Annotated in this window: 106 protein-coding genes, 5 tRNA genes and 1 riboswitch (2 of these 112 only partly in view); of the genes, 29 read left to right on the forward strand and 82 right to left on the reverse strand. The window is 71.0% G+C overall.

Features of this window, described 5'->3' with window-relative positions; genetic code table 11:
• Positions 1-442: the 3' portion of an LOG family protein gene (locus tag ACI2L3_RS25460; RefSeq protein WP_404754713.1), read on the forward strand. The gene continues 716 nt to the left of window position 1, outside the view; only the last 442 of its 1,158 coding nucleotides appear in the window; its start codon lies beyond the left edge, outside the window; its stop codon occupies positions 440-442.
• A 6-nt stretch (positions 443-448) separates the two neighbouring features.
• On the opposite strand, the gene ACI2L3_RS25465 is transcribed toward ACI2L3_RS25460, so the two are convergent.
• The 10 genes from ACI2L3_RS25465 to rpsB form a co-directional block, all read right to left on the reverse strand.
• Positions 449-1,255, reverse strand: a complete 807-nt coding sequence (locus ACI2L3_RS25465; RefSeq protein WP_404754714.1) for a maleylpyruvate isomerase family mycothiol-dependent enzyme — start codon at positions 1,253-1,255, stop codon at positions 449-451.
• A 55-nt stretch (positions 1,256-1,310) separates the two neighbouring features.
• On the reverse strand, positions 1,311-2,339 hold the full coding sequence (locus ACI2L3_RS25470) for an ABC transporter ATP-binding protein (RefSeq protein WP_404754715.1): 1,029 nt from the start codon (positions 2,337-2,339) through the stop codon (positions 1,311-1,313).
• Positions 2,339-4,048 (reverse strand): ABC transporter permease, encoded by a 1,710-nt coding sequence (locus ACI2L3_RS25475; RefSeq protein ID WP_404754716.1) that lies wholly within the window; start codon positions 4,046-4,048, stop codon positions 2,339-2,341. The genes ACI2L3_RS25470 and ACI2L3_RS25475 overlap by 1 nt, the downstream gene beginning before the upstream one ends.
• A complete protein-coding gene (locus ACI2L3_RS25480; protein ID WP_404754893.1) occupies positions 4,024-5,109 on the reverse strand; it encodes a thiamine ABC transporter substrate binding subunit in 1,086 nt (361 codons plus the stop codon). Before ACI2L3_RS25480 ends, ACI2L3_RS25475 begins: the two co-directional genes overlap by 25 nt.
• A gap of 100 nt (positions 5,110-5,209) precedes the next feature.
• A riboswitch (TPP riboswitch) is annotated at positions 5,210-5,326 on the reverse strand.
• 54 nt (positions 5,327-5,380) lie between these two features.
• On the reverse strand, positions 5,381-6,487 hold the full coding sequence (rlmN, locus tag ACI2L3_RS25485; protein ID WP_362994196.1) for a 23S rRNA (adenine(2503)-C(2))-methyltransferase RlmN: 1,107 nt from the start codon (positions 6,485-6,487) through the stop codon (positions 5,381-5,383).
• 92 nt (positions 6,488-6,579) lie between these two features.
• Positions 6,580-7,689, reverse strand: coding sequence for a phosphatidate cytidylyltransferase (locus ACI2L3_RS25490; protein WP_404754717.1), 1,110 nt, complete (start codon positions 7,687-7,689; stop codon positions 6,580-6,582).
• A 37-nt stretch (positions 7,690-7,726) separates the two neighbouring features.
• A complete protein-coding gene (gene frr, locus ACI2L3_RS25495; protein WP_404754718.1) occupies positions 7,727-8,284 on the reverse strand; it encodes a ribosome recycling factor in 558 nt (185 codons plus the stop codon).
• Between the two features lie 157 nt (positions 8,285-8,441).
• A complete protein-coding gene (gene pyrH, locus ACI2L3_RS25500; RefSeq protein WP_362994202.1) occupies positions 8,442-9,203 on the reverse strand; it encodes a UMP kinase in 762 nt (253 codons plus the stop codon).
• Positions 9,204-9,388: 185 nt separating this feature from the next.
• Complete coding sequence (tsf, locus tag ACI2L3_RS25505) at positions 9,389-10,225, reverse strand: translation elongation factor Ts (protein ID WP_399539197.1); 837 nt, start codon at positions 10,223-10,225, stop codon at positions 9,389-9,391.
• Positions 10,226-10,326: 101 nt separating this feature from the next.
• On the reverse strand, positions 10,327-11,235 hold the full coding sequence (gene rpsB / locus ACI2L3_RS25510; RefSeq protein ID WP_404754719.1) for a 30S ribosomal protein S2: 909 nt from the start codon (positions 11,233-11,235) through the stop codon (positions 10,327-10,329).
• 368 nt (positions 11,236-11,603) lie between these two features.
• Between rpsB and ACI2L3_RS25515 the strand changes: the two genes are divergently transcribed.
• Positions 11,604-12,245, forward strand: coding sequence for a M23 family metallopeptidase (locus tag ACI2L3_RS25515; RefSeq protein ID WP_404754894.1), 642 nt, complete (start codon positions 11,604-11,606; stop codon positions 12,243-12,245).
• Here the strand turns inward: ACI2L3_RS25515 and ACI2L3_RS25520 are convergent.
• The 18 genes from ACI2L3_RS25520 to proS all read right to left on the reverse strand — a co-directional run bounded on the left by ACI2L3_RS25520 (position 12,196) and on the right by proS (position 26,888).
• Positions 12,196-12,756 (reverse strand): TetR/AcrR family transcriptional regulator, encoded by a 561-nt coding sequence (locus ACI2L3_RS25520; RefSeq protein ID WP_404754895.1) that lies wholly within the window; start codon positions 12,754-12,756, stop codon positions 12,196-12,198. The two genes, ACI2L3_RS25515 and ACI2L3_RS25520, sit on opposite strands and share 50 nt — an antisense overlap.
• 105 nt (positions 12,757-12,861) lie before the next feature.
• Complete coding sequence (whiG, locus tag ACI2L3_RS25525; protein ID WP_362339986.1) at positions 12,862-13,704, reverse strand: RNA polymerase sigma factor WhiG; 843 nt, start codon at positions 13,702-13,704, stop codon at positions 12,862-12,864.
• Positions 13,705-14,066: 362 nt separating this feature from the next.
• Positions 14,067-15,233 (reverse strand): DNA-processing protein DprA, encoded by a 1,167-nt coding sequence (gene dprA, locus ACI2L3_RS25530; RefSeq protein ID WP_404754720.1) that lies wholly within the window; start codon positions 15,231-15,233, stop codon positions 14,067-14,069.
• Positions 15,230-16,849 (reverse strand): YifB family Mg chelatase-like AAA ATPase, encoded by a 1,620-nt coding sequence (locus ACI2L3_RS25535; RefSeq protein ID WP_404754721.1) that lies wholly within the window; start codon positions 16,847-16,849, stop codon positions 15,230-15,232. Before ACI2L3_RS25535 ends, dprA begins: the two co-directional genes overlap by 4 nt.
• Complete coding sequence (locus ACI2L3_RS25540) at positions 16,849-17,256, reverse strand: YraN family protein (protein WP_404754722.1); 408 nt, start codon at positions 17,254-17,256, stop codon at positions 16,849-16,851. The genes ACI2L3_RS25535 and ACI2L3_RS25540 overlap by 1 nt, the downstream gene beginning before the upstream one ends.
• A 97-nt stretch (positions 17,257-17,353) precedes the next feature.
• Positions 17,354-17,662, reverse strand: coding sequence for a DUF2469 domain-containing protein (locus ACI2L3_RS25545; protein ID WP_005311352.1), 309 nt, complete (start codon positions 17,660-17,662; stop codon positions 17,354-17,356).
• Positions 17,663-17,717: 55 nt separating this feature from the next.
• Positions 17,718-18,230 (reverse strand): NUDIX hydrolase, encoded by a 513-nt coding sequence (locus ACI2L3_RS25550; RefSeq protein WP_404754723.1) that lies wholly within the window; start codon positions 18,228-18,230, stop codon positions 17,718-17,720.
• On the reverse strand, positions 18,220-18,969 hold the full coding sequence (gene lepB, locus ACI2L3_RS25555) for a signal peptidase I (RefSeq protein ID WP_404754724.1): 750 nt from the start codon (positions 18,967-18,969) through the stop codon (positions 18,220-18,222). The genes ACI2L3_RS25550 and lepB (ACI2L3_RS25555) overlap by 11 nt, the downstream gene beginning before the upstream one ends.
• A gap of 81 nt (positions 18,970-19,050) precedes the next feature.
• Entirely contained in the window at positions 19,051-20,034 is a 984-nt protein-coding gene (gene lepB / locus ACI2L3_RS25560) for a signal peptidase I (protein ID WP_404754725.1), read from the reverse strand.
• Positions 19,919-21,004 (reverse strand): signal peptidase I, encoded by a 1,086-nt coding sequence (gene lepB / locus ACI2L3_RS25565; RefSeq protein WP_404754726.1) that lies wholly within the window; start codon positions 21,002-21,004, stop codon positions 19,919-19,921. The genes lepB (ACI2L3_RS25560) and lepB (ACI2L3_RS25565) overlap by 116 nt, the downstream gene beginning before the upstream one ends.
• Entirely contained in the window at positions 20,997-21,719 is a 723-nt protein-coding gene (gene lepB, locus ACI2L3_RS25570; RefSeq protein ID WP_404754727.1) for a signal peptidase I, read from the reverse strand. The genes lepB (ACI2L3_RS25565) and lepB (ACI2L3_RS25570) overlap by 8 nt, the downstream gene beginning before the upstream one ends.
• Before the next feature lie 45 nt (positions 21,720-21,764).
• The gene (rplS, locus tag ACI2L3_RS25575) at positions 21,765-22,115 is read right to left on the reverse strand and encodes a 50S ribosomal protein L19 (RefSeq protein WP_055569038.1); all 351 of its coding nucleotides are present in this window, start codon (positions 22,113-22,115) and stop codon (positions 21,765-21,767) included.
• A gap of 131 nt (positions 22,116-22,246) precedes the next feature.
• Positions 22,247-23,068 (reverse strand): tRNA (guanosine(37)-N1)-methyltransferase TrmD, encoded by an 822-nt coding sequence (gene trmD / locus ACI2L3_RS25580; RefSeq protein ID WP_404754728.1) that lies wholly within the window; start codon positions 23,066-23,068, stop codon positions 22,247-22,249.
• Entirely contained in the window at positions 23,068-23,652 is a 585-nt protein-coding gene (rimM, locus tag ACI2L3_RS25585; RefSeq protein WP_404754729.1) for a ribosome maturation factor RimM, read from the reverse strand. Before rimM ends, trmD begins: the two co-directional genes overlap by 1 nt.
• Positions 23,653-23,745: 93 nt before the next feature.
• Complete coding sequence (locus ACI2L3_RS25590) at positions 23,746-23,985, reverse strand: RNA-binding protein (protein ID WP_014176063.1); 240 nt, start codon at positions 23,983-23,985, stop codon at positions 23,746-23,748.
• Positions 23,986-23,987: 2 nt separating this feature from the next.
• Complete coding sequence (gene rpsP, locus ACI2L3_RS25595) at positions 23,988-24,425, reverse strand: 30S ribosomal protein S16 (protein ID WP_404754730.1); 438 nt, start codon at positions 24,423-24,425, stop codon at positions 23,988-23,990.
• A 190-nt stretch (positions 24,426-24,615) separates the two neighbouring features.
• The gene (locus ACI2L3_RS25600) at positions 24,616-25,248 is read right to left on the reverse strand and encodes a hypothetical protein (protein WP_404754731.1); all 633 of its coding nucleotides are present in this window, start codon (positions 25,246-25,248) and stop codon (positions 24,616-24,618) included.
• A gap of 224 nt (positions 25,249-25,472) precedes the next feature.
• The gene (proS, locus tag ACI2L3_RS25605) at positions 25,473-26,888 is read right to left on the reverse strand and encodes a proline--tRNA ligase (RefSeq protein ID WP_404754732.1); all 1,416 of its coding nucleotides are present in this window, start codon (positions 26,886-26,888) and stop codon (positions 25,473-25,475) included.
• Positions 26,889-27,105: 217 nt separating this feature from the next.
• On the opposite strand from proS, the gene ACI2L3_RS25610 reads away from it, so the two are divergent.
• Positions 27,106-27,966, forward strand: a complete 861-nt coding sequence (locus tag ACI2L3_RS25610) for an SAM-dependent methyltransferase (protein WP_404754733.1) — start codon at positions 27,106-27,108, stop codon at positions 27,964-27,966.
• A gap of 50 nt (positions 27,967-28,016) precedes the next feature.
• Here ACI2L3_RS25610 and ftsH read toward each other — a convergent pair whose 3' ends face one another.
• From ftsH to ACI2L3_RS25640, 6 genes are all read right to left on the reverse strand, one after another.
• The gene (ftsH, locus tag ACI2L3_RS25615) at positions 28,017-29,954 is read right to left on the reverse strand and encodes an ATP-dependent zinc metalloprotease FtsH (protein WP_404754734.1); all 1,938 of its coding nucleotides are present in this window, start codon (positions 29,952-29,954) and stop codon (positions 28,017-28,019) included.
• A 148-nt stretch (positions 29,955-30,102) separates the two neighbouring features.
• Positions 30,103-31,656: a signal recognition particle protein gene (ffh, locus tag ACI2L3_RS25620; protein WP_404754735.1), complete on the reverse strand. Its 1,554-nt coding sequence runs from the start codon at positions 31,654-31,656 to the stop codon at positions 30,103-30,105.
• A gap of 188 nt (positions 31,657-31,844) precedes the next feature.
• Entirely contained in the window at positions 31,845-34,313 is a 2,469-nt protein-coding gene (locus ACI2L3_RS25625) for a [protein-PII] uridylyltransferase (protein WP_404754736.1), read from the reverse strand.
• A gap of 75 nt (positions 34,314-34,388) precedes the next feature.
• Positions 34,389-34,727, reverse strand: a complete 339-nt coding sequence (locus tag ACI2L3_RS25630; protein WP_228989932.1) for a P-II family nitrogen regulator — start codon at positions 34,725-34,727, stop codon at positions 34,389-34,391.
• Positions 34,724-36,085 (reverse strand): ammonium transporter, encoded by a 1,362-nt coding sequence (locus ACI2L3_RS25635; RefSeq protein WP_404754737.1) that lies wholly within the window; start codon positions 36,083-36,085, stop codon positions 34,724-34,726. Before ACI2L3_RS25635 ends, ACI2L3_RS25630 begins: the two co-directional genes overlap by 4 nt.
• A gap of 306 nt (positions 36,086-36,391) precedes the next feature.
• Positions 36,392-37,894: a hypothetical protein gene (locus tag ACI2L3_RS25640; protein ID WP_404754738.1), complete on the reverse strand. Its 1,503-nt coding sequence runs from the start codon at positions 37,892-37,894 to the stop codon at positions 36,392-36,394.
• A 400-nt stretch (positions 37,895-38,294) separates the two neighbouring features.
• Between ACI2L3_RS25640 and ACI2L3_RS25645 the strand changes: the two genes are divergently transcribed.
• Positions 38,295-38,957, forward strand: coding sequence for a bifunctional DNA primase/polymerase (locus tag ACI2L3_RS25645; RefSeq protein WP_404754739.1), 663 nt, complete (start codon positions 38,295-38,297; stop codon positions 38,955-38,957).
• Positions 38,958-39,088: 131 nt separating this feature from the next.
• On the opposite strand, the gene ftsY is transcribed toward ACI2L3_RS25645, so the two are convergent.
• The gene (gene ftsY, locus ACI2L3_RS25650; RefSeq protein WP_404754740.1) at positions 39,089-40,324 is read right to left on the reverse strand and encodes a signal recognition particle-docking protein FtsY; all 1,236 of its coding nucleotides are present in this window, start codon (positions 40,322-40,324) and stop codon (positions 39,089-39,091) included.
• Positions 40,325-40,522: 198 nt separating this feature from the next.
• Here ftsY and ACI2L3_RS25655 point away from each other — a divergent pair, with 198 nt between their 5' ends.
• Both ACI2L3_RS25655 and ACI2L3_RS25660 read left to right on the forward strand, forming a co-directional pair.
• Positions 40,523-41,974 carry a cytosine permease gene (locus tag ACI2L3_RS25655; protein WP_404754741.1) on the forward strand — a complete coding sequence of 484 codons (1,452 nt, stop codon included), beginning with the start codon at positions 40,523-40,525 and terminating at the stop codon, positions 41,972-41,974.
• A gap of 114 nt (positions 41,975-42,088) precedes the next feature.
• Positions 42,089-43,072: an LLM class flavin-dependent oxidoreductase gene (locus ACI2L3_RS25660; RefSeq protein ID WP_404754742.1), complete on the forward strand. Its 984-nt coding sequence runs from the start codon at positions 42,089-42,091 to the stop codon at positions 43,070-43,072.
• Positions 43,073-43,125: 53 nt separating this feature from the next.
• On the opposite strand, the gene ACI2L3_RS25665 is transcribed toward ACI2L3_RS25660, so the two are convergent.
• The 4 genes from ACI2L3_RS25665 to ACI2L3_RS25680 all read right to left on the reverse strand — a co-directional run bounded on the left by ACI2L3_RS25665 (position 43,126) and on the right by ACI2L3_RS25680 (position 49,436).
• Entirely contained in the window at positions 43,126-44,550 is a 1,425-nt protein-coding gene (locus ACI2L3_RS25665) for a sugar porter family MFS transporter (protein WP_404754743.1), read from the reverse strand.
• A 207-nt stretch (positions 44,551-44,757) separates the two neighbouring features.
• Complete coding sequence (smc, locus tag ACI2L3_RS25670; protein ID WP_404754744.1) at positions 44,758-48,318, reverse strand: chromosome segregation protein SMC; 3,561 nt, start codon at positions 48,316-48,318, stop codon at positions 44,758-44,760.
• A 231-nt stretch (positions 48,319-48,549) separates the two neighbouring features.
• On the reverse strand, positions 48,550-48,753 hold the full coding sequence (locus ACI2L3_RS25675; protein ID WP_098245029.1) for a hypothetical protein: 204 nt from the start codon (positions 48,751-48,753) through the stop codon (positions 48,550-48,552).
• A gap of 401 nt (positions 48,754-49,154) precedes the next feature.
• Positions 49,155-49,436 (reverse strand): acylphosphatase, encoded by a 282-nt coding sequence (locus tag ACI2L3_RS25680; RefSeq protein ID WP_404754745.1) that lies wholly within the window; start codon positions 49,434-49,436, stop codon positions 49,155-49,157.
• Positions 49,437-49,564: 128 nt separating this feature from the next.
• Between ACI2L3_RS25680 and ACI2L3_RS25685 the strand changes: the two genes are divergently transcribed.
• Together ACI2L3_RS25685 and ACI2L3_RS25690 are read left to right on the forward strand one after the other, a co-directional pair.
• Positions 49,565-50,452, forward strand: coding sequence for a CAP domain-containing protein (locus tag ACI2L3_RS25685; RefSeq protein WP_404754746.1), 888 nt, complete (start codon positions 49,565-49,567; stop codon positions 50,450-50,452).
• A gap of 63 nt (positions 50,453-50,515) precedes the next feature.
• The gene (locus ACI2L3_RS25690) at positions 50,516-50,905 is read left to right on the forward strand and encodes a winged helix-turn-helix transcriptional regulator (RefSeq protein WP_404754747.1); all 390 of its coding nucleotides are present in this window, start codon (positions 50,516-50,518) and stop codon (positions 50,903-50,905) included.
• Here ACI2L3_RS25690 and mutM read toward each other — a convergent pair.
• The 9 genes from mutM to ACI2L3_RS25735 all read right to left on the reverse strand — a co-directional run bounded on the left by mutM (position 50,878) and on the right by ACI2L3_RS25735 (position 61,402).
• The gene (gene mutM / locus ACI2L3_RS25695; protein ID WP_404754748.1) at positions 50,878-51,738 is read right to left on the reverse strand and encodes a bifunctional DNA-formamidopyrimidine glycosylase/DNA-(apurinic or apyrimidinic site) lyase; all 861 of its coding nucleotides are present in this window, start codon (positions 51,736-51,738) and stop codon (positions 50,878-50,880) included. The genes ACI2L3_RS25690 and mutM overlap by 28 nt on opposite strands.
• Before the next feature lie 118 nt (positions 51,739-51,856).
• Complete coding sequence (rnc, locus tag ACI2L3_RS25700; protein ID WP_404754749.1) at positions 51,857-52,687, reverse strand: ribonuclease III; 831 nt, start codon at positions 52,685-52,687, stop codon at positions 51,857-51,859.
• A gap of 7 nt (positions 52,688-52,694) precedes the next feature.
• Positions 52,695-52,868 (reverse strand): 50S ribosomal protein L32, encoded by a 174-nt coding sequence (gene rpmF / locus ACI2L3_RS25705; protein WP_026165248.1) that lies wholly within the window; start codon positions 52,866-52,868, stop codon positions 52,695-52,697.
• A gap of 2 nt (positions 52,869-52,870) precedes the next feature.
• Positions 52,871-53,521, reverse strand: a complete 651-nt coding sequence (locus ACI2L3_RS25710) for a YceD family protein (protein WP_404754896.1) — start codon at positions 53,519-53,521, stop codon at positions 52,871-52,873.
• Between the two features lie 159 nt (positions 53,522-53,680).
• Positions 53,681-54,742: a cell division initiation protein gene (locus tag ACI2L3_RS25715; protein ID WP_404754750.1), complete on the reverse strand. Its 1,062-nt coding sequence runs from the start codon at positions 54,740-54,742 to the stop codon at positions 53,681-53,683.
• Between the two features lie 111 nt (positions 54,743-54,853).
• Positions 54,854-55,333, reverse strand: coding sequence for a pantetheine-phosphate adenylyltransferase (gene coaD, locus ACI2L3_RS25720; RefSeq protein WP_223779214.1), 480 nt, complete (start codon positions 55,331-55,333; stop codon positions 54,854-54,856).
• Positions 55,334-55,359: 26 nt separating this feature from the next.
• Entirely contained in the window at positions 55,360-55,953 is a 594-nt protein-coding gene (gene rsmD / locus ACI2L3_RS25725) for a 16S rRNA (guanine(966)-N(2))-methyltransferase RsmD (RefSeq protein ID WP_404754751.1), read from the reverse strand.
• Between the two features lie 53 nt (positions 55,954-56,006).
• A complete protein-coding gene (locus tag ACI2L3_RS25730; protein WP_404754752.1) occupies positions 56,007-59,222 on the reverse strand; it encodes a helicase-related protein in 3,216 nt (1,071 codons plus the stop codon).
• Positions 59,223-59,704: 482 nt separating this feature from the next.
• Positions 59,705-61,402, reverse strand: coding sequence for a DAK2 domain-containing protein (locus ACI2L3_RS25735; RefSeq protein ID WP_404754753.1), 1,698 nt, complete (start codon positions 61,400-61,402; stop codon positions 59,705-59,707).
• Positions 61,403-61,641: 239 nt separating this feature from the next.
• Here ACI2L3_RS25735 and rpmB point away from each other — a divergent pair, with 239 nt between their 5' ends.
• The 3 genes from rpmB to ACI2L3_RS25750 all read left to right on the forward strand — a co-directional run bounded on the left by rpmB (position 61,642) and on the right by ACI2L3_RS25750 (position 66,346).
• Positions 61,642-61,827 (forward strand): 50S ribosomal protein L28, encoded by a 186-nt coding sequence (rpmB, locus tag ACI2L3_RS25740; RefSeq protein WP_016642993.1) that lies wholly within the window; start codon positions 61,642-61,644, stop codon positions 61,825-61,827.
• A gap of 152 nt (positions 61,828-61,979) precedes the next feature.
• Positions 61,980-65,036 (forward strand): BTAD domain-containing putative transcriptional regulator, encoded by a 3,057-nt coding sequence (locus ACI2L3_RS25745; protein WP_404754754.1) that lies wholly within the window; start codon positions 61,980-61,982, stop codon positions 65,034-65,036.
• A 35-nt stretch (positions 65,037-65,071) separates the two neighbouring features.
• Positions 65,072-66,346, forward strand: coding sequence for an FAD-dependent monooxygenase (locus tag ACI2L3_RS25750; RefSeq protein WP_404754755.1), 1,275 nt, complete (start codon positions 65,072-65,074; stop codon positions 66,344-66,346).
• On the opposite strand, the gene thiD is transcribed toward ACI2L3_RS25750, so the two are convergent.
• Both thiD and ACI2L3_RS25760 read right to left on the reverse strand, forming a co-directional pair.
• Positions 66,319-67,131 carry a bifunctional hydroxymethylpyrimidine kinase/phosphomethylpyrimidine kinase gene (gene thiD / locus ACI2L3_RS25755; RefSeq protein ID WP_404754756.1) on the reverse strand — a complete coding sequence of 271 codons (813 nt, stop codon included), beginning with the start codon at positions 67,129-67,131 and terminating at the stop codon, positions 66,319-66,321. The genes ACI2L3_RS25750 and thiD overlap by 28 nt on opposite strands.
• Positions 67,128-68,096 carry a thiamine-phosphate kinase gene (locus ACI2L3_RS25760; protein ID WP_404754757.1) on the reverse strand — a complete coding sequence of 323 codons (969 nt, stop codon included), beginning with the start codon at positions 68,094-68,096 and terminating at the stop codon, positions 67,128-67,130. Before ACI2L3_RS25760 ends, thiD begins: the two co-directional genes overlap by 4 nt.
• 212 nt (positions 68,097-68,308) lie before the next feature.
• Between ACI2L3_RS25760 and ACI2L3_RS25765 the strand changes: the two genes are divergently transcribed.
• Both ACI2L3_RS25765 and ACI2L3_RS25770 read left to right on the forward strand, forming a co-directional pair.
• Positions 68,309-68,542 carry an Lrp/AsnC family transcriptional regulator gene (locus tag ACI2L3_RS25765; protein WP_016642988.1) on the forward strand — a complete coding sequence of 78 codons (234 nt, stop codon included), beginning with the start codon at positions 68,309-68,311 and terminating at the stop codon, positions 68,540-68,542.
• Positions 68,543-68,562: 20 nt separating this feature from the next.
• Positions 68,563-69,060: a DUF3515 domain-containing protein gene (locus ACI2L3_RS25770; RefSeq protein ID WP_404754758.1), complete on the forward strand. Its 498-nt coding sequence runs from the start codon at positions 68,563-68,565 to the stop codon at positions 69,058-69,060.
• A gap of 11 nt (positions 69,061-69,071) precedes the next feature.
• Here the strand turns inward: ACI2L3_RS25770 and ACI2L3_RS25775 are convergent, their stop codons facing one another.
• The 3 genes from ACI2L3_RS25775 to ACI2L3_RS25785 are packed head-to-tail and all read right to left on the reverse strand — an operon-like array spanning position 69,072 to position 72,104.
• On the reverse strand, positions 69,072-70,229 hold the full coding sequence (locus ACI2L3_RS25775) for a D-alanine--D-alanine ligase family protein (RefSeq protein WP_404754759.1): 1,158 nt from the start codon (positions 70,227-70,229) through the stop codon (positions 69,072-69,074).
• A gap of 58 nt (positions 70,230-70,287) precedes the next feature.
• Positions 70,288-71,304: an NAD(P)H-dependent glycerol-3-phosphate dehydrogenase gene (locus tag ACI2L3_RS25780; protein ID WP_404754897.1), complete on the reverse strand. Its 1,017-nt coding sequence runs from the start codon at positions 71,302-71,304 to the stop codon at positions 70,288-70,290.
• 17 nt (positions 71,305-71,321) lie between these two features.
• Positions 71,322-72,104 (reverse strand): lysophospholipid acyltransferase family protein, encoded by a 783-nt coding sequence (locus ACI2L3_RS25785; protein ID WP_404754760.1) that lies wholly within the window; start codon positions 72,102-72,104, stop codon positions 71,322-71,324.
• Between the two features lie 152 nt (positions 72,105-72,256).
• On the opposite strand from ACI2L3_RS25785, the gene cofC reads away from it, so the two are divergent.
• Both cofC and ACI2L3_RS25795 read left to right on the forward strand, forming a co-directional pair.
• Positions 72,257-72,892: a 2-phospho-L-lactate guanylyltransferase gene (gene cofC, locus ACI2L3_RS25790; RefSeq protein ID WP_404754761.1), complete on the forward strand. Its 636-nt coding sequence runs from the start codon at positions 72,257-72,259 to the stop codon at positions 72,890-72,892.
• Between the two features lie 14 nt (positions 72,893-72,906).
• The gene (locus tag ACI2L3_RS25795) at positions 72,907-73,110 is read left to right on the forward strand and encodes a hypothetical protein (protein ID WP_362998145.1); all 204 of its coding nucleotides are present in this window, start codon (positions 72,907-72,909) and stop codon (positions 73,108-73,110) included.
• A gap of 88 nt (positions 73,111-73,198) precedes the next feature.
• On the opposite strand, the gene ACI2L3_RS25800 is transcribed toward ACI2L3_RS25795, so the two are convergent.
• The 4 genes from ACI2L3_RS25800 to leuC all read right to left on the reverse strand — a co-directional run bounded on the left by ACI2L3_RS25800 (position 73,199) and on the right by leuC (position 76,576).
• Positions 73,199-73,906 (reverse strand): HU family DNA-binding protein, encoded by a 708-nt coding sequence (locus tag ACI2L3_RS25800; protein ID WP_404754762.1) that lies wholly within the window; start codon positions 73,904-73,906, stop codon positions 73,199-73,201.
• A 161-nt stretch (positions 73,907-74,067) separates the two neighbouring features.
• The gene (locus ACI2L3_RS25805; protein ID WP_404754763.1) at positions 74,068-74,304 is read right to left on the reverse strand and encodes a hypothetical protein; all 237 of its coding nucleotides are present in this window, start codon (positions 74,302-74,304) and stop codon (positions 74,068-74,070) included.
• Between the two features lie 248 nt (positions 74,305-74,552).
• On the reverse strand, positions 74,553-75,146 hold the full coding sequence (gene leuD / locus ACI2L3_RS25810; protein WP_404754764.1) for a 3-isopropylmalate dehydratase small subunit: 594 nt from the start codon (positions 75,144-75,146) through the stop codon (positions 74,553-74,555).
• A 2-nt stretch (positions 75,147-75,148) separates the two neighbouring features.
• Entirely contained in the window at positions 75,149-76,576 is a 1,428-nt protein-coding gene (gene leuC / locus ACI2L3_RS25815) for a 3-isopropylmalate dehydratase large subunit (protein WP_404754765.1), read from the reverse strand.
• A gap of 181 nt (positions 76,577-76,757) precedes the next feature.
• On the opposite strand from leuC, the gene ndgR reads away from it, so the two are divergent.
• Positions 76,758-77,474, forward strand: coding sequence for an IclR family transcriptional regulator NdgR (gene ndgR, locus ACI2L3_RS25820; RefSeq protein ID WP_058942291.1), 717 nt, complete (start codon positions 76,758-76,760; stop codon positions 77,472-77,474).
• Between the two features lie 132 nt (positions 77,475-77,606).
• On the opposite strand, the gene ACI2L3_RS25825 is transcribed toward ndgR, so the two are convergent.
• Positions 77,607-78,065 carry a DUF4188 domain-containing protein gene (locus ACI2L3_RS25825; protein WP_404754898.1) on the reverse strand — a complete coding sequence of 153 codons (459 nt, stop codon included), beginning with the start codon at positions 78,063-78,065 and terminating at the stop codon, positions 77,607-77,609.
• 133 nt (positions 78,066-78,198) lie between these two features.
• On the opposite strand from ACI2L3_RS25825, the gene ACI2L3_RS25830 reads away from it, so the two are divergent.
• Positions 78,199-78,855 (forward strand): MerR family transcriptional regulator, encoded by a 657-nt coding sequence (locus ACI2L3_RS25830; RefSeq protein WP_404754766.1) that lies wholly within the window; start codon positions 78,199-78,201, stop codon positions 78,853-78,855.
• A 41-nt stretch (positions 78,856-78,896) separates the two neighbouring features.
• On the opposite strand, the gene ACI2L3_RS25835 is transcribed toward ACI2L3_RS25830, so the two are convergent.
• The 9 genes from ACI2L3_RS25835 to ACI2L3_RS25875 all read right to left on the reverse strand — a co-directional run bounded on the left by ACI2L3_RS25835 (position 78,897) and on the right by ACI2L3_RS25875 (position 82,867).
• Positions 78,897-78,969, reverse strand: a tRNA-Glu gene (locus ACI2L3_RS25835).
• Positions 78,970-78,997: 28 nt separating this feature from the next.
• Positions 78,998-79,069 (reverse strand) — tRNA-Gln (locus ACI2L3_RS25840).
• 31 nt (positions 79,070-79,100) lie between these two features.
• Positions 79,101-79,173, reverse strand: a tRNA-Glu gene (locus tag ACI2L3_RS25845).
• A gap of 62 nt (positions 79,174-79,235) precedes the next feature.
• Positions 79,236-79,308, reverse strand: a tRNA-Glu gene (locus ACI2L3_RS25850).
• Between the two features lie 41 nt (positions 79,309-79,349).
• A tRNA-Gln gene (locus tag ACI2L3_RS25855) sits at positions 79,350-79,421 on the reverse strand.
• Between the two features lie 87 nt (positions 79,422-79,508).
• A complete protein-coding gene (locus ACI2L3_RS25860) occupies positions 79,509-80,237 on the reverse strand; it encodes an HAD family hydrolase (protein WP_404754767.1) in 729 nt (242 codons plus the stop codon).
• Between the two features lie 68 nt (positions 80,238-80,305).
• Entirely contained in the window at positions 80,306-81,784 is a 1,479-nt protein-coding gene (gene gltX / locus ACI2L3_RS25865; protein WP_404754768.1) for a glutamate--tRNA ligase, read from the reverse strand.
• A complete protein-coding gene (locus ACI2L3_RS25870; RefSeq protein WP_404754769.1) occupies positions 81,777-82,565 on the reverse strand; it encodes a fumarylacetoacetate hydrolase family protein in 789 nt (262 codons plus the stop codon). Before ACI2L3_RS25870 ends, gltX begins: the two co-directional genes overlap by 8 nt.
• Before the next feature lie 101 nt (positions 82,566-82,666).
• On the reverse strand, positions 82,667-82,867 hold the full coding sequence (locus ACI2L3_RS25875) for a hypothetical protein (protein ID WP_404754770.1): 201 nt from the start codon (positions 82,865-82,867) through the stop codon (positions 82,667-82,669).
• A 575-nt stretch (positions 82,868-83,442) separates the two neighbouring features.
• Here ACI2L3_RS25875 and ACI2L3_RS25880 point away from each other — a divergent pair.
• From ACI2L3_RS25880 to ACI2L3_RS25915, 8 genes are all read left to right on the forward strand, one after another.
• The gene (locus ACI2L3_RS25880) at positions 83,443-87,336 is read left to right on the forward strand and encodes a nitrate- and nitrite sensing domain-containing protein (protein ID WP_404754771.1); all 3,894 of its coding nucleotides are present in this window, start codon (positions 83,443-83,445) and stop codon (positions 87,334-87,336) included.
• Positions 87,337-87,345: 9 nt separating this feature from the next.
• Complete coding sequence (locus tag ACI2L3_RS25885; RefSeq protein WP_030787430.1) at positions 87,346-87,759, forward strand: roadblock/LC7 domain-containing protein; 414 nt, start codon at positions 87,346-87,348, stop codon at positions 87,757-87,759.
• 141 nt (positions 87,760-87,900) lie between these two features.
• A complete protein-coding gene (locus tag ACI2L3_RS25890) occupies positions 87,901-88,302 on the forward strand; it encodes a DUF742 domain-containing protein (protein ID WP_404754772.1) in 402 nt (133 codons plus the stop codon).
• Positions 88,283-88,867: a GTP-binding protein gene (locus tag ACI2L3_RS25895; protein WP_404754773.1), complete on the forward strand. Its 585-nt coding sequence runs from the start codon at positions 88,283-88,285 to the stop codon at positions 88,865-88,867. The genes ACI2L3_RS25890 and ACI2L3_RS25895 overlap by 20 nt, the downstream gene beginning before the upstream one ends.
• A gap of 340 nt (positions 88,868-89,207) precedes the next feature.
• Positions 89,208-92,354, forward strand: a complete 3,147-nt coding sequence (locus ACI2L3_RS25900) for a nitrate- and nitrite sensing domain-containing protein (protein WP_404754774.1) — start codon at positions 89,208-89,210, stop codon at positions 92,352-92,354.
• A 10-nt stretch (positions 92,355-92,364) separates the two neighbouring features.
• On the forward strand, positions 92,365-92,778 hold the full coding sequence (locus ACI2L3_RS25905) for a roadblock/LC7 domain-containing protein (RefSeq protein WP_030787419.1): 414 nt from the start codon (positions 92,365-92,367) through the stop codon (positions 92,776-92,778).
• A 94-nt stretch (positions 92,779-92,872) separates the two neighbouring features.
• Positions 92,873-93,463 (forward strand): DUF742 domain-containing protein, encoded by a 591-nt coding sequence (locus ACI2L3_RS25910; RefSeq protein ID WP_404754775.1) that lies wholly within the window; start codon positions 92,873-92,875, stop codon positions 93,461-93,463.
• Positions 93,444-94,028 (forward strand): ATP/GTP-binding protein, encoded by a 585-nt coding sequence (locus ACI2L3_RS25915; protein WP_030361923.1) that lies wholly within the window; start codon positions 93,444-93,446, stop codon positions 94,026-94,028. Before ACI2L3_RS25910 ends, ACI2L3_RS25915 begins: the two co-directional genes overlap by 20 nt.
• A 66-nt stretch (positions 94,029-94,094) precedes the next feature.
• On the opposite strand, the gene ACI2L3_RS25920 is transcribed toward ACI2L3_RS25915, so the two are convergent.
• Entirely contained in the window at positions 94,095-94,484 is a 390-nt protein-coding gene (locus tag ACI2L3_RS25920) for a 4-oxalocrotonate tautomerase family protein (RefSeq protein WP_404754776.1), read from the reverse strand.
• Positions 94,485-94,599: 115 nt separating this feature from the next.
• Between ACI2L3_RS25920 and ACI2L3_RS25925 the strand changes: the two genes are divergently transcribed.
• Positions 94,600-95,487, forward strand: coding sequence for a LysR family transcriptional regulator (locus tag ACI2L3_RS25925; RefSeq protein WP_404754777.1), 888 nt, complete (start codon positions 94,600-94,602; stop codon positions 95,485-95,487).
• A gap of 73 nt (positions 95,488-95,560) precedes the next feature.
• Here ACI2L3_RS25925 and ACI2L3_RS25930 read toward each other — a convergent pair whose 3' ends face one another.
• From ACI2L3_RS25930 to ACI2L3_RS25960, 7 genes are all read right to left on the reverse strand, one after another.
• Positions 95,561-95,755: an acyl-CoA carboxylase subunit epsilon gene (locus ACI2L3_RS25930; RefSeq protein ID WP_404754778.1), complete on the reverse strand. Its 195-nt coding sequence runs from the start codon at positions 95,753-95,755 to the stop codon at positions 95,561-95,563.
• Positions 95,756-95,805: 50 nt separating this feature from the next.
• Complete coding sequence (locus ACI2L3_RS25935; protein ID WP_404754779.1) at positions 95,806-97,398, reverse strand: acyl-CoA carboxylase subunit beta; 1,593 nt, start codon at positions 97,396-97,398, stop codon at positions 95,806-95,808.
• A 184-nt stretch (positions 97,399-97,582) separates the two neighbouring features.
• Positions 97,583-97,885: a polysaccharide lyase beta-sandwich domain-containing protein gene (locus ACI2L3_RS25940; RefSeq protein ID WP_404754780.1), complete on the reverse strand. Its 303-nt coding sequence runs from the start codon at positions 97,883-97,885 to the stop codon at positions 97,583-97,585.
• A gap of 264 nt (positions 97,886-98,149) precedes the next feature.
• Positions 98,150-98,992, reverse strand: a complete 843-nt coding sequence (locus ACI2L3_RS25945; RefSeq protein ID WP_404754781.1) for an ABC transporter permease — start codon at positions 98,990-98,992, stop codon at positions 98,150-98,152.
• 58 nt (positions 98,993-99,050) lie between these two features.
• Positions 99,051-100,001: an ATP-binding cassette domain-containing protein gene (locus ACI2L3_RS25950; protein ID WP_404754782.1), complete on the reverse strand. Its 951-nt coding sequence runs from the start codon at positions 99,999-100,001 to the stop codon at positions 99,051-99,053.
• Positions 100,002-100,952: 951 nt separating this feature from the next.
• Entirely contained in the window at positions 100,953-101,792 is an 840-nt protein-coding gene (locus ACI2L3_RS25955) for a DUF4097 family beta strand repeat-containing protein (protein WP_404754783.1), read from the reverse strand.
• A 117-nt stretch (positions 101,793-101,909) separates the two neighbouring features.
• Positions 101,910-102,461 carry a hypothetical protein gene (locus ACI2L3_RS25960; protein ID WP_404754784.1) on the reverse strand — a complete coding sequence of 184 codons (552 nt, stop codon included), beginning with the start codon at positions 102,459-102,461 and terminating at the stop codon, positions 101,910-101,912.
• 304 nt (positions 102,462-102,765) lie between these two features.
• Here ACI2L3_RS25960 and ACI2L3_RS25965 point away from each other — a divergent pair, with 304 nt between their 5' ends.
• Positions 102,766-103,389, forward strand: a complete 624-nt coding sequence (locus tag ACI2L3_RS25965) for a YceI family protein (RefSeq protein ID WP_404754785.1) — start codon at positions 102,766-102,768, stop codon at positions 103,387-103,389.
• A 33-nt stretch (positions 103,390-103,422) separates the two neighbouring features.
• Positions 103,423-103,971 carry a hypothetical protein gene (locus tag ACI2L3_RS25970; protein ID WP_404754786.1) on the forward strand — a complete coding sequence of 183 codons (549 nt, stop codon included), beginning with the start codon at positions 103,423-103,425 and terminating at the stop codon, positions 103,969-103,971.
• A 48-nt stretch (positions 103,972-104,019) separates the two neighbouring features.
• Here the strand turns inward: ACI2L3_RS25970 and ACI2L3_RS25975 are convergent, their stop codons facing one another.
• The 7 genes from ACI2L3_RS25975 to ureA all read right to left on the reverse strand — a co-directional run bounded on the left by ACI2L3_RS25975 (position 104,020) and on the right by ureA (position 112,411).
• Positions 104,020-104,925 (reverse strand): alpha/beta fold hydrolase, encoded by a 906-nt coding sequence (locus ACI2L3_RS25975; RefSeq protein WP_404754787.1) that lies wholly within the window; start codon positions 104,923-104,925, stop codon positions 104,020-104,022.
• Between the two features lie 83 nt (positions 104,926-105,008).
• Positions 105,009-106,352, reverse strand: a complete 1,344-nt coding sequence (locus tag ACI2L3_RS25980; protein WP_404754788.1) for a hypothetical protein — start codon at positions 106,350-106,352, stop codon at positions 105,009-105,011.
• Positions 106,353-106,403: 51 nt separating this feature from the next.
• Positions 106,404-108,008: a citramalate synthase gene (gene cimA, locus ACI2L3_RS25985; RefSeq protein ID WP_404754789.1), complete on the reverse strand. Its 1,605-nt coding sequence runs from the start codon at positions 108,006-108,008 to the stop codon at positions 106,404-106,406.
• Between the two features lie 307 nt (positions 108,009-108,315).
• Positions 108,316-108,924 (reverse strand): TetR/AcrR family transcriptional regulator, encoded by a 609-nt coding sequence (locus ACI2L3_RS25990; RefSeq protein WP_404754790.1) that lies wholly within the window; start codon positions 108,922-108,924, stop codon positions 108,316-108,318.
• 15 nt (positions 108,925-108,939) lie between these two features.
• Positions 108,940-109,977, reverse strand: a complete 1,038-nt coding sequence (locus ACI2L3_RS25995) for an agmatine/peptidylarginine deiminase (protein WP_404754791.1) — start codon at positions 109,975-109,977, stop codon at positions 108,940-108,942.
• Positions 109,978-109,988: 11 nt separating this feature from the next.
• Positions 109,989-111,710: an urease subunit alpha gene (locus tag ACI2L3_RS26000; protein WP_404754792.1), complete on the reverse strand. Its 1,722-nt coding sequence runs from the start codon at positions 111,708-111,710 to the stop codon at positions 109,989-109,991.
• Entirely contained in the window at positions 111,707-112,411 is a 705-nt protein-coding gene (gene ureA, locus ACI2L3_RS26005) for an urease subunit gamma (protein ID WP_404754793.1), read from the reverse strand. Before ureA ends, ACI2L3_RS26000 begins: the two co-directional genes overlap by 4 nt.
• 168 nt (positions 112,412-112,579) lie before the next feature.
• Between ureA and ACI2L3_RS26010 the strand changes: the two genes are divergently transcribed.
• Positions 112,580-112,597 carry the 5' end (the start) of a cytosine permease gene (locus ACI2L3_RS26010; RefSeq protein WP_404754794.1) on the forward strand. The gene runs 1,431 nt beyond the window's last position, so only the first 18 of its 1,449 coding nucleotides appear in the window; its start codon is at positions 112,580-112,582; its stop codon lies off the right edge, out of view.

Consider the following 112,597-nt stretch of genomic DNA (forward strand, 5'->3'; position numbering starts at 1 on the left):
GGCGCGCGCGGCCTTCGCGGTCCGCGAGCGCTGGCCGGCCGGCGGCTCCTCGGTGGGCATCCCGACCTGGTTCTACGGCCACGAGCCGCCGAACGCGTTCGCCTCCCACCTGGCCAAGTACTTCGCCAACGCCACCCGCGAGGACGGCCTCCTCGCCCGCTCGAACGCGGGCGTCGTCTTCCTCCCGGGCGCCGCGGGCACCGTCCAGGAGGTCTTCGACAACGCCACCCCCAACTACTACGAGTCCCGCGGCGAGCCCACGCCGATGGTCCTCGTCGACCGCACGCACTGGACGGAGCACCTGCCGGTGTGGCCGCTGCTCCGGTCACTGGCGCGGGGCAGGCCGATGGAGTCGCGGATCGCGCTGGTGGACCGGGTGGCGGAGGCGCCGGCCGCACTGCGGGACCTGGGGGCGGCGATCACGCCGGCCGCCCGGCCCTGACCGCCGTCACACGAACGAAGCCCGCTCCAGCCAGAAGTCCAGCAGCGCCCGCTCGCCCTGGACCTCCACGTGCCCGCCGTCCAGCGGCCGCCGGCGGTAGAAGGCGAGCAGCACCTCCGTGAGCGGGCCGCGCAGCGCGGCCGTCGCCTTCGCGTGGCCGCGCCGCCAGGTGAAGCCGTCGTCGCCGAACTCGATGAGCCACTCGGCGTCGAGGCCGTCCGGGGCGTCGGTCGCGTGCAGGTGGATGCTGCGTCCCGCGCCCTTGAGCTCCGACGCGCTGTCGTCCGGGTCGGTGCGCTGCGCGAGCGCGACGAGGTCCAGCCACTCGTCGATCGCGTCGGCGGCGACGTCCGGCTCGACCTCGTACGCGACACCGACGGCGAGGGCCGCGTCCGCGCGGTGGATCGCCAGCTCGTGCGTCATGCGGCGGGCCCAGAACCCGGCGCGGTGGTCGCCGGACCACGACCAGACGGCGGCGTCGGCGCCCGCGGCGCGGAAGGTGTCCGCGCCGAGCTCGGCGGTACGGGCCAGCCAGGCGTCGAGGGCGGCCGGGTCGCCCCCGCGGGGCCCTCCGGCCTCCGGACCACCGAGCTCCGGAATGTCCTGCTCCGGGATGTCCTTCTCGGCCCGTGTCGCGACCAGGCGCTCGCTCCAGCGCACCGCGCCGCCCGTGTGCCGCAGGAGCTCGGCCAGGGTCCAGTCGGGGCAGGTCGGCACGGTGGCCGAGAGGTCCGCGCCGGTCACCGTGGTTCTCAAGAGGTCGATCTGCCGGGCGACTTCGTCGCAGTAGCGCTCGTGGCTGAGTGTCGTCATGGCCGAACAGTAGATCGACTTCCCGGGTACGGCACGCGCGTTTCCGCCGACGCTCTCAGCCGAGCACCACCACGTCCTCCGCGTCGAACGCGACGCCCACGGTCTCCCCCACCCCCGGCGCCCGGCGCAGCGCGCACGCCGCCTCCAGGCGCGGCCCCTCCTTCGGCTGGAGGTGCACGGCGACATGGGTGCCGCGGAAGGTGCGCGCCGTCACCAGGCACGGCAGACCCTCGTCGGCGGCGACGAGCCGCACTCCGGCGGGTCGCACGAGGACGTTCCGCTGCCCGGCCGGGGCACCCTCGGGGACGGGGATCTTGCCCCACACCGTGTCGGCAGCGTCGCCCGCGACGGCCGCCCGGACGATGTTGTCGAAGCCGAGGAAGCGCGCCACGAACTCGTCCGCCGGGTGCTGCCACACCTCAAGAGGCGTGCCGGACTGGGCGATCCGACCGTCCCGCATGACGACGACGCGGTCGGCGAGCGCGAACGCCTCGCCCTGGTCGTGCGTGACGGCGAGCACGGTGGTGCCCAACTCGTCGAAGAGTTCCCGGAGTTCGACGACAAGACGCTCCCGCAGTGACCGGTCGAGCTGTCCGAGCGGCTCGTCCAGCATCAGCAGCCGCGGCCGCGGGGCGAGCGCACGCGCGAGCGCGACCCGCTGCTGCTCGCCGCCCGACAGCGAGGCCACCGCGCGCCGCTGCGCCTTCGGCAGGCCGACGAGCTCCAGCAACTCGGCGACCCGGTCGGCCTGTTCACCGCGCGAGGCGCCGTGCATACGGAGACCGAAGGCCACGTTGCCCGCCACGTCGCGCTGCGGGAAGAGCTGGTGGTCCTGGAACATCAGGCCGACGCCCCGCTTGTGCGCGGGCACCCCGCGCTGGTCGCGCCCGCCGAGCAGCACCTGCCCCGCGTCGAGACCCTGCAGCCCGGCCACCGCCCGCAGCAGCGTCGACTTGCCGCTGCCGCTCGGCCCGAGCACGCACACGATCTCGTGCTCGCCGACATCGAGGTCGACCGCGTCGAGCACCGCCCGCGCCCCGAACCGGACCGTCGCGCCCCGCAGACTCAGCAAGGTGTCCGTCATCAGAAGTCCCCCGTGGTCCGCTCGGTCCGGACGCGTTCCAGGAGCAGCAGAGACACCGCGCACACCACCATGAGGATCGTCGAGAGGGCCATCGCCTGCCCGTAGTTGAGGTCGCCGGCCCGGCCGAGCAGCCGCGCCACGGCGACCGGCAGCGTCGGGTTGTCGGGCCGCGCGATGAAGACGGTCGCCCCGAACTCGCCGAGCGACACGGCGAAGGCGAACCCGGCGGCGATCAGCAGCGCCCGCCGCACCATCGGCAGGTCGACCTCCCGCCAGGCCCGCAGCGGCGACGCGCCGAGCACGGCCGCCGCCTCGCGCAGCCGTCCGTCCACCGCGCGCAGGACGGGCAGCATGGTGCGTACGACGAAGGGCACACCGACCAGCGCCTGGGCCAGCGGCACCAGGATCCAGGACGACCGCAGATCCAGCGGCGGCTCGTCCAGCGTGATCAGGAAGCCGAAGCCGACGGTCACCGCGGAGACCCCGAGCGGCAGCATGAGCAGCGCGTCGAAGCCGCGGACGAGACGTCCCGCCCGGCGCGTCAGCGCCGCCGCCGCAAGCCCGCCGACGACGACTGCGATGGCCGTGGCCGCGACCGCGTACCGCAGCGAGTTCCAGACCGCCTCGATCGGCGGCACGAGGAAGGCGCCGCCGTCCGCCGAGGTCAGCTCCTTGTAGTACGTGATGCCGAAGCCGCCGGGGCCGTCGAACGACCGCTGGACGAGCACGCCGAGCGGCAGCAGTATCAGCAGCGCGACCGTCGCCATGACCAGACCGAGCAGCGCCCACTGCCCGGCGCCGCGCGGCCTGCGCGCCACCGCCGAGGCGTCGACGAGCCGCAGCGCGCTCTCGCGCCGCCGGACCGTCCAGGCGTGGACGGCGAGGACCAGACCCACCGCGACGAACTGGACGAGGGTCAGGACCGCGGCCGTCGGCAGGTCGAGCAGTTGCGCGGTCTGCCGGTAGATCTCCACTTCGAGCGTGGAGTACGCGGGTCCGCCCAGGATCTGCACGACGCCGAAGGAGGTGAAGGTGAAGAGGAAGACCATGAGGGCGGCGGCGGCCACCGCCGGGCCGAGCGCCGGGAGCGTCACGGTCCGCCAGGCCGTCCAGCGGGAGGCGCCGAGCATCCGCGCGGCCTCCTCCTGGCGCGGGTCGAGCTGCGACCAGAGTCCGCCGACGGTCCGTACGACGACCGCGTAGTTGAAGAAGACGTGCGCGAGCAGGATCGCCCACACGGTGGTGTCCAGGCGTACGCCCCACAGCTCGTCGAAGAGCCCGCCCCGCCCGATCAGCGCGAGGAAGGCCGTCCCGACGACGACCGTCGGCAGCACGAACGGCACGGTGACGACGGCCCGCAGCACCCGCTTGCCCGGGAACTCGAAGCGCGCGAAGACGTACGCGCCGGGGAGCGCGATCAGCAGCGTGAGCGCGGTCGACGCGAGCGCCTGCCAGGTGGTGAACCACAGCACGTGCCGGATGTCGGACTGCCCGAGCACGTCCGTGATCCGCCCGAACCGCCAGCCGCCGTCGACGTGCAGCCCGCGCGCGACGATCGCCGAGACCGGATAGGCGAAGAAGAGCGCGAAGAACGCGACGGGCACGGCCATGAGACCGAGCCGCGTCGCGCTCCCGCGACCGGCTCCCGCGCGGAAGCGGGACTTGGTGCCGTCGGCTGCTTCGGTTACTTCAGTACGAGCGAGGTCCACGACTTGATCCACGGCTCGCGGTTGTCGGCGATCTTCTTCGGGTCCATGGTCTGCGGCGCGTCGACCGTCACGCCGTGCTCGGTGAACAGCTTCGGCAGCTTGGTGCCCTCACGCACCGGGTTCACGAACATGTTCAGCGGCATGTCCTCCTGGAACTCCTTGCCCGCGAGGAAGTCGAGGAGCGCCTTGCCGCCCTTCTCGTTCTTCGCGCCGCTCAGCAGGCCCGCGTACTCGACCTGGCGGAAGCAGGTGCCGGTCGCGACGCCGGTCGGCGCCTGCTTCGGCTGCGGCTCTCCGTAGAGCACCTCTACGGGCGGCGAGGAGGCGTAGGAGACGACGAGCGGCCGGTCGCCCTTGGCCTTCTTGCCGCCGGCGGACCCGGAGAACTCCTCGTTGTAGGCCTGCTCCCAGCCGTCGACGACCTTCACGCCGTTGGCCTTGAGCTTCTTCCAGTAGCTCTCCCAGCCGTCGTCGCCGTACTTCGCGGCGGTGCCGAGCAGGAAGCCGAGCCCGGGAGAGGAGGTCGAGGCGTTCTCGGTGACGAGCAGGTTCTTGTACGCGGGCTTGGCCAGGTCGTCGAAGGACTTCGGCGGCGCCAGCTTCTTGTCGGCGAAGTACTTCTTGTCGTAGTTCACGCAGATGTCGCCGCTGTCGACGGGCGTGACCCGGTGCTTGCCCTGGTCGGCCCGGAACTCCGGCTTGATCTTCTCCGCGCCCTTGACCTCGTACGACTGGAAGAGCCCGTGGTCGAGCGCCCGCGACAGGAGGGTGTTGTCGACGCCGAAGAAGACGTCGCCCTGCGGGTTGTCCTTGGAGAGGATCGCCTTGTTCACGGCGGCGCCCGCGTCACCGTCCTTGAGGACCTTGACCCGGTAGCCGGACCGCTTCTCGAAGTCCTTCAGTACGTCCTTGGAGACGTTGAAGGAGTCGTGGCTGACGAGCGTCACGCTCTTGGAGTCGGACGCGCCGGAACCGCTGCCGGAGCCGCCGCACGCGGAGACCGCGACGAGCCCGACGCCCACCGCGAGCGCGGTGAACGAGACCTTCTTGGTGGTGCCGATGGTGCTCACTGGAACTTCCTCCTGGGTGACCAGGAGAAGACGCGGCCCCGCCCGCGGGCCGACGGCACGGGGCCGGTGGCACGCGGGCAGGGCGCTACAGCTTGAGTGATGCCCGAACTTCCTACCCAGAATGACCTGGGCGAGGTTCAGAGGGTCTGCGGCCCACCTGTCCAAGGTGCCGCACTCTCAGCGCTGTGGCGCTCCCCTGTCGGAATATGCAGATGTATGTACGAGGCGTACGCCCGCCAGAGTACCCCTCGGCCTGCCTCGCCTACCTCTCGGCCGCGGCGAGCTGGCCGCACGCCCCGTCGATCTCCTGACCCCGGGTGTCCCGAATCGTGACCGGCACACCATGGGCGGCGATGGCCTCCACGAACGCCTTCTCGTCCTCGGGCCGCGAGGCCGTCCACTTCGAGCCCGGTGTCGGGTTCAGCGGAATGAGATTGACGTGCACCGGCTTGCCCTTGAGCAGCCGGCCGAGCCGGTCGCCTCGCCACGCCTGGTCGTTGATGTCGCGGATCAGCGCGTACTCGATGGAGAGGCGACGGCCCGACTTCGCGGCGTACTCCCAGCCCGCGTCCAGCACCTCCCGCACCTTCCACCGCGTGTTGACCGGGACGAGGGTGTCGCGCAGCTCGTCGTCCGGCGCGTGCAGCGAGATGGCGAGGCGGCACTTGAAGCCCTCGTCGGAGAACCGGTGGATCGCCGGGACGAGCCCGACCGTCGACACGGTGATCCCGCGCTGCGAGAGCCCGAGGCCGTCCGGCTCCGGGTCGGTGAGGCGCCGGATGGCACCGGTCACGCGGTTGTAGTTGGCGAGCGGCTCGCCCATCCCCATGAAGACGATGTTGGAGAGCCGGGCGGGCCCACCCGGGATCTCCCCGTCCCGCAGCGCGCGCATGCCGTCGACGATCTGGTGCACGATCTCGCCCGTCGACAGGTTCCGGTCGAGACCGGCCTGCCCGGTGGCGCAGAACGGGCAGTTCATGCCGCACCCGGCCTGCGAACTGATGCACATGGTGACCCGGTCCGGGTACCGCATCAGGACCGACTCGACGAGCGTCCCGTCGAAGAGCCGCCACAGCGTCTTGCGGGTCGTGTCGTCGTCACAGCTGATGTGCCGCACCACGGACATCAGATCGGGCAGCAGCGCCTCGCGGAGCTTGTCGCGCGCACCGGCGGGGATGTCGGTCCACTCGGCCGGATCGTGCGCGTACCGCGCGAAGTAGTGCTGCGACAGCTGCTTGGCACGGAACGGCTTCTCGCCGATGGCGGCGACGGCTTCCTTGCGCTCGGCGGGCGTGAGGTCGGCGAGATGCCGCGGGGGCTTCTTGGCACCGCGGGGCGCGACAAAGGTGAGTTCTCCGGGTACAGGCATGGTCCTTCCAGTGTCGCAGACATACGACAAGGGGCTCGCCGCCCTGTGGACAACGAGCCCCTCACGCACGTTTACGCAGGTCAGCCTTGCTATCACCCAGAGCCGACGAAGATCACGAGCAGCAACCACACCACCGGCGCCGTCGGCAGCAAGGAATCCAGCCGGTCCATGATGCCGCCGTGCCCCGGCAGCAGCGTGCCCATGTCCTTGATGCCGAGGTCCCGCTTGATCATCGACTCGCCGAGGTCCCCCAGCGTGGCGCTCGCCGCGACCGCGAGGCCCATCAGGAGCCCCTGCCACCACTCGCCGTCGTCGATCAGGAAGTGCATGCACAGCGCGCCGGCGGCCATCGCGAAGGTGACCGCGCCGAGCAGGCCCTCGCGGGTCTTGCCGGGGCTGATGCGCGGCGCCAGCTTGTGCTTGCCGAAGCGCCAGCCGATCGCGTACGCACCCGTGTCGCTGACCACCGTCAGGAGCAGGAAGGTGAGCACCCGCTGCGGACCGTCGTCCGCGGCGAGCATCAGTGCCACGAACGTCGCGAGGAACGGCACATAGAAGGCGGCGAAGACCCCCGCCGTGACGTCCTTCAGATAGCCCTCGGGCGGCTCGGTCATCCGCCAGACAAGGACGGCGAGCGCGGTGAGCGCCATCGCGACCCACGCGCCCTCGGTCCCGCGCACGTACCCGGCGACGACCATCGCCGCGCCGCCCACCGCGAGCGGCACGAGCGGCGCCTTGATCTCCTTGCGCTCCGCCAGACGGGAAGTGAGCTCCCAGAGGCCGACCACGACGGCGACCGCTATGACGCCGATGAAGACGGCCTTGACGACGAACAGCGACGCGACGATCACCGCACCGAGGCCCACGCCCACCCCTATGGCCGCCCCCAGATCCCGGCCCGCGCTCTTCTTCTGCGGTGCCGCCGGAGCGGGCTTCGGCTGTGGTGCGCTGGGCATGGGCTCCTGCGGAGGCTCGTCACGGAACAGGGGGCCGCCCATCCGAGTGGCCCCCCGGTCGTCGTCCTGGTCTCCGCCGTTCACGGGTACGTCGGGCACGATGGGCATGGGCTGCGTCTCAGACGGAAACAGCGCGTCCTGCGCATCGTACGCGGGACCTGGCGGGGTCGCCCCCTGACCAGGCCCCTGGTCGGGCGGTCCCCAATACCCGGTTCTGGGCGGCGCCCCCCAGGAAGAGTCGTTCACGGATCGGTTCCCTGATTCCTCGGACTGGAGCCTCGGCTCAGACTTCGAGAAGCTCGGCTTCCTTGTGCTTGAGCAGCTCGTCCACCTGGGCGACGTACTTCGAGGTGGTGTCGTCGAGCTCCTTCTCGCCGCGACGGCCCTCGTCCTCGCCGATGTCGCCGTCCTTGATCGCCTTGTCGAGGGCTTCCTTGGCCTTGCGACGGATCGACCGGATCGAGATCTTGGAGTCCTCGGCCTTGGTCTTGGCGACCTTGATGAACTCCTTGCGACGGTCCTGGGTGAGCTCCGGGAAGGTCACCCGGATGATGTTGCCGTCGTTGCTCGGGTTGACGCCGAGGTCGGAGTCCCGGATCGCCTGCTCGATGTTGCGCAGCGCGGTCTTGTCGAACGGGGTCACCACGGCCATCCGCGGCTCGGGCACCGAGAACGAGGCCAGCTGGTTGATCGGCGTCAGCGCGCCGTAGTAGTCAGCCACGATCTTGTTGAACATCGCCGGGTGCGCACGGCCGGTGCGGATCGCGGCGAAGTCCTCCTTGGCGACCACGACGGCCTTCTCCATCTTCTCCTCGGCCTCGAGGAGGGTCTCTTCGATCACCACTTGCTCCTGCGTGTCTTTGAGTGGCCCGGCTAGCACGGGGCGGCCGGCTGCGTCGCGTCTCTTTCCTGCACGGTGTCCGACCGGCAGGGCTTTGTCCATCCCTCTCAAGTGACGTCTCGCGTCCGTCTCTTGAGACTGGCCCAGGTCGTTCGGGTCAGGCCCGGTTTCCCTGGTCGCCCACGAGTGTGCCGATCTTCTCACCCTTGACGGCCCGGGCGATATTGCCCTCGGAGAGCAGCTCGAAGACCAGGATGGGCAGCTTGTTGTCCCGGCACAGCGTGATCGCCGTCATGTCGGCGACCTTGAGGTCGGCCGTGATGACCTCGCCGTAGCCGAGGGAGTCGAACTTCACCGCGTCGGGGTTGGTCTTCGGGTCGGAGTCGTAGACCCCGTCCACGCCGTTCTTCCCCATGAGCAGCGCCTCGGCGTCGATCTCCAGGGCGCGCTGCGCGGCGGTGGTGTCGGTGGAGAAGTACGGCATGCCCATGCCGGCGCCGAAGATGACCACACGGCCCTTCTCCAGGTGGCGCACGGCCCGCAGCGGGATGTACGGCTCCGCGACCTGCCCCATGGTGATGGCGGTCTGGACGCGGCAGTCGATGCCTTCCTTCTCCAGGAAGTCCTGCAGCGCGAGACAGTTCATGACGGTTCCGAGCATGCCCATGTAGTCCGAGCGGGCCCGGTCCATGCCGCGCTGCTGAAGCTCCGCGCCGCGGAAGAAGTTGCCGCCGCCGATGACGATGGCGATCTGGGCACCGTCACGCACGACGGCCGCGATCTCGCGGGCGATGGCGTGCACCACGTCAGGGTCGACCCCGAGGCCGCCCCCACCGGCGAACGCCTCGCCGGAGAGCTTCAGCAGGAAGCGTCCGGCAACTTTGCCGTCGTCACTCTTCGAGTCGGCCTTGGTGGTCATGTGGTTCTCGCTTCTCTTACTAGGCACACATACGAAGAAGGCCACTGCCGGTGGGGTGTCGTTCGCATCCCATGCTCGGCAGTGGCCTCCTCGTCAGATCCTGCGGTCGTACGTCGCGCACGAGGACCGTGCGCGGGCGACCGCTGTCGACCCTAGCGGGGTCTACCGTCGATCGCGGTACGGACTCAGATGCCGACCTTGATGCGCGAGAAGCGCTTCAGGGTGACACCGGCCTCGGCGAGAACCTTCTCGACCGACTTCTTGTTGTCCAGCGCGTACGGCTGGCCGAGGAGGGTGGCCTCCTTGAAGAAGCCGTTGACGCGACCCTCGACGATCTTCGGCAGTGCGGCCTCGGGCTTGCCCTCGGCGCGGGTGGTCTCCTCGGCGACGCGGCGCTCGGTCTCGACGACCTCGGCCGGGACGTCCTCGCGGGAGAGGTACTTCGGCGCGAAGGCGGCGATGTGCTGGGCGATGCCCTTGGCGACGTCGGCGTCGGCCTTGTCCAGCTCGACGAGGACACCGATCTGCGGGGGCAGGTCGGGCATCGTGCGGTGCATGTACGCGGAGACGTAGGCGCCGGAGAACTGCGCGAAGCGGTCCAGGACGATCTTCTCGCCGAGGTTGGCGTTGGCCTCGTCGACGTACGCCTGGACGGTCTTGCCGGCCTCGATCTCGGACGCGAGCAGCGCCTCGAGGTCGGCCGGGGAGGTCTTGGCGATGTGGGCGGCGAGGTTGTTCGCCACGGCCTGGAACTTGTCACCCTTGGCGACGAAGTCCGTCTCGCACTTCAGCTCGACGATGACACCCGAGGTGTTGTCGTCGGCGATGAGGGAGACCACGGCGCCGTTCTCGGCGGAGCGGCCCTCGCGCTTGGCGACGCCCTTCTGGCCCTTGATGCGGAGCGCCTCGACGGCCTTGTCGACGTCGCCCTCGGCCTCGTCGAGCGCCTTCTTGCAGTCCATCATGCCGGCGCCCGTGAGCTCACGGAGCTTCTTGACGTCGGCGGCGGTGTAGTTCGCCATGATCGAAAATTCTCTCTCGAAGTCTGAAAGATCTACGGAGGTCTACGGGTGAACGGCGGGGGCCGATCGGGCCCCCGCCGTCAACTACCGAACCTGTGAGGTCAGGCCTGCTCGGCGTCCGCGGCGGGCGCCTCGGCGGCCGGGGCGTCGGCGGCCGGAGCCTCGGCGGCGGCCTCAGCCGGCTTCTCCTCGGCCTTGGGGGCCTCGGCGGCCTCCTCGGAGTCAGCCTTCTTCTCGCCCTCGAGCAGGTCGCGCTCCCACTCGGCGAGCGGCTCGCCGGCGGCCTTCTCGCCCGGCTTCTGGTCGCCCGTGGCGACGCCGGAACGGGCGATGAGGCCCTCGGCGACGGCGTCGGCGATCACGCGGGTGAGCAGGGTGACGGAGCGGATCGCGTCGTCGTTGCCCGGGATCTTGTAGTCGACCTCGTCGGGGTCACAGTTGGTGTCGAGGATGGCGACGACCGGGATGTTGAGCTTCCGGGCCTCGCCGACCGCGATGTGCTCCTTCTTGGTGTCCACGATCCAGACGGCGCTGGGCACCTTCTGCATCTCGCGGATACCACCGAGGGTCTTCTCCAGCTTGGCCTTCTCGCGCGAGAGCACGAGAAGCTCCTTCTTGGTGAGGCCCGAAGCGGCGACGTCCTCGAAGTCGATCTGCTCGAGCTCCTTGAGGCGCTGCAGACGCTTGTAGACGGTCGAGAAGTTGGTGAGCATGCCGCCCAGCCAGCGCTGGTTCACGTAGGGCATGCCGACGCGGGTGGCCTGCTCCGCGATGGCCTCCTGCGCCTGCTTCTTCGTGCCGACGAACATGACCGTGCCGCCGTGGGCGACGGTCTCCTTGACGAACTCGTAGGCGCGGTCGATGTACGACAGCGACTGGAGCAGGTCGATGATGTAGATGCCGTTGCGCTCGGTGAAGATGAAGCGCTTCATCTTCGGGTTCCAGCGACGGGTCTGGTGACCGAAGTGGACGCCGCTTTCCAGCAGCTCCCGCATCGTGACGACGGCCATGGCCGTTCTCCTTGAGATTCTCGGTTGTGCCGCGTGTGCCGGACGGCACTCGCGCCTGACGCCCGCTGTGCGCCTTGCCACTGGTTGTCACCAGGGACCGAGGGGCGCTGACACCGGCTTTTTCAAGACCTGATGTCGGGGCGTGCGAAGTCGACCCGGTGACCCGGATCGCCAAAAGAAGTGTACGGGACCCGCGGGGCGGCGGGTGACGCCACTGCCTCTGACCGGCGACGCCGCTGACCTCGACCGGGTGATGCCCCCGAGCTCGACCGGGTGACGGTGTTTTCCACAACCGTCCGGTCGTCCACAGATCCGGTCCATGATCCCCGCGGATCCGTCCGGCCGGGGACGGTTCTCGCATGTCTCACATGCGTCTGGAACTGCTGCTGCCGACACTGGCGGCCCTGCTCGCGACCGTCCTGACCACGCCTCCCGGTCCGGCCCCGGCTCCCGGTCCGGCGCCGGCTCCCGGCCCCGCGGTGGCCTCGACCTGGCCCGTGGGCGCCCGCCCTCCGGTCGTACGCGGCTGGGAACCCCCGGCCACCGACTACGGCGCCGGCCACCGGGGCGTGGATCTCGCCGCCCCCGTGGGCTCTCCGGTGCGCGCGGTGGCCAAGGGCCGTGTCTCGTTCGCGGGGCGGGTGGCGGGGCGCGGTGTGGTCTCGGTGGAGCTGGCCGGCACCGGGGAGCCGCCCCTGCGCACGACGTACGAACCGGTGAGGACGAGGCTGAAGAAGGGCGACAAGATCGCGGCGGGCGCCCCGCTCGGCTTCCTGGAACTCCCGACGGGGCACTGCCCGACGAGCTGCCTCCACTGGGGCCTGCGCAGGGCCGAGACCTACCTGAACCCCATGACCCTGCTCCCGCCGTGGCTGCTGGGCCGCGGCCCCTCACGCCTGCTGCCCGTGCACGGACCGCTCACGCTGCGGCCGCCACCGACGGGGCTGCATGGAGGGGGCGTCAGCCCCGGACGACCCCGCGCAGCGCCATGGCCACGGCTGCCTCCGTGATGGCGTCGGGCTGTTCGGCCACCCCGAGCTCGATGCGCCGCACCGCGGCGTCCACGATGCCCTGCAGCAGCATCGCCGCCATCCGGGGCTGCTCGTGGCCCAGGTCCTGGAGCGCCTGGACGATCATCGCGATGAGGCCACCGTGCGCGGCCCGGATCTTCTCCCGCGCCCCGGCGTCGAGCTCGCTCGCGGAGATGGCGACGACGGCCCGGTGCCGCCGGTCCCCCACCAGCGCCAGCTGTCGCCGCACATACGCCTCGACCTTGCCCTCGGCCGAGTCCGCGCCCTCCATCGCCGCCGCGACCTCGGCCGCCCAGACGGGGAAGTCGACCTCGCACAGCTCTTCGACCACGGCCGCCCGCGACCGGAAGTACTCGTACACGGAGGACCGGGCGAGCCCGGTGCGCTCGGCGAGGGCGGGGAAGGTCAACGCCTCCGTACCGCCTTCGGACAGCAGGGACCGCGCTGCGTCCAGCAGGGCGCCGCGCTGCATCGACCGGTGCTCGGCCACTGAGGCCGCTCGAATCCTTGGCACGGCTCCCACTTTACGGACGGGACGCCGCACACGGGAGCTGCTGCCGCGCCGACGCCGCCAGGCAGGGACGATTCAGCGCTCTCAGCGTCCAAAACTCGCCAGCTTCGCCCGCAGCTGCAGGACGGACTTCGTGTGGATCTGGCTCACCCGGCTCTCGGTGACACCGAGCACGTTGCCGATCTCGGCGAGCGTGAGGCCCTCGTAGTAGTAGAGCGTCACGACGGTCTTCTCACGCTCCGGCAGCGTGTTGATCGCCCGCGCGAGCAGCCTGCGCAGCTCGCGGTCCTCCGCGACCTCCACGGGGTTGTCGGCCGCGTGGTCCTCGAGCGTGTCCATCAGGCTGAGCCGGTCGCCGCCGTCGCCCCCGACGTGCAGCAGCTCCTCGAGCGCCACCACGTTCGCCAGCGACAACTGGCTGAAAACCGCGTGCAGTTCTTCCAGCGCGATTCCCATCTCGGCGGCGACCTCGCCCTCCGAGGGGGTACGCCGGAGCTGCGCCTCCAGCGTGGCGTAGGCCCGCTCGACGTTGCGCGCCTTCTGCCGCACGGAGCGGGGGATCCAGTCGAGCGCCCGCAGTTCGTCGATCATCGCCCCGCGGATGCGCGTGATGGCGTAGGTCTCGAACTTGATGGACCGCTCGATGTCGAACTTCTCGATCGCGTCGATGAGCCCGAAGACCCCGGACGAGACGAAGTCGGCCTGCTCGACATTGGGCGGCAGCCCCACGCTCACCCGGCCCGCGACGTACTTCACCAGCGGCGAGTAGTGCAGGATCAGCTGCTCCCGCAGCCGTCCGTCGCCCGTCTCCTTGTACGACCGCCACAACTCGTCCAGCGACGAGGGCGCGGGGGGCCGCTCCCGCTCGCCGCTACGAGCGGCGGGGGGAACCGCTGCCCGGTCGGACCCTGAGGTGTGCTGGGGCATTCGTCGCCTTGAGCCGTTCTGCCGTGAACTGGTGAGGTCGCGCGGACCGCGGAGGTCGCGTACGTCGGGGAGGTCGCGCGAGCCGGTGGAGTGACCGGTGTCGCTCGCGCCGGAGCGATGGGGAGCGTGCGTGGAATGAATGAGTTCGTCCGTCTGGTTGCCTGTCCGTGTCGGAATCCTTGTGAGCGTAGCGTGACTGAAGTGTCGCAGTGAGCGAAGAGTATGGGATCGCGCGTGCGCAGATACGTTCCGCTGGACCCCTTCAGGAGTCGGCGCCGTCGCACTGCGTAACGGCGCCGACGTATCAACTGCGCGATTTCCCAAGGCCTTCGGGGCTCATCCGTCCGGCGGAACACGCTCGGTCACGATTCACCTCCATCGGGCGAGACGGACAGAAACGCCTGGCGTGTCAACTGCCAGCCATCGCCGTGTCGTTCGACGAACCCCAACGACTGAAGCTCGTACAGTCGCCCGATCGCGTCGTCCTCGGTGGTCCCGGCACCGATCGCCACGTCCCGTGCCCTCGCACACCCCCGCGCGGGCAGCGCGGCCAGGACGCGCCGCACCCCGGGAGCGAGCAGGTCACGCGGCACGACGGGCCCCCGCCGTACCGGAGCGAGCTCCCCCATGTCGCCGACCAGCTCGACGACTTCGGCGGCATCGGTCACGAGGACACCGCCACCCCGTAGCAGTTCGTGCACTCCGGCGGAGAGGCCGCTGGTCGCGGGCCCCGGCACCCCCATGGTGAAGCGCCCCAACTCCTGGGCGCCGCGTGCCGTGGCGAGCGCACCGCTGCGGTAGGCGGCCTCGACCACCACCGTCCCCCGGGTCAGCGCCGCGATCACCCTGTTCCGCAGAATGAACCGGCTCGGCGTCGGGTGATCACCCGGTGGCAACTCTCCTACGACGAGCCCCTGTTCCGCGATCCGCCCGATCAGCCCGGCATGTCCGCGCGGATAGGGCCGGTCGACCCCGCAGGCGAGCACGGCCACGGTCGCGCCGCCGGCCCCGAGCGCCCCTCGGTGCGCGGCGCCGTCCACGCCGTACGCCCCTCCGGAGATCACGACCCACCCGCGCTCCGCGAGCCCCGCGGCGAGTCCGGCCGCCATATGCGCGCCGTACTCCGTACAGGCCCGCGCCCCGACCACCGCCACCGACCGCAGCGCCCATATGCGCAGCGACGGCCGTCCCCGCACCCAGAGCCCGAGCGGGCGCGCGTCCCCCAGGTCGTCCAGAGTCACCGGCCACTCCGCGTCCCCCGGACACACGAACCTGCCGCCGGCCTCCCGCACCACCTCCAGATCCCGCTCCGGCCGCACCTTCGCCGCCCGCGCCCGCAGCCCGTCCCACCGCCGCGCGGTCACCCCCGGCAACCGCTCCTGCTCCTCCCCTCCGCCGAGCCGCCGCAGCACCTCACCGGCCCCGACCTCGCGCATCCACCGCCCCCCGACGACGTCACCCGGCTCAAGGACTCGTGTCAGGGCGACCCGGGCGAGCCGTTCCCCGTCGGGCGGCGGATCGGCCGTCACGTCGGCGCCCCGATCGTCACCGGCACGCCGCGTGAGACTCCCGTGCGCAGTTGCAGCGCCAGGGCGACGTCCTGCGCGGAGGGCCGGTCGTGGCCCGCCAGGTCCGCGACGGTCCAGGCCACGCGCAGGACGCGGTCCAGGCCACGGGCGGTCAGGAAGCCGCGCTCCAGATCCAGTTCGGCCGCGTCCAGGGCGCCAATGGCCGCGGGCCAGCGGGTGCGCAACGCGTGCCCGGGGACCTCGCTGTTGGTCCGCCAGCCGGTGCCGGCGAGCCTGGCGGCCGCTCTCTCGCGCGCCGCACGTACGCGGTCGGCGACGGTCTGCGTGGACTCTCCCCGCGTGCCGTACCCGGCCAGCTCGGAACGGGTGACTGCTTCGACCACGACCTTCAGGTCGACCCGGTCGAGCAGCGGGCCCGAGAGGCGGCCCTGATAGCGGCGGATGACGGACGCCGGACACTCGCAGCCGTCGCCCAGCAGCGTGTGCCGCCCGCACGGACAGGGATTGGCCGCGAGCACCATCAGGAACCGCGCGGGCAGCCGCACCACCCCCGCACTCCGCGCGATCACCACGTGCCCCGATTCGAGGGGCTGGCGCAGGGAGTCCAGGGACTGGCTGCTGAACTCCGGCGCCTCGTCGAGAAAAAGCACCCCGCGGTGAGCGAGCGACACCGCGCCCGGCCGTGCGATTCCCTTGCCGCCGCCCACGAGCGACTGCATGGTCGCGGAGTGGTGCGGCGCGCAGTACGGCGCGATGTCCACCAGGGGCCGGCCCGGTGGCAGCATGCCCGCCACCGAGTGGACGGCCGTCACCTCCAGGGACTCCTCCCGGGTCAGCCGGGGCAGGATGGCGGGCAGCCGCTCCGCGAGCATGGTCTTCCCGGCGCCCGGTGGCCCCTGGAGGAAAAGGTGGTGCGCTCCTGCCGCGGCCACCTCGACGGCGGTCCTGGCCGCCGCCTGTCCGACGACGTCGGCCAGGTCCAGCCCACGGGCGTCGTCCAGTGCGCCGGTGAGCCCCGTGCCCACACCGGTGCCGGGCACGCAGAGCCCCGCGAGCATCGGGTCGGGCCGCCCCGGCTCGTCCGGCTCCTCCTCCGGCACCGGCTCGTCGGTCAGCACCGCGATGAGCTGCCGCAGACTGCGCACCCCGAGGACCGAGATGCCCGGTACCAGGGAGGCCTCGGCCGCCGTGCACTCCGGGACGACCACCTGCTCGTACCCCGCGTCGGCCGCCGCGAGGACCGCGGGCAGCACCCCGAGGACCGGTCGCACCCGGCCGTCGAGTCCGAGTTCCCCGATCATCACGATGTCGGCGAGGACCCGTGGGTCGATCCGCTCGGCCGCCCCGAGGACGGCACAGGCGACGGCCAGGTCGAAGCCGCTGCCGCCCTTCGGCACCGACGCCGGGCTCAGTCCGACCGTGAGCTTCTTCTGGGGCCACTCCCCGCCCGAGTTGACCACGGCGGCCCTGACCCGGTCGCGGCTCTCGGTGAGGCTCTTGTCCGGCAGCCCCACCAGCGTGAACGCCGCGACCCCCGGCTCCAGATCGGCCTGCACCTCGACGACCACGCCCTCGACGCCGACCAGCGCCACCGAACACGTACGCGCGAAGCCCATCAGGCCACCCCCCGCGCGTGCTCGACCACGGGAACGCCGCGCTGCGGAATCAGCACACCGACGAGGTCGATGCGGACTCCGCCGGGTGGCGGGCCCCCGCGCTCCTCGATCCAGCGCTCGGCCAGTCTCCGCAGCCGCTCCGCCTTGATCCGGCTCACGGCCGCCATCGGATGCTCGAACGGCACGGACCCGGCGCGGCCCGCCCTGCGCGTCTTGACCTCGCAGACGACGAGGGCCTCGCCGTCCATCGCCACGATGTCGATCTCACCGGTCCTGCCCGCGCGCCAATTGCGCTCCAGGACCGTCATCCCCGACTCGACCAGCCGCCGCGCGGCCACGTCCTCGCCGTACCTGCCGAGTGCTCCCCGTGCGTTCATGTCGGCACCACCTCCGGCACCCACAGTCACGGATCAGCCCGCACCTATTGGATCTTGGTGCACAACTCGGCGGTTGTGGAAAACTCCGCCACCCCGGCGGGTGAACCCTCGCGGGCCTCGCCGCGGTTCAGCTGCCCGGCAGCTCGAGATCGCTCTTGTTGAGCTCCTCGATGTTCACGTCCTTGAACGTGAGCACCCGCACCTGCTTGACGAACCGAGCCGGTCGGTACATGTCCCACACCCAGGCGTCCGCCATCGACACCTCGAAGAAAACCTCGCCCTGGACCGAGTGCACCTGCATCTCGTAGTCGTTGGTGAGGTAGAAACGCCGCTCGGTCTCGATCACGTATTTGAACAGACCGACGACATCGCGGTACTCCCGGTAGAGCTTCAGCTCCATCTCGGTCTCGTACTTCTCGAGGTCCTCGGCGCTCATGGCATGTTCCCCTTCAGCCGTGCGTCCCCCTATTGTGCGTCAGCCCCGCGGGCCCCTACACGATTTCCGTGTCGAGGACCTCGGGCCTTTCCGGGGGCCCTTCGTCGAGCAGTCTGCGAAACAGCCCGGCGAGTCTGGTCGGGTACACCGTCTCATGCGCCTCGGTCAGTTCCCGGCACGTCCACCAACGTGCTCCGGCGACACTGCGTCTTTCCAGCTCCGTGAGGCCTTCGGCGACGGTCGCGGTCTGCGACGTACGCGCCAGGTAGTACCACTCGTCCTGCTCCCAGCGCCGCCCCGCGAACGGGAACGAACAGAGGCGCCGCCACAGGACAGGACCGAGCTCGACCTCTGTGATGCCGGTCTCCTCGCGCAGCTCGCGCAGAGCCGTCTGCTCCCGTGTCTCGTCGCCCTCGACACCGCCGCCCGGTGTGAACCACCAGTCGTCCGCCGGGTCTCCCGGCTCATGGCCGTGCAGCAGCAGGATGCGGTCGCCCGGGTCGAGCAGGACCACCCGCGCCACCCGGCGCAGCGGCCGCCCCGACAGGGACGCCGGCTCAGCCTGCACTCGCGGTCTCCCTCGTGCGGCTGCCGCGTCGGCCGCCCAGGCGCTTGGCCACCGGCCCGTACGCCCCGCCGCCGAGCACGAGGACCATGCCCACCACCACCGCGATCACCTGCACGCGCAGCGGCCCGGGCTGCGAGATGCCGCCCGGCAGGCCGGCGAAGCCATCGGCCCGTTCCAGCATGCCGAATCTGTCCATCGGCCAGGCCACCGCGTCGACCCGCCCCTGCACGGCGTCGCGCGGCACCGATCCGTTCTGCCCGTCGTCCAGGTGCACGGTGGAGTCCAGGGAGCCGCTGCGCTCGTCGCCGAGCAGGAACAGGCGGCCCTCGGGGACCGTCGTCGGGGGGATGGCGGACGCGGCGAACTTGTCATCGGGGAGATACGGTTCGGCGATCTCCTTGCCGTTGACGGTCAGCTTGCCGTCCTCGCAGCAGGCGATCCGGTCGCCGCCGACGCCGACGACGCGCTTGACCATCGGCAGGTCGCCCCAGGTCTTCTGCTTGAAGACGACGACGTCACCACGGCGCACCTCGTCGCCGTCGATCCGCTGCGCGAGCACGCGGTCGCCCGAGCCGATCGTCGGCGCCATGGACCCGGTGGGGACGGTGTACGGCTGGTACAGGACAGCGCCCCAGACGAACCCGCCGAGGAAGAGCACACAGCCGAGGGCCACGGCAATGCCCGACAGCGTGCTGCCGAGCCGTCCGTGGCCCTCGTCCGTACGTTGCGTCCTGCTCATCCCAGTGCTCCCCCGTCTCGGAGACGACCCCGCCGCCCGTACGGAACGGACGGCGGATGATCAGCGATCTGGGACGGCACCCTACCCGGCGGTACTGCCGCCAGAAACCCTCGCGGCCCTGGCGGCGGACACCGTGAGACGGCGTCGGCGCCACAGCACGAGCGGCACCGCGCCCGCGAGTCCGAGGACGCCCGGCGCCGCGCTGGAGAGCGCGTTGAGGCCCGGCTGGTCGAAGGTGTCGGGCTTGGGCAGCGTCGCCCAGCGGGTGGGCGGCCAGGCGATCACGATGGCGCGGCCCACGACGTTGTCCACGGGGACGGCGCCGCCGCCGGGCTGGTTCTGGTGGTAGCGGGAGTCCAGCGAGTTCTGCCGGTGGTCACCCATGACCCAGATTTTGCCCTTGGGCACGGTCTTCTTGAACTGGCCGCCCTGGTCGTCGACGCTGCACGGGGTGTTCCCCGCGAAGACGTACGGCTCGTTCAGCGCCTTGCCGTTGACCTTCACCGGTCCTGTGCCCTTGCACTCCACGGTGTCGCCGGCGACCGCGATGACGCGCTTGATCAGGTCCTTCTCGTCGGCGGACGGCATCAGGCCGACCCAGCCGAGGACCCGCTGGATCGCGTTCGGATCGGGGGTGGGCTCGCCGTCCAGCCAGTGGCCGGGGTCCCTGAAGACGACGACCTCGCCGCGCTCCGGCTCGGAGCCGAACCACGGCGTCAGCTTGTCGACGAGGACGCGGTCGCCCTGCTGCAGCGTGTTCTGCATCGAGTCCGACGGGATCGAGAACGCCTGGACCAGGAAGGTCTTGATGAGCAGCGCAAGGACCAGTGCGATGCCGATGAGGAGCGGGAGCTCCTTCCAGAAGGAGCGGGGCTTCTTCGGCTGCTTGGGGTCCTGCTCGCGCGTCGCCCCGGCACCGCCGTCACTGCCGCCTTCGCCGTCCACGGCGTCACTCCCGGGGGCCGTACCGTCCTCGACGGCATCGACGCCCGGCTCGTCGGATCGTCCCGGCCGCTCCTCGGGCCCCTCGTGTCCGGATCGTGCGCCGACCGCCAAATCCCCCACATCCACTCCTCAGTCCGTGCCGCCGCCTGCCCCAGATGCGATGCAGGCCCACCACTCCCATAACGAGCGGGAGTTCCGCAGGGGTCGGGAGCCGGATCAATCCGTATCGATCGCCGGGGGCCACCCTATGCGACGCTCCTGTGGCGGTGTCCGATCCCGCACGCGCGTCGGTTATCGACGCATATGTGTCGGGTTTCTCCAGTTTGCGCCAGTGTCCGAAGGGCCAGGCGATGACGATGGCGCGGCCCACCACCTCGTCTTCGGAGATGGTGCCGTTGTACTTCTCGGTGCGGTGGAAACGGGAGTCGGCCGAGTCGCTGCGGTGGTCGCCCATCATGAAGAGGCGTCCTTCGGGGACCTTCACCTCGAACTCGAAAGCCGACGGCTTGTCCCCGGGGTGGATGTAGGGCTCGTCCAACGGCACTCCGTTGACGGTGACCTTGCCGTTCTTGTCACAGCACTTCACGGTGTCGCCGCCGACGCCGATCACCCGCTTGATCAGGTCACGTTCGCTGTCGGAGGGCAGCAGGCCGATCTGGGTCAGCCCTTCCTTGACCTGCTTGACGACGACCGGGTCGTCCTTCTTCTTGCCCTGCTCCTCTTCCAGCCAGTTGCCGGGGTCCTTGAAGACGACGACCTCGCCGCGCTCCGGCTTCGACCCGAACCAGGGGGTGAGCTTGTCGACCAGGACCCGGTCGCCGATCCGGATCGTCTGCTCCATGGAGCCCGACGGGATCACGAAGGCCTGCACGAGGAACGTCTTCAGGACGAGGGCTATCAGCAGCGCCACGCCTATGAGGAGGGGTATCTCCTTGATCGCCGAACGCCGCCTGCGCCGCTTGACCTTCTTCGCGAGCTTGCGCCGCTCCGCCCGGCCCGGCAGTACGGGCCCGTCGGTCGGCCGGGACCCGGTGGGGAGCCTGGTGTCGGCCTGGTGGGCGGCGGCGCGGGTCCGCCCGCGGTTACCCATGCGCGCCGCCCGGTGCGGGCACGCGCGCGTAGCTGTCGGGGCGCTTCAGGGAGGTCCAGCGGCCGACCGGCCAGGCGATCCAGTCGGCCCTGCCGATGACCTCGCCGACGGGGATCATGCCGCCGCCGGGCTGCCCCAGGTGGTCGCGGGAGTCCCGGGAGTCGCTGCGGTGATCGCCGAGGAGGAACAGGCTGTCCTCGGGGACGACGACGTCGAAGGGCACCTTGGAGGCCGCGTCCCCGGGGTAGAGGTACGGCTCGTCGACGGGCTCGCCGTTCACCTTGATCCTCCCCCGCTTGTCGCAGCAGACCACCCGGTCTCCCCCTGTGCCCACGACCCGCTTGATGTAGTCGGCATCTCCGAAGTAGCCGCTGCCGTCGAAGACGACCGCGTCACCCCGCTGCGGCTCGGAACCGAAACGGTACGCCAACTTGTTGACGAGCACCCGGTCCCCGGAGCGGAACGCGGGCTGCATGGAGCCGCTCGGGATCTGGAAGGGCTGCATCACGAAGGTGCTGACCAGGAGCAGCACCCCCACGCACAGCAGGAACGTCAGGGTGAGCCTGCCGCCCGGCAGCCACTCGGCGAACGACGCAAAAACGGAGCGCGACCGTTCCTCCGTCTCCCCGGATGCTTCGGCGACGTGCGGGACGTCTCCGGAATCGGAGGGTGAGGAGGAGCGGTCGCGCTCCGTGTGCTGTGCTTCGGTGTCCATCGGGGCCAGATGCTATCCGGCCCCGCCGCGGACCCGCGCGGGAGCTCAGCTCTCGCGCTTCTCCTTGATCTTCGCGGCCTTGCCGCGCAGGTCACGGAGGTAGTACAGCTTCGCGCGACGCACGTCACCGCGGGTGACGAGCTCGATCTTCTCGACGATCGGGGTGTGCACCGGGAAGGTGCGCTCGACGCCCACGGAGAAGGAGACCTTGCGGACCGTGAAGGTCTCGCGCACGCCGGCACCCTGGCGACGGATGACTACGCCCTTGAACTGCTGCACACGGGAGCGGTTGCCCTCGATGACGCGGACGTGGACGTTGACGGTGTCACCCGGGCGGAAGGCCGGGATGTCGCTGCGCAGCGACGCGCTGTCGACGGAGTCGAGCAGGTTAGCCATGATCGTCTGCTTTCTTCACTGATGCCACAGGTCATCAGCGGAACGTGGTGATGAGGATTCGGTAGCTGATCGCGTCGGGCGGGCGTCATTCCCCCTGTGGCAGGGGCGCGCGCTGGACGTACAGCAGCGGCCTATTCTTCCACGGCCTCGGGGTCTCGCCCAAATCGGCCGTCGGGCCCCGGCCGCCACCCCAGGATCGAGAGCATCTCGCGGTCCTTCTTGTCGAAGGCCTTGGGGTCGCAGCGCTCGATGAGATCGGGCCTGTTGCGGGTGGTGCGCCGGAGCGCCTCGTCCCGCCGCCAGCGCGCGATCTTGCCGTGGTGGCCGCTGAGCAGGACGTCGGGGATGCCGTGTCCGCGCCACTGGGGGGGCTTGGTGTACACCGGGCCCTCCAGGAGGTTGGCCATGGCTCCGGGGGCGAAGGAGTCGTCCTGGTGGGACTCGGCGTTACCGAGGACGCCGGGCAGGAGCCGGGCCACCGCCTCGGTGACGACCAGGACGGCGGCCTCCCCGCCCGCGAGGACGTAGTCGCCGATGGAGACCTCGTAGACCGGCATGCGGGTCGCGTACTCGTCGGTGACGCGGCGGTCGATGCCTTCGTAGCGCGCGGGCGTGAAGACCAGCCAGGGGCGCTCGGAGAGCTCCACGGCGAGTTCCTGCGTGAAGGGGCGGCCGCTGGGCGTGGGGACGACCAGGACGGGCCCGTGGGCCCCCGCCTCGTACCCGTCGGCGAGCACGTCGTCGAGGGCCGCGCCCCAGGGGTCGGTCTTCATGACCATGCCGGGGCCGCCGCCGTAGGGGGTGTCGTCGACCGTGTTGTGCCGGTCGTACGTCCACTCCCTGAGGTCGTGCACCTGGACGTCGAGCTGCCCACGCGCGCGTGCCTTGCCGACGAGGGAGACGTTCAGCGGTTCCAGGTACTCGGGAAAGATCGTGACGACGTCGAGCCGCATTACGCCGTGCCCTCCGAAGCCGTGCCCTTCGAAGCCGCCTCGTCCTCCGCGTCCCGCGCGGAGGCGATCTCGGCGCGGTCGTCGATGAGGCCGGGGGGCGGATCGATGACCGCCCGCTGCTCCTCCAGGTCGATCTCGACGACGATCTCCTCCACGAAGGGGATCATCACCTCGCTGCCGTCGGGCCGCTCCACGATGAAGAGGTCCTGCGAGGGCAGGTGCGAGATCTCGGTAATCCGACCGACCTCCGTGCCGTCCTTCAGGACGACGTCGAGGTCCATGAGCTGGTGGTCGTAGAACTCGTCCTCTTCCTCGGGGAGCTCTTCGGGGTCCACCTCGGCGATCAGGAGGGTGTTGCGCAGGGCCTCGGCGCCCGTGCGGTCGCGTACGCCCTCGAAGCGCAGCAGGAGACGGCCGCTGTGCACCCGGCCGGTCTCGATGGTCAGCGGACCGACGGAGGCGGGGTCCGTGGCGAGGACGGCGCCGGGGCCGAGCCGCAGCTCCGGCTCGTCGGTGCGGACCTCGACGGTGACTTCACCCTTGATGCCGTGCGCACGGCCGATGCGGGCGACTACCAACTGCACTGCGTTCTCTCCTCATGTACGACTACGGGCCGGGGAAGGCCCTGGAGCCCTCCCCGGCCCGAGCCGGTGCTGCTGTGGTTCTGAGAACCCGGTTCAGCGAACCTGGTCCACGTCGACGAGGTCGACGCGGACACCGCGGCCGCCGATGGCGCCCACGACCGTGCGCAAAGCGCGTGCGGTGCGGCCGTTGCGGCCGATCACCTTGCCGAGGTCATCGGGGTGGACCCGAACCTCGAGAACGCGTCCGCGGCGCAGGTTGCGCGAGGCGACCTGCACGTCGTCGGGGTTGTCGACGATGCCCTTCACGAGGTGCTCGAGAGCCTCCTCGAGCATGCTCAGGCCTCGGTGGTCTCGGTGGACGCGGCCTCGGCCTCGTCCGCCTTCTTGTCCGACTTCTTGGCCTTCTGGGTGATGGCCTCACCCTTGGCGTCGTCGCCCTCGAGACCCTTGGTGAAGGCCTCGAACGCAGCGCGCTTGTCCTTGGGCTCGGCGACCTTCAGCGGCGCCGGGGCGGGCAGACCCTTGTGCTTCTGCCAGTCACCGGTGAGCTTCAGGATGGCCATGACCGGCTCGGTCGGCTGGGCGCCGACGGACAGCCAGTACTGGGCGCGCTCCGAGTCGACCTCGATGCGCGACGGGTTCTGCACCGGGTGGTACAGGCCGATCTCCTCGATGGCCCGGCCGTCACGGCGGGTACGGGAGTCGGCGACGACGATGCGGTAGTGAGGCGAACGGATCTTGCCCAGACGCTTCAGCTTGATCTTGACTGCCACGGAAGTGGTGTCTCCTGGTCTTGACGTGGGTGGGCACAACGGTGATGCCGCGTGGGGTTGCGGTACTCGAGTGCCCGATGGACGCGTCAGCCGGAGGAGAGAGGGGTCCTGTGCGACTGTCGAGTACAGCTAGCCATTGTGCCATACGCCGCCGGGGCGCCCGAACCGGGACCGGGCGCCCCGCACCGGCTCAGCCCACGCCCGCGCCGACCACTTCCGGGATCCGGAAGGGCTTTCCGCAGCCGCCGCACATGATCGGTGCCTGGGCGAGCACGGAGGGCACGACGCGGACATTGCGCCCGCAGTCGCAGACGGCCTTCACGCGCACGCCGCCTCCGGAGGAGCCGTGCCGGGCGGCCGGCCCCCGGAAACTACGTGCGGTGTCCGCCGTCGTCGCCGCGCTGTGCGCCTTCAGGGCGCGGTGCAGGCGGTCGATCGTCGGGCGGTAGCGCTTCTTCGCGTCGGGGTTGAGTGTGACCAGGGAGAAGCCGCTGCTGGGATGTGGCTCCTCGGGGTGGTCCAGGCCCAGCTCCTCGGCGATCGAGAGGAATCTGCGGTTGTGATAGCGGCCGGCGCGTGAGGTGTCGCGTACGCCGCGCGAGGCGGCGATGCCATGGACTGCCTCGTGAAGCAGTCGCTCGAAGGAGAGCTCGGCGCCGCAGGCGGACGACGACTCTCCGATCAGGGATTCGGGCGCGGCAAGGTCGGGCAGCTCGGGGTGGTGCCGCTGAATGTCGGCCCACGCCTGTGCCAGCTCTGCGGCGAGAACAGGTGGTGTCGTGCTCACGTCGTGACAACGAGCCGGGTGCCCCGGGGGTTCCATTCCGGGGCATCCCAAATAATTTGCACGTACCCGTCAGTTGCCATTGATGCGTCCGGACGAGGGCGGGTGCGCTGATCTGCGGAGAAGCCTCGCAGCTCGCATCAAGCCGGTACGTAGCGGCGCGTACGCCCCAGCGCGTAGGACAACTCCGCGCGCCGGGGCTCGTGTTGCCCGGAGGCGCGTGCGAGCCGGGAACGGGTGCGCCGGTACCGGAGCCGCGCTCCTCAGTAGGCGCGGGCCACAAGAGCGACGTTACCCGGGGTCTCGTCGGCGTCCGGCACCGCCCCGTCCTCGGCGACCAGACACCGTACGGTCACGCCGTGCTCGGCCAGCCCGGCCTCGCCTTCTTCGCCGAGCGCGGCCCACGGGAGGCGCGCCCAGCCGCCGGCGGCGGTGGCCTCCACGGCCTCGTCGACCGTGCGGACGTCCGAGGTGCGGGCCTCCCTGCGCTCGCGGGCCCGGGTCAGGAGCAGCGTCTGGTCCTCTTCGAGGAGCGTGGGCAGCAGTGCGGCGAGGGCGCCGATCGCGACCGGCTCCTTGCCTCCCCTGATGCGGCGGACCAGCATCGCGGTGCCGTTCGCCAGGTCGCGCGGCCCGACCTCGACGCGCACGGGCACGCCCTTGAGCTCCCAGTCCACGGCGCGCCGCCCGAAGGGGATGTCCGTGCGGTCGTCGACCTGGACGCGTACGCCCGCGGCCTTCAGGGTCTCGCCGATCTCGCGGACCTCGGCCAGCACGGCGTCGTCTCCCTTGATGGCGAGGACGACGGCCTGCACGGGGGCGAGGCGGGGCGGTACGCGCAGACCGTTGTCGTCGCCGTGCATCATCACCAGGGCCCCGATCAGCCGTGTCGTGCTGCCCCAGGAGGTCTGCCAGACCAGCTCCTGGTGGCCGTCCTTGGACAGGTACCGGGTGTGGAAGGCCTTGGCGAAGTTCTGTCCGAGCTCGTGGCTGGTGCCGAGCTGGAGGGCTTTGCCGTCGCCCATCATGCCTTCGAGGGTGAGGGTGTTGATGGCGCCGGCGAAGCGCTCCTTGGCGGTCTTGCGGCCGAGCACGAAGTCCATGGCGAGGACGTCGCGCATGAAGTCTCCGTAGACATGGCGGTGGATGTGGGCGGCGAAGTCGCGGGCCTCTTCGTAGGTGGCGTGGGCCGTGTGGCCCTCCTGCCAGAGGAACTCCGACGTACGCAGGAACAGCCTCGGGCGCATCTCCCAGCGGACGACGTTCGCCCACTGGTTGATCAGCAGCGGCAGGTCGCGGTAGCTCTGCACCCACTTGGAGAAGTACTCGTTGACGATCGTCTCCGAAGTGGGGCGGACGACGGCCGGCTCCTCCAGCTCCTTGCCGCCGCCGTGCGTGACGACGGCGAGCTCCGGAGCGAAGCCTTCTACGTGCTCCGCCTCCCTGGTCAGGTACGACTGCGGGATGAGGAGGGGGAAGTAGGCGTTCTGGGTGCCCGTCGCCTTGATGCGGGCGTCCATGTCGTGCTGCATCCGCTCCCACAGGGCGTAGCCGTACGGCCGGATCACCATGGTGCCGCGCACCGGGCCGTTGTCGGCCAGCTCGGCCTTGTTGATCAGGTCCTGGTACCAGCGCGGAAAGTCGTCCGCCTGGGGCGTGAGCACAGGTGTCTTGGCCATGGCGCGCATGGTAGGGGCGGGCCTGCGGAGAGTGCGCGTTTTTAAGGTCCAGGGGGCGCACGACGGTGGAACGCAAGCATTGGCCCACAACCTCTGGACTCCACGACGGATGCGGAGTTCTCTGGCATACGGGGGGAGTGCGAGCGCACTGCACGGGGGCGGACGAACCGTTGGATTACGGCACGGCACTAACTCTCGGCTGATTGGGGCGCATTCGATGACACCAACACTCGTGCAGTCACACCGCTCCCCCGCGGGCGCCACGCCCCGTGTGGACCGGTGTGCACGCGCGCGTGACTGGGCGGAGATCCAGGAACGGATGCTGGTTCCGCTCTACGAAGCGGTGTACGAACGGCTCGAAGTGGGTGGCGCCACCCGGCTCCTGGGCCTCGGTTGCGGTTCCGGACTCGCTCTGCTGATGGCGGCCTCACGGGGTGCCGTGGTCACCGGCGTCGACCCGTCGCAGCCCGAGCGCCTCGCTCTCGCGCGAGAGCGCCTGCTGCCGGACGCCGCGAAAGAGGCACGCGCGCGTACCGGCGCACGTCTCGTCGACGGCGGTCTCGCGGACGCGGCGGATCCCGAGCAGCCCGCGTACAACCTCGTCACCGCCTTTCAGCCGATCGGCTGTACGGCGGGTGACTCCGAAGGGCTGTCCGGGCTTCTGGAGGCAGCGGCTCCGCTCGCGGGGCGCGGCACTCCGGTGGTGCTCGTCGGCTGGGGTCCTCCGGAGCGCTGTGCGACCTCTTCCGTGCTGCGGGTGGCGACGAAGCTCGCCGACCCGCTCCGCTCCAGGGGCAGTTGGCGTCCAGCACTCCGGGACGACCTGGAGGAGGTCGCCCACCGGGCGGGTCTCAAGCCGGACGGGTCGGGCCGGGTCGCGTGCCCCTTCGGGTACGCGGACGTGGAGAGCGCGGCGCGTGGGCTGCTCTCGACGGGGCTGTTCGACGCGGCGGCACGGGCGACGGACCAGGTGCAGGTGGACAAGGAGCTGACGGAGGCACTGCATCAGCATCGGCGTGAGGACGGGACGGTGTGGATGCCGAACGTCTTCCGGTACTTGATCGCACGTACTCCGTAGGAGGTGTTTCGCCTCTCCGTAGGAGGTGTTTCACCTCTCCGCAAGAGGTGTCAGCTCTCCTTGGCCATCCGCGTGATGCCCGCGATCCGGTACGCCGTCGCCTCCTCCAGCGTCTCGTTCTCCAGCAGCGCTGCGGCGAGCGCGTCGAGTTGGCCGCGGTGCTCGCGCAGTTGCCGGCAGGCGCTCTCGTAGCACTCGTCCACGATCCGCCGCATCTCGCCGTCGATCGCGTCGAGGGTCTCCGGGGCGGCCGCGAGCCCGTACGCCTGCTGGGCGTCGTTGGGCAGGGCCGAGAGGCGGCCCACCCGCGCGCTCATGCCCCAGCGGCCGACCATGCCGCGGGCGATGTTGGTGACCTGCTCCAGGTCGTTCTCGGCGCCGGTGGTGACCACTCCGTAGACGACGTGTTCGGCGGCCATGCCTCCCAGGGCACCGATGATGCGGCCCCGGAGGTACTCCTCCGTGTAGGCGTACTTGTCGGAGTCCGGGGTCGAGAGCGTGACGCCCAGCGCGCGCCCGCGCGGCACGATCGTGATCTTGCGGACCGGGTCGGCGCCGGGCTGGAGCATGCCGAGGAGGGCGTGTCCGCTCTCGTGGTAGGCCGTGCGCCGGCGCTCCTCCTCCGGCATCACCAACGGCCGTTCGGCGCCGAGCTGCACCTTCTCCATGGCTTCGGAGAGGTCGGACTGGGTGACCGTCTCCTGCTTGCGCTTGACGGCGATGAGGGCGGCTTCGTTGGCGAGGTTGGCGAGTTCGGCGCCGGTCATGCCCGGTGTCGTACGGGCGACCTGGGCGAGGTCGACGTCGTCGGCCAGCGGGATGGGCCGCGTGTGGATCTTGAGGATGGCCTCGCGCCCGCCCCGGTCGGGCGGTGAGACATTGACGACCCGGTCGAACCGTCCCGGCCGGGTGAGGGCGGGGTCGAGAATGTCGGCGCGGTTGGTGGCGGCGAGCACGATCACGCCCTCCGCGCCGGAGAAACCGTCCATCTCGGTGAGGATCTGGTTCAGCGTCTGCTCGCGTTCGTCGTGCCCGCCCATCCCGCCGCCGCCACCGCGGGCGCGTCCGATGGTGTCGATCTCGTCAATGAAGATGATCGACGGCGCGACCTTGCGGGCCTCGGCGAAGAGTTCCCGTACGCGCGAGGCGCCCACGCCCACGATCATCTCGATGAACCCCGAGGCGGAGGCCGAGAAGAAGGGCACGCCCGCCTCGCCGGCGACGGCCCGCGCGAGCAGCGTCTTGCCGGTGCCGGGCGGTCCGGCGAGCAGTACGCCGCGCGGCATCTTGGCGCCCATCGCCCGATAGGCGTCCGGGTTCTTGAGGAAGTCGACGACGTCGTTGAGCTCGCCCTCGACCTCGTCGATGCCCGCCACGTCCTCGAACGTGGTGCGCTTCGCCCCGGGCTCCAGCTCGACCGGCTTGGGCGGCGTCTTGCGCCCGAGCATGCCGCCACCGCCGCCCATGCCCGCGCTCATGCGCCGGGCGATGAAGATCCACAGCACGACGAGCAGCAGCATCGGGGCGAGCGAGATGAGCAGGTTCGAGAGGAAACTGCGCTCCTGCACGACGGGCTCGGCGGTGACGGTGACGTCGTGCTTGGTCAGGTCGTCCCAGAGCTTGTCGTCGGCGAAGGCGGGCCGCTGCGTCGTGAACTTGGTGTAGTCGCCCTTGTCCTTGCCGGGCTTGGGCTGCTCCTTCTTGAGCTGGCCCTGGATCGCGTCGCCCTTGGAGTAGATCTTCGTGACGTTGCCGGAGTCGACCTGCTTGCTGAACTCCGTGTACGAGATCGTCGGCTCGTCGCCGTCGCTGAAGAAGGACAGCACGAGGTTGGCGATGACGAAGACGATCAGTGCCGTCACGATCAGGCCGCCCCAGCCGCCGGGCATCTTCTTCTTCGGCGACGGTGTAGGGTCGGGCGGCGGCGCGCCCTCGGAGCGCCAGGGCGGCGGATCGGGTGCCTGGCGCGGCGGCACAGGGTTGCTCATATGCGGACGTTACGTCAGAAACAGGGCTCCGGCACTCGCTCCGGACGCCCGGAAACGACGAGGGCGCCCCTCCGTAGAGGGGCGCCCTTCAGCGTGTACGAGACAGAACCGGCCCGCTGCGTGCCGGATGCCGGACCGCCCGGCCAGGTCAGCCCATGAACTTCTTGAACTCGTCCGGCAGCTCGAAGTCCTGCGGGGCCTTGCCGCCCGGAAGGCCGAGGGCTCCCCCGGCCTGCGCGGCGGCCTCGCGGCGTGCGGCCTCCTCCTGCTCCTCCTGCTTGCGCTTCATCGGGTTGCCGGAGCGCCGCTTGCCCTTGGCCTGCTTCTGCTTCTTCTTCTGCTTGCCGGGGCCGCCACCCATGCCCGGCATCCCGGGCATACCCGGCATGCCGCCGCCCTGGGCCATGCGGGACATCATCTTCCGCGCCTCGAAGAACCGCTCGACGAGGTTCTTCACGGCACTGACGTCGACACCGGAACCCTTGGCGATACGGGCACGCCGCGAGCCGTTGATGATCGTCGGCTCCTGACGCTCCATGGGCGTCATCGACTTGATGATGGCGGCGGTGCGGTCGACGTCCCGCTCGTCCAGATTGTTGATCTGGTCCTTGATCTGCCCCATGCCGGGCATCATCCCGAGCAGCTTGCTGATGCTGCCCATCTTCCTGACCTGCTCCATCTGGGCCAGGAAGTCGTCGAGCGTGAAGTCCTGGCCCTTCTTGGAGGCCAGCTTGGAGGCCATCTTCTCGGCCTCTTGCTGCGAGAAGGTCTGCTCGGCCTTCTCGATGAGCGTGAGCATGTCGCCCATGCCGAGGATGCGCGACGCCATGCGGTCCGGGTGGAACGCGTCGAAGTCGTCCAGCTTCTCGCCGTTCGACGCGAACATGATCTGGCGTCCGGTGACCTGCGCGATGGAGAGCGCGGCACCACCGCGGGCGTCGCCGTCGAGCTTCGAGAGCACGACGCCGTCGAAGCCGACGCCGTCGCGGAAGGACTCGGCCGTGACGACGGCGTCCTGACCGATCATGGCGTCGACGACGAAGAGGACCTCGTCCGGGCTGACCGCGTCCCGGATGTCGGCGGCCTGCTGCATGAGCTCCTGGTCGATGCCCAGGCGGCCGGCGGTGTCGACGATGACGACGTCGTACTGCTTGGTCCTGGCGAACTCGATGGAGTCCTTGGCGACCTGCACGGGGTCGCCCACGCCGTTGCCCGGCTCCGGGGCGTAGACACCGACGCCGGCGCGCTCGGCGACCACGCTCAGCTGGTTGACGGCGTTGGGACGCTGCAGGTCGCACGCCACGAGGAGCGGCGAGTGGCCCTGCCCCTTCAGCCAGAGACCCAGCTTTCCGGCGAGGGTCGTCTTACCGGCACCCTGCAGACCCGCGAGCATGATGACGGTCGGCGCGGTCTTCGCGAAGCGCAGGCGGCGCGTCTCGCCGCCGAGGATGCCGATGAGCTCCTCGTTGACGATCTTGATGACCTGCTGGGCGGGGTTGAGGGCCTGGGAGACCTCGGCACCGGCCGCGCGCTCCTTGACCTGCTTGATGAAGGCGCGGACGACAGGCAGGGCCACGTCCGCCTCGAGCAGGGCGATGCGGATCTCGCGCGCCGTGGCGTCGATGTCCGCCTCGGACAGGCGGCCCTTGCCCCGGAGGTTCTTGAATGTCGCTGCGAGGCGGTCGGAGAGAGTATCGAACACGGCGGTCGCGAATCCTCGGGTCGGGGGAAGGGGGACAGGTCGCCTTCCAGAGTATCTGGCGGACGGCGCTGCCCGGGGCGCCGGTCGGGACTTCCCCGCCCCGCTCCGCCCACGCCCCCCCGCCCGCGCCGCCCGCGCCTCACCTGTGCCGGGCCACGCCCCCTGCCCCGCACCGGGTTTCCCGGCGACTAACTCCGCAGCGCCCCCTCCACCCCCCGAGCCACCCCCGCGGCCCGCTCCCCCGCCAAGGGGGACCCCGCCACGTCCGTCACATAGAACGCGTCCACCGCGTTCGCCCCCAGGGTCGACACATGGGCGCTCCGTACCGCCACGCCCGCCTCCTCCAGGGCGCGGCCGATGCGGTGGAGGAGGCCCGGGGCGTCCTGTGCGCGTACCTCGATCACCGTCGCGAGCCGTGAGCCCGCCGGGGCCACCGTCACGCGGGGCGGCGGTGCGACGGTGCCGCGGCGGCGCGGGTAGGCCGCCTCCCGTTCCGCGAGCCGCGCCTCGATGTCCAGGGATCCGTCGAGCGCCCGCACGAGGTCGGCGCGGAGCCGGGCCGCCTGCGGCAGGGACCCGTACTCCGCGGCGACCCGCCAGCTGAGCAGCTGCACGGAGGATGCCGTGCCGGGCCCCATGTCCGCCGGCAGCGGCATCTCCCGCAGCTCCGCCGTCCGTACCGCGAGCCGGTGCAGTGCCAGCACCCCGGCCACCGCGGACAGCACCCCCGGCTGGTCCGGCACGGCGACCACCAGTTCCACCCCGAGCGGCTCGGCCTCCCCCTCGCCCTCGGTCCGCGCCCGCAGGGAGAGCACCGGGCCGCCCGTCCGGAACGCCTCCACGGCGAGCCGCTCCTGCTCGGCCGTCGGCGCCGCGTCGTTCTCCGCGGTCTCCTCGGGCGCGTCACCGGACAGGACGGCCGCCACCCGCTTCACCAGGTCGGTGACGAGCGCGCCACGCCACGCCGACCAGGCCGCGGGTCCTGTGGCCAGCGCGTCGGCCTCGGTCAGCGCGTGGAGCAGCTCCAGCGTCCCGACCGATCTCACCGCCTCGGCGACGCCCCGTACCGTCGCCGGATCGTCGAGGTCACGGCGCGTGGCCGTCTCCACGAGCAGCAGGTGGTGACGGACCAGGCACGCGACGACCGCCACGTCCGCGGCGTCGAAGCCGATGCGTGCCGCGACGTCCCGGGCGATGGTCTCGCCGGCCGCGGAGTGGTCGCCGGGCCAGCCCTTGCCGATGTCGTGCAGCAGCGCGGCCACGAGCAGCAGGTCGGGCCGCCCCACCCGGCGCGTGAGCTCGGACGCCCGTACCGCCGTCTCGACGAGGTGCCGGTCGACCGTCCACGTGTGGACGGCGTTGCGCTGCGGCCGGCACCGTACCCGCTCCCAGTCCGGCAGGAGCCGGGTGATGATCCCCTCCGCCTCCAGCGCCTCCCAGACCGGGACCGTCGGCCGGCCCGCGCCGAGCAGCGTCACGAGCTGTTCGCGCGCCTCGGCGGGCCACGGTGTGGGCAGGGCGCCCGCCGTGGCGGCCAGTCGCCGCACGGCGTGCAGGGACAGCGGGAGCCCGGCCTGCGCGGCGGCCGCGGCGGCCCGCAGCGGCAGCACGGGGTCCCGTTCGGGCCGGGCGGCGCGGGCCAGCACGGCCTCCCCGTCCTGTTCCACGACCCCCTCGGCCAGCGGCGACCGCTCGGCCACGGCTCCCCTGCCGCCCCCCAGCATGGCGCGCAGCCGGGGCCTCGCGCCCCTCGCCCGCAGCACGCGCCCCACCTCGCGCCAGGTGACATCGCTGGCGTACGAGACGACGCGCGCCGCCTCGTACACCTGCCGCAGCAGGGTGTCGGCGTCCAGCAGGCCCAGTTCGGCGGCGACCTGGTCCTGCTCCTGGAGGGCGAGCCGGTCGGTGGCGCGGCCCGTCGCGAGGTGCAGCGCGTCGCGTACGTCGAGGAGGCGGCGCCGGGCGTCGGCGAGCCCTTCGCGGGGCGCGTCCGCCAGCCACGACGCGGCGACGGCCCGCAGCGCGGTCACGTCGCGCAGGCCGCCCCTCGCCTCCTTCAGGTCGGGCTCCAGCAGGTGGCCCAACTCGCCCTGCCGCTCGGCCCGTTCCTCGCACAGCTCGCGCAGCTCGGGCAGCCGTTTCGGGGCTTGGTTGCGCCAGTCGGCGAGCACGGCCGTGCGGAGCGCGGAGGTCAGCCCGAGGTCTCCGGCGACGTGGCGCGCGTCGAGGAGCCCGAGGTGCACCTTGAGATCTTCGCCGGCGGTCTTCCTGGCCTCCGCGGGCGTGCGTACGGAGTGGTCGAGGGCGAGCCCGAGATCCCAGACGGGGTACCAGAGGCGGTCGGCGAGCGCCGCCACCTCGGCCGGGTCCCCGCTCCCGTCGTGCAGCAGCAGGAGGTCCAGATCGCTGCGGGGGGAGAGCTCACCGCGTCCGTAGCCGCCCACCGCGACGAGCGCGGCGCCCCGCGGCACCCCGGAGGAGCCGCCACCGGCCCGGAAGAGCCCGGCCAGCCAGTCGTCCGTCAGCTCCGCGAGCGCGGAACGGCGCGGCGGCCCGGACCGCGACTCCTCCTGGAGGAGCCGCAGCCGGGCCGCCGCGTAGCCGCTGGGTCCGGAGTCTTCCTGTTCTGAAGCGGTATCCACGTCCACACTCGTCACCCAGCAGCTCCTGTTCAGTCCCGCATGCTTCCGTTCAGTCCCGCCCAGTCGGTCCCCCGGTCCCGCACGCGTGCCTCACAGCGCGTCGGGCCCGCGCTCCCCCGTACGCACCCGGACCGCCGTGTCGACCGGGACGCTCCAGACCTTGCCGTCCCCGATCTTGCCGGTGCGGGCGGCCTTCACCACGACCTCGATGAGCTGGTCGGCGTCCTCGTCCTCGACGAGGACCTCGATGCGGATCTTCGGTACGAGGTCCACCGTGTACTCGGCGCCCCGGTAGACCTCGGTGTGGCCGCGCTGCCTGCCGTAGCCGCTGGCCTCGGTGACGGTCAGGCCCTGGACGCCGAAAGCCTGCAGCGCCTCCTTGATCTCGTCGAGCCGGTGCGGCTTGACGACCGCGGTGATGAGCTTCATGCGTCCACCTTCTTGTTCTTCTGAGCCTGCGCTGCCGCGGTGCCCGGGGCCTGCCCGGGGGCGGGGGTACGCGGCACCGTGCCGCCGCCCGCGCCGCTGAAGTCGTACGCGGTCTCGGCGTGTTCGACCTGGTCGATGCCGCCGACCTCATCGTCCTCGCTGACCCGCATGCCGATCGTCTTGTCGATGAGGAGGGCGAGGACCGCCGATGCCACGAAGGAGTACGCGAGGACGGCGCCGACGCCCGCGAGCTGCTTCCACAGCTGTTCGAGGCCGCCTCCGTAGAACAGGCCCTGCGCCTTCGACTGGCCGCCGCCGGTGGCGAAGAAGCCGACGAGGACGGAGCCCGCGATGCCACCGACCAGGTGGACGCCGACGACGTCGAGGGAGTCGTCGTATCCGAACCGGAACTTGAGTCCGACGGCCATGGCGCACAGCAGACCGGCGATGGCGCCGATGGCGATGGCGCCGAGCGGCGAGCAGGAGCCGCCGGACGGGGTGATCGCGACGAGTCCTGCGACGGCACCCGAAGCGGCGCCCAGCGTGGTGCACGCGCCGTGCCGGATCTTCTCGTAGATGAGCCAGGCGAGCATCGCGGCGGCGGTGGCGACCTGGGTGTTGACGAACATGAGCGCGCCGACGCCGTCGTCGTTGCCGAGCCACGATCCGGCGTTGAAGCCGAACCAGCCGAACCACAGCAGGGCCGCGCCGAGCATCACGAGGGGCAGCGAGTGGGGCCGCATCGGGTCCTTCTTGAAGCCGACGCGCTTGCCGATGACGAGGATCACGCCGAGCGCCGCGGCTCCGGCGTTGATGTGCACGGCCGTGCCGCCCGCGAAGTCGATGACGCCGAGCTCGAAGGCCCAGCCGCCGGTGCCCCACACCCAGTGCGCGACGGGGAAGTACACGATGGTGGCCCACAGGGCGACGAACAGCGCCCAGGCGGTGAACTTCACGCGGTCCGCGAGGGCGCCGCTGATCAGCGCGGGCGTGATGATCGCGAACATCAGCTGGAAGACGGCGAAGACGTAGACCGGGATGGTGTAGCCGTCCCAGAGCTGGTTGACGCCGAGTCCGCTGAGGCCTACGTAGTCACCCTCCCAGCCGAAGAGGCCGCCGTGGTCGGTGCCGAACGCCACGGAGAAGCCGTACAGCACCCAGAGGATGGTGACGATCCCCAGGCTGATGAAGCTCATCATCAGCATGTTCAGGGTGCTCTTGACGCGGACCATGCCTCCGTAGAAGAAGGCCAGGCCCGGCGTCATGAGCATCACCAGGGCGGAACAGATGAGCATGAACCCGGTATTGGCGGCAGACAGCTCGGGGGCTTCTGCGGCGATCGTGATGCCTGGGGGCATCGGCGTCTCCTCGTCGTCGTATGCGGCCGTGCGGCGAAACCTGTGGGGAGGGGTGGGGGCCTGTTATGCGCCAGAACACTGGCGCAGCGCGGTTTCGGCGGGGGCCCCTCGGTGTTTCGCCGCAGTGACGAAGAGGTCGTACGTGTTACACGGCCATGAACTGGCGGCTCGGGCGGGGCGGGATTTCCTGCCCTGCCCGGGGCATGAGAACCGGCCGCGGCGGCCATCCGGCTGACCTGGCATGGGGGAGCCGAGTCGGGCTGTAAGGGATGGTCCGGCCGCGGCCGGGGCCGGTCGTGCCGGGCTTCAGACCGCCTCCGCGGTCTCCGGCATCTCGATGGCGAGCCGCTCGGTCAGCTGGACGACTTCGGCGACGTCTCCGAAGTCCCGGACGGCGGTGTCGACGGTCTTGCGCAGGCGGGTGTTGACCCGCTCTGAGCGGACCTTCTTGGCGATGTCGAGGGCTTGTCCGGCAAGGACCGTGCTCTGCTCCGGCTCGCGTTGGAGCAGGTGGACGGTGGCTTTGCCGATGAGGTTCAGCGCGTACGAACGCTGGTGCTCGGCGTCCGACTCGAAGAGCTCGACCGCGCGGTCCATGATGGGCTCGGCGAGCGAGGCGTAGGTGGGGCTGCGGCCCGCGACGTAGGCCAGGTCGCGGTACGAGTGGGCGTTCTCCCCGTTGAGCTCGGCCTCGGAGAAGAAGCGGATCCAGTCCGGCTCGGGCTCGGGGAAGTCCTCGGCGTCGGCGAAGGTGTCCTCGGCCATGCGCACGGCCCGCCGGCACTTGCCGGGCTGTCCCATGCTGGCGTAGGCCCGGGCCTCCATCGCATACAGCATGGCCTGGGTGCGCGGTCCCGCGCAGTCGCGGCTGCCGTACTGCGCGAGGTGGATGAGTTCGAGCGCGTCGTCCGGCCGGCCGAGGTGGATCATCTGGCGGCTCATGCTGGAGAGGATGTACGACCCGAGGGGCTTCTCGCCCGCTTCCTTGGCGGCGTGCAGGGCGAGGACGAAGTACTTCTGGGCGGTGGGCTGGAGTCCTACGTCGTAGCTCATCCAGCCCGCCAGCTCGGCCAGCTCACCCGCGACCTTGAAGAGGCGCTTGGAGGTGGCTGCGGGCTGGGGCTCCTGCAGCAGGTCCGTCACTTCGTGCAGCTGCCCGACGACGGCCTTCCGCCGGAGCCCTCCCCCGCATTGGGCGTCCCACTGGCGGAACATCACCGTCGTGGACTCCAGGAGGTCCAGCTCCGGCTTGGAGAGCCGCGCCGGGCGGCGCGACACGGCGGGCTCGGGGTCCTCCGGCGGCGACGCGGGCGAGGGCACCAGCCAGCGCTGCATCGGCTCGATGAGGGCCGGGCCCGCGGAGAGCGCGAGCGAGGTGCCGAGGAAGCCGCGCCGGGCGAGCATCAGGTCGCTGCGCGAGAACTCACTGATCAGGGCGACCGTCTGGGGCCCGGTCCAGGGCAGGTCGACGCCGGAGGAGGCGGGCGTGCGGTGCGCCGCGCGCAGGCCCAGGTCCTCGACGGCGACGACGCAGCCGAACCGCTCGGAGAACAGCTCGGAAAGGATGCGGGGAATCGGCTCGCGCGGATTCTCGCCGTCCAGCCAGCGGCGCACCCGTGAGGTGTCCGTGGAAATGTGATGAGCACCCAACTGCCGCGCCCTGCGGTTCACTTGGCGGGCCAGCTCGCCCTTCGACCAGCCGCTGCGCACGAACCAGGACGTGAGCATCTCGTTGGGGCGCTTCTCGGCGCTCGTGGCGTTCGCGCCGCCTCCACCGTTGCCGCTCACTGGAACGCCCCCATCCCTCATGACACTTGCCCGCTGTCCACGCCAAGCCCTAACAGAATGCCGCGCCTCGCGGCTGCCCGTCCCCGGAATGTCACCCGTCGAACAGGAAACCGACTTGCCTCCGGCATACCCACGAGTGCTCGAACTCCCAGGGTCATGTACCGAAAGTAATCCCACGATCACGCGCCCGGCGAGGGCGATTGCGGAAACGCCACCATTCGCCACCCCTTCGAATGAACTCCCTTGCGGCCACAAGCGATTCACTTGACATAGGTCGACGGAAAGTGGGCGGAGCGGAGTGCACCGGGGCGCACAGCGACCGGCGCACCACCGCGAATGCGTCGAGCGCCGCCTCAAGGACAGACGGTCACGATCCGATTCCGTCACGTAACCGCTGCACGCTCGACCCGTTGGAGGGGGCATGGGCTTCACGATCGGCGGCATCCGGGGAACCGACAGGCCCCGGACCGGATCACGGCGGCGCGGCCGCGCCTCGGAGTGCACCACGGTGGCGGAGTACACCGGCCTGTGGGGCTGGGCCGCGGTGCCCGGCGCCCGGGCCCTGGACGGCACCTGCTCGTGCGGAGCCACCGCCTGCCGGGCCCCCGGCGCCCACCCGCTGGGCTTCGCGCCCGAGGTCCCGGCCGGGGCCACGCTCGACGAAGTGGCGGAGGCCTGGGCGGAGTTCCCCGGCGCAGCCGTGCTGCTGCCGGTGGGCCGCGCCTTCGACGTGATCGAGGTGGCGGAGGCGGCGGGGCGGCGCGCCCTGGTCCGGCTGGAGCGGATGGGCATCCCGCTCGGTCCCGTGGCGGTCACCCCGGACGGCCGGGCGCAGTTCTTCGTCGCCCCCGGCGCCGCGGCCGGGCTCCCCCAGCTGCTCTACCGCATGGGCTGGGACGACGCCGACCTGGACCTGCACGGGCTCGGCCGCGGCGACCACATCACCGCGCCCCCGTCCGACCGCGGCGGCCTCGGCCCGGTCCGCTGGCTCCGCTCCCCCGCCCTCGACACGGCGACGAACCCGCCCGAGGCGCGGCTGCTGCTCGGGACCCTGGCGTACGTGGCACACCGCTCACCCGCGTAGCACCACAGAAAGACAGCACAGCGGGGCACGGCGGAACAGAGACCGAAGGGCCCCCTCGCATCTGCACCGTGCGAGGGGGCCCTTCTCCTGCGTACGAGAGTCCGCGTACGAAGGTGTGAGTATTCGGGACCTCAGTCCCCGATGAGCGCGTCCACGAACGCCTCCGGCTCGAACGGGGCCAGGTCGTCCGCGCCCTCGCCGAGTCCGATCAGCTTGACCGGCACGCCCAGTTCGCGCTGCACGGCGACGACGATGCCGCCCTTGGCGGTGCCGTCCAGCTTCGTGAGGACGATGCCCGTGATGTCGACGACCTCGGCGAAGACCCGCGCCTGCACCAGGCCGTTCTGCCCGGTCGTGGCGTCGAGGACGAGCAGCACCTCGTCGAGCGGGGCGTGCTTCTCGACGACGCGCTTGACCTTGCCGAGCTCGTCCATGAGGCCCGTCTTGGTGTGCAGCCGGCCCGCGGTGTCGATGAGGACGACGTCCGCCCCCTCGGCGATACCCTCCTTGACCGCGTCGAAGGCGATCGACGCGGGGTCACCGCCCTCGGGGCCGCGGACCGTGCGGGCGCCGACGCGCTCGCCCCAGGTCTGCAGCTGGTCGGCGGCGGCGGCGCGGAAGGTGTCGGCGGCGCCGAGGACGACCGAGCGGCCGTCGGCGACGAGGACGCGCGCGAGCTTGCCGGTGGTGGTGGTCTTGCCGGTGCCGTTGACCCCGACGACCATCACGATGCCCGGCGTCTCCAGGCCGGACTCGGTCTTCACGGTGCGGTCGAAGTCCGTGCCTGCGCCCGTGCCGAGGAGCGCGATGAGCTCCTCGCGGAGCAGCGTGCGCAGCTCGTCCGGGGTGCGGGTGCCGAGCACGCGGACGCGCTCGCGCAGCCGCTCCACGAGCTCCTGGGTGGGCGCGACGCCGACGTCCGCGGTGAGCAGCGTGTCCTCGATCTCCTCCCAGGTGTCCTCGTCGAGGTGCTCGCGGGACAGCAGCGTGAGCAGTCCCTTGCCGAGCGCGTTCTGCGAGCGGGAGAGCCGGGCGCGGAGCCGGACCAGGCGGCCGGCGGTGGGCTCGGGGGTCTCGATCTCCGGTGCGGCAGGCTCCTGGACGGCCGGTTCCTCGACGACGACCGGGGCCGGAGCCGTCGGTTCGACGAGGGGAAGATCCACCTCCTCGATCGTGCGGCGCGGTTCGTCGCGCGGCGTCTCGGCCTCGTCGCCGACCTTCGGTTCGGCGGGAGGGGCGGTGATGGTGGGCGTGCTGGACGGGGCCTGCGGGGGCAGCTGCTTCTTCTTGCGGCTGCCGATCACGAGCCCGCCGAGCGCGCCGATCACGACCACGGCGATGACTACAGCAAGGATGACGATTTCCATAACCCGTCCAGTATCGGCCATGGCCCCCTCAGGGGCCCAGATTGTGTTTTCCTCCAAAGAACATAAGCCTTGAGAAGGCACTACTCGGACTAAAGTACGATGGAGCTCGCCGCATCAACGCGCGTAGAGTCCATCGCGATCACCCCCACCGACGGATCGCGACGTTGCGAGCCGAGCGAGAGGCACGGACCATCCCCCATGAGCAGCACCACCGCCGAATCCGAAGGCGCCCTCGAGACGCGCGGCCTTGAGCCCGTCCCGGACGCCGAGCGCACGGGCAAGACCCGCGAACTGTTCCCCACCTGGGTGGCGGCCAACATCAGCGTCCTGCTGCTCACCATGGGCGCCGGCCTGATCGTCTCCAACGGCCTGAACTTCTGGCAGGTTCTGGTCGTCGCGCTCGTCTCGCCCCTGCTGAGCTACGGCATGGTCGGCCTGATCTCCGTCGCCGGCAAGCGCGGCGGCTCGCCGGGCATGACGCTCTCGCGCGCGGTCTTCGGCCAGCGCGGCAACCTCTTCCCCGGCGCGCTGATCTGGGTCGCCCGCTGGGGCTGGGAGACGATCAACGCGGTCACGGGCGCGTACGCGATCATCACGGTCCTGGACATCTGCTTCGGCGTGAAGTCGAGCACCTGGCTGACCGTCGTGACGCTCGTCGCCTTCGTCACCTGCACGTTCCTGATCAGCGGCCTCGGCCGGAAGATCCTGCACATCTGCAGCACCTGGTCGACGTACGCCTTCGGCGCGTTCAGCGTGCTCGTGCTCGTCTACCTCCTCGCCGAGACCGACTGGTCCGCCGTCTTCGACAAGCCCGCGGGCTCCACCGCGATGATGGTCGCGGGCGTCGGCACCATCGCGGCGGGCGGCATCAGCTGGGTCCCCACGGGCCCGGACTTCACCCGCTACCTGCCGCGCAACGCCTCCAACAAGCCGCTGGTCGGCCACGCCATCGGCGGCGCCGGAATCGTCGTCGTGCCGATGGTCCTGATGGGCGCCGTCATGGCGGTCTCCGACCCCAAGCTCTCCTCGGCGCAGGACCCGGTCTCCTTCCTCGGCGAGCTGCTGCCGATGTGGATCGCGGTGCCGTACCTGCTGATGGCCCTCATCGGCATGCTGCTGATCAACTCGATGTCGATGTACTCCGCGGGCTTCACCGCCATGACGCTCGGCATCAAGGTCCCGCGCGCGTGGGCGGTCAGCGTGAACGCGGTCATCAGCCTGATCTTCGGCTACATCCTGATGAACGTGGCGACGAGCTTCATGGGCTCGTTCATCTCCTTCCTGACTCTCCTCGCGGTCGCGTTCTCCGCCTGGATCGGCGTCTTCGGCATCGACATGCTGCGCCGCAAGACGTACGACGGCGAGGCCCTGATGGACACCAAGCGCACCAGCGCCTACTGGTACAAGGCCGGCTTCGCCTGGCAGGCCATGACGGCGTGGGCGATCGCCCTGGTGGTGGGCCTGCTCTTCACCAAGGTCGACTGGTTCAGCGGCCCGCTCGCCACCTCCTGGCTCGGCCGGCACGGCCTGGGCTGGCTGATCACGATCGCCGTCGCCGCCGCACTGTACGCGGTCCTGCCGAAGACCCCGCTGGTGGAGAAGGACGCGGCGGCCGGCAAGGGCGACGACACCGAGCTGGTCTCCGCCTGATCCGCGCCAACTTCCGTACGGGACCACTCAACTCTCGTACGAGGGTATCCATCTGATATCGCGTCAGCTAACGTCCCCCTTCGCCGCCCACGCACGGTGAAGGGGGACGTTTCCATGCCCGCCACAGTCGTACGTTTCAACCTCGTCGATCCCGCGGCGACGCCCGCCTCGCTGAGTGAGCGCTACCGGACCGCCCTGGAGATGGCCGCATACGCGGACGACCGCGGCATCTCCACGATCCAGACCGAGGAACACCACGGCGCCGAGAACAACTGGATCTCCTCGCCGTTCACGTTCGCGGGCGCCGTCTTCGGCGCCACCCGGCGCATCACGGTGACGGTCTCCGCGGTCATCGGGCCGCTGCACGACCCGCTGCGGCTCGCCGAGGACATCGCCGTACTGGACCTGCTGAGCGCGGGACGCCTGGTCACGGTGGCGGGGATCGGCTACCGGCCCGAGGAGTACGAGCAGTCGGGCGTCGACTGGAAGAGCCGCGGGAAGCTCCAGGACGAGCTCCTGGAGACGCTGCTCAAGGCGTGGACCGGCGAGCCCTTCGACTTCCGCGGCCGCACGGTGCGCATCACGCCGCGCCCCTTCACCCGGCCCCACCCGCTGCTCCTTGTCGGCGGCTCGTCGAAGGCGGCGGCCCGGCGGGCGGCCCGGCTCGGCCTGCCGTTCTTCCCGAGCGCCCATCTGCCGGAGCTGGAGGCGTACTACAACGAACAGCTCGCGGCGCACGGCACCGAGGGCTGGACGATGATGCCCGCCACCGAGACCCACCTGCTGCACATCGCCGACGACCCGGACCACGCCTGGGCCAAGCACGGCGAACACTTCCTGCACGAGGCCCGCACGTACGCCTCCTGGCAGAGCAAGGACATCCGCTCGGCGGTGAAGTCGGCGGCCACCACGGTGGAGGAGCTGCGCGCCGAGGGCGTCTACCGGATCCTGACGCCCGACGAGTGCGTGACGTACGCGAAGAGCGGCGCGGGCAGCCTCATCCTGCATCCGCTCTCCGGCGGCATGCCCGTCGACGAGGGGTGGCGCAGCCTGCACCACTTCTGCGAAAACGTACTGCCCCGGCTCAAGGACAAGTGAGCACGAGTCCTTCAGCCGGGGCAGCTTCCTGAAGAGGAGGGGGCAGCGGGGGTTTAGCCCATCTCCTCCAGGGCCTTGCCCTTCGTCTCCTTGACGAACTTCATGACGAAGGGGATCGAGATCGCGGCGAAGGCGCCGTAGATGATGTACGAGCCGGTCAGGGACCACTCGGACATGCTCGGGAAGGTCTTGGTGATCGCGAAGTTGGCGAGCCACTGGGCGGACGCGGCCACACCGAGCGCGGCGGCGCGGATCCGGTTCGGGAAGATCTCGCCGAGCAGCACCCAGACGACCACGCCCCAGGACAGGGCGAAGAAGAGCACGAAGGCGTTGGCGGCGATGATCGCGGTCAGGCCCTGCGCGTTCGGCAGCGAGACGTTGTCACCGGAGCCGGTCTTGTACGAGAACGCCCACGCCATGGTGAACAGGGCCGCGGCCATGCCCGCGGAGCCGATGATGGCGAGGGGCTTGCGGCCGATGCGGTCGACGAAGATCATCGCGATGACCGTGCCGATGATGTTCACGATCGACGTCTCGAACGAGTACAGGAACGAGCTGGACGGGTCCTTGCCGATCGACTGCCACAGCTGGTTCGAGTAGTAGAAGATCACGTTGATGCCGACGAGCTGCTGGAAGACCGAGAGGCCGATGCCGATCCAGACGATCGGCAGGAAGCCGACCTTGCCGAGCAGGTCCTTGAAGGACGGCTTGTGCTCGCGGTGCAGGCCCTTCTCGATCTCGTCGACGCGCGCGTCCAGGTCGATGGAGGTGCCCTCGACCTCGCCGAGCACCTTCTTGGCCTCGGTGTGCCGCCCGGCCGAGATCAGGAAGCGGGGCGACTCCGGGATGATGAAGGACAGCAGCCCGTAGAGCAGCGCCGGGACGACCATGACGCCGAGCATCCACTGCCAGGCCTCCAGGCCCGCCAGCTTGCCGCGCTGGTCGCCGTCGGCCATGTTCAGGATGCCCCAGTTGACCAGCTGGGAGACGGCGATGCCGATGACGATGGCCGCCTGCTGGAAGGAGGCGAGCCGGCCGCGGTAGGCGGGCGGTGCGACCTCGGCGATGTACGCCGGGCCGATCACCGAGGCCATGCCGATGCCGATGCCGCCGATCAGGCGCCACATCGTGAGGTCCCAGGCCGCGAAGGGCAGGGCCGAGCCGACGGCGCTGGCCGCGAAGAGGACGGCGGCGATCTGCATGCAGCGGATGCGGCCGATGCGGTCGGCGATGCGTCCGGCGACCGCGGCACCGACGGCACAGCCCAACAGCGCGGTGGCGATGATCCAGCCGAGCATGTTGGCGTCGACGTCGAAGCGGTGCTGGATGGCGACGGTGGCGCCATTGATCACCGAACTGTCGTAGCCGAAGAGGAAGCCACCCATCGCGGCTGCCGCCGTAATGAAGATGACATGGCCGAGATGGTCCGGGTGAGCCTCTCTGGCTCCGGACTGGGGCGCCTGCGATGTGCTGGTCACGTGTACTCCTCGGGCCACCGGCAGCGCTGCCGGGGGTGGGGGCGAGCTCTTCAAGTGGCGCACAACTTCGCGCCGCCCACCACCTGAAGGTAAAAGCAACGTTGCAGAGACTATGCCTTCAAGTTTCGAAGTCAATAGGTGGGCTGCTGTGAAATTGAGGGCACTCTGAGGCCGCTTGTGTTCAAGCCTTGAAGTCGTGGAGGGGGGCTAGCGGAGGCGCTGGCTGATGACCTTGGAGACGCCGTCACCCTGCATCGAGACGCCGTACAGCGCGTCGGCGACCTCCATCGTGCGCTTCTGGTGCGTGATCACGATGAGCTGCGAGGCCTCCTGCAGCTCCTGCATGATGCGGATGAGCCGCTGCAGGTTGGTGTCGTCGAGCGCCGCCTCGACCTCGTCCATCACGTAGAACGGGCTGGGCCGCGCCTTGAAGATCGAGACGAGCAGCGCCACGGCCGTCAGCGAACGCTCACCGCCGGACAGCAGCGAGAGCCGCTTCACCTTCTTGCCGGGCGGCCGGGCCTCCACGTCGATCCCTGTGGTGAGCATGTTGCCGGGATCGGTCAGGACGAGCCGCCCCTCACCGCCGGGGAAGAGCCGCGAGAAGACGCCCTCGAACTCCCGCGCGGTGTCGTAGTACGCCTCGGTGAAAACCTGTTCGACTCGTTCGTCGACTTCCTTCACCACCTGGAGAAGGTCGGTCCGCGTCTTCTTCAGGTCTTCGAGCTGCTCGCTCAGGAACTTGTGGCGCTCCTCCAGGGCCGCGAACTCCTCAAGGGCCAGCGGATTCACTTTTCCGAGCTGCTGATACGCCCGTTCGGCTGACCGGAGCCGCTTCTCCTGCTCCGCGCGGACGAACGGCACCGGAAGGTTGCGCGGGTGCTGCGGGTCGTCGGGCAGCTCCTCCCCGTCGGCGGGGGGCGAGGGCGGCACGGGCTGACCGGGGCCGTAGTCGGCGACGAGCCCCGCCGGTTCCACACCGAGTTCCTCCAGCGCCTTGGTCTCCAGCTGCTCGATCCGCAGCCTCTTCTCGGCACCGAGTACCTCGCCGCGGTGAACGTAATCCGTCAGTTTGTCGAGTTCGGCCTTGAGGTCGCGGCCCCGCCCGCGCTCGGCGACCAGATCCCGCTCCCGCACCTCCTTGGCGCGCTCGGCGGCGGCCCGCTCCTCCTGCGCGCGTACGAGGGAGACCTCGACGTGGGCGAGCAGCTGGCGCCCGCCGGACGCGACGGCGCCGGCGACCGCGGCCTCGTGGCGCAGCCGCGCCCTGCGCTGCTCGGCACGCGCGCGTGCCTCACGTTCGGCACGGGCGGCCCGGTCCAGGGAGTCGGCGCGGCCGGCGAGGGCCTTCACCCGCTCCTCGTGCGTACGGGCCTGGAGCCTGGCCTCCATCTCGGTCTGCCGGGCGTTGGCCCCGTCGGCGGCGAGCCGGTCTCGCACGGAGGTGTCGGGCTCTTCCTCTGTACCGGAAGGGGACGCCTCCTCGGCGACGGCGAGCCGCTCGGCGAGCTCCTCCGCCTCCTCGACCGCCTTGTCCAGCGCGTCCTGCGCCTTGGCCGCGGCGGCGGCGGACCGCTCGGCCTCACCCGCGGCGCCCCGCGCCTGCCCGGCGAGCCGCCCCAACTGCTGTGCCACGGAGGACTTCTCCCGGTCGGCGGCCCTGCGCCGCTCCCCCAACTCCTCGACGAGCGCGGCACATTCCTTGCGCCGCTCCCCCGCACTGCGCTGCGCCTCGGCCAACTCTTCGCACTGCGCGGCGAGTTGCTCCAGCTCGGCGGCGGCCTCGTCGACGGATGCCTGCACCTCCAGCAGGCTGGGTGCCCCGGCGGACCCGCCCTGCGCGAAGTGCGCCCCGAGCAGGTCCCCTTCGGCGGTGACGGCGGTCAGCTCCGGGTGGGCGTAGACCAGGTCCTCGGCGTCCTCCAGGGTTCCGACGGCGACGATGCCGCGCAGCAGCCGCCGCACCGCGGGCATCAGCTCGTCGGGTCCCCGCACGAGATCGGCGACGTACGGCGGCCCGTCCGGACGCTTCGCCTGTACGTCCTCGGGTGCGCCGCCGAGCAGCAGCGCCGCACGCCCCGCGTCCTGCTTGCGGAGCAGCCGGATGGCGTCGGCGGCCGTACCCGGACCGTGCACGGCGATGGCGTCCGCCCCGGCGCCGAGCGCGGCCGCGACGGGCACCTCGTAGCCGGGGGCTACGGTGAGCAGGCTCGCCGCGGGGCCGAGCAGGCCGGTGAGCTGGTCCTTCGCCGCGAGCAGCGCGCCCGTGCCGTCCTTGCGGCGCAGGCCGAGCGCGAGCGCCTCGTGCCGGGCGGCGACCGCGGCCCGCTTGCGCTCGGCGCCGGTCGCCGCCTCCCGCGCCGCGGTCAGCGCGGCCTCGGCCTCGGCGAGCTCCCGCTTCGCCGCGTCGTGCCGCTCACCGAGCTCCACGTCGTCCGCGTCGAGCCCGTCGACCTCGGCCTTGAGCTGCTCGTACTCCTCCTGGGCCGCGACCGCGCGCTCCGCGGCCTCGTCCCGCGCCACGGCGAGCCGGTCGATCTCGGCCTGGGCGGACGCGGCACGCGAACGGGCCGCGTTGACCTGTCCGGTCAGCCGTGCGAGCCCCTCACGCCGGTCGGCGATGGCCCGCGCCACGTCCTTGAGGCGGCGCTCCTCGGCGGCCAGCTGCCGTTCCAGTTCGGCCCGGTGGGCGACCGTGTCCTCCAGAGCGTGCTCGGCGGCCTCCAGGGCGGCTTCGAGCTCGGCCTCCTGTTCGCGGATGCGGGCGGCCTCGCGCTCCATGTCCTCGGGGTCGCGGCCGCGCCGCTCCTCGGGGGGCGCGGCGGTGGCGCTCTTGACCCGGGCCTCGGCCAGCGAGACGGTGCCGCGCACCCGCTCGGCCAGCTGGGACAGCTCGTACCAGGTCTGCTGGGCCCGCTGCAGCCGCGGTGTGAGGCGCCGCACCTCTTCTTCCAGCTGGGCCTCGCGCTGCACGGCGGCCTTCAGCTCGGCCTCCGCGCTCTCCTTGCGCTCCTTGAGCGCGGCCTCGTCGGCGACCTCGGCGTTCAGCGCCTCGCGCAGCCGTACGAGGTCGTCGGCGAGCAGCCGCAGCCGGGCGTCGCGCAGGTCGGCCTGGATGACGGCGGCCCTGCGCGCGACCGCGGCCTGCCTGCCGAGCGGTTTGAGCTGGCGCCGCAGTTCGTCGGTGAGGTCCTGCACACGCGCGAGGTTGGCCTGCATCGCGTCGAGCTTGCGCAGCGCCTTCTCCTTGCGCTTGCGGTGCTTCAGGACGCCCGCGGCCTCCTCGATGAACGCGCGGCGCCCCATCGGGTCGGCGTGCAGCACCCCGTCGAGCTGCCCCTGGCCGACGATGACGTGCATCTCCCGGCCGATGCCGGAGTCGGAGAGCAGTTCCTGGATGTCGAGGAGTCGGCAGGTGTCGCCGTTGATCTGGTACTCGCTGCCACCGTTGCGGAACATGATCCGCGTGATGGTGACCTCGGCGTACTCGATGGGCAGGGCGCCGTCGGAGTTGTCGATGGTGAGGGAGACCTCGGCGCGGCCGAGCGGGGGCCGCCCGGTGGTGCCGGCGAAGATGACGTCCTCCATCTTGCCGCCGCGCAGGGATTTGGCGCCCTGCTCGCCCATGACCCAGCTGAGCGCGTCCACGACGTTGGACTTGCCGGAACCATTGGGTCCGACGACACAGGTGATGCCCGGCTCGAACTTCAGCGTCGTCGCCGACGCGAAGGACTTGAAGCCGCGCAGGGTCAGGGCCTTGAGATGCACGCCGTCGGACTCTACCTGTCGTTGTCCGTTTCACCGATGAAGGTGCAGGGCACATCAGACGGTAAAGAGAGCAGCGTAAACCGGGCCGCCGATAAAGCGGCGCACCGGCGCAAGAAAGAAGGGACGCCGAAGCGTCCCTTGCAGATCTGGTCATGCGGCCGACAGGCCGCCTGGCCATTTGCTTACTACGGGCCCTTAGGGAAGGCCCATGTGCTCGTCAGCGGACAGGGGTCAGGTGAGCGCAGGCTCCGCCTGGGGTACGTCGATGCTCTCCAGGAGCGATTCGTGAGAAGCGGCAGCCGCCAGCGCGTCGTTCTCCGCCTGGATCCGAACGAGCTCGGATTCCAGGTCCTGGACGCGCTGCTGGAGCCGTCGCATCTCGGCGAGGAGTCGCGGGTCGCTGCCGCCGACGTAACCGAGAAGCGCCTTTGCCATGATGGATGGTCCTCCACACTGAGTGACCGACCGAAGCGGTGTGGGTCGTGAGGGAATCGCACCCGCGGTGCTTGGCACTCATTGTTTCGCTGGGTCTTGCTGGCCGTTCTCACATGCCAAACAGCTAAGGTGCGCGGGGCTTCCAGAGTCTCACCAAAAAGTTTGACGGTCAACACGATCACGCCCCGTATTGGCGGGCGACCCGGGGGCGCGCGGCCTCGGAACGGGCGGCGCTGCAACTCCTTCGGGGCCCTGGGGGCGTGGAGATCATCCTTACCCCGGGAGCCTGCCACGGCAAGCCCTTCTTGGCAACCACCAGGTCTTTTCTGCCTCAGACAGTTGCCCGGGACACTCGTCCGGCGCCGTGGCACTTCCCTCTCGTCGCCTTCGCGCGGGTCACGTCAGCGGATGGCGAAGGTGTCGTATATGCCGCGCGGTGTGTCCCAGATCTCGGTGACGCCGTCGACCCGCCCGGGTGTGTCGCCCTCACGAAGCCAGTCGAGCAGTTTCTGGCAGCCGGCCAGGGGCCCTTCGGCGACGACCTGCACGCGGCCGTCCTCCAGATTGAGAGCAAAACCACTCAGGCCGCCGATCTCCAGCGCCTTGGCCCGCGTGAACCAGCGGAATCCCACGGCCTGCACCCGTCCGCGCACCCAGGCGGTGAGTCGCACCTCTTCGTTCATGGGTGCACGCTAACCGGCCAATTGCTCTGGGAGCACTTCGTCCCCATGCGTCATCGCGTACAGTCGCGGATCGATGAGCCTCACTCATACGGGTGAGTCACGTTGACCGCAGGACGAAAGGCCAGGAGATGGGACGCCACCGACGCTCCGGCGCCGGCCTGCCCGCCGCCACCCCTGAGGACCACCCGGGGGCGGTGTCGCACCGCCGCAGAGGCCGGGCCGCCACCCCCGTGCGCACGGGTCTGCTCGGGGTCTCCGCCGCCGTCGCGATGGGGGCCGTGGCGGTCGCCGCTGGCGTGCTCCCGGGCAGTGACAACTACCGGCTGGGCGGCGGGGACGACCCGGGCAAGGTACGCTCTGCGGCCGCTCCCACCGAGGTGGACACCCAGGGCGGTGCGGGCGCCGACGCCGACCGCGACCGCGGTGAGCCGTCGCCGAGCCGCGGCACGGACCGCTCGGAGGCGCCGAAGCCGACGCCCTCCAAGGCCGACCCGAAGCCCTCGAAGACGCCGTCCGAGAAACCGTCGGCGCGGGCACCGAAGCCGGAGCGCCACAAGAAGCCGACGCCGACGCCCCCGTCCCGTACGCCCGAGGAGAAGCCCAAGGCTCCCCCGGCGAGCTCGCAGCCGTCGTCCGACGAGAGCAGCGCCGAGGCCGCGGTGCTCACGCTGGTCAACCAGGAGCGGGCCAAGGCCGGCTGCCGGCCGGTGCGGGCCGACGACCGGCTCGCGGCGCTGGCCGGCGACTTCAGCGCGGACATGGCGGAGCGCGGCTTCTTCGACCACACGGACCCGGACGGCGCGACGCCGTGGGACCGCGCGGAGAAGGCCGGCATAACGGACCTGGGCGGCGAGAACATAGCCCGCGGCCAGGCCGACGCGCGGTCCGTGATGGACGCCTGGATGAACAGCTCCGGCCACCGGGCCAACATTCTCAACTGCGACTACAAGACCCTCGGCGTCGGCGCGCACTTCGCGCCGGGCGGCCCGTGGTGGACGCAGGACTTCGGCTTCTGAGTCTCGGCCCACCCCCTCCGGCGCTAACTATTCGAAAGCGCTGCGCGGACGTACAGTGTCCGCATGGAGTCCATGGAGTCCTCTGACCTGGCGTACGACGTGTTCTCCCGGCAGTGTCCGTCCCGGAGCACGCTGGAGCACGTCACCGGGCGCTGGGGCGCGCTCACTCTCGGAGCGCTGCACGACGGCACGTTCCGCTTCAACGAACTGCGCCGCCGTGTCGACGGCGTGAGCGAGAAGATGCTCTCCCAGACGTTGCAGGCGCTGGAGCGCGACGGCCTGGTGCACCGCGACGCGCAGCCGACCAACCCGCCGCGCGTGGACTACCGGCTCACCCCGCTGGGCCGGGAGGTCGCCGAGCGCCTGCTGGCCCTGATCCACTGCGTGGAGGGCCGGCAGGACGACGTGCTGCGGGCGCGGGAGCGCTACGACGCGACGCGCGGCGCCCGCTGACAGCGCGGGCAGAAGTAGCTGGACCGGTTCATCCATGGGTGCCGGCGGATCGCGGCGCCGCAGCGGCGGCACGGCTCGTTCTCCCGGCCGTAGGCGTCCAACGACCGGTCGAAGTAGCCCGACTCACCGTTCACGTTGACGTAGAGGCTGTCGAAGCTGGTGCCGCCGACGGCGAGGGCCGCGTTCATCACGTCCCGTACGTGGCCCAGGAGTTCGGCGGTGCGCGGGCGCGTGAAGGTGCCGGTGGGCCGCTCGTAGTGCAGCCTCGCGCGCCACAGCGCCTCGTCCGCGTAGATGTTGCCGACGCCGCTGATCAGCGACTGGTCGAGCAGCGCCCGCTTGATCGTCGTACGACGGCGGCGCAGCGCGAGATGGAACGCGTCGTCGTCGAACGCGCCGTCCAGCGGATCCCGCGCGATGTGCGCGATGACGTCCGGGAGCCCGTCGGGGGTGTTGTCGTGGAGCGAGAGCCCGCCGAAGGTGCGCTGGTCGACGAAGCGGAGCTCGGTGCCCTGCACATCGTCGAAGCGGACGCGGATCCGCAGGTGCTTCTCGTCCTCGGCGTCGTGCGGCTGCACCAGCAGCTGACCGCTCATGCCCAGGTGGGCGAGGACCGACTGCGCGGAGTCGGCGAGCGGCAGCCACAGATACTTGCCGCGCCGCCGCGCGAGCCCGATCCGGTGCCCCTTCAGCCGGTCCCCGAAGTCCGCACCGCCCGCCACGTGCCGCCGCACCGCACGCGGATGCAGCACCTGCACGTCGGAGACGACCCGCCCGCTGACCCAGCGCTCAAGGCCGCGCCGGACGACTTCGACTTCGGGCAGCTCGGGCACGGGGCTCCTCTACTGGTACGCGGGGGGGGGGCGGGAATCGGCAGCGTATCGCGTGCCTCCCGCCACGCGTGAACCCCCGCAGGACCGAGGTCCCACGGGGGTTCACAAGGAAAGAAGGTCAGGCCGGAGCGGCGTCCGAAGCCGAGGGGGTGTCGGCGATCCCCTCCGCCTCCGCCGCGGCCTCAGCTGCCTTGGCGCGCTCGTCCGCATCCGCGCGAATGGCGCGCCACGCGGACTCGGCGGCCTGCTGCTCCGCTTCCTTTTTGCTGCGGCCGGTGCCGGTGCCGTACGAGACGCCTCCGACGCGGGCGGCAGCAGTGAAGGTCTTCTCGTGGTCGGGGCCGCTCTCCGTGACGAGGTACTCGGGCACGCCGAGGCTCTCCGTCGCGGTGAGCTCCTGGAGGCTGGTCTTCCAGTCCAGGCCCGCACCCAGGTTCGAGGACTTCTCGATCAGCGGGTCGAAGAGCCGGTGCACCAGCTCACCCGCAGCGTCCAGACCCTGGTCCAGATAGACCGCGCCGATCACCGCTTCAAGGGTGTCGGCGAGGATGGATGCCTTGTCCCGGCCTCCCGTGCCCTCTTCGCCCCGGCCGAGCCGGATGAAGGAGCCGAGTTCGAGGCCGCGGCTGACCTCCGCCAGCGCACGCGAATTGACCACCGCGGCCCGCAACTTGGCCAGCTGGCCTTCGGGCAGGTCGGGGTGGGTGCGGTACAGCGTGTCCGTGACGACGAGGCCGAGGACGGAGTCACCGAGGAACTCCAGACGCTCGTTCGTCGGCAGGCCGCCGTTTTCGTACGCGTACGAACGGTGGGTCAGCGCGCGCACCAGAAGGGCGGACTCGAGCTTGTACCCGAGCCGCCCTTCCAGAAGCGTGTGGGACGAGGCCGTTGTCTCCGCCAATTTCTTGGCGTCTTCCGCCTTCTTGGGGCTAGACACGGTGCCTCTCACCAGCCGCTCAGACCTCGAGGACCTGGCGCTTGTTGTAGGTGCCGCAGCTCGGGCACGCGATGTGCTGCTGCTTGGGCTCCTGGCAACGCTCACACGAAACCAGGGTGGGGACCGCAGCCTTCCACTGCGACCGGCGGTGGCGCGTGTTGCTGCGCGACATCTTCCGCTTCGGAACAGCCACGGCTACTTCTCCTGCTTCTCGTCGACGCCCGCTTCCGCTTCGGCGCCGCTCATCTCGTCCTTCTCGCCGTCCTGGATGGTGCCAGCGAGTCCCTGCAATGCCGCCCAACGGATGTCGACGGCGTCATGGTGGTGGTCCGGGTCGTCCGCGAGCCGTACTCCGCACTGGGAGCACAGGCCCGGACAGTCTTCCTGGCACACCGGCTGCATCGGCAGTGCGAGCACCACCGCATCACGCAGCACAGGCTCGAGGTCGAACATGCCGTCCTCGAGAAAGAGCCTGCCCTCGTCTTCCTCGGCGTCGTCGGCCGGTTCCGCGGTGCGGCCCCGGTCGTCGGCGTCAGGGTACGAGAACATCTCCTGGAAGTCCGCGTCGAGCTCCAGCTCGAGCGGCTCCAGACACCTTACGCACTCCCCCTCGGCCGATGCACGGGCGGTGCCTGTGACAAGCACCCCTTCCATGACCGACTCGAGACGGACCTCCAGCTGGACCGGGGCGCCCTGCGGCACTCCGATGACCCCTTCGATGCCGAAGGCGCTCGGCGGGCCGGGCGCCTCGATCTCGCGGGTCACCCGCAGCATGGCACCAGGACGCCGACCCAGCTCGTGTGTGTCGAACACGAGGGGGTTTCGGTGGTCGAGGCGCGTGCTCAGGGCTTCTCCTGCTTTCGAATCCGGGAGGTCAAGGAGGGCCGCCGCGCCGATGCCTCACAGATGAGGCCCTGGTGGGCAGCCTGGATCGCGGACGTATGCGCGACCGAAGAGCCAGGATACTTGACCTTTCGCTCTCGGCCCAATCCGGCCCGATGCCCGTTAGCGCCCCTGTTCGTACTGGCGCAGCTGCTCGGCGCTGATCATGGTCGTGTCGAAGAGGCTGGCCTCCTCGAGCACCGCCGGCGCCTGCGCCGCCGGTGTCTCGTACCGGGGCTGCTCGTAGGGCTGCTGCTCCTGCTGCGGGTAGCCGTACTGGTCGTGCTGCTGGTACGCGTACGGGTCCTGCTGGCCGTACGGCTGCTGGTACGCGTACGGGTCCTGCTGCTGGTACCCGTACGGGTCGGGCTGCTGCTGCGGGGGCGCGTACGGCTGCTGGGCCGGGATCGGCGGGGCCTGGACCGGTGGGGCCTGCGCGGGCTGCGGAGGCACGGCCTCCGGCGCGGCCGCGGGGCCGGCGAGGTCCGCCAGGTACTCGGCGTCGGTGGTGTGACCTTGCGTGCCGGTGCTCTCGCCCAGGGTGCCCAGCTCGTCGGCGGGGGCCCGGCCGTGCAGGGTCTGGCGGCCGCGGCCGACCGCCTCCAGCGTCTTGGCGAGGACCGCCTCGAAGGCGCCGAGCTTGGCGTCGACGTACGCGTCGGCGTTGCGGCGCAGGGTCTCGGGGTCGTGGCTGCGCTCGGGGGCGTCCTCGTCCTCGTACCCGTTCTCGTCGAGGCCGGGTCCGGTGCCGAGGAGCTTCTCGCGGCCGCGGCCGACCGAGCCGAGGGTCTTGGTGAGGACGACCTCGAAGTTGGCGAGCTTGCTGTCCACGTAGTCGTCGGCCTCCACGCGGACCTCCTCGGCGGCCTGGCGGGCCTCGGCGAGGATGCGGTCGGCCTCGCCCTGCGAGCGGCGGGCGACCTCGGTGTCGGAGATCAGCGAGCCACGCTCGGCGTGCGCGCTCTCGATGATCCGCTCCGCCTCCTGGCGGGCCTGCTCGACCAGCTGCTCGCGGCCGCCGATGAGCTCCTGCGCCTGGGCGAGGGAGCCCGGCAGCGCCTGGCGCACCTCTTCGAGCATCGAGAGCAGATCGGCGCGGTTGACCACGCACGAGGCCGACATCGGCATGGACCGGGCGCTGCCGACCGCCTGGACGATCTCGTCGATCTTCTTCTGCACGTCCACCGTGTGCTCGCCACTCTCTACAGCTGGTTGGGAGACGGACGGGACGACTGTAAGGCCAGTGGCCGCCCGTCCGACACCGACTGACGCGCTGTCAGCTCACGTGCGGGTGGGTCACTTCTTGCCCAGGCGTTCGACCAGGGCCTCGTGGACGACCGGCGGCAGCAGGTGCGCCACGTCGCCGCCCCAGGCCGCGACCTCCTTGACCAGCGAGGAGGAGAGGAAGCTGTAGGTGGGGTTGGTCGGGACGAACAGGGTCTCGACGCCCGAGAGGCCGTTGTTCATCTGGGCCATCTGGAGCTCGTAGTCGAAGTCGCTGACCGCGCGGAGGCCCTTGACGATGGCGGGGATGTCGCGCTGCTTGCAGAAGTCGACGAGGAGGCCGTGGAAGGACTCCACCTCGACGTTGCCGAAGTCGGCGGTGACCTGGCGGATCAGCTCGATCCGCTCCTCGATCTCGAAGAGGCCCTTCTTCGACTGGTTGATCATCACCGCGACGTGCACCACGTCGTACAGCTTGGAGGCGCGGGCGATGATGTCGAGGTGTCCATTGGTGATGGGGTCGAACGACCCCGGACAGACGGCGCGGCGCATCGTGAGTCCCTCGCTCTCCGGTCCGGTCATGGCGCGATCACTGAGTCGTCGCACGTAGAGGCGGCGCGACCGTACCAAAACGTCCCTTCGCCGTAGCGACGGGACCTGAGGGCCTCGAAACCCTCCGGCCAGCCGAAGACACCGCCTCTTGTACTGCGTTCAACGGTGACGAGCGCGTCGTCCGTGAGCCAGCGTTCCGAGCGGAGTGTGAGGAGGATCTCCCGAAGATCGTCATCGGTGACGGCGTACGGAGGGTCGAGGAACACCAGGTCGTACGGGGTCGCGGGGGCACCCCCCTGGACGATCTGGGCGGCTTTGCCCGCCCGCACCTCGGCGCCGGGCAGGCCCACCGCCTTCACGTTCTCCCGGATGGTGCGCGCCGCGCGGGCGTCGGCCTCGACGAGCAGGGTGTGCGCGGCGCCGCGGGACAGTGCCTCCAGGCCGACGGCTCCGGAGCCCGCGTACAGGTCGAGGACGCGGGCCCCGTCGAGCGTGCCCTGGAGGGCCTGCCAGGTGGAGAAGAGGCCCTCGCGCGCGCGGTCGGACGTGGGGCGGGTGCCGTTGCCCGGCGGGACGGCCAGGCGGCGTCCGCCGGCCGTGCCGGCGATCACGCGGGTCATCTGATTCCTTCTGGCTGGACGGTGGTCATCCCACGATATGGCGTACGGCGGTGTCACCCCTTGTCGAGGTACTGCTCGCGCTCCGCGTCGAGCAGGGCGTCCAGTGCGGTGCGCAGCGCGGGCAGCCGCGCCAGCTCGGGGTCGTCGGCGACCACGGTGACCGCCTCCTCGCGGGCGGCGGCGATGATCTCCTCGTCCTCGATGACGGCGAGCATGCGCAGGCTGGAGCGGACGCCGGACTGGGCCTGGCCGAGGACGTCGCCCTCGCGGCGCTGCTCCAGGTCGATGCGGGAGAGCTCGAAGCCGTCGAGCGTGGAGGCGACGGCGCCGAGGCGGCCGCGGGCGGGGCTGGCCTCGGGCATGTCGGTGACCAGGAGGCAGAGGCCGGGGGCCGAGCCGCGGCCGACGCGGCCGCGGAGCTGGTGCAGCTGGGAGACGCCGAAGCGGTCGGCGTCCATGATCACCATGGCGGTGGCGTTCGGGACGTTCACCCCGACCTCGATGACCGTCGTCGCGACCAGGACCTGCGTCTCGCCGGCGGCGAAGCGGCGCATCACCGCGTCCTTGTCGTCCGGCTGCATGCGGCCGTGCAGGACCTCGACCTTCAGCCCCTGGAGGGGGCCGTGGGTGAGCTGCTCGGCGACATCGAGGACGGCCAGCGGGGGCCGCTTCTCGGCGGTGGCCTCCTCCTCGGCCTTCTTCTTGGCCTTCTTGGGATCTTCCTCCTCGTCCCCGATGCGCGGACACACCACGTACGCCTGATGGCCGTTCTCCACCTCCTCACGCACGCGCTCCCACGCGCGGGCGAGGAAGTGGGGCTTGTCCTGGGCGGGGACGACATGACTGGCGATCGGCGAGCGCCCGGCCGGCAGCTGGTCGAGAACCGAGGTCTCCAGGTCGCCGAAGACCGTCATCGCGACCGTGCGCGGAATGGGTGTGGCGGTCATGACCAGGAGGTGCGGGGGCTGCTTGCCCTTGCCGCGCAGGGCGTCTCGCTGCTCCACCCCGAAGCGGTGCTGTTCGTCGACGACGACGAGGCCCAGGTCGTGGAACTGGACCTTGTCCTCGATCAGCGCGTGCGTACCGATGACGATGCCGGCCTCGCCGGTGACGAGGTCGAGCAGGGCCTGCCGCCGGCCGGCCGCGCCCATGGAACCGGTGAGCAGCGTGACCTTGGTGGCCTGCTCGGCACCGCCCAGCATGCCGCCCTCGGCCAGCTCGCCCATCATCTCCACGATGGAGCGGTGGTGCTGCTGGGCGAGAACCTCGGTGGGCGCGAGCATGGCGGCCTGACCGCCCGCGTCCACGACGGCGAGCATGGCGCGCAGGGCGACCATCGTGTTGTGCGTCACCGTGAAGTTGTCCGTGATGTACGCCCTGCTCGGGTGAGCGACGCTGATGCACTGGACCGGCTTCCGCCCGACGAACTCGACGCTGCGGATCCCCCGCCGGAACGTGTTGTACTTCGGCCTCGTGCACACGCGCTCCGCCTTGCGCGTCAGCCTGAACGGCATGTACTCCTCGGGCAACGCGATCGACACGTTGAATGCCGCCTTCTTCGGCAGCACCCTGGCCCTGCCTCCCAGTGAGCGCACGAGCCAGGCGACATCATCGGCGAGCCGGAGCGACGCCGAGCACAGCGAGATGCTCAGCCCGTCCGACTGAATCGTGCCGTCCGTGTCCAGCAGTCCCTGCAACAGGGCAAGTCGATTTTTGATCGACGTGTTCTTGTAGATCTCGGGGACGAACTTCCCGTGCGAGGTCACACCCCACAGCTCCAAGTCGCGCAGCACTTGGATGACGGGGTTGCGCGTGCCGCCCGTACGGTGTGTCAGCTGAACCGTGTAGTCGCACGCGGAACCGGCCACGCGGACCAGGCGGCATTCCGGTGCCACGGCGTCGGCCGCCGCGGCGTGAATCTCCTCGTCGACCGTGGACAACCGCAGGTTGTGGCGGAACGACCCGTCGCCCAGCAGAAGACCGAAGAGGTAGGGATCGAGCGGTAGCAACTCATCGTGGCCCAGGTCGACCGGGGCCGCGGCGGGGAGGTACCACTTCGACGAGCCGTTCGCTTTGTGGAGGTCGAGGCGGATCTCTCTGGTCGTCAGGACCTTCGGCGGCTGGCCTCGGTGCCAACCGCAGCTGGTACCGACGATCCAGAGATGTTCGTCGTCACACTCGACAGAGCTGCCGTCGGAGAGTGTCAGGCGCCACACGTCACGCTCCCCCTGGGGAAAGACGCCGCTGACAACGGCGGTCTCCCCGGTAGGCACGACGACGACATCACCGCTTCTCATGTCACCCATCGGCCGGAAGCCCTCGGGAGTCAGCACCAACGAGTCGAGCGGCTGTGCCTTGCCCGATCCGACCTCTCCCTGGAGGAGGCGGTGCATCGGGTGTTCGGTCGCGAGGTCGTCGAAGATCTCCTTGGAGACCTTCTCCTGGCCCTCGGTGAGCGTGAAGGGCAGCTTGGCGTCGAAGGCGTCGAGGAGGCCGCCCGGCTTGGGCCTGCGGGCGACGGCGGGCAGCTGCGCGTCCGCGTACCGCCGCCGGGCCAGGGCGACTTGGAGGACGAAGGCCTCGTCCCACTTCAGGCGGTCGCGGGCGGCGGCGATGTCCGCCTTGGAGTGCGGCCGGTGGATCTTCAGGAGGGCTTCGGGGAGCGGGATGAGGCCCCGGCCGTCGCGGAGGGCGGGCGGCAGCGGGTCCTCGGCCTCCTGGGCGCTGGGCAGGACCATGTCGACCGACTTGGCGATCTTCCAGGACTCCAGCTTGGCGGTGGCCGGATAGATCGGCAGGAGGGCTCCGGCCCAGGAGCCGACGGCCTCACCCGCCTCGTCGCCCTCGCCGCGCAGCAGTTCGTACGCCGGGTGGGCCAGCTGCATCTTGCGGTTGAAGACCGACACCTTGCCCGCGAACATCGCGCGGGTGCCGGGGAGCAGGTCCTTGTGCGGCTTGTGGATCCCGCGGCCGAAGAAGACGAGCTGAACCTGGCCGCTGCCGTCGGTGATGGTGACCTCGAGGCGCTGGCCCCGGCCGCCGTTGAACTTCAGGATGCGTGCGCTCGCGACCTGGGCGACCACCGTGACGTGCTCGTCCAGCGGCAGCTCGGCGAGACGGGTGAGCTCGCCGCGCTCGGCATAGCGCCGGGGATAGTGGTGCAGGAGATCGCCGACCGTGTGCAGGTCGAGGTGCTCGGCCATCACCTTCGCGGTGGCGGGGCCGACCACTTTCTTCAGGGGTTCTTCAAGCGCAGGCACGAGATCCATTGCACACCACGCCACTGACATTGCGGTGCAGGTGCCTCGGATCCGCTGGTCAGCGGTGGGCGGCGGACGGCCTGGCGGCCGGGCGGCGGGCGGTCGGGTGTCAGGCGGCGGACGATCGGACCGGGCGGCACGCCACACGCCGCAGGCGGTCGGGCGGTCGGGCGGCAAGGCAACGAGTTGCAGATGACGGACGATCGGGCTGCGGGCGGTATCCCGCAGACCTCACGCCACTTGGCGGTCGGGCTGCAAGGCAGTAGTGGCAGGCGACGGACGATCGGGCCGCAGGCCACACGTGGCAGACGGAGGGGTGGCAGGCGCCGGAGAACAGGCCGCACGCCCGCACGCCGCAGGCCGCGGACCCACCTCCTCAGGCCGTCGGCCGGCGAGCGGCGAGGCGGCAGGCCGCAGGCCCGCACACCACAGATCCACCCCATCGGGCCGCAGGCCGTCAGGCGGCGGGCGGCGGGCGGCAGGCGGCGAGGTTACTCGACGCCGATCAGTAGCAGTGCCGACTGGCGGCCGCCGCGGTAGACCACCGTGTCGACGGCCAGGTACGCCTCGCGCACGTGCTTCTCCAGTTGTTCCGCGACGGTGTCGGGGACGGATTCGCCGAGTACGAGTGTGACCATCTCGCCGCCCGCGGACAGCATGCGGTCGAGGACCGAGGCGGCGGTGTGGGCCACTTCGGAGCCGATCACCGCGACGTCGCCGTCGATGAGGCCGAGTACGTCGCCGGCCTGGCAGATGCCCGCCATGGTCCAGGACTGCCGCTCGGCGACGGCCAGTTCGCCGTACCGGGTCGCGCCGGCCGCCGAGGTCATGGCGACGACGTCCTCGTCGAAGCGGCGGTCCGGCTCGTGGACGGCGAGGGCCGCGATGCCCTGGACCGCGGAGCGGGTGGGGATCAGCGCGACCCGCACGCCTTCCGTGCGGGCCTGTTCCGCCGCGGCGGCCGCGGTGTGCCGCAGCTCGGCGTCGTTGGGCAGGAGCACCACTTCGCGGGCGTGGGCGCGCCGGATCGCGTCGACGAGTTCGCCGCTCGCCGGCGGCTCCCCCACGCGCGTGGGCACGGTCGTCGCCCCGGCCTCGGCGTAGAGCCCGGCGAGGCCCTCGCCGGGCACGACGGCGACGATGGCCCGCTGGGCGCGCTCCCGGGGCGGCTGCGCGGTGGTGTGCGCGTCGCCCACTCCGAAGTGGGTGATCCGGATGCGGTGGGGGCGGCCCGCCTCCACGCCCGCCTCGACGGCCGCTCCGGCGTCGTCGACATGGACGTGGACGTTCCAGAGCCCGTCGCCGCCGACCACGACGAGCGAGTCGCCGAGCCGGTCGAGCCGGGCCCGGAGCCGGGTGACGGCGGCGTCGTCCGCCTCCAGGAGGTAGATCACCTCGAAGGCGGGGCCGCCCTCCTCGTCCCTCTCCTCGCCGGGCGGGTCCGCACACTCGACGGCCTCCACGCGCGCGTGGGCGGGTGCCGCGCTCCTGGAGGTGACGGTCCGGCCCGACAGGGCGGCCACCAGCGCCTCCAGAACCGCCACGAGCCCCCGGCCGCCGGCATCCACCACCCCGGCCCGTCCGAGCACCGCGAGCTGGCGAGGCGTCGCGTCCAGGGCCGCGCAGGCTCCGTCGTACGCCGCCCTGGCCACCGCCCCGCAGTCGCCGCCGGTACCGGTGGCCGCCTCGGCCGCCGCGGTGGCCACCGTCAGGACGGTGCCCTCGACCGGGTGGGCGACCGCCTGGTAGGCGGCCTCGGCGGCCTGCCGCAGTGCTCGCTCCAGGGTCGGCCCGTCGGCGTGATCCGCGTCACGGAGCGGCTCGGCGTCACCTGTCCCGGCACCCGTCCCGGCGCCCCGCTCGTCATAGGCGCCGCCGATGACCTGTGCCATGCCCCGCAGCAGCTCCGACAGGATCGTGCCCGAGTTCCCGCGGGCCCCGATGAGCGCTCCGTGCGCCATCGCGCGCACGGTCTCGGCCAGCGAGGGGAGGGCCGGCTCGTGGCCCGTGAAGGCCGCGTCGACGGCCTGTGAGGCGGACTCCACGGTCAGATAGAGGTTCGTACCGGTGTCCCCGTCGGCGACCGGATAGACGTTGATGGAGTCGATCTCCTCGCGGGCCCTGCCGAGGGCGTCCAGAGCCAGCCGGCACCAGGCGCGCACCGCGACCGCGTCGAGGTTCTGCGGCACCTGTTCGCCTCCTTGACCATGCGGAATGGACGCAGCGTAGACCCACGGTGAACGAAGGGCCCGGGGCGGGGGGCGGGCCGGTCGTGGTAGTTTCGTGGAACCGAAGCAGTCGTTGTATGCTGCTTCGGTTGCCCGATACGCATCGGGCCATTCCTCCTGGCAACGCCACCTCGATCATTGCACTGATCCCGGCCTGCCGGGTTTAACCGTAAGTGCATCTGAAGTCTTTGGAGTGACCCGTGGCTGCCAACTGCGACGTCTGTGGCAAGGGGCCGGGCTTCGGCAACAACATCTCGCACTCGCACCGCCGTACGCCCCGTCGCTGGAACCCGAACATCCAGCGTGTGCGTGCCGTGGTGAGCGGGACGCCGAAGCGCCTCAACGCTTGCACCTCGTGCATCAAGGCCGGCAAGGTCTCGCGCTGACGCCAGCGCGGCCACCTAGCTGGTTGCTGAATCAGCCGGTCCCTCCAGGGGGGCCGGCTTTTTCGTCTGCCCACGCGTCTTTTTCGTCTGCCCACGCGTGAGGGGTCGGCCATGTCGTCCGTCCACGCGCACGGGCTGCCAGAATCGGCCGGATGCGCTTCGGCATCCTCGGCCCTCTCGACGTACGCTCCCCCGACGGCACCCCCGTGGACCCCGGCGGGCCCCGCCCCCGGGCACTGCTCACCCTGCTGCTCCTGGACCCGGGCCGCACCGTCTCGGTGGCGGCGCTGACCGACGGGCTCTACGGCGACGAGCCGCCCGCCGGCGCGGCCAACGCGCTGCAGTCCCAGGTCTCCCGGCTGCGCAAGCGCCTGGGCCTCGCCGTCGAAGCCACCCCCACCGGGTACCGCCTCGCCGTCCGCCCCGACGACGTCGACCTGCACCGCTTCGAGCGGCTGGCCAGGGAGGGACGCGAGGCCCTCGCTTCCGGGGATCCCGCGCGGGCCGCCGGCCTCCTGCGGGAGGCGCTCGGCCTGTGGCGCGGGGCCGCCCTCGCCGATCTGCCGGACGCAGGGCCCCTCGCCGCGCGCCTGGAGGAGACCCGCCTGGCCGCCGTGCAGGACCGCGTCGAGGCGGACCTCGCGCTGGGCGGCGGAGCCGAGCTCGTACCCGAGTTGCGCGGCCTGTCCGCCGCGCACCCCCTGAGCGAGCGGCTGTACGGCCAGCTGATGCGGGCGTTGCACGCGGGCGGGCGGCCCGCTGAGGCGCTCACCGTCTACGAAGAGGCGCGGCGCACCCTCGCGGACGAGCTCGGCGCCGACCCCTCCGCCGAGCTGTCCGGACTCCACCTGGAACTGCTGCGGGACCGGGAGCCGGCCCGGCAGCGGGGCGTGCCGGCGCAGCTGACGCGGTTCGTCGGGCGGGCCGACGAGCTCACGCGGATCGGCGCCCTGCTGGCCGGGGCGCGCCTGGTGACGCTCACCGGACCCGGCGGGGCGGGCAAGACGCGGCTCGCGATCGAAGCCGCCCGCGCGCTGCCCGACGTCTGCTTCGTGGAGCTTGCCCCGCTCGCCGACGGGGCCCGGGTGACGTACGCGATCCTCACCGCGCTCGGGGTGCGCGACGGCTTCCACCACCAGGGCGGCGACACCATGGAGCGGCTGCTGACCGCGGTGCGCGGCCGCGAGCTGCTGCTCGTCCTGGACAACTGCGAGCACGTCGTCGAGGAGGCGGCCCGGGTCGCGGGGCTGCTGCTCGGGGCCTGCCCCGGGGTGCGGGTGCTCGCCACCAGCCGGGAGGGGCTCGGGATCACGGGCGAGGTCCTGTGGCCGGTGCCGCCGCTGGCCGCCGGGCCCGCGGCGCGGCTCTTCGCGGACCGGGCGGCCGCCGTGCGGCCCGACTTGGCGGGCCCCTGGGACGAGCACGCCCGGCGGCGGACCGACGAGATATGCGCGGCGCTCGACGGCCTGCCCCTCGCGATAGAGCTGGCCGCGGCGCGGCTGCGCACCCTCACCCTGGACGAGCTCGCCGCCCGCCTCGGCGACCGCTTCCGGCTGCTCTCGCGCGGCGACCGTACGAAGGCGCCCCGGCACCGCACCCTGCACGCGGTCGTGGAGTGGAGCTGGGAGCTGCTCGACGACGAGGAGCGGGAGCTCGCCAGGAGGCTGACCGTGTTCTCCGGAGGGGCCACGTCCGACGCCGTGGAGGCCGTCTGCGGGATTCCGTACCCGGAGGATCTGCTCGCCTCCCTCGCGGAGAAGTCCTTCCTCGAGGTGAGCGAGGGGCGCTACGACATGTTGCAGACCATCCGCGCGTTCTGTGCGCGGGAGCTGGCCGGGGCGGGCGAGGAGGACCGGTTGCGGGCCGCGCACGCCGGGTACTTCCTGCGCCTGGCGGAGGCGGCCGAGCCGGGGCTGCGCGGCGGTGAGCAGCTGCGCCGGCTGGCCGAACTCGACGCCGAGCAGATGAACCTGGACGCGGCGCTGCGCCGGCTGACCCGCACCGCGCCGCGCGACGGCCTCAGGCTGATGGCCGCGCTCTCCTGGTTCTGGCTGCTGCGCGGCCGCTACGGAGAGCGCAGGGAGCTCGCCGTCGCCCTCTTGGCCGCGGTGGGCGCCGAGCCGCCGGACGGCCTCTCCGAGGAGTACGTCCTGTGCCTGGTCAACACGGTCGCGGGGGACGGCACCGACCCGGCCGAACCGGCCCGCCTCGCGCGCGCGGACGCGCTGTTCGGCGGCCTCGAAGGGCCCCTGCGCCGGCCGTACCTGGTGGTGCTGTGGTCGATCGCGGGCGGTCCGGCGCGCGCCATGGAGGACCGGGTGCGGGAGCAGGTCGACGACCACCCTTGGGGGGTGGCTCTCCTCGACCTGGGGCTGGGTTTCCAGGATCTGTTCGCGGGCCGGGCAGCGGCGGCGGAGGCGGCCTTCGCCCGGGCGCTTGAGGGGTTCCGGACGACCGGTGACCGCTGGGGCATGGCCAACTGCCTGGACCCGCTGGGCATGTTCGCCGACTGGCGGGGCGAACGGGAGCGGGCCCTGGAACTGCTCGACGAAGGCCTCGCGCACGTAAGGGAATTGGCGGCGCCCGAGGAAGCCGCGGACCTGCTGCACCGCCGCGCCACGGTCCTCATGTACCGGGGTGACCTGGATGCGGCCGCCGCCCACTACACGCATGCGGCCGCCCTCGCCCGGACCGTCGGCGTCCCCGACAAGGTGGCGACCGCGCGGCGCGGGCTCGGGGACGTGGCCCGGCTCGGCGGGGACACGGCACGCGCGCGTGAGCACTATGAAGCGGCTCTGGAGGCGTGCGCCGCCAACTGGTTCAGCCTCGCGGAGAGCGTGCGGATCCTGATCGGCCTGGGCCGTACCGAGCTCGCCGAGCGCCGTACCGCGGAGGCCGCCGACTGGTTCGAGCAGGCCCGGGTGCTCGCCTGCGGCCCGGAGGTGCGGTCCTCGGGCGTCGGAGTGCGTGTCGCGGGCACCGGGGAACTGGCCGAGGTGGCCGAGGCGTTGGCGGCCGTCGCGCCGGGCCCCGAGGAAGCCGTGCGGCTCCTGGGCGCCGCGCACGGTCTGCGCGGCACCCTGATCGCCGGTGATCCCGACGTCGTACCCATCGCGGAGGCGGCCCGCGCACGGCTCTCCCCGGAGGCGTACGAGAAGGCTTTCGAGGAGGGGCGGAGCCTGCGGTCAGCGGCGGTCAGGGAACGGTAGGCGGACGGTCAGCGGCCGCCCCGAGGCTTACCGGCATGACACACACGACGCGTACGAACACCGACCTGTCCCCTACGAAGAACCCCCGCCGGGTCGCCACCCGCAGCCTCGCCCACCTGGACGTGCTGATCTCGGGCGCCAGCGTCGCGGGCCCCGCGCTCGCCCTGTGGCTGGCCCGCTACGGCGCCCGGGTCACCGTCCTGGAGAAGGCGCCCGCCCTGCGTGAGGGCGGTTTCGCGGTCGACTTCCGGGGCGACGTGCACCGCACCGTGCTGCGCCGCATGGGCATCTGGGACGAGGTCCACCGCCGCCAGACGCACATGGGCCGCCAGACCGTCGTGGAGGCGGACGACAGGGAGCGGGTCGCCCTGCCCGCGTTCTTCATGAGCGGCGACGTGGAGATCTTCCGCGGCGACCTCTCCAAGATCCTCTACGAGCGCACCGTCGATCAGGTGGAGTACGTCTTCGGAGACTCCGTCGCCACGCTGACCGAGGACTCCGAAGGCGTCGACGTGACCTTCGACCACGGTGCGCCCCGCCGGTTCGACCTGGTGGTCGGCGCCGACGGGCTGCACTCGCACACCCGCCGTCTGGTCTTCGGCGACGAGTCGCGGTACCTGCGCCACCTGGGCTACTACGTGGCGGGTTACGGCATCCCCAACCACCTCGGCCTCGACCGCACCGCCCGCCTCTACTCCGAGCCCGGCCGCACCGTCATGATCAACAACTACGACGGTGCCCCGGACAGGGCGGGCGTCGGCCTGGTCTTCAGGTCCGAGCGGCTCGACCACGACCGGCACGACACCGCCCAGCAGAAGAAGATCCTCGCGGACCGGTTCACGGGCATGGGCTGGAAGCACGCCGCCAAGGCCCTGGAAGGCCTGGAGAGCGCCGACGACCTGTACTTCGACGCCATCGCGCAGATCCACGTCGACCGGCTCTCCCAGGGCCGTGTGGTGCTGCTCGGCGACGCGGGGTACGGCGCCACGATGGGCGGCATCGGCACGGGCACGGCGCTGGTGTCCGCGTACGTCCTCGCCGGTGAGCTCGCGGCCGCGGGCGGCGACCACCGGGTCGGCTTCGCCGCGTACGAGGCGGAGATCCGCGACTACGCCAAGGGCTGCCAGAAGAGCGCGGACCACGCCGGGCCCTTCCTCGCCCCGCCGACCGAGAAGAAGATCCGCAGCCGCGACCGCGCGTACCGCGTGCTCGGCTCCCGGCTGCTGGCGGGCCTCTTCAAGAAGCTGACGGAGAAGGCCGCGAACGGCCTCGTCCTGAAGGACTACGCCCCCTTGGACCGCCAGCCGTGATCCACCGGGCCGATCCCGCCGCCGAGCGCGAACCCGGCGGCGATCGCCCCGGTCACGTACTCCTTGGCCGCCCTGACGGCCTCCGGGACGCTCTCCCCCCTGGCCAGGTGCGCCGCGATCGCGCTGGCCAGCGTGCAGCCCGTGCCGTGCGTGTGCCGGTTGTCGAGGCGCGGGGCGCGCAGCACGTGCTCTTCGGAGCCGTCGGTGAGCAGGTCCACGGCGTCGCCGCTGAGGTGACCGCCCTTGATGAGCACCCACTTCGGGCCGTACGCGAGGACGGCGTCGGCCGCGCGCCGCAGGCCGTCCTCCGAATCGACCTCGACGCCGGTGAGTTGGGCGACCTCGTCGAGGTTGGGTGTCGCGACCGTGGCGGCGGGGAGCAGTTTCGTGCGCACCGAGTCCAGGGCGGACGCCGCGAGCAGCGAGTCGCCGTGCTTGGAGACGCCGACCGGGTCGACGACCGCGGGGGCGTCCGTGCCGGCGATCAAGTCGGCGACCGCCTCGACCAGTTCGGCCGACGCGAGCATGCCGGTCTTCACGGCCTGTACGCCGATGTCGTCGACGACGCTGCGGTACTGGGCCCGCACCGCCTCCACCGGAAGCTCCCAGAAGCCCTGTACGCCCAGCGAGTTCTGCGCGGTGACGGCCGTGACGACGCTCATGCCGTGCGTGCCGAGGGCGAGCATCGTCTTCAGGTCGGCCTGGATGCCCGCGCCGCCGCCGGAGTCCGACCCGGCGACGGTCAGGACGCGGGGCGGTGCGCCCGTCGCCGGCAAGCCGGTCATTCCGAGTCCTCGTTGTCCCCGAAGTGGTCCCAGCCCTTGCTGGTCCACGGGGCGCCGTCCACGGTCACCTGGGGCAGCGCGGAGGGGTTGAGGACCTCTCCGATGACCTTCCAGCGGGCGGGCAGCTTCACGTCCGGCGGGAACGTCGCCACGATCGCGTGGTCCTCGCCGCCGTTGAGCACCCACTGCAGCGGGTCGACGCCGACGGCCTGTCCGATGTCGTTCATCTGCGAGGGCACGTCGACGTCTCCGGAGCGGATGTCGATGCGTACCTTGCTGGACTCGGCGATGTGGCCGAGGTCGGCGATGAGGCCGTCGCTGACGTCCGTCATGGAGGTCGCGCCGAGGCCGGCGGCCGCGGGACCCGCGTGGTACGGCGGTTCGGGCCTGCGATGGGCCTCCACGAAGGCGCGCGGTGAGCGGAAGCCGCGGGAGAGCACGGCGTGCCCGGCCGCGGACCAGCCCAGCCAGCCCGTCACGGCGACGACGTCACCGGGCTGCGCGCCCGCGCGCGTGACGGGTTCGTGGTTGCGCAGATCGCCAAGCGCGGTGATCGCGACGGTGATCGTGTCGCCACGCACGACGTCGCCGCCCACGACGGCCGCGCCCGCGACCTGGCACTCGTCCCTGAGGCCGTCCATCAGCTCGGTGGGCCAGCTCGCGGGGAGCTCGGCGGGCACGACCAGGCCGAGCAGCAGCGCGGTCGGCACGGCGCCCATGGCCGCGATGTCGGCGAGGTTCTGCGCGGCGGCCTTGCGGCCCACGTCGTACGCCGTGGACCAGTCGCGGCGGAAATGCCGCCCCTCCAGGAGAATGTCGGTGCTCGCCACGACCCTGCGGTCCGGAGCGGACACGACCGCGGCGTCATCGCCCGGGCCGAGCCGTACGGCCGGAGTGGTGGTGAGCCGCGAAGTGAGCTCTCTGATGAGCCCGAACTCCCCCAACTCGCCCACGGATCCCTTCACCGAGTCTCACCATGCCCTTTCACACTGCTCGGCCCCCGGTCGCGAGCCGGCTCTGTCGTCGGTACGGTCGACGTGACCGTCGACTTCTGCTGTCCGTCCACCACGATGTGCGCGCCACAGGTCACCCGGGTCTCCCCGTGACGAGCGGCGACGCGGTACCGTGGCGTCCCTTTCTCCCCCCACATGATCCTCGTGGCCGCCCTGGAGGTTCCGTGGTACAGGCGTACATCCTGATCCAAACAGAGGTCGGCAAGGCGTCGACCGTCGCCGAGCTGATCGGCAAGATCCCCGGAGTGATCCAGGCCGAGGACGTGACCGGACCCTACGACGTCATCGTGCGCGCGCAGGCGGACACGGTGGACGAACTCGGCCGCATGGTGGTCGCCAAGGTCCAGCAAGTGGATGGCATCACCCGAACTCTGACCTGCCCGGTCGTGCACTTGTAGCCCCCGTCTACCCTGGCCCGGTGAACCTCCCCCGTCGCCGGCGCCGCTGCCTCACAGGAATGTCCGCCCTCGCTCTGTTGATCACGACAGCGGCCTGCTCATCTTCGGACGACGAGGCGTCAGTGGTGGTTCCGTCCCCGGCCGCGAAGGCCGCGGGACTCTGCCGGGACCTGCACGGACAGCTCCCGGAGAAGGTCGACGGACTCGGACGGACCGACCCCGGGCCGAAGTCCGAGCTGACCGCGGGGTGGGGAGACCCGGCGATCATACTGCGCTGCGGTGTCGAGCGGCCCCCCGAGATGATCGACCCCTCGTACGCCGAGCAGAACAGCGTGAACGTGAACGGCGTCGCCTGGCTCCTGCAGAAGCGGGACGACGGCTCGTACACCTTCACCACCGGGGCGCGCCTCGCCTACGTAGAGGTGACGCTGCCCGAGGAGCGGACGGGGGGCGGCCTGAGCCCGCTCACGGACTTCGCCGCCCCCATCAAGAAGACGATCCCCAAGGGGATCGCCTGATCGCCTGAGCGCTAGCGCAGGCCCGTGGAGCGGTTCAGGGCCGTCTGGATGAGGCGGTCCACCAGCTCCGGGTAGCTGACGCCGCTCTTCTCCCACATCTGCGGGTACATGGAGATGGGCGTGAAGCCCGGCATCGTGTTGATCTCGTTGATCACGAACCGGCCGTCGTCGGTGAGGAAGAAGTCCGCGCGCACGAGGCCCTCGCAGGACGCCGCCTCGAACGCCTCGACGGCGAGCCGCTGGATCTCCGCGGTCTGCTCGGGCGTCAGCGGCGCGGGGACGATCCCGGGCGTCGAGTCGATGTACTTCGCCTCGAAGTCGTAGTAGTCGTGCGTCTGCACGGGCGGGATCTCGGCCGGGACGCTCGCGCGCGGCCCGTCCTCGAACTCCAGGACGCCGCACTCGATCTCGCGGCCGCGCAGCAGCGCCTCGACGATGATCTTCGGGTCGTGGTGCTGTGCCTCGGCGATGGCCTCGTCGAGGCCCTCGAAGGACTCGACCTTGGTGATGCCGATGGAGGAGCCCGCGCGCGCGGGCTTGATGAACAGCGGCCAGCCGTGTTCGCCGGCGAACTCCGCGATGCGCTGCCGGGCGCCCGCCTCGTCCTGCCGCCACTCGCGTGGGCGGATCACCAGGTACGGGCCGACGTTCAGCCCGAAGGAGGCGAACACCCGCTTCATGTAGTCCTTGTCCTGGCCGACGGCCGAGGCGAGGACTCCGGAGCCGACGTAGGGCACTCCGGAGAGCTCGAGCAGACCCTGGAGGGTGCCGTCCTCTCCGTAGGGACCGTGCAGCATCGGGAAGACGACGTCGACCTCGCCGAGCGCCTTGGGCACGGAGCCGGGCTCGCTGTAGACGACTTCGCGGTTGCCGGGGTCGACCGGGAGCACGACACCGCCCTCTACGGAGTCGGCCAGTTCGGCGACGCTCGGCATCCTGCGGTCGGCGATGGCCATCCGCTCCGGCTCGTCGGCGGTCAGCGCCCAACGGCCGTCCGTGGTGATGCCGATCGGCAGGACGTCGTACTTGGAGCGGTCGATCGCGCGCAGCACGGCGCCGGCCGTGACGACGGAGATGCCGTGCTCCGAGCTGCGGCCGCCGAACACGACGGCCACACGCGGCTTGCGGAGCGCCTGCTCAGGGCTCTGGGGGAGGTTCTCGCTGCTCATATCGCGTTGAGGGTACCCGCTGGCCCCGAAGTAGTCAGGCGTGCCGTAGGCCGTACGGTCAGCGGCGCTCGGGCTTGGCGCTGCGCGACATGAGGTCCTTGAGGGCGACCACCGGGGGCGTGCCCTCGTGCACGATGCCCACGACCGTCTCCGTGATGGGCATGTCGACGCCGTGCCTGCGGGCCAGATCGAGCACGGACTCGCAGGACTTGACGCCCTCCGCGGTCTGCTTGGTGACCGCGATGGTCTCCTGGAGGGTCATGCCCTTGCCGAGGTTGGTGCCGAAGGTGTGGTTGCGCGACAGCGGCGAGGAGCAGGTGGCCACCAGGTCGCCGAGGCCCGCGAGCCCGGAGAACGTCAGCGGGTCGGCGCCCATCGCGAGCCCGAGCCGGGTGGTCTCGGCGAGGCCGCGCGTGATGAGCGAGCCCTTGGCGTTGTCGCCCAGGCCCATGCCGTCCGCGATGCCCACGGCGAGACCGATGACGTTCTTCACGGCGCCGCCGAGCTCGCAGCCGACCACGTCGGTGTTCGTGTACGGGCGGAAGTACGGCGTGTGGCAGGCCGTCTGGAGGCGTTGCGCGACGGCTTCGTCCCGGCAGGCGACCACGGCGGCGGCGGGCTGCCGTGCGGCGATCTCGCGGGCGAGGTTGGGTCCCGTGACGACGGCGATCCGGTCCGCGGGGACCTTCGTGACGTCCTCGATGACCTCGCTCATCCGCATGGCGGAGCCCAGTTCGACGCCCTTCATGAGGGAGACGAGGACGGTCTCGGGGGCCAGCAGCGGCGCCCACTCGGCGAGGTTGGCGCGCAGCGTCTGCGACGGTACGGCGAGGACCGTGAAGTCGGCGTCCGCGGCGGCCTCCACCGGGTCGGTGGTCGCCCGGAGGTTCTCCGGGAGCCGCACGCCGGGGAGGTAGTCCGGGTTCGTCCGCGTGGAGTTGACCGCGTCGGCGAGTTCGGCCCGGCGGCCCCACAGGGTGACGTCGCAGCCCGCGTCGGCGAGCACCATCCCGAAGGCCGTGCCCCAGGAGCCCGTTCCGAAGACGGCGGCCTTCACGGGCCGCGCCGCGTTCACGGGGGTCACGGGGTTCGTCACTTGCTGTCCTCCGAGGTGCTCTCTGTGGCGCCCTGTACGGCGCCGCGGCCCGCTGCCTTGCGTCGTTGTTCCTGCCGCGCCCTGCGCGGGTCGTACGGCGTCTCAGGGGCCTTCTCGCCCCGGACCTCCTCCAGGAGTTCGGTGATCGCGGCCATGATGGTCTCGGTCACCTCGCGCAGCACCTCGGGCGTCGGCTCCTTGTCGTGGAAGCGCGACAGGTCGACGGGCGGTCCGGCCTTCACCTGGAGGGTCTTGCGGGGGAAGAAGGCGGGCTTCTTGCTGTACGGCGGGAGGGCGAGGTTGGCGCCCCACTGCGCGACGGGGATCACCGGGCACTTGGTCTCCAGCGCGACCCGCGCGGCACCGGACTTGGCGGTCATCGGCCACATGTCGGGGTCCCTGGTGAGGGTGCCTTCGGGGTAGAAGGCGACGCACTCGCCGCGCGCGATGGCGTCGACGGCGGCGCGGAAGGCGTCGAGCGCGTTGGTGGTCTCGCGGTAGACCGGGATCTGGCCCGTGCCCTTCATCACCTTGGCGACAAAGCCACGCTTGAAAAGGCCGTCCTTTGCCAGGAAACGCGGCACTCGCCCCGTGTTGTACTGGAAGTGCGCGTACGAGAACGGGTCGATATGCGAGTTGTGATTCACCGCGGTGATGAATCCGCCGTCAGCCGGAATGTGCTCCATTCCACGCCAGTCCCGCTTGAACAGAACCACGAGCGGCGGTTTAGCAATGACGGCCGCAAGGCGGTACCAGAAGCCGATTCTGCGGCGGGACACTCGGACACCTTCCTCCATGAACCTGGTCGGCCGCACAAGTGTCGCCCCAGGCTTCCTGTCTGTCGAGAACACCGTACGCCCACCCGTCTTCGGCCACCGCCCCTTGCCTCCCGGCAGGTCACAATGGGCGCGACGCGAAGGACGGAGCGCCCGTGCAGTGGACCCTGGTCATACCTCTGAAACCGCTGGCGCGCGCCAAAAGCAGGCTCGCCGCCGCCTCCGGGGACGGTCTGCGCCCCGGCCTCGCCCTGGCATTCGCCCAGGACACCGTGGCCGCCGCGGTGGCCTGCCCGGCGGTGCGCGATGTGGCGGTCGTCACGGACGACTCCCGGGCGGGTCGCGAGCTCGCCGCGCTGGGCGCGCGGATCGTCTCGGACGAGCCCGGCGGGGGCCTGAACGCGGCGCTGGCGCACGGGGCGGCCGTCGTGCGCGCCGAGCGGCCCGACGCGGCCGTCGCGGCCCTGAACGCCGATCTGCCCGCGCTGCGCCCCACGGAATTGGCCCGCGCTCTCGACTGCGCCGCCGCATTTCCCCGCGCATTCATGCCGGATGCCGCCGGAATCGGTACGACGCTGCTGTGCGCGACGCCGGGGACGCAATTGCGTCCGGCATTCGGTGTGGCGTCGCGGGCCCGGCACGCGGCGTCCGGGGCCGTGGAACTCGGGCTCTCGGACGTCGATTCCGTACGCCAGGACGTGGACACCGGAGAGGACCTGCGGGCCGCTCTCGCACTCGGTGTGGGACCGCGCACCGCCGCGGTCGCGGCACGCCTGCTCATCGCCGACTGAGTACGCTGCTTTCCATGCAGGCGACCGCGTACACGTATGACTCCGAGACCCGCAGCGGCAGTGTGCTGCTCGACGACGGGACTCCCGTGCCCTTCGAGGCGCCCGCGTTCGACGCGGGCGGGCTGCGGCTGCTGCGGCCGGGGCAGCGCGTGCGCATCGAGGTCGACGGTGACGGCGACGCGCGCCGCATCACTCTGGTGACGCTGCAGACGTTCTGAGGCCGGGGCGCGGGCGCCGTCCGGACACACGACGCGGGCCGGGCTCCCTCGTGGGAGCCCGGCCCGGCGCGTGAGTGCCCTCGTGCCCTTACTTCTTGCGGGACGTGGCCTTCTTGGCGGTCGTCTTGCGCGTCGTGGCCTTCTTGGCGGGCGCGGTCTTCTTGGCCGTGGCCTTCGTGGCGGCGGGCGCGGTCTTCTTCGCCGTGGCCTTCTTCGCCGGCGTGGCCTTCTTGGCGGTGGTCTTCTTCGCCGCCGCCGTCGGCGTGGCCTTCTTGGCCGTCGCCTTCGTGGCCGACTTCTTCGCCGTCGCCGTGGCCTTCTTCGCCGTGGCCGTGGCCTTCTTGGCGGTGGCCGTGGTCTTCTTCGCGGCGGTCTTCTTGGCGGTGGTCGCCTTCTTCGCCGGGGTGGCCTTCTTGGCGGTGGCCTTCTTGGCCGCGGCCTTCTTGACCGTCGCCGAAGCGCCGCCGGTCAGGCTGCCCTTGGGCGCCTTCTTGACCGCGACGTCGTTCTTGGGGAGCTTCTTCGAGCCGCTCACCAGGTCCTTGAAGCCCTGGCCCGCGCGGAAGCGGGGCACCGAGGTCTTCTTGACCCGCACGCGCTCCCCGGTCTGCGGGTTGCGGGCGTAACGGGCCGGGCGGTCGACCTTCTCGAACGAGCCGAAGCCGGTGACCGAAACGCGGTCCCCGCTGACAACGGCACGGACGACGGCGTCCAGGACCGCGTCGACGGCGTCGGCGGCCTGCTGGCGGCCCCCAACCTTGTCGGCAATCGCTTCTACGAGCTGCGCCTTGTTCACGTCTTCCCCTTCGGAGACATTGCCGGGAGCGAAATACTCCGGCTTTTTCGCACGTTAGGCAGATATATACCGCAAATCAAACACGAAACGGGCTAATCACCCTTGTGCCGCAACGAAGTGGCTCATCTCGGAGTTCCTCGAAGGCCCGTTGAGGCTGCGGCTCAGCTGTCTTGGGGGAATCGGTCCTCGTCAGCTTCGTCGAGGGACGCCATCAATCGCTCCAGACGCCTTGCCGCATCGGCGAGATCGTGTTTGGCCGCGGCCGTAATGACCAGCAGCTTCCGGGTCAGCGCCATCCGTACGCCCTCCGGGACTTGCAGTGCGCGCACTCGGGAGTGCGCTTCCTTCAGTTGGTCCGCGACGAGCCCGTAGAGCTCGAGTTGGCTGTCACGTCCCATGCACCGATTGTGCCATCTGGGGCGAGTTGTCGCCTCCGCAGGGGGTAACTGCCGCCGTCCGCTGCCTTCCTGAGGGTACCCCGTCCCGCCGAGTACAAGGGGATTTCCAGCCTCTTCTTCCCTGGCGGGCAAGGGAGTTGAGTCCACCCGTTCAGGTCATCGGGCACCTCCGGAAAGGCACACACAGAAGTACCCCCAACCGTCCACGATTGGGGGTACATCAGGTTCGTCCGGGGTGTTGCGGGCTGTCAGACCCGCACGGTCCGCGGCTTGTACGCGGGGCGTCCGGTCTCGTACGCGGCGATGTCCGGCTCGTTCCGCAGCGTGATGCTGATGTCGTCCAGGCCGTTCAGGAGCCGCCAGCGGGCGTTCTCGTCGAGTTCGAAGTCGGCGGTGATGCCCTCCGCGCGGACCTGGCGGTCCTCCAGGTCGACGGTGACCTCGGCCTGCGGGTCCCGCTCCGTCAGCTCCCAGAGCGCGTCCACGGTCTTCTGCTCGAGCACCACGGTGAGCAGGCCGTTCTTCAGCGAGTTGCCGCGGAAGATGTCGGCGAAGCGGGACGAGATGACGGCCTTGAAGCCGAAGTTCTGCAGCGCCCACACGGCGTGCTCGCGGGAGGAGCCGGTACCGAAGTCGGGGCCGGCGACCAGGACCGTGGCCCCCTGCCGCTCGGGACGGTTGAGGACGAACTCGGGGTCCTTGCGCCAGGCCTCGAAGAGCCCGTCCTCGAAGCCGTCCCTGGTGACCTTCTTGAGCCAGTGGGCGGGGATGATCTGGTCGGTGTCGACGTTGCTGCGGCGCAGCGGAACGGCCCGGCCGGTGTGCTTGGTGAATGCTTCCATGGTTATCGGACTCCGGCGGTCACGGGGGCGTCGGACAGGTCGGCGGGCGAGGCGAGGTGGCCGGTGACCGCGGTGGCGGCGGCGACCTGCGGGGAGACCAGGTGGGTGCGGCCGCCCTTGCCCTGCCTGCCTTCGAAGTTGCGGTTCGACGTGGACGCCGAGCGCTCGCCGGGCGCCAGTTGGTCGGGGTTCATGCCCAGACACATCGAGCAGCCCGCGTGCCGCCATTCGGCCCCCGCGGCGAGGAAGACCTTGTCCAGGCCCTCCTCGACGGCCTGCAGGGAGACCCGGACCGAGCCCGGGACGACCAGCATCCGTACGCCGTCGGCGACTTTGCGGCCCTCGACGACGGAGGCGGCCGCACGCAGGTCCTCGATGCGGCCGTTGGTGCAGGAGCCTACGAAGACGGTGTCGACCTTGATGTCGCGCAGCGGCTGCCCGGCGGTCAACCCCATGTATTCCAGGGCCTTTTCGGCGGCGTGGCGCTCCGAAGCGTCTTCGTACGAAGCCGGGTCGGGGACGCTCGCCGAAAGCGGCGCCCCCTGGCCCGGGTTGGTGCCCCAGGTGACGAACGGCGCCAGCGAGGTGGCGTCGATGTAGACCTCGGCGTCGAAGACCGCGTCGTCATCGGTCTTCAGGGTCTTCCAGTACGCGACGGCGGCGTCCCAGTCCTCGCCCTGTGGCGCGTGGGCGCGGCCCTTGATGTAGTCGAAGGTGGTCTCGTCCGGGGCGATCATCCCGGCGCGGGCGCCCGCCTCGATGGACATGTTGCAGATGGTCATCCGGGCCTCCATCGAGAGCTTCTCGATGGCGGAGCCGCGGTACTCCAGGACGTAGCCCTGGCCGCCGCCGGTGCCGATCTTCGTGATGACGGCGAGGATCAGGTCCTTGGCCGTGACGTCGTCGGGCAGTTCGCCGTCGACGGTGATGGCCATGGTCTTGGGGCGGGCCATCGGCAGCGTCTGGGTGGCGAGGACGTGCTCGACCTGGGAGGTGCCGATGCCGAACGCCAGCGCGCCGAAAGCGCCGTGGGTGGAGGTGTGCGAGTCGCCGCAGACGACGGTGGTGCCGGGCTGGGTCAGTCCCAGCTGCGGTCCCACCACGTGGACGACGCCCTGCTCGACGTCGCCGAGCGGGTGCAGGCGCACGCCGAAGTCGGCGCAGTTCTTGCGCAGCGTCTCCAGCTGGGCCCGCGAGACCGGGTCGGCGATGGGCTTGTCGATGTCGAGGGTCGGGGTGTTGTGATCCTCGGTGGCGATGGTGAGGTCGAGCCGCCGCACCTGACGGCCGGCCTGGCGGAGGCCGTCGAAGGCCTGGGGGCTGGTCACCTCGTGCAGCAGGTGCAGATCGATGTAGAGGAGGTCGGGCTCGCCCTCGGCGCGCCGGACGACGTGGTCGTCCCAGACCTTCTCCGCGAGTGTCCTACCCATCGCTTTCCCTCCGACCGGCCGCTTCTGCCGGCCTCACTAGAGAATCCGTTCGCCGACGCGCGTACCCCTCGTGCCGCGCGTCGGCCGCCGATCCGTTGGTCCGCGGATCGCTCGTACAGAGTGGCGCGTCTCGCAGAAAATTGAACTTGCGTTTCACAGAGTGAGACGCGAGTATCGACGCATGGACAACTCTAGCGGCGTAGGCGTTCTGGACAAGGCGGCCCTTGTCCTGAGCGCTCTGGAGTCCGGTCCGGCCACCCTCGCGGGCTTGGTCGCGGCCACCGGGCTCGCACGACCCACGGCTCACCGACTGGCCGTGGCACTGGAACACCACCGGATGGTGGCGCGGGACATGCAGGGCCGCTTCATCCTCGGCCCGCGCCTCGCGGAGCTCGCGGCGGCGGCGGGCGAGGACCGCCTGCTCGCCACGGCGGGCCCGGTCCTCACGCACCTGCGCGACGTCACGGGCGAGAGCGCGCAGCTCTACCGCCGGCAGGGCGACATGCGCATCTGCGTGGCCGCGGCGGAGCGCCTGTCCGGCCTGCGGGACACCGTCCCCGTCGGTTCGACGCTCACCATGAAGGCGGGCTCGTCGGCGCAGATCCTGATGGCCTGGGAGGAACCGGAGCGCCTGCACCGCGGCCTCCAGGGCGCCCGCTTCACGGCCACGGCCCTTTCGGGCGTACGCCGCCGGGGCTGGGCCCAGTCGATCGGCGAGCGCGAGCCGGGCGTCGCCTCCGTCTCCGCGCCCGTGCGCGGCCCCTCGAACCGCGTGGTCGCCGCCGTCTCGGTCTCCGGACCGATCGAGCGCCTGACCCGGCACCCGGGCCGGATGCACGCGCAGGCAGTCATCGACGCGGCCGGACGCCTCTCCGAGGCCCTGCGCCGCTCCGGCTGACGCTCGCGTGGCGCCCCCCGGCGCCGCGCATCACCCGACGCACGCACACAGCGCCGGAAGGAACCGCCCCAACGCCGCGGCGGCCCCTTCCGGCGCTTCTCCGTTCCCGCCCACTCCTGAGATTCGAGGGCTTCAGGCGGTCTTCAGACGGTCGGCGGCCCGGTCCCCGCGGCGGCCGACCGGGATGACGCCGAGGGCCTCGCCCAGGCCGAACTCCGGCATGTTCACGTACACCGCCTCATGGGCGCCCGCCGGCACGACGAACGTCTCGTGCCAGAAGCCGACCTTCCCCCTGCCCTCCCTGACGCGACGGTTCCAGGCCGCCCACGCGGGCCGGTGCTCCTTGCCCTGGTCCGCCGAGTACGTCAGCAGCTTCTCCTGCGACTCCCAGTACTGGACGACGTACATCAGGCGCGGCCCGCCGAGAAGCAGCCGGTACCCCAGCAGCCCGCTCCCCCGGTCCTGCGACAGCTCCTCGAGCATGCGCGGCATCGCCGTGAAGACGGGCCACCAGCTGCGCACCGCACGGAAGTTGTTGATGCGCACCCCGATATGGAAGACGACGACTCCGTCCTGCGCGTCCGCGGTCATGCGCCCTTCGATCGGCTTGCTGCTCACGATGGTTCCCCCTTGTCGTAGCCCTGGCCGAACGTTGGATAGTTCCGCTATCCATGCTTGGATAGTGCCACTCCCCAAAGGGAGACGCAAGAGGAGGCACGACCCGATGAAACTGGCGGAGCTCAGCAGACGCAGCGGCATCCCCACGGCCACGATCAAGTACTACCTGCGCGAGGGACTACTGCCGCCCGGCCACCGCGTGACGGCGACGCAGGCCGAGTACGACGAGTCCCATCTGCAGCGGCTCCGGCTCGTGCGGGCGCTCATCCAGGTGGGCCGGGTGCCGGTCGCGTCGGCGCGCGAGGTCCTGACCGCCCTGGAGGACGAAGGGCTGGACCACATCTCCCGGCTGGGCACGGCGGTCTCGGCGCTGCCGCACGGCCAGGAGTCGGCCGAGGACGACGCGGCGGCCCGGGAGGCGCGCGACACGGTCGACGTGCTGCTGGCGCGGCTCGACTGGGAGCACACCCGGAGCTGCCCGGAGGACTCGCCGGCCTACCGGGTGCTGGTGACCGCCGTCGCCACCCTGGTCCGGCTCGGATATCCGTGCGGCATCGACGACTTGGCGCCCTACGCGTACGCGTGCCGCCAACTGGCCGTCACCGACCTGGACTTGATCGAGCGGTACGAGTCGCCGGACCGGCAGCTGGAGGCGGCCGTGGCGCTCACGGTGCTGTACGAGCCGGTGATGCTCAGCCTGCGCCGCATCGCGCAGGCGGAGGAGTCCACGAGCCGCTACGCGCAGCCGCGCACGGGGGAATGACGAAGGGGCCCTCCCTGACGGGAAGGCCCCTCGCGTCTCTGTACCCCCGACCGGATTCGAACCGGCGCTACCGCCTTGAGAGGGCGGCGTGCTAGGCCGCTACACAACGGGGGCGAGGATCTTGCGTTACCACGAGATCCAGCTGGGCTACCAGGACTCGAACCTAAACTAACGGAACCAGAAACCGTCGTGCTGCCAATTACACCATAGCCCAATGTGGTCTAGACCACGTCTAGTACCTACAGTACCCCCGACCGGATTCGAACCGGCGCTACCGCCTTGAGAGGGCGGCGTGCTAGGCCGCTACACAACGGGGGCCCTAGCGATCCTGCATCAGTGACAGTGGGTGCGACCCGATCTGTCCCCGCGGGAAGGATCTGTACCCCCGACCGGATTCGAACCGGCGCTACCGCCTTGAGAGGGCGGCGTGCTAGGCCGCTACACAACGGGGGCATTGTGGATGCAATCCACAGTTTGCAGATGAGCTCTGCGAGCTGGCCTACCAGGACTCGAACCTAGACTAACGGAACCAGAAACCGTCGTGCTGCCAATTACACCATAGGCCATCAAAGCGCCACCCCCGGAAGGGGTTTTGTTTGACTTGCGCTTCCCGGCCGGACCTTTCGGCCCTCTCGGGCGGCGCAGGAAGAACATTACCCGAAGGTGGACGGCGCTCCAAAACGGGTATCGGCCCGCAGCAGCGCGGGGAGCTCGGAGAGGTCCCTGATGCGGTGCACGCCGGTCGGGCCGTCCCCCGCCGTGCCGCTGCGGTCGAGCCAGATGCCGAGGAGGCCCGCGTCCCTGGCGCCCCTGGCGTCGATCTCCGGCTGGTCGCCGACGTACGCGATCTCCGCGGGCGCCAGGCCCAGCCGGTCGCAGGCCGCGAGGAAGGCCTCGGCGGCGGGTTTGGAGACGCCCAGGTCGGCGGCGCACAGCACGGCCTCGAAGCGGTCGCGGACGCCGAGGAGGCGCAGCTTGCGGTCCTGGACGAACAGGGCGGAGTTGGAGAGCACCGCGTGGCGGTAGCCGTCGGCGAGGGCGTCCAGGGCGGGGACGGTGTCGGGGAAGAGGGACCAGGCCGATTCGTAGTGACCGACGTAACGGTCGAACCAGGCGTCGGCGTCGGGGTCGCTCAGGCCGGGGGCCGCGAGGAAGTCCCGCACGCGGTCGCGGCGCTGCTCCTCGAAGCTGATGCCTCCGGCACCGAAGCGGGCCCAGTGCCGCTCGGTGAGCTCCCGCCACCGCACGAGGGCCCGCTCCGCGGACTCGTACCGCTCCAGGAGGCCCTCGGCGGTGAGGTGCGCGTGCATGCCTGCGCTGTCGGCGCGTGCGTAGTCGAAGATGGTGTCATCGATGTCCCAGACCACGGCTTTGATCGGCATGGTTCGACCGTATGCGAAGGACCCGGGAGCCGTCGTGGCTTCCGGGTCCTTCGTGGGTGTGCTCGCCGTTACGCGGTGAGCTTCGCCAGGGCCGCGTCGATGCGGGTCAGCGTCTTCTCCTTGCCCAGGATCTCCAGGGACTCGAAGAGGGGCAGGCCGATGGTGCGGCCGGTGACGGCGACGCGGACCGGGGCCTGGGCCTTGCCGAGCTTCAGGCCGTGCTCCTCGCCGGCGGCCAGGACGGCCTCCTTGAGGGACTCGGGGGAGGTCCAGTCGGCCGCCTCCAGCTTGGCGCGGGCCGTGCGCAGGAGGGCGTCGGAGCCTTCCTTCATGGCCTTCGTCCAACTCGGCTCGTCGAAGACCGGCTCCGGGAGGAAGAGGAAGTCGACGTTGGCCGTGATCTCGGAGAGGACCTTCAGGCGGGTCTGGGCGTGCGGGGCGATGGCCGCCCAGGCCGCCTCGTCGAAGTCCTCGGGGGCCCAGTTGGCGTGCGGGGCCTTCAGCCAGGGCTCGCAGGCCTCGGCGAAGGTCTTCACGTCCAGCATGCGGATGTGATCGGCGTTGATCGCCTCGGCCTTCTTCAGGTCGAAGCGGGCCGGGTTGGCGTTCACGTCCGCGAGGTCGAACTTGGCGACCATCTCCGGGATCGTGAAGACGTCCTGGTCCGCGGAGAACGACCAGCCGAGGAGCGACAGGTAGTTCAGCAGGCCCTCGGGGAGGAAGCCGCGCTCGCGGTAGAGGTTCAGGGACGCCTGCGGGTCGCGCTTGGAGAGCTTCTTGTTGCCCTCGCCCATGACGTACGGGAGGTGGCCGAACTCGGGGATCGTCTTGGCGATGCCGAGCTCGATGAGCGCCTTGTAGAGGGCGATCTGGCGCGGGGTGGAGGAGAGCAGGTCCTCGCCGCGCAGGACGTGGGTGATCTCCATCAGTGCGTCGTCGACCGGGTTGACCAGCGTGTACAGCGGGGCGCCGTTGGCACGCACGATGCCGTAGTCGGTGACGTTCTCCGCCTGGACGGTGATCTCGCCGCGGACCAGGTCGGTGAAGGTGGTGGCCTCGTCCGGCATCCGGAAGCGGACGATGTGGCTGCGGCCCTCGGCCTCGTACGCCTGCTTCTGCTCGGCGGTGAGGTCGCGGCAGTGACCGTCGTAACCGGACGGCTTGCCGGCGGCGCGGGCGGCCTCGCGGCGGGCGTCCAGCTCCTCGGTGGTGCAGTAGCAGGGGTAGGCGTAGCCGCCGTCCAGGAGCTTGGCCGCGACGTCCTTGTAGATGTCCATGCGCTGCGACTGGCGGTACGGCGCGTGCGGGCCGCCGACCTCGGGGCCCTCGTCCCAGTCGAAGCCCAGCCAGCGCATCGAGTCGAGGAGCTGCTCGTACGACTCCTCGGAGTCGCGCGCGGCGTCGGTGTCCTCGATGCGGAAGACCAGGGTGCCCTCGTTGTGCCGGGCGTAGGCCCAGTTGAAGAGGGCGGTGCGGACCAGGCCCACGTGGGGGTTGCCGGTCGGCGAGGGACAGAACCGTACGCGTACGGGGGTCGCGTTAGCCACGCTTGATCACCTTGTTGGTGAGAGTGCCGATGCCTTCGATGGTGACGGCGACCTCGTCGCCGACGTTGAGGGGCCCGACGCCTGCCGGGGTGCCCGTGAGGATGACGTCGCCGGGGAGCAGCGTCATGGCCTCGGAGATGTGCACGATCAGGTCCTCTACGGAGCGGACCATCTCGGCCGTGCGCCCCAGCTGGCGCTGTTCGCCGTTGACCGTGCACTGGATGGTGAGGTCGCTCGGGTCGAGGTCGGTCTCCACCCAGGGGCCGAGCGGGCAGGACGTGTCGAAGCCCTTGGCCCTGGCCCACTGCTTCTCGCGCTTCTGCACGTCACGCGCGGTGACGTCGTTCGCGCAGGTGTAGCCGAGGATGACGTCGCGGGCGCGCTCGCGCGGGACCTCCCGGCACATGCGGCCGATGACGACGGCCAGCTCGGCCTCGTAGTGCAGCTCCTGCGAGAAGGAGGGGTACACGATGGCGTCGCCGGGGCCCGCCACGGAGGTGGACGGCTTGAAGAAGGCGACCGGGACGTCGGGGACCTCGTTGCCGAGCTCCGCCGCGTGGTCCGCGTAGTTGCGGCCGATGCCCACGACCTTGTTGGGGAGCACCGGAGGCAGCAGCCTGACCTTGCTCAGCGGGACCTTCGTGCCGGAGAGCTCGAAGTCCGCGAACGGGATGCCCTTGATGATGTCGAGGACGAGCCCATCGGTCGTTCCGGGGGGACTTTCGCCCTCGACCGCGCCGAAGGCGACGTTGCCGTCGATGGAGAACCTGGCGATGCGCACGTGTGCCTTGGCCCCTTGCTGGAATGGGTGGAGTCTGACACTCCAGGCTAACGCGGCAAGGGAGGCCGACCTCCCGTATCAACCCGCTACGGGCTCCCGCATCAACCCGCTACGGGGGCGGACTGCTCCGGCGCGTCCATCAGGATCGTGCGCTTCGGGTTGGCGGTCTGCGTCGGCAGTTCGACGGCGTGCTCCGGCTGCGCGGGCGCGGCCTGGACGTCGTCCGCGTCCTTGAGGTGCGCGAGAGTGGTGCGGCGCGGGTTGGCTATGTTGCGGAACATCGTCGACTTCACAGTCTTCATCTGCTGTTCAGGCCTTGTCGGTTGAGGCGTCGCGTGGCGGACGCGGGTTGTCGGATTCGCCATCCCTGTAAAGCGTCAGGCTAAACATCCAATTCCCGGCCAAAGTCCGGAAGACGCCTTGATCTTCATGTGAGTTTGCTCACGAGGTAGCAGACAAAAAGGTCAATTCCGGCCCGGGGACAGCCCACTGGAAACGGACATTGCGCCACTGAAGGCACCATTCCGCTCCTGATCATGAACACTGGGACACCCTCCGCCGGTAGGAGCTTTGTGGGGATCGGTCCGTTTTTAGCTAGATCACTTTCTACGTCTCGTGACCCCGCACTCACACCGTGTCACGTAGGTCACGGCGCGACACACGGGCCTTGTTGGAGATCCGGCACTGTGCTGGAATTCCCGGGACCGCCGCGGGATCGAACCGGCGCGCAGGGGCGCAACGCAGCGCCGAGTGGCGGCGGGGAGGGGGAGCAAGCGCCGGTCACTCACGACCACCCATGGGGCGCTCGACGCCCCACGACGCCGACACCGTCCCGCCGTTATCCGGCAGGACGCCTGGTCCAGAGGTTGCGACGCTAGTGCAGGGACGTTTCAAGAGGGATGGCAAGGGGTCTCCCCAGGCCGACCGCGGCCGAGGGGATGCTCCGGCGGAGCCGGGCGGCTCCTCGCCCCAGCACGCCCAGAACCCCGGACCGGGTACGCCCGGCGACAGCGGCCCCGGGGCCGCGCGCCAGGGAGCCGTCGGCAGCGGCTCGACGGCCGCCCCGGCCAAGGGCAAGGGCTCGACCGGCGCCAAGACGCCCGGTCCCGGCTCGCGAATAGCCCTGCGCAACTGGCGCATCTCCACCCGCCTGGTCTCGCTGCTCGCGCTCCCCGTGATCACCGCGACCTCGCTCGGCGCGCTCCGCATCAACTCGTCCCTGGACGAGATCCAGCAGCTCGACAACATGAAGCTGCTGACCGAGATGACCAAGCAGGCCACCGAGCTGGCCGCGGCGCTCCAGGAGGAGCGCGACAAGTCCGCCGGCCCCCTCGCGCACGGCGCGAAGGCCTCGGACTACACGGTCAAGGGCGCGCGGGAGAAGACCGACCGCGTCTACCGCAGCTTCTTGCAGGGCACCCAGGACCTCAACGACACCGACGGCGAGAAGGGCCTGCTCGGCGTCCGGCACAGCGCGGTCCAGATCACCCAGCAGCTGCAGGGCATCAACGACGTCCGCAAGAAGGCCTTCGCCGACAAGGGCTCCACCTCGCAGACCGTCGAGGCCTACAGCCAGCTCGTCGAGCAGCTCCTCAAGCTGTCGCAGGACATGGCGCAGGCGACGAGCAACCCGGACATGATCCAGCGCACGCGCTCGCTGGCCGCCTTCTCGTCGGCCAAGGAGTACGCGTCCGTACAGCGCGCGATCATCGCCGCGGCCCTGCCGCCGAACGACAGCGAGTACGGCAAGATCAGCGAGACCGACCGCACCTTCGGCCTCAGCGCCAACGAAAAGGAGCGCTCGGAGCTCCAGACGTTCAGCAAGATCTACGCGGGCAACGCCGGTGAGCTGACCAAGCCCATCGACGGAGGCAACCCCGCGGTCAAGGCCGCCAACGAGTACGCCAAGCGCGTCCTCGAGCAGGAGGGCGGCATCAAGCTCCAGGACAAGCGGTCGTACAAGGACTGGGTCGACCAGGACACCACCAAGATCGACGCGATGTCCAAGATCGAGCTGACGCTGCTCGGCGAGATGGAGCAGAAGGCGCGCGAGCTGCGCAACGAGTCGGAGCAGTCGGCCATCCTCAACGGTGCGCTGATCCTGCTCGTGCTCGGCGTCTCGCTCGTCGGCGCCTTCGTCGTGGCCCGGTCCATGATCCGCTCGCTGCGCCGGCTCCAGGACACCGCGACCAAGGTCGCCCAGGACCGCCTGCCCGAGCTGGTCAAGCAGCTCTCGGAGTCGGACCCGCAGGACGTCGACACCTCCGTCGAGTCCGTCGGTGTGCACTCCCGGGACGAGATCGGCCAGGTGGCCGCGGCCTTCGACGACGTGCACCGCGAGGCCGTCCGCCTCGCCGCCGAGCAGGCCCTCCTCCGGGGCAACGTCAACGCGATGTTCACCAACCTCTCGCGCCGTTCGCAGGGCCTCATCCAGCGCCAGCTCTCGCTCATCTCCGAGCTGGAGTCGCGCGAGGCCGACCCGGACCAGCTGTCCTCGCTCTTCAAGCTCGACCACCTCGCGACCCGCATGCGCCGTAACGGCGAGAACCTCCTCGTCCTCGCCGGTGAGGAGCCGGGCCGCCGCTGGACCCGGCCCGTCCCGCTGGTCGACGTGCTGCGTGCCGCCGCGTCCGAGGTGGAGCAGTACGAGCGCATCGAGCTCTCCTCGGTGCCCGCGACCGAGGTCGCCGGACGCGTCGTCAACGACCTCGTGCACCTCCTCGCCGAGCTGCTCGAGAACGCGACGTCGTTCTCCTCGCCGCAGACCAAGGTCAAGGTCACCGGTCACGCGCTGCCCGACGGCCGCGTGCTCATCGAGATCCACGACACCGGCATCGGCCTCTCCCCCGAGGACCTGGCGGCGATCAACGAGCGGCTCGCCTCGCCGCCCACCGTGGACGTCTCGGTCTCCCGCCGCATGGGTCTGTTCGTGGTCGGCCGCCTTTCGCAGCGCCACGGCATCCGCATCCAGCTCCGCCCGTCCGACTCCGGTGGTACGACCGCGCTGGTCATGCTGCCCGTCGACGTCGCCCAGGGCGGCAAGAAGATGCCGGGCAAGCCCGGCGCTCCCTCCGCGACCGGCGGTCCCGCCGCGGCTCAGGCCGCCGCGGGTGCCGCGGCCGCGCGCCGCGGTGTCGGTCCCGGCGGCAGCGGTCCCGGTCTGACCGGCGGCCCCGGCCGTGGTGGTCCCGCGCTCGGCGGTGGCCCCGGTGGCGGTGGCCAGGGTGGCCCCGGACTGCTCGGTGCCGGTGCGCCGCGCCAGCAGGTCGCGGGCTCGGGCCCGCGGGCCGCGCTGCCCTCCCGGGACACGGGTCAGGGTCAGGGTCCCGCACAGGGCCAGGGCCTGAACCCGGCGCAGGGTCAGGGTCCGGGTCAGGGCCAGCAGCGTCCGCCGGCCGTCCCGCAGGGCGGTCAGCCGCAGGCTCCGCAGGGCAACCGCCCGAAGCGCGGTCGCGGCAACGCGCCGCAGCCTCCGGTGCCCCAGCAGCGTACGAACGCCATGAACCCTCCGGCGAACGCCCAGGCCGACGCCGGTGACCAGGGCCGCAGGCCGCAGCTGCCGCCCCGCGGCGGCCCGCGTGCCGAGCTGCCCGGGGGCAACCCGCAGCCGCGCGTGCCCAGTTGGAGCGACGAGAACGCGCAGCCGCAGGTGGCGCGCGAGCCCTTCGACACCCCGCGGGGTCACGAGGAGCACGAGGCCACCGGTCAGTTCCCCCAGGTCTCGGCGGCGCCGGACGACCGGCAGGGCCCCGGCTCCACCGCGGAGTTCGCCCGTCCGGACTTCGACGCCCCGCTGCCCGGCACCCCGGCGGCCGGCACGCCCGCGCCGCAGGACACCGGCTCCACCGGCCAGTTCGTGCGCTCGGACGTCTTCGGCGGCGGCCAGGGCGGCGGTCGGCAGAACCCGAACCCGGCACACGGACAGCCGCAGAACCAGCCGCAGTCCCAGAACCAGCCCCAGCCCCAGCCCCAGGCCAACGCCCCGGCGCAGCACGGCAATCGGGAGATGCCCGACTACACCGTGCCGCGCCCGCCGGCCCCGCGCCGTGGCCAGGGCCAGGGTCAGGGCCCGGGTCAGGCGCCGCAGCAGGGCCGGCAGCCGGGCCGGCAGGCTCCGCACACCCAGCAGCAGCCCCTGCTGCCCGCCGAGCCCGAGCCGCTGCCCCCCGCCGGTCCCGGCGACGGGCGTACGCCGCTGTTCGACACGCTGGAGACCAACTGGTTCCAGCAGCAGCAGAACCAGCAGGCGGCCCAGGAGCAGGCAGCACAGCAGCAGGCGGCCCAGCAGGAGCAGCAGCACCCGCAGGCCGCGCAGCAGCACGAGCAGGCGCAGCAGGGCAGGCAGGCCCCCGAGGCCGCGCCGCGCCAGGCTTCCGAGCCGCCGCAGCGCCCGCTCCCCTCGCGCCCCCAGCGCCAGGACCCGAACGCCGCGCCCGCACCCGCGGGCGGAGGCGGCACCAACGGCAGCGGCATGCCGAGCGGTTGGCGCTCCTCCCCCAACGACGAGCTGGGCCGCCAGGCCGAGCGCGTCCGGCAGCCCACCGCGGGCGGCGTCACCACATCCGGACTGCCGCGCCGCGTTCCGCGAGCCAACCTGGTCGCGGGGACGGCCCAGCAGCAGCAGGACAGCACAGGTCCGCAGGTTTCGCGTGCGCCCGATGACGTACGCGGCCGGCTGACGAATCTCCGTCGGGGCATCCAGCAGGGGCGCCAGGCCGGTACCGGCCAGACCGGCAGTTTCCCTCGCCCCACTCACCAGCAGGAGCGTTAGTTGAGCCCGATGAGCCAGGCGGCACAGAATCTGAACTGGTTGATCACCAACTTCGTGGACAACACCCCCGGGGTGTCCCACACAGTGGTGGTCTCCGCCGACGGACTCCTTCTGGCGATGTCCGAAGGCTTCCCCCGTGACCGCGCCGACCAGCTCGCCGCGGTCGCCTCCGGCCTGACCTCGCTGACCGCCGGGGCCTCCCGGATCTTCGAGGGCGGCACCGTCACCCAGACCGTGGTGGAGATGGAGCGGGGGTTCCTCTTCATCATGTCCGTCTCCGACGGCTCGTCCCTGGCGGTGCTCGCGCACCCCGAGTGCGACATCGGCCTCGTGGGATACGAGATGGCCCTCCTCGTCGACCGCGCGGGCGCCGTCCTGACCCCGGACCTCCGCGCCGAGCTGCAGGGCAGCCTGCTCCACTGATCCGGAGCACGCTCCGAAGCCTTCTCCCTTCGGCCGCCCCACCGACCGAACGTACTGACCAACCGTCCGGCCGCCACACTGCCCCCACCGGCTCTGTCAGACGGCACACGCAGATGACCTGCTGTCCCGCCCGGAGGATCCATGACCCCGCCCACCGCCTCTCACAACCCGTACGGCGACGCCTCGTACGGAATGGAGGGCGACCAGCCGCTGGTGCGGCCCTACGCGATGACCGGCGGCCGGACCCGGCCCCGCTACCAGCTCGCCATCGAGGCGCTGGTGAGCACCACGGCCGACCCGGCCCAGCTGATGGGGCTGCTCCCCGAGCACCAGCGGATCTGCCACCTGTGCCGTGAGGTCAAGTCGGTGGCCGAGGTCTCCGCCCTCCTGTCGATGCCGCTCGGTGTGGCGCGGATCCTCGTGGCCGACCTGGCCGAGGCCGGGCTCGTCGCCATCCACCAGCCCGGCGGCGACGAGAACGCCGGCGGCCAGCCAGACGTGACACTGCTCGAAAGGGTGCTCAGTGGACTTCGCCAGCTCTAGCGACTCGGGCTCGGCCCGCTCCACCACCTCCGCGAAGATCGTGGTGGCGGGCGGCTTCGGCGTGGGCAAGACCACGTTCGTCGGGGCCGTCTCGGAGATCAACCCGCTGCGCACCGAGGCCGTCATGACGTCCGCTTCCGCGGGCATCGACGACCTGACCCACACCGGGGACAAGACGACGACCACCGTCGCCATGGACTTCGGCCGCATCACGCTCGACCAGGACCTGATCCTGTACCTCTTCGGTACGCCCGGTCAGGACCGCTTCTGGTTCATGTGGGACGACCTCGTGCGCGGCGCCATCGGCGCGGTCGTGCTCGTGGACACCCGCCGGCTCGCCGACTGCTTCCCCGCGGTGGACTACTTCGAGAACAGCGGGCTGCCGTTCGTCATCGCCCTCAACGGCTTCGACGGGCACCAGCCGTACACGCCCGACGAGGTGCGCGAGGCGCTGCAGATCGGGGACGGTACGCCGATCATCACGACCGACGCGCGACACCGTGCGGACGCAAAGAGTGGCCTGATCACGTTGGTTGAACACGCACTTATGGCACGTCTCAAGTAGGCAGTATCCATACGGCAGTTGTCGTAGTACACCCGGAGCGCCCTGTGTCCTTTGACACGGCCGCGCGCCGTGTTCATAACGTTTCGACAGAGAATTGTCAGGTGGCCGCCACGCGTCGCGGTCACCTGGTGTCGCTGTGCTCACAAGAGCCCCGCCTTTTGGCGGGGCTCGCTCTTTATGACCGATTTATCTGAGGCTTACACCACTCGGAACCGGCCCTTCCCACTGTTTGGCTGAGCGGCCCCTGACGTGCTGGAATGCGCTGAACTGCCCAGTAGCACGGGCCTTGGAGACGACAGCGGCACGACGTGAGTGCCGCCGCCGAGAGGTTGTTGGTCGAGTGAGGCGAAGCAAGCCGAGTCCCGCGGCATCCCCCACCGGGGACGCGCGGGGCAACTTCACCCCGCCGCCGCGCACAGCGGCGTCCCCCGTCGACGTGGCCGCCGCGCCGGGCAGTGAGACGCCGGCGCCCTCCGGCGGCCGGATGTCCCCCCGCAACTGGCGGGTGCCGACCCGGCTGAACGCGATCCTTCTCATACCCGTGCTCGTCGGCCTCGTCATGGGCGGCTTCCAGGTCAAGGGTTCCATCGACACCTGGAGCGAGGCCCAGGACGCCGAGAGCACCGCCCGCCTGGTGCGGGCGTCGCTGAACTACGGCAACCGCCTCATCGAGGAGCGCGACCTCACCGCCGCCCCCCTCCTGAAGGGCAAGCGGAACGACCCGGTCGTCGTCAAGGCCCGCAAGGCCACCGACCAGGCCGCCGCCGAGTTCAAGTCCGCCGCGCGGAGCATGCCGGACAAGGAAGGCCTCAACCGTCGTCTCGACGCCTTCCAGAAGGTCGAGCCGAAGCTCGCCCCGCTGCGGCAGGCCGCGTACACCACCAAGCTTCCCGGCGTGAAGACCGAAGAGGGCTACGTCGCCATCCAGCACCCGCTGATGGAGTTCGCCAACGAGCTCGGTCTGGGCACCGGCAACATCACCAGTTACGGCCGCACGGTCTACGCGATCTCGCTCTCCAAGGCAGCGCTCTCCCTGCAGCGGTCCATCGGTACGCACCTCCTGGTGAAGCCGGGCCCCGGCACCGGTTCGTTCACGCTCCAGCGCACCTCGTTCTCGTCGTACGCCTACCTCGAGCGCATCGCCATCGAGGAGTACACCGGCGGCGGCACTCCCGAGGACGTCGCCAAGCTGGAGGAGGCCAAGAAGGAGCTGGCGGCCGCCGCCGACAAGCAGGGCGGCCCGGCGCTCTCGCAGGACAAGATGGTCGCGGCCATCGCCACCATGCCGAGCACGCAGCCGAGCGCCCGCGTCGAGCTGGCCGGCAAGGGCATCACGCCCGAGGCCTGGTGGGCCACGACCAGCGCCAAGTTCGACGCCTACCGCACCATCGAGTCGGACCTCGCCGACAAGGCCGTGGACGAGGCGTCCGACATCGCCGCCACCGCGCAGCGCAACGCGTACATCACCGGCGCCATCGTCGTCCTCGCGCTGCTGGCCGCCTTCATCCTGGCCGGGATGATGGCCCGCCAGATGTCCAAGGCGATGCGTCAGCTGCGTACCGCCGCGTTCGGCATCGCCGAGCAGCGTCTGCCGATGCTGGTCGACCAGCTGTCGCGCACCGACCCGGGCCGCGTCGACACCCGCGTGCAGCCCATTCCGATCTCCTCCACGGACGAGATCGGCGAGGTCGCCCGCGCCTTCGACCAGGTGCACCGCGAGGCCGTGCGGCTCGCCGCCGAGCAGGCGCTGCTCCGCGGCAACATCAACGCGATCTTCACCAACCTGTCGCGCCGCAACCAGTCGCTGATCGAGGGCCAGCTGACCCTCATCACCGACCTGGAGAATAACGAGGCCGACCCGGACCAGCTGGAGAACCTCTTCCGCCTGGACCACCTGGCGACCCGTATGCGCCGCAACGGCGAGAACCTCCTGGTCCTCTCCGGCGAGGAGCCGGGCCGCCGCTGGGACCAGCCGGTCCCGCTGGTCGACGTCCTGCGCGCCGCCTCCTCCGAGGTGGAGCAGTACGAGCGCATCGAGCTGTCCGGCGTACCGGAGGCCGAGATCCACGGCCTGGCCGTGACCGACCTCGTGCACCTGCTCGCCGAGCTCCTGGAGAACGCCACCACGTTCTCCTCGCCGCAGACCAAGGTCCGCGTCACCGCGACCCGTCTTCCCGACGGCCGCATCATGGTCGAGATCCACGACAAGGGCATCGGCCTCACCGCCGAGGACTTCGCGGACATCAACCACAAGCTGGCCAACCCGCCGACCGTGGACGCCGCGATCTCGCAGCGCATGGGTCTGTTCGTGGTCGGCCGGCTCTCCGACCGGCACGGCATCCGCGTGCAGCTGCGCCCCTCGGGCGAGGCGGCGGGCACGACGTCGCTGGTCATGCTGCCGGACGCGATCACGCACGGTGGCGGTGGCGAGCAGGCCGCGCAGGACGAGTTCACCGTCTCCTCGATCATCCCGGAGCAGCAGGTCCTGGAGAGCGAGCCGCTGCGCACCGCGGCGGAGCTCGGTTTCGACGACAGCCGCTACCACGGTGACGGCGGCGAGGCGCAGCCCGACCTCGACCCGGTCGGCCGTTCGCTGATGCGCGAGGAGCGCAGGGCGGCCCTGGAGGCGCAGGCCCAGCAGCCCGGCGGCCACCGTCCGCTCTTCCGCGACGAGGTCGAGCCGCAGCAGCAGCCGCAGCAGCCGGGCGGGTACGACCAGCAGGGCTTCGAGCAGCAGGCCCCCGCGTACGACGAGCAGCAGCAGGCCGCGTACGACCAGGGCGGCACGTACGAGAACGAGCAGTACGCCACCGGGCAGTACGCCGAAGCGCAGTACACCGACGGGCAGTACGCCGAGAACGGCTACGGCGCCGAGCAGTACGCGCCCGAGCAGTACGCCGCCGAGCAGCAGCCCTACCAGGACGGTTACCAGGACCCGCAGCTCCCCTATCCGGAGCGGTCGCGTCAGGACGACTGGCCCGGCGCTGACGGCTACCAGCCCGAGTACGGCCAAGAAGCGGAATCCGCGCAGGCGGCCCACGCGGGCGACGGCGAGCGCGTAGGCTTCGACCGGCCGGGACCGACTCCGTCCGTCGTCCACGACATGACCGACGCGGGTCTGCCCCGCAGGGGCTCCTCCGGTGCGAACGGCAACGGGAGCAACGGAAGTTCCCCCGCCGCGAGCGAGGGCAAGGACGACTGGCGTTCGTCCAACGACGAGCGCTGGCAGCGCGCCGAGCGCCTCAAGGAGCCGAAGGCGGGCGGGGTCACCCCGTCCGGGCTCCCGCGGCGGGTGCCCAAGGCCAATCTGGTCGAGGGCACCGCGGAACAGACCCCACAGGGCGGCCCCTCGGTCTCCCGCGACCCCGAGGACGTACGGGGCAGGCTGAGCAACCTGCGCCGCGGCGTCCAGCGGGGACGCAACTCGAGCAGTGACACGAATGGCCAGGGCTTCAGCCCTGATAGCACCTACAACCAGGAGCGTTAGTGTGAGCCCGATGAGCCAGGCGGCACAGAACCTGAACTGGTTGATCACCAACTTCGTGGACAACACCCCCGGGGTGTCCCACACAGTGGTGGTCTCCGCCGACGGACTCCTTCTGGCGATGTCCGAAGGCTTCCCCCGCGACCGCGCCGACCAGCTCGCGGCCGTCGCCTCCGGGCTGACCTCGCTGACCGCCGGGGCCTCCCGGATCTTCGAGGGCGGCTCCGTGACCCAGACCGTTGTGGAGATGGAGCGAGGATTTCTCTTCATCATGTCCATTTCCGACGGTTCTTCCCTCGCCGTTCTCGCCCACCCGGATGCGGACATCGGTCTCATTGGGTACGAGATGGCACTTCTTGTCGACCGCGCGGGCACCGTTCTCACGCCGGACCTGCGCGCGGAGCTCCAGGGGAGCCTTCTCAACTAACAGACAGACGGTGCGTTTTCGCGTCTTGTGCCCGTAAGGTTTCGGGACGCGGCTCCACAGTGATGGGCCCGGCACAGTTGGAGGAGGAAGCAACGTGGCAACACCCCCAGACGGTTCGTCATCGGCGAACTGGTCCCCTGGTCATGGCCAGGGTGGTCAGCACGACGGCGGGCCGAACAGGTACAACTTCCCCTCCGCGCCGAGCCACCGCCGCCAGCCGTACGCGCAGCCCCAGCAGCCGGGACCGCGCCCGTACGACCAGGGCACCCCGGCGCGCGCGCCCCGCATCCAGCCGGTGCACCCCCAGCGGCGCGCCCCTGAACCGGCGCCCGCGGGATCGGCGAACAACCCCCTGGTGCGCCCGTACGCCATGACGGGCGGCCGCACCAGGCCGCGCTACCAGCTCGCCATCGAGGCGCTGGTGCACACCACCGCACAACCGCACCAGTTGCAGGGCCAGTTGCCCGAGCATCAGCGCATCTGCAACCTGTGCCGGGAGATCAAGTCGGTCGCCGAGATCTCGGCGCTGCTCTCGATCCCCCTCGGCGTCGCCCGGATCCTCGTAGCCGACCTGGCGGAGGCCGGACTTGTCGCCATCCATCAGCCCGGCGGCGACGAGTCCGCCGGCGGCCAGCCAGACGTGACACTGCTCGAAAGGGTGCTCAGTGGACTTCGCAAGCTCTAGCGGCGGAGCAACAGCCCGCTCCACCACCAGCGCGAAAATCGTGGTGGCGGGCGGCTTCGGCGTGGGCAAGACCACGTTCGTCGGGGCGGTCTCTGAGATCAACCCGCTGCGCACCGAGGCCGTCATGACGTCCGCGTCCGCGGGCATCGACGACCTGACCCACACCGGAGACAAGACCACCACGACGGTGGCCATGGACTTCGGTCGCATCACCCTGGACCAGGACCTGATCCTGTACCTCTTCGGTACGCCCGGTCAGGACCGCTTCTGGTTCATGTGGGACGACTTGGTCCGTGGCGCCATCGGCGCGGTCGTCCTGGTCGACACGAGGCGGCTCGCCGACTGCTTCCCCGCCGTCGACTACTTCGAGAACTCCGGGCTGCCCTTCGTCATCGCCCTCAACGGCTTCGACGGCCACCAGCCGTACACGCCCGACGAGGTGCGCGAGGCGCTGCAGATCGGCCCGGACACCCCGATCATCACGACTGACGCGCGCCACCGCGCGGACGCCAAGAGCGCGCTGATCACGCTGGTCGAGCACGCGCTGATGGCGCGGCTGCGGTAGCGGTCGTCCGTCCAGGCTCTTCGGTACGGGGATCAGGGCCCGTGCGCTTCGGCGTGCGGGCCCCCGTCAGTTCCCGCGGTAGTGGTCGAACTGGGTCACGCCCTGGTAGCCGTAGCTCTCGGGGTGCAGTTCGTGCAGGGCGACGCCGCCGCGCGCGAGCGGGCCGAGGAGGTCCGTCAGGAAGGTGTGGGCCCCGGTGATGAAGGCGGCCTTCTCCGCGGCGCTGTTGGTGCCCGTCGTGATGCTGACCTCCAGATGCGCGTCGCGCCCGTCGCCGGTCAGGGGCTTCCCGGCGACGTAGTAGCGGTCGGCGGGTACCAGGTCGAGGTGGACGATGGTCCGCGCGGCCGACTTGCCGAGCGCGGAGACGGCGAGGCGGGTCAGGCCCTCGGCGAGCGCTTCCTGGACGTGCGCGGGCAGGTGCGGGTCGGTGACGGTGGCCCTGATGTGGGGCATGGCTCTCCTCACGTCGTTCTGCGGTGGTGCGCCGCGTCGGCGGCACGGGCAACTCTCGCCCGGCCTGGCACCATTGATCCAACGCACAGCCGTCATGGATGTATGAGGCCGCCTCATGACCGTCAACCTCCCGCAGCTGAGGGCCTTTCTCGCCGTCGTAGACGCGGGCGGGTTCAGCGCGGCCGCCGCCGAGCTCGGCATGAGCCAGTCGGCGGTGTCGCACGCCGTGGCCTCCCTCGAACGCGAGCTGACCGCCCCGCTGCTGGTCCGCTCGGCTCCGGTGCGGCCCACCCTGCTCGGCGAGCGGGTCCTGCCCCACGCCCGTACCGCCCTGTCGGCCGTCCGCTCCCTGGAGGAGGTCGCGGCCGACGCCGCGGGGTCCATGACGGGGACCGTGCGGCTCGCGTCGACGCCCACGGTCTGCCGGGGACTGCTGCCCGGACTGCTGCGGCACTGGCGCGAGGACCAGCCCCGGATCACCGTGCGGGTCTTCGAGGGGGACAGTGCTGAGGTGGCGCGGTGGCTGGAGAGCGGCACGGCCGACGCGGCCGTCCTCATCGATCCGGCGCCGGGTCCGGGCGTCCGGCTCGCCGTCGACGGCTACCGCGTCCTGCTCCCCCGCGACCACCCGCTGGCGGCCGAGCCCGTCGTCGACGTGCGCGACCTGGAGGACGACGAGTTCCTCATCTCGCCGGGCGGCTGCGAGGACCGCGTGCGCGCGCTCCACGAGCCGGCGGGGCTGCGGTTCGCCCCGGCGCACCGGGTCCGCGATCTGGCGACCCTGATCAGCATGGTGCAGGCGGGCATCGGGGTGACCGTCCTGTCGGAGGTGTCCCGCCCGCTGCTCCCGGCGGATCTGGTGCTGCTGCCGGTGTCACCGCGGGCCGCGCGCCGCCTGGTCCTGAGCGGCCCCCGGAACCGCCCCTGGCACCCGGCCGTACGCGCGCTCGCGGAGTCGGCCGTCGGCCACCTGGCTGGGCGCGGCGCCCTCGCACCGGCCTGACCCGTGCCCCCTACGCGACGAGCAAGGCCCCGCCCTCCCGAGGGAGAGCGGGGCCTTGGCCGACGTGTGTGCGTCAGCCCTGCCAGCTGTGCGGCGCGCGGAAGCCCGGGGTGCGCTCGAGGCGGCGCCAGCCGGCCTTGTCGCGGCCGCGGTGGGCGGTGGGGGCGGCGGGCTGGGCGGCGGCGCGGGCCAGCAGGATCGCGGTGATGGCCGCGACTTCCTCGGGCTCGGCGTGTCCCTTTTCGACGCGGATGTCGGGGGGAGTCATCTTGCAGCTTCTCCTTGTGGGCTACTGCGGCGCGGACGCGGTGGTGACCGCTACTGCGGGGGGTTGCCGTGCTTGCGGGAGGGCAGGTCGGCGTGCTTGTTCCGGAGCATCGCGAGGGACTTGATCAGCACCTCGCGGGTCTCGGCCGGGTCGATGACGTCATCGACCAGACCACGCTCGGCGGCGTAGTAGGGGTGCATCAGCTCGGCCTTGTACTCCTTGACCATGCGCGCCCGCATCGCCTCGGGGTCCTCGGCGGCCGCGATCTGCCGCCGGAAAATCACGTTGGCGGCACCCTCCGCACCCATCACCGCGATCTCATTCGTCGGCCAGGCGTAGGTCAGGTCGGCGCCGATGGACTGGCTGTCCATGACGATGTACGCGCCACCGTAGGCCTTGCGCAGGATCAGCGAGATCCGCGGCACGGTGGCGTTGCAGTACGCGTACAGCAGCTTGGCGCCGTGGCGGATGATGCCGCCGTGCTCCTGGTCCACGCCGGGCAGGAAGCCGGGCACGTCGAGGAGGGTGAGGATGGGGATGTTGAAGGCGTCGCACATCTGCACGAAGCGGGCGGCCTTCTCCGACGCCTCGATGTCCAGCACACCGGCCAGCGCCTGCGGTTGGTTGGCGACGATGCCCACCACCTGGCCGTCCAGGCGGGCCAGCGCACAGATGATGTTCCGCGCCCACCGCTCGTGGACCTCGAGGTAGTCGCCGTCGTCGACGAGCTCCTCGATGACCTTGGCCATGTCGTAGGGCCGGTTGCCGTCCGCCGGAACCAGGTCGAGGAGGACGTCCGAGCGGCGCTCGACCGGGTCCTCCGAGGCGTGGACCGGCGGGTTCTCCCGGTTGTTGGAGGGCAGCATCGAGATCAGGTAGCGGACCTCGGCCAGGCAGGTCTCTTCGTCGTCGTAGGCGAAGTGACACACCCCCGAGGTCTCGGCGTGCACGTCCGCGCCGCCCAGCCCGTTCTGGCTGATCTCCTCACCGGTCACCGCGCGGACCACATCCGGCCCGGTGATGAACATCTGCGAGGTCTCGCGCACCATGAACACGAAGTCCGTCAGCGCAGGCGAGTACGCCGCGCCGCCCGCGCACGGGCCCAGCATCACACTGATCTGCGGGATGACCCCGGAAGCCTTGGTGTTGCGCTGGAAGATGCCGCCGTACCCGGCCAGCGCCGAGACACCCTCCTGGATACGGGCGCCCGCACCGTCGTTCAGCGAGACCAGCGGCGCGCCGGCCGCGATGGCCATGTCCATGATCTTGTGGATCTTCGTGGCATGCGCCTCACCCAGCGCACCGCCGAAGATCCGGAAGTCGTGCGCATAGACGAAGACCGTGCGGCCCTCCACCGTGCCCCAGCCGGTGATCACACCGTCCGTGTACGGCTTCTTCGCCTCCAAGCCAAAACCGGTGGCCCGGTGCCGGCGCAACTGCTCGACCTCGTTGAACGAATCCGGGTCAAGAAGCAGCTCGATCCGCTCGCGGGCCGTCAGCTTGCCCTTGGCGTGCTGCGCCTCGGTCGCCTTCTCGCTCGGCCCACGCAGCGCCTCCGCACGGATCTCGTGCAGTTCGGCCACACGGCCGCGTGAGTCGGTGGGCTCGCTCCCGGAGGAAGCGGTCTCGTCCAAAACGGTCATGTAGCGACCTTACGGAGCGCCCCCGGGGAAACGGACCGTCGACTCCGTACAGTCTCCGGGCCGTTTTCCTGGCACCCCCGGACAGAAGAGCGACAAGCTCATGAAGAAGTGACGGCTCAGACCCTCCACCGCTGTAGGAGTTCCACAAAATTCGGCACGGAACGCGGCTTCCGGCTCACCTCCGTCAGCTGAGAGACACCTCACACCGATGGCTCGCGCATGCCTTCCCCGGCGTGACGCGCAGCCGCAGCGACCCGCCCGTGGCGACGACCTCGACCGAAGGATCCTTGCTCACCACCCGGGACACGGGTCGGTTCCAGGTGAATTCGAGGGGTTCTCCGGTGCGCGGGGGTTGGCTCACATGAACCGTAGCGCTACTCCCCCGCTGCCGTACCAGCACGCTCGCGGGGCCGGTGGCGGCGAGCTGCCCCGCCTCCCCCGCCTGCCAGAAGTTGGCCGCGGTCAGACCGAGGGCCCCGACGGTCACGGCCTGGACCTTTGCCGAATTGGCGAGGACCGACAACCAGCGGCGGTCGGCGGCACGTGTCTCCGGGTTGCCGCGGGAGGCCCCGGCATCGGGACATAGGCGTACGTAGCACCCGTGGGGTCGGTTCCCACGGGACGAGGGGGCGCGGGAGCGCGGGGAGCACGCACAACGCCTGAGGGCCGCGCGACGTCGTCGTCGCGCGGCCCTCTCCGCGAGGCACCCCCGTGGCTCCGCGGGGTCAGGGGGATCGGGGGATCCGGAGGGTCAGCGGGTGGCATCCCGCTTGAAGAGCGAGCGTGCCCAGAGGAAGCCGAGCAGGGCGATGGCGACGCCCCAACCCACCGCGAGGGGGCCGAACTTGCCGATCTCGCCGCCGGTCAGCAGCCCGCGCAGGGTCTCGGTGAAGGCGGTGTAGGGCTGCCACTCGGCGAAGTGGCGCAGCCAGCCCGGCATCGAGTCGAGCGGCACGAACACGCTGCTGAGGAAGGGCAGCAGGAAGGAGAACGGCAGGGCGACGCTGCTGGCCGCCTCCGGCGCCTTGACCAGCTGGCCGAGTGCAACGGCGAGCCAGGTGAGCGCGGCGCTCATGAGGGTCAGGAGACCGGCCGCGGCGAGCCACTCGACGGGTTCGGCGCTGGACCGGAAGCCCACGAGGAAGGCGACGCCGGTGACGAGGACGAGGGTGATCAGGGTCTGGATGACGGCGCCGACGGCACGGCCGGTGAGAACGGAGGAGCCGTTGATCGGCATGGTCCGGAAGCGGGCCACGATGCCCTCGGTCATGTCGGTGCAGACGCCGACCGTGGTGGGCAGGACGCCCGAGCCGACGGCCATCAGCAGGATGCCGGGCACGAGGTAGTCGATGTAGTCGCCGGCCCCTTCGCCGCCCATGCCCGCCGACATCGTCCCGCCGAAGACGTAGTTGAAGAGCAGCAGCATGGCGATGGGCATGCTCACCAGGCTGATCGTCATGGCCGGGTAGCGGCGGGCGTGCAGGAGGTTGCGGCGCAGCATGGTCAGGGAGTTGCGCAGCGCGGAGGGCCGGGCGGGGACGTGGACCGGGCGGCCGGCGCGCGGGCCGGCGGGGGCGGTGGTGACGGTGCTCATCGGGTCGTCGCTTCCTTGGGGTGGGGGCGGGCGGGGGCCGGTTGCCGGGGCGGGCTGGTCACGGCTTGGCGGGGTGGGACGTCATGGCGAAGAAGACGTCGTCCAGGTCGGGGGTGTCGATGCTGAGGCCCTCGACCTCGACCTCCGTGGCGTCGACCCAGTCGAGTACCGCCTTGACCGACTTGAGGCTGCCGTCGCTGGGGATCTGCAGGGTCAGGGCGTCCTCGTCGCGGGTGCCGACGCCGAGCAGGCGCGCGGCGGCCTCCAGGCCACCGAGGTCGGCGAAGCGGAGCTGGACGTGGCCGCCGGGGACGAGGCGCTTGAGCTCGGCGGGGGTGCCCTGGGCGACGAGCTTGCCGCCGCTCAGCACGGCGATGCGGTCGGCGAGTTGGTCGGCCTCCTCCAGGTACTGCGTCGTGAGGAAGATGGTCACGCCGTCGGCGACGAGTTCGCGGACGATCTCCCACATGCCGTGCCGGCTGCGCGGGTCGAGACCGGTGGTCGGCTCGTCCAGGAAGATCACGCGCGGGCTGCCGACCAGGGTCATCGCGATGTCGAGGCGCCGCCGCATGCCGCCCGAGTACGTCGACGCCGGCTTCCTGGCCGCCTCCACGAGGTCGAACCGGTCGATGAGGTCGGCGGCGAGGTGCCTGCCCTGGCGGCGCCCGAAGCCGTACAGGTCGGCCATGAGCGTCAGGTTCTCCTCGCCGGTGAGGAGGTTGTCGACGGCGGAGAACTGGCCGGTGACGCCGATCGCGCCACGTACCGCGTCGGGTTCGGCCGCGAGGTCGTGGCCCGCCACCTTCGCCTCGCCGGCGTCGGCGGAGATGAGGGTGGAGAGGATCTGCACGGCGGTCGTCTTGCCCGCGCCGTTCGGGCCGAGCAGGGAGAAGATCGTGCCCTGCGGGATGTTCAGGTCGATGCCGTCGAGGACGGTCTTCTCGCCGTAGGACTTACGGAGACCGGTGGCGGTGATCGCCGCCGGACGCGGCTGGTGAGGCGTGGACATGTCCATTCCTTCGATGAGGGCAGCCTCGGCCGGACACCAGTTCGAGACTGGGCCTGGGTGGCTGCCGGGGCGGCGGCTGGAGGGGAGTCTGGAGGGGGCGGTCGCGCTTCGCGGGAGGGGAAACGGCTTGGCGCGCGGTGGGCTTCGCAGGGGTCAAGTGCGGTGAGTCCCGCGGGGGTCAGGCTCGGTGGATCACGCAGGGGTCGGGCTCGGTGGATCACGCAGGTTCAAGCGCGGTGGACCCGCAGGGGTCAGGCGGTGAGCCCCGCAAGGGTCAAGCGCCGGGGCTTCGCAGGGGTCAAGCACGGTGGGCCCCACAGGGATCAAGCGCGGGGGCTTCGCGGGGATCAAGCGCGGCGGGCGCCGCACGGGTCCGGCACGGTGAGCTCCGCAAGGGTCAGGCACGAGGGCTTCGCAGGGGTCAGGCGCGGGGGCTTCGCACGGGTCCGGCACGGTGAGCCCCGCAAGGGTCAAGCGCGGGAGCTTCGCAGGGGTCAAGCGCGGGAGCTTCGCAGGGGTCAAGCGCGGGAGCTTCGCAGGGGTCAAGCACGGTGGGCCCCACAGGGATCAAGCGCGGGGGCTTCGCGGGGATCAAGCGCGGCGGGCGCCGCCAGGGTCAGGCACGGGGGCTTCGCAGGGGTCCGGCACGGCGAGCCCCGCCAGGGTCAAGCACGGGAGCTTCGCAGGAGTCAGGCACGATGAGCCCCGCAAGGATCAGGCACGGGAGCTTCGCAGGAGTCAGGCGCCGCGGGCGCCGCAGGGGGCAAGCGCGACAGGCCCCGCAGGGCCAAGCACGGTGGAGCACGCCGAGGTCAAGCGCGGCGGACCCCGGAGGCGTCAGACGCAGTGCACCTCGCAGGAGTCATACGCCGTGCACCCCGCACGAGCCAAGCACGGCGGACCCCGCAGGCGTCACGCACCCCACACCCCACACCCCGCACCCCCCACGAATCAAGCGCGATGGATCACGATGTCACCCATCGACGTGCGCGCCCGCACCTTCAGCGTGTCCGTCGGCTCGCCGGGTGCGTCCGATGCCTCCAGGGACTGGCGTACGTTGCCCGCCTTCGTCCGTACGTCGAGCCAGGCGGCCGTACCCTCCTGAACGCCGATCTCGATCTTGCCCGTGGCGGTCTCCAGGACGGCCTCGCCGCGGGCCAGCTCGCCCACGCGGATGGGCCCGTTGGCCGTCTTGACGCTGACGTCGGCCGCGGCGCGGTCCACGGTGACGGAACCGTTGGACGCCTTCACCGAGATGTCGCCCTCGATGTCGCCGAGGCTCGTGTTGCCGTTGGAGTTCTTGACCGAGACCGATCCCTTGGCCTCTCCGACGCGGACGTCGCCGGAGCCGGTGTGGACGTCGGCCGGACCCTCCGCGCGGCCCACGGAGACCTCGCCGTAGCCCGTGTTCAGCCGGACGCCGGACGCCCGCTCGATCTGCACGTCACCCGCGGACGTCTTGAACTCGCAGTCCCCGAAGCGGCCTTCGGCGGTGAGGTTCGCCATGGCGGTCGTGACGTGCACCCGGGAGCCGGCCGGCAGCGCGATCTCCACGTCGATCGAAGGGCCTTTGCCGAAGAGGGAGCGCTCCTTGGGCCCCTTGACCAGCAGCTTGCCGTTGGCGAACTCGACGCGGGTGCGGTCGGCCGCCTTGACGTCCCGGTCCTGGGCCGCGTTGCTGGGGCGTACGTCGACGACGGTGTCCGCACGTTCTCCCGCCACGATCTTCAGGGTTCCCAGGTCGAAGGTGACGGTGGCGGTGATGGGCTGGGGAGTATCGAAAGAAGGCATGGCTGTTCCGTCCTGCCGGCTCGGTAAGTGAGAGGTGAAACGAAGTCCTGTGCGGAACGCGGGATACGGGGCGCGGGGCGCCGGGCGCGGGCGCCGGACGCAAGGCGCGCGGTGGGGCTACCGCACCCACCCGGTGAAGCCGTTCCCCGAGCCCCGGGCCTCGCGGTGGCTCGACGTCATGACCGTCCGGGCGTCGGGCTGCTCCAGGGCGGCGGACGCGGCGCGGACGAGCCAGGCGTTGACGGAGAGGCCGTCGCGGCTGGCGGCCTCCTCGACACGGGCCTTGACGTGGGCGGGAAGGCGGAGGTTGATGCGGGCGGTGCCGCCGTCGTCCGCGGTGTCGGGTGCGGCGGGCGGCGGGGGCGGGGTGGGCTGGGCCGACATGAGTGCCGCGTACTCGGCCCGTGCGTCGAAGGCCTCCGTCGCGGGCGGCGGTGTCACGACGAACTCGGGGTCGACCCCACGCAGCCGCACGTCGACCGAGCCCGGCGCGAGATCCACGGTGATCTCGTCCGCGGCGGCGGAGAGCGCGTTCAGCAGGGTGAGCCGGGCGGCCGATTCCAGCGGGGCGGTGAGGCGCTCGGCCAGCGCACGGGCCTCTTCGCCACCCGCTTCGGCGGCCACCGCGAGTTCCTGGCGGAGCTGGTCGACGTACTGCGTGAGGTTCATGACGCCATCATGGCATCACGTTGGCACCAACGCAAGACCCCGCGGCGCCACGAGTGGGCCAGGTAGGCCCACTGGGGCCCCTTTTCGCAGGTCAGCGCGTGAGGCGGCCACCTTGGCACGGCATGGCGCCATCCCACGCAATCGTGGCGCCTAACGGTGCCAGCCGACATCAATCAGCCAACCCCGACCCAGAGGTTGAATGTTGAACTGAATCGCGCTACATTCAATCTCGTTGAACATTCAACAGACACACCAAGCAGCAACACCGGCTCCCCACCGGGAGCCCGTCCCCAAGGAGCACGTCATGGGTCTCTTCGGCCGCAAGAACGAAACCGCCACCACCACCCCCGCCGCTGCCACCGCCACCGCCCCGGTCAGCCCCGAACTCGCCGCGCTCACCGGCGACTACACGATCGACCCGACGCACACGACGATCGGCTTCGTCGCCCGTCACGCCATGGTCACGAACGTCAAGGGCTCCTTCCTCGACTTCACGGGCACGCTGCACCTGGACGGCACGGACCCGTCCCGCTCGACGGCCTCCCTCGACGTCACGATGGACAGCATCGACACCGGCAACGCCGACCGTGACGGCCACCTGAAGAGCGCGGACTTCTTCAAGACCGACGAATTCCCGCAGATGACCTTCCGCTCCACGAAGACGGAGGCGCTGGGCGGCGACGACTACCGCGTCACCGGCGACCTGACGATCCTGGGCACCACGAAGCCGCTCTCCATCGACCTGGAGTTCAACGGCTCGGCCAAGGACCCGTTCGGCAACGAGCGCGTCGGCTTCGAGGGCAAGGCCGAGATCCTGCGCTCCGAGTGGGGCCTCACGTGGAACGCCGCGCTGGAGACCGGCGGCATGCTCGTCTCCGACAAGATCAAGCTGAGCTTCGACATCTCGGCGATCAAGGCCGGTGCCTGAGGCGGTTTCCGCGCCGCACGCTAACGTTTCGCCGTGCCCGAGTTCATACAGCAACTGCCCGCCCTGCTTGGCGTGATCATCGGCGCGCTCGGTTCCTATGTGGCGATCACCCGGGGCGACCGCATCCGGTTCCGGCGGGAGCAGGCGGCGCGCTGGGAGGAGCGACGGCTCGCCGTCTACACCGAGTACGCCCGGGTCCTGCGGCAGACCGTCAGCCTCACCTACCGGGTCGCCGCCCACCTCGGCAACGACCCGCACCCCCACCCCCTCTCGCCCGAAGAGGCGGTCCCCCACTTCACCCAGGCCGCCGAAGCCCGCGACCCCGCCGGTGAGGCGCTGCTCATGCTCGGCGCGCCGGACGTGGTCGAGGAGGCGCGGGCCTGGGTGCTGCTGGTGATCCAGATGGAGCGGTTCCTGCGGGAGGACACGCACGATCCCGATGCGTGGGCCGCGCTCCTGGAACAGCAGCGGGCCGCGCGGGAGGCGTACTACGCGGCCGTACGACGGGACTTGGCCCTGCCGCCCGGACACCCGGGCCGGTGGCCGGTGACGGTTCCGCCGGCCGGCCCGCAGACAGACTGACCGACCAGTACTTGCCGACCAGGACTGACCGACCACCCGCATCGCGGATCACTGACCGCCGAGCGTGTGCTCCAGGATCGCCTTCGCCAGCGGCGCGTGTACCGCCGGCGGCAGCGAGTGGCCCATGCCCGCGATCTCGACCAGCCGCGCACCGGCGATGACCTGCGCGATGTGCTGGGCGTGCGGGGGCGGGAAGACCGGCTCCGCGGTGGCGGAGACGACCAGCGTGGGCACCCGGGTCGCGGCCAGTTCGGCCGTGCGGAGCATGCCCGAACTGTCGGCGAGCGCGTGGGCGGAGGAGTCCAGGTAGCCGCCCGCATGCTCGATGACGCGCCGCTCCAGCTCCCTGAAGTACGCGGCGTCGAACGCCAGTTGGTCTCCGCTCAGCAGGCGCCAGTGCTCGACGCGCCGGTCCAGCTCGGCCTCCGGGCCGTGGTCCTCGACGGGGCGTGACCACATCTCCAGGATCTCCGGCGCGATGCCGGGCAGCTCCGCGACGGGGACGCGCACCCCGTCCGGTCTCACGTACGGCGTCTCGCTCAGCGCGCACGTGCCCAGCAGGGTCGCGCTCAGCGCCCGCTCGGGCCGGTCGGCGAGCATCAGCTGGCAGAGCATGCCGCCCAGTGACAACCCGACGATGTGGGCCCGCTCGACGCCGAGGCCGTCCAGGACCGCGACCGCGTCGTGCGCCAAGTCGGTGATGCGGTACGGGTTTTCGTCGTAGGGGCGGCCGGAGCGGCCCGTGTCGCGGTGGTCGTAGCGGATGACGTGGTGATGCGCCGCGAGCGCCTCCACCAGTGGTTCGGGCCAGCCGAGTCCGGAGGCCTGTGCACCCATGACGAGCAGCAGTGCGGGGGCGTCGGGGTCGCCGCGCCGCTCGGTCCACAGGCGCACGCCGGGGACGACCTCGACGTACTCCTCCCGAGACTTCTGAACCTTCCGAACCTGCCGCATGGCTGGCCTCCCGCACCGAAACAACAAGACGGAACGTATCGTCTCGCAGTATTCCCCGGTCGGTCAACCCCTCGGCGTCTGCCTCAGAACCCGCTCCCGCCCCCGAAATCGCCCCCGCCACCGAAGTCCCCGCCCCCGCCGAAGTCCCCGCCTCCGAAGTCCCCGGGATCGAAGTCCGCCCCCGAGTAGTCGCCGCCCTCGAAGCCGCCGCCGTCCCCGTACCCGGGCCCGTAGTCCGCCGCGTACGCGGGGCTCATCATCATTCCGCCGAGCATCGTGCCGACGAGGAGGCCCGGCAGGATGCCCCCGCCGAAGTAGCCGCCGGCCCAGGGGCCGTACGCGGGCCCCGCCTCCCAGTAGGGGCGCCGGTCGCCGGCGTCCGTGGCGACCGTCCGCACCATCGGGTCCCGGCCGTCCGCGAGGCGCGCCGCGTCCGCCGCGCAGACCGGGACCGAGCGTTCGGCCCCGCCCGCGGGCGCCCAGGCCGCGTCCTCGACCGAGGGGCCGTGCCGCGGGTCGAAGAAGCAGGGGGCCCGCCGCTCCGGCAGCTCGCGGCCCTCCCGCCGCGCGGCGAGCAGGGCCAGGGAGAAGCGGCCGTCCTCCAGCGCCTGCGTGACGCCCCGCACGTCCTCGGGGCGCGTCGCGGCCGCCATGTACGACTTCGCCTTCTCGTACGCGTCCAGGGCGCGCTCGTAGTCCGCGCGCATCGCGTCGTCCGCGCCCGCCTCCGCGGGGTGGAAGTCGAGCCGGTCCAGCTCCTCGCCGAACGCGGTGATGTCCTCGTCGACGACGACGGACAGCTTGGCCAGCGACTCGCGCTGCGCCTCTTCGTGGCGGCGCTTCTTGCGCCGCACGACGGCGTACGCGCCGCCGGCCCCGGCCACGACGACCACGCCGACCCCGACGAGGGCGCCCACCGAGATCCCTTCGCCGGGGCCGCCCCACGACTCCGGGGCCCTGCCGCCCGCCTGCACGAGGGCCTGGCCCACGAAGCGGTCGAGCTGGGCGGGGGTGTCCTCGCCCTGGACGAGTGAGACGAGGTTGCGGACGGCGTTGCCGGTCAGCACGGACCGGTCGGCCCTGGCGTCGAACGCGCCGCCGAGCCGTACCGCGTACACGCCGGTCACGCCCGTCTCGGTGCGCAGCCGCCGGAAGAGGTCCTGCTGCGGGAAGCTGTCGGGCAGCACGGCGACGAACACCGGCTTGTCGGCCTTCTTGATCCGCTGGGCGAGGGCGTCGGCCTGCTCCCCCGACAGCTGGTCCGACGCCGCGGGATCGACGTACACCGGACTCTTCTCCCAGGCGTCGGCCACCACGGAGGCGCTGGCCACGTCCCGCGCCCCGGGCGCCGCGGTGAAGGACACGGTGCCCAGGACGAACAGCAGCCCGGAGAGTCCGACGGTGATCCGCTTCGTCCGATTCTTCATACTTCGAACGTAACCCAGCCGGACCCACGGCGACCTCCCGCGGAGGGCGGCTTACTCGACCGGCTCGACCCCGGCCCGCAGCAGGCCGTAGGTGTACGCGTCCTCCAGCGCGCCCCACGAGGCCGCGATGACGTTCTCCGCGACGCCGACGGTCGACCACTCGCCGACGCCGTCCGTGGTGGAGATCAGGACGCGCGTCGTGGAGGACGTGCCGTGCTTGCCCTCCAGGATGCGGACCTTGTAGTCGACGAGCTCCAGCTTGGCGAGCTGCGGGTAGATCCGCTCCAGGCCGACGCGGAGCGCCCGGTCGAGTGCGTTGACCGGGCCGTTGCCCTCGGCGGTGGCGACGATGCGCTCGCCCTTGGCCCAGAGCTTCACGGTGGCTTCGTTGGCGTGCGTGCCGTCGGGGCGGTCCTCGACGATGGCCCGCCAGGACTCGACGCGGAAGTAGCGGCGGGCCCGGCCCTCGGCCTCCTCGCGGAGCAGCAGCTCGAAGGAGGCGTCGGCGGCCTCGTACGTGTAGCCCTGGAGCTCGCGCTCCTTCACCCGGTCGACGACGCGGCCGATCAGCGCGCGGTCGTCGCCGAGGTCGACGCCGAGCTCCTTGCCCTTGAGCTCGATGGAGGCGCGGCCCGCCATGTCGGAGACGAGCATGCGGATGCGGTTGCCGACGAGGTCCGGGTCGATGTGCTGGTAGAGGTCCGGGTCGACCTTGATCGCGGAGGCGTGCAGGCCCGCCTTGTGCGCGAAGGCGGAGACGCCCACGTACGGCTGATGGGTGGAGGGCGTGAGGTTGACGACCTCGGCGATGGCGTGCGAGACGCGGGTCATCTCGCGCAGCGAGCCCTCGGGCAGGACCTGCTTGCCGTACTTGAGCTCCAGGGCGGCGACGACGGGGAAGAGGTTGGCGTTGCCGACCCGCTCTCCGTAGCCGTTGGCGGTGCACTGCACGTGGGTGGCGCCGGCGTCGACGGCGGCGAGGGTGTTGGCGACGGCGCAGCCGGTGTCGTCCTGGGCGTGGATGCCGAGCCGGGCGCCGGTGTCGGCGACGACGGTGGAGACGACGGCCTGGACCTGCGCGGGCAGCATGCCGCCGTTGGTGTCGCAGAGGATGACGACGTCGGCGCCGGCCTCGGCGGCGGCCCGCACGACAGCCTTGGCGTACTCGGGGTTGGCGCGGTAGCCGTCGAAGAAGTGTTCGCAGTCGACGAAGACGCGGCGGCCTTCGGCGACGAGGTGGGAGACGGTGTCGCGGACCATCTCCAGGTTCTCTTCGAGGGTGGTGCGCAGGGCCAGTTCGACGTGCCGGTCGTGGGACTTGGCGACGAGGGTGATGACGGGGGCGCCGGACGCGAGGAGGGCGTTGACCTGCGGGTCGTCGGCCGCCTTGGCGTTCGGGCGGCGGGTGGCGCCGAAGGCGACGAGCTGGGCGTGCCGGAAGGTGATCTCCTGCTGGGCCCGCGCGAAGAACTCGGTGTCGCGCGGGTTGGCGCCGGGCCAGCCGCCTTCGATGAAGCCCACGCCGAAGTCGTCCAGGTGCCGGGCGATGGTCAGCTTGTCCGCGACGGTGAGGTTGATGCCTTCGCGCTGCGCGCCGTCGCGCAGCGTGGTGTCGAAGACGTGGAAGGAATCGTCGGGTGCGCTGGTTTCCGTCATGCTGATCTGGCTCCTGTGTCGGATCTCGGTCTACCGGAATGACCGGCTCCACCACCCCCAATGATCCCGCGCGCTCCGTGTCCGGCTGCAGTTGGGCCGGGAAACGAAAAAACCCCTCGCGGGTGCGAGAGGTCTGCGCGCGGGTCGAGGCGACGGTGTCCGCCCGTACGTGATGGGTACGAGACGGTCACTGCGGACCGGCGCGCCTGCTGCCAATAATCATGGCGAACGAGAGCACGGTGGCAGCCTGCCACAGTCCGCACACACTGCGCTTCCCCGTCTCACGATGCGGGCGGCGCGTGGACGCTCAGGCGTCCGGGGTGAGCGCCCCGTCCAGGAACTCCCGTACGTGCGTGAGGACCTGTTCCCGTCCCGTGCCCCGGAGGCCGATCGCCACGTGGATGGAGAACCCGTCGAGCAGCGCCCGGAGGCGGGACGCGAAGCGGTCGGGGTCGACCGGCCCGAACTCGCCGCGCGATACGCCCTCGGCGAGCAGCGCGACCAGGTCGCGGTGCCAGGCGCCCTCGATGGCGGCCTGCCGGTCGCGGCCCTCCTCGTCGGCGTTGAGGGAGCGGTTCCAGACCTCCAGCCAGAGCGTCCAGTGGGGGTCGCCGACGGCGTCGGGGACGTACAGGTCGACGTAGGCGTCGAGTCGCTCGCGGGCGGTGCCCTGCCGGGCCAGGAGGCGGCCGCGCTCGGCGCCGAGGCGGCCCTCGCTCCACTCCAGGGTGCGCAGGAGCAGCTCGTCCTTGGTGCGGAAGTAGTAGAGGAGGTGGCCGGAGCTCATGCCGACCTCGCGGCCGAGCGCGGCCATGGTCAGCTTCTCCAGGCCGCGCTCGGCGATCATCTCCATGGCGGCCGCCATGACCTCCTCACGCGGTGGGGCGTTCTTCCGCGCGCGGGCCCGACCGGCCATCTTCCTACTCCTTGATCACACCTTCGGCTGCTGCTGGGTGATGCAGTGGATGCCACCACCCCCGGCAAAGATCGTACGGGCGTCCACGAGCGTCACGGTCCGGCCGGGGAAGAGATTGCGGAAGATGCCGGCCGCGATCTCGTCGTTCGGGTCGCCGAAGGCGCACAGGACGACGCCGCCGTTGCAGAGGTAGTGGTTGATGTACGAGTAGTCCACCCAGCCCTCGTCGTCCTTGAGGACGGTCGGGGCGGGCACCTCGACGATCCGCAGGGTGCGGCCGCGCGCGTCCGTCTGCCCCGTCAGGGTCGCGACGACCTCCTTGCTGACCTCGAAGTCGGGGTGCGCGGGGTCGCGCTGGGAGTGGACGAGGACGACGCCGGGCGCGGCGAACGCGGCGACGATGTCGACGTGGCCGAGGGTGCCGTAGCCGTGGCCGGGGTAGTCGGCGGTGAGGCCGCGCGGCAGCCAGATCGCCTTCGTCGTGCCGAGGTGGGCGTGGATCTCCGCCTCGACCTGCTCCCTGGTCCAGCCGGGGTTGCGCTCGGGGCCGAGCTGCACGGTCTCGGTGAGCAGGACGGTGCCCTCGCCGTCGACGTGGATGCCGCCGCCCTCGTTGACGAGCTTCGAGGCGTACGTGCGGGCTCCCGCGAGGTCGGCGACGTGCGCCCCGACCTTGGAGTCGTGGTCCCAGCGGGCCCACTCCTGGGCGCCCCAGCCGTTGAACGTCCAGTCGACGGCGGCCAGTTCGCCCTTGCCATTGGTGACGAAGGTGGGCCCGATGTCGCGCATCCAGGCGTCGTCGAGCTCGCGCTCGGTGACCTCGATGCCGGGGCCGAGGAGCTCCCGGGCGTACGCGGACTGGGCGGGCCCGCAGACCACGGTGACGGGCTCGAAGCGGCGTACGGCGCGGGCGACGTTCGCCCAGGCGATGCGGGACTCGTCGAGGCCCTCCGGGTCGTCGAAGGTGGGGTTGGGGCACGGCCACGCCATCCAGGTGCGTTCGTGCGGGGCCCACTCGGCGGGCATGCGGAAGCCGTCGGCGGCAGCGCTCATGGCGTAAACCCTTAAAGGAAGTAGAGGCGGTTGAGGGAGACGGAGTCGGCGGGCTCCGACTGGAGCGGGTCGCCGTCCAGGGTGACGAGGCCGGAGCGCTGGTCCACGTCGACGGCTCCGGTGCGGGAGTTCAGGCGCAGGTCGGCGGGGCCGATGCCGCGCGTGCCGCGCACGGCGACGCGGCGGCGGCGCGTGGGCATGAGGTCGTTGCCCTGGTCGACGGCGGCCTGCGCGACGAACGCCACGGAGATGTCGGCGGGCGTCGCCCCGTACGACCCGAACTGCGGTCCGAGTACGAGGGGTTCGCAGGTGTCTGTCGCGGCGTTCGGGTCGCCCACGACGCCGTACGCGGGGAAGCCGGCCTTCAGGACCAGCTGCGGCTTGGCGCCGAAGTACTCGGGGCGCCACAGCACGATGTCGGCGAGCTTGCCGACCTCGATGGAGCCGACCTCGTGCGCGAGGCCGTGGGCGAGGGCGGGGTTGATGGTCAGCTTGGCCATGTAGCGCAGGACGCGCGCGTTGTCGTCCCGCTCGCCGTCGCCCTCCATGGGGCCGAGCTCGGCCTTCATCTTCCCGGCCATCGCGAAGGTGCGGCGGACGGTCTCGCCCGCGCGCCCCATGCCCTGCGCGTCGGACGAGGTGATGCCGATGGCGCCCAGGTCGTGCAGCACGTCCTCCGCGCCCATCGTCCCGGCCCGGATGCGGTCCCGCGCCATCGCGGCGTCGCCCGGCAGGTCGGTCTTCAGGTCGTGGACCGAGACGATCATGCCGTAGTGCTCGGCGACCGCGTCCCGGCCGAAGGGCAGGGTCGGGTTGGTGGAGGAGCCGATGACGTTCGGCACGCCCGCCATCTTCAGGACGTTCGGCACGTGGCCGCCACCGCACCCCTCGATGTGGAAGGCATGGATGGTGCGACCCTCCAGGACCTTCAGGGTGTCTTCCACCGACAGGCACTCGTTCAACCCGTCGCTGTGCAGGGCGACTTGGACGTCGTGCTCCTCGGCGACGCGCAGCGCGGTGTCCAGGGCGCGGGTGTGGGCGCCCATGTCCTCGTGCACCTTGAAGCCGGACGCGCCGCCCTCGGCGAGCGCCTCGATCAGCGGGGCGTCGTGCGAGGACGAGCCGCGGCCGAGGAAGCCGATGTTGACCGGCCAGGCGTCGAAGGCGTTGAAGGCGTGCCGCAGCGCCCACGGCGAGTTGACGCCGACGCCCCAGACCGGCCCGAACTCCTGGCCGATGATCGTGGTGACGCCGGAGGCGAGGGAGGCCTCCATGATGCGCGGCGAGAGCAGGTGAACGTGCGTGTCCACGGACCCCGCGGTGGCGATGAGCCCCTCCCCCGACACGATGGACGTGCCGGTGCCGACGACGACGTCGACGCCGTCGAGCGTGTCCGGGTTGCCCGCGCGCCCGATGGCGTGGATGCGGCCTTCCCTGATGCCGATGGACACCTTGCGGATGCCCTGCACGGCGTCGATCACGACGACGTTGCTGATGACGACGTCGCAGGTCTCGCGGACCGCGGCGGCCTTCAGGTGCAGCCCGTCGCGGGCGGTCTTGCCGAATCCGGCGAGGAACTCGTCGCCGTACTTCTGCGCGTCGGACTCGACGCGGATCGTCAGGCCCGAGTCGCCGAGCCGGACGTGGTCGCCGGCGCGGGGGCCGTGGGTGGCGGCGTACTCGTACGGGGTGAGGCGGCGCGGTTCCGCGGCGTGACCTCCGGGGCGGCTCATCGCACGACCTCCTGCTCGGTGGTTTCCGGTACGCCGAGGTAGCCGCAGGCGGCGGCGCGGCGCAGCGCTTCTTCGCGGGCGCCGGGCGCGTCCAGCGGGCCGTCGACAAGACCGGCGAAGCCGATGGCTATCCGGTCGCCGCCGATGGGCAGCAGCCCGACCTCGCCGCTCTCGCCGGGGCCGAAGCGGACGGAGGACCCGGCGGGCACGGCGAGCCGCAGGCCGTACGCGGCGGCGCGGTCGAAGTCGAGCCGGGGGTTGGCCTCGAAGAAGTGGAAGTGCGAGGTGACGGAGACGGGCACGGTGGCGGTGTTGCGCACGGTCAGCGTCACGGTCGCGGGGGGATCGTCGTGCAGCGGCCCGGGCAGCAGCGCACCCGGTGCCTCGTCGCCGAGTCCCTGGCCGATCGGGTCGGAGACGACCGCGAGCCGGGACCCGTCGTCGAAGACGGCCTCCACGTGCACCTCGGTCACCACGTCCGCGACGCCGGGCAGCACGTCGTCCGGGCCGAGCACCGAGCGGGCCCGCTCGACGGCCTCGGCGAGCCGGGCGCCGTCGCGGGCGGCCTCGCAGACGGTGTCGGCGATCAGCGCGGTCGCCTCCGGGACGTTGAGTCTGAGGCCGCGCGCCCTGCGGGACCTGGCGAGCTCGGCGGCCCCGAAGAGCAGCAGCCGGTCGCGTTCGGTGGGCGTGAGTCGCACGCGCCGTACCTCCCTGTTCCACGTACTTAGAGCGCCACTCTAACTACGAAATCCGCACACGGGAAGCGGTGCCCAGGGCATTGACGAATGGGTGGCAGACGCGTCACATTGAGCGCTGCTCAAAAATGGGGCAACCATTCCGGACCAGCGAGCGTCAGGGGCACCCTCATGCCGATAGAACAGCGC

Source organism: Streptomyces sp. NPDC029674 (assembly GCF_044903205.1).
Classification (GTDB): Bacteria; Actinomycetota; Actinomycetes; order Streptomycetales; family Streptomycetaceae; genus Streptomyces.

Coding starts and splice junctions, on each gene's coding strand:
- ACI2L3_RS25950 (WP_404754782.1), bottom strand. CDS start 100,001: ATGTCCACGCCTCACCAGCCGCGTCCGGCGGCGATCACCGCCACCGGT.
- ACI2L3_RS25960 (WP_404754784.1), bottom strand. CDS start 102,461: ATGAACCTCACGCAGTACGTCGACCAGCTCCGCCAGGAACTCGCGGTG.
- tsf (WP_399539197.1), bottom strand. CDS start 10,225: ATGGCGAACTACACCGCCGCCGACGTCAAGAAGCTCCGTGAGCTCACG.
- rsmD (WP_404754751.1), bottom strand. CDS start 55,953: ATGACCCGCGTGATCGCCGGCACGGCCGGCGGACGCCGCCTGGCCGTC.
- proS (WP_404754732.1), bottom strand. CDS start 26,888: ATGGCCAAGACACCTGTGCTCACGCCCCAGGCGGACGACTTTCCGCGC.
- ACI2L3_RS25730 (WP_404754752.1), bottom strand. CDS start 59,222: ATGGATCTCGTGCCTGCGCTTGAAGAACCCCTGAAGAAAGTGGTCGGC.
- cimA (WP_404754789.1), bottom strand. CDS start 108,008: ATGACGGAAACCAGCGCACCCGACGATTCCTTCCACGTCTTCGACACC.
- ACI2L3_RS25995 (WP_404754791.1), bottom strand. CDS start 109,977: ATGAGCGCTGCCGCCGACGGCTTCCGCATGCCCGCCGAGTGGGCCCCG.
- whiG (WP_362339986.1), bottom strand. CDS start 13,704: ATGCCCCAGCACACCTCAGGGTCCGACCGGGCAGCGGTTCCCCCCGCC.
- ACI2L3_RS25750 (WP_404754755.1), top strand. CDS start 65,072: ATGACACACACGACGCGTACGAACACCGACCTGTCCCCTACGAAGAAC.
- ACI2L3_RS25660 (WP_404754742.1), top strand. CDS start 42,089: ATGCCCGCCACAGTCGTACGTTTCAACCTCGTCGATCCCGCGGCGACG.
- lepB (WP_404754726.1), bottom strand. CDS start 21,004: ATGGGTAACCGCGGGCGGACCCGCGCCGCCGCCCACCAGGCCGACACC.
- ACI2L3_RS25935 (WP_404754779.1), bottom strand. CDS start 97,398: ATGACCGTTTTGGACGAGACCGCTTCCTCCGGGAGCGAGCCCACCGAC.
- rlmN (WP_362994196.1), bottom strand. CDS start 6,487: ATGCCTGTACCCGGAGAACTCACCTTTGTCGCGCCCCGCGGTGCCAAG.
- ACI2L3_RS25470 (WP_404754715.1), bottom strand. CDS start 2,339: ATGACGGACACCTTGCTGAGTCTGCGGGGCGCGACGGTCCGGTTCGGG.
- lepB (WP_404754727.1), bottom strand. CDS start 21,719: ATGGACACCGAAGCACAGCACACGGAGCGCGACCGCTCCTCCTCACCC.
- ACI2L3_RS25990 (WP_404754790.1), bottom strand. CDS start 108,924: ATGGCCGGTCGGGCCCGCGCGCGGAAGAACGCCCCACCGCGTGAGGAG.
- ACI2L3_RS25675 (WP_098245029.1), bottom strand. CDS start 48,753: ATGGCAAAGGCGCTTCTCGGTTACGTCGGCGGCAGCGACCCGCGACTC.
- ftsY (WP_404754740.1), bottom strand. CDS start 40,324: ATGGAAATCGTCATCCTTGCTGTAGTCATCGCCGTGGTCGTGATCGGC.
- ACI2L3_RS25590 (WP_014176063.1), bottom strand. CDS start 23,985: ATGCTCGAGGAGGCTCTCGAGCACCTCGTGAAGGGCATCGTCGACAAC.
- ACI2L3_RS26000 (WP_404754792.1), bottom strand. CDS start 111,710: ATGAGCCGCCCCGGAGGTCACGCCGCGGAACCGCGCCGCCTCACCCCG.
- ACI2L3_RS25920 (WP_404754776.1), bottom strand. CDS start 94,484: ATGCCCCACATCAGGGCCACCGTCACCGACCCGCACCTGCCCGCGCAC.
- leuD (WP_404754764.1), bottom strand. CDS start 75,146: ATGGAAGCATTCACCAAGCACACCGGCCGGGCCGTTCCGCTGCGCCGC.
- ACI2L3_RS25640 (WP_404754738.1), bottom strand. CDS start 37,894: ATGAGGGATGGGGGCGTTCCAGTGAGCGGCAACGGTGGAGGCGGCGCG.
- ACI2L3_RS25685 (WP_404754746.1), top strand. CDS start 49,565: ATGGGACGCCACCGACGCTCCGGCGCCGGCCTGCCCGCCGCCACCCCT.
- ACI2L3_RS25645 (WP_404754739.1), top strand. CDS start 38,295: ATGGGCTTCACGATCGGCGGCATCCGGGGAACCGACAGGCCCCGGACC.
- ACI2L3_RS25610 (WP_404754733.1), top strand. CDS start 27,106: ATGACACCAACACTCGTGCAGTCACACCGCTCCCCCGCGGGCGCCACG.
- ndgR (WP_058942291.1), top strand. CDS start 76,758: ATGGACAACTCTAGCGGCGTAGGCGTTCTGGACAAGGCGGCCCTTGTC.
- ACI2L3_RS25535 (WP_404754721.1), bottom strand. CDS start 16,849: ATGGGCTTCGCGCGTACGTGTTCGGTGGCGCTGGTCGGCGTCGAGGGC.
- ACI2L3_RS25825 (WP_404754898.1), bottom strand. CDS start 78,065: ATGACCGCGGACGCGCAGGACGGAGTCGTCGTCTTCCATATCGGGGTG.
- trmD (WP_404754728.1), bottom strand. CDS start 23,068: ATGCGGCTCGACGTCGTCACGATCTTTCCCGAGTACCTGGAACCGCTG.
- ACI2L3_RS25980 (WP_404754788.1), bottom strand. CDS start 106,352: ATGAAGAATCGGACGAAGCGGATCACCGTCGGACTCTCCGGGCTGCTG.
- ACI2L3_RS25805 (WP_404754763.1), bottom strand. CDS start 74,304: ATGGGACGTGACAGCCAACTCGAGCTCTACGGGCTCGTCGCGGACCAA.
- ACI2L3_RS25515 (WP_404754894.1), top strand. CDS start 11,604: ATGCGTCTGGAACTGCTGCTGCCGACACTGGCGGCCCTGCTCGCGACC.
- ACI2L3_RS25905 (WP_030787419.1), top strand. CDS start 92,365: ATGAGCCAGGCGGCACAGAACCTGAACTGGTTGATCACCAACTTCGTG.
- ACI2L3_RS25745 (WP_404754754.1), top strand. CDS start 61,980: ATGCGCTTCGGCATCCTCGGCCCTCTCGACGTACGCTCCCCCGACGGC.
- ACI2L3_RS25975 (WP_404754787.1), bottom strand. CDS start 104,925: ATGCGGCAGGTTCGGAAGGTTCAGAAGTCTCGGGAGGAGTACGTCGAG.
- ACI2L3_RS25545 (WP_005311352.1), bottom strand. CDS start 17,662: ATGAGCGCCGAGGACCTCGAGAAGTACGAGACCGAGATGGAGCTGAAG.
- ACI2L3_RS25930 (WP_404754778.1), bottom strand. CDS start 95,755: ATGACTCCCCCCGACATCCGCGTCGAAAAGGGACACGCCGAGCCCGAG.
- coaD (WP_223779214.1), bottom strand. CDS start 55,333: ATGCGCCGCGCCGTCTGTCCGGGGTCGTTCGACCCCATCACCAATGGA.
- ACI2L3_RS25890 (WP_404754772.1), top strand. CDS start 87,901: ATGACCCCGCCCACCGCCTCTCACAACCCGTACGGCGACGCCTCGTAC.
- ACI2L3_RS25830 (WP_404754766.1), top strand. CDS start 78,199: ATGAAACTGGCGGAGCTCAGCAGACGCAGCGGCATCCCCACGGCCACG.
- ACI2L3_RS25655 (WP_404754741.1), top strand. CDS start 40,523: ATGAGCAGCACCACCGCCGAATCCGAAGGCGCCCTCGAGACGCGCGGC.
- ACI2L3_RS25630 (WP_228989932.1), bottom strand. CDS start 34,727: ATGAAGCTCATCACCGCGGTCGTCAAGCCGCACCGGCTCGACGAGATC.
- lepB (WP_404754724.1), bottom strand. CDS start 18,969: ATGAGCAGGACGCAACGTACGGACGAGGGCCACGGACGGCTCGGCAGC.
- rplS (WP_055569038.1), bottom strand. CDS start 22,115: ATGGCTAACCTGCTCGACTCCGTCGACAGCGCGTCGCTGCGCAGCGAC.
- pyrH (WP_362994202.1), bottom strand. CDS start 9,203: ATGACCACCAAGGCCGACTCGAAGAGTGACGACGGCAAAGTTGCCGGA.
- ACI2L3_RS25775 (WP_404754759.1), bottom strand. CDS start 70,229: ATGAGCAGCGAGAACCTCCCCCAGAGCCCTGAGCAGGCGCTCCGCAAG.
- ACI2L3_RS25690 (WP_404754747.1), top strand. CDS start 50,516: ATGGAGTCCATGGAGTCCTCTGACCTGGCGTACGACGTGTTCTCCCGG.
- ACI2L3_RS25885 (WP_030787430.1), top strand. CDS start 87,346: ATGAGCCAGGCGGCACAGAATCTGAACTGGTTGATCACCAACTTCGTG.
- ACI2L3_RS25875 (WP_404754770.1), bottom strand. CDS start 82,867: ATGAAGACTGTGAAGTCGACGATGTTCCGCAACATAGCCAACCCGCGC.
- ACI2L3_RS25635 (WP_404754737.1), bottom strand. CDS start 36,085: ATGCCCCCAGGCATCACGATCGCCGCAGAAGCCCCCGAGCTGTCTGCC.
- ACI2L3_RS25965 (WP_404754785.1), top strand. CDS start 102,766: ATGGGTCTCTTCGGCCGCAAGAACGAAACCGCCACCACCACCCCCGCC.
- ACI2L3_RS25955 (WP_404754783.1), bottom strand. CDS start 101,792: ATGCCTTCTTTCGATACTCCCCAGCCCATCACCGCCACCGTCACCTTC.
- rpsB (WP_404754719.1), bottom strand. CDS start 11,235: ATGGCCGTCGTCACGATGCGGGAGCTGCTGGAAAGCGGCGTCCACTTC.
- ACI2L3_RS25680 (WP_404754745.1), bottom strand. CDS start 49,436: ATGAACGAAGAGGTGCGACTCACCGCCTGGGTGCGCGGACGGGTGCAG.
- ACI2L3_RS25860 (WP_404754767.1), bottom strand. CDS start 80,237: ATGCCGATCAAAGCCGTGGTCTGGGACATCGATGACACCATCTTCGAC.
- ACI2L3_RS25600 (WP_404754731.1), bottom strand. CDS start 25,248: ATGGAACCCCCGGGGCACCCGGCTCGTTGTCACGACGTGAGCACGACA.
- ACI2L3_RS25465 (WP_404754714.1), bottom strand. CDS start 1,255: ATGACGACACTCAGCCACGAGCGCTACTGCGACGAAGTCGCCCGGCAG.
- ACI2L3_RS25795 (WP_362998145.1), top strand. CDS start 72,907: ATGCAGGCGACCGCGTACACGTATGACTCCGAGACCCGCAGCGGCAGT.
- ACI2L3_RS25925 (WP_404754777.1), top strand. CDS start 94,600: ATGACCGTCAACCTCCCGCAGCTGAGGGCCTTTCTCGCCGTCGTAGAC.
- leuC (WP_404754765.1), bottom strand. CDS start 76,576: ATGGGTAGGACACTCGCGGAGAAGGTCTGGGACGACCACGTCGTCCGG.
- ACI2L3_RS25945 (WP_404754781.1), bottom strand. CDS start 98,992: ATGAGCACCGTCACCACCGCCCCCGCCGGCCCGCGCGCCGGCCGCCCG.
- thiD (WP_404754756.1), bottom strand. CDS start 67,131: ATGACCGGCTTGCCGGCGACGGGCGCACCGCCCCGCGTCCTGACCGTC.
- ftsH (WP_404754734.1), bottom strand. CDS start 29,954: ATGAGCAACCCTGTGCCGCCGCGCCAGGCACCCGATCCGCCGCCCTGG.